This is a genomic window from Listeria cornellensis FSL F6-0969 (assembly GCF_000525855.1).
GTDB classification, from domain to species: domain Bacteria; phylum Bacillota; class Bacilli; order Lactobacillales; family Listeriaceae; genus Listeria_A; species Listeria_A cornellensis.
Genome location: NZ_AODE01000013.1, coordinates 1 through 115,343, shown reverse-complemented (window position 1 = coordinate 115,343; position 115,343 = coordinate 1). Strand labels below are relative to the sequence as shown.

Here is a 115,343-nt window from a genome sequence, read left to right as displayed (position 1 = left end):
TCAAGCGCATCAATCGGTTTCGTAAAACTCGGCCAACCGCACCCCGCATCATATTGATCCAGCGACGAAAACAACGGCTTTCCAGACACGATATCCACATAAATCCCCGCCTGATTATTATCCCAAAACTCATTTTTTAAACGGGCTTTCCGTACCTTTTTCCTGTGTCACTTTATACTGCAATTCGTCTAATTCTTTCAATCGTTTCGCTTTGTCCTCTTGATTCACAGCGAATCACCCTTTCCAATTGGCATCGATAAATGGGTCGCGTCCTGAATGACTGCGGTAGTTCTTATAATGATTTGGGTCCTTCTTATAAAAATCTTGATGGTACTCCTCCGCCGCATAAAACGGTCCAGCCTTCTCGATTTCCGTCACGACAGGCCGCTTAAAACGCCCGCTCGCATCCAAATCCGCCTTTGATTTCTCCGCTGTCACGCGCTGTTCATCCGATGTATAGAAAATAACAGGACGGTACGACGAGCCACGATCCACAAACTGACCACCAGCATCCGTCGGGTCCGTCTGTTGCCAATACACTTCCACTAACTTCTCATACGGAAAAACAGCCGGATCAAATGTAATCTCAACAGCCTCCGTATGCCCCGTCGTTTCACTACAAACCTCTTTATATGTCGGATTTACCGTATGCCCACCCGTATAACCAGCAACAACACTCTCAATTCCAGGCTGCGTATCAAACGGCTTAATCATACACCAAAAACAGCCACCCGCAAAAATTGCTTTTTCACTCATTACCTTACCTCCCCATCCTATTTCGTCGGTACTAACAGTGTAAACGAAATATCGTCTTTCTTCAAATCAAGCGCATCCACACGCACTCGCACGCCACCTTTTAGCTCCAGTTTATTCATATCAAGATAAATTTTCTTACGTTTTGGAGAAACCGTCACCCAATCCGGCAATTCCACCTGATTCTGCACATATTTCATCGCGACAGAAACCGGAAGCGGTAACGCCCCAATCCTCAGATCCACTTGCTGCAAAACAATCACGCCATCCTTCCGCAAAGTTGGCGTAAAATTAAGCCCAAGATCTACAGGCTGTCCCAAAAAATGAGCCTCTGCGCTAAAAACAACATCATCCGCTAGATACACATCATATTGGATACCCGCATCATTATCTTTCTGAAAGTCTTGCAAATAATGCGCAATTAAGGCATTTAAATCCGCCTTATTCGTTGATGTTGGAAATTCAACCATATCTTTCGTGCTTACCATACGCCCCGCATCTTCCGGTACGTGTGGCGAAAACCAGAAAATCGACATATAAATCCAACCAATGCTGATTACTAAAACTCCGACAAACGTCAGAAACGCCCATTTCCAGTAGTTTGTTTGCTTATCTTTTGTCCCCAACAGCCGTCACCTTCTCTACTCTATATTTCCTTTTTGAATCGATGTCACCATTTGTTTATATAAAGCATCCGCCATTTTTTGATACCCGCCATGATTTGGATGAAATAAATCATCGGAAAGGTTCGGATTGGCCTCCCCATTTTTCGTTGCAGCGCGCTCTTCCAACTGCTTATTCACCGAAATAAAATGCGTATCGTTCACTTTTGCCAACGTCTCTTTTGTTGAGGCATTCCATTCGGCAATAATATCATCAAGCACCTTCATCTCGCTAAAATAAGTCGTATACGGATTATAAATGCCAAACAAGTAAATCGGCGCATCCTGATTCAAATCGCGAATTTCATCCAAAAGTTTCGTCAAATTGGCATCAAATTTCTTATTTGCCTTCGTAAAATCGGATTCCGTCGCATCCAGTAATTTAGAACGAATGACTTTCACCACATCGTTTCCACCAATTGTAATCGAAATCGCATTGGCGTCTGTCACATCATTTTGAAAATCAGGTTGTGTATCTAAACGTTTCAATAACTGATCCACCCGATTACCACCAACACCATAATTCTCCGTCGTCACACTTCTCACATCTTCGCGCTTGGACAGTTTGGATTCAATGATGCCTACATAACCGCCATCTTTTTCCTCGTCGCCAGAACCTTCTGTTAACGAATCTCCCATCGCAACAAGATTGACTGCCACACGCGCTTCTTCACGCTTTCTCTCCTGCTCTTTTTGGATAAAATAAAAGGTAAGAATGGCCGCGAGAATGATGATAGCGATCCCCGCGAGCAATATTTTTTATTATTCAACGTCTTCACCTAACCTACTCTGTATAGTAAATCATCGCAAATGCACCGTTTCCAGCATGTGTAGAGATAACCGAATCGGCATCTAACAACAATACTTCCGGCAAGTGGAAAATTTTCTTTGGCATGTGCTCTGATTTCTTCGGCCATCTGTAATCCATTCGCATGTACCACGTTGAATTCCTTGACCTTCTTCGTTTCTGCTTTCAATACGTCTACTAAATAGTCCATCGTTTTTTTTCTTACTGCGAATCTTAGCTTCTTCGACAAGTCCGCCATCTTGTAATTTAGCAATCAACTTGATGTTTAAGAGGCTACCAATAATCCCTTGCATTCGGCCAACACGACCACCTTTAATGAGGTTTTCGAGAGTCACGACACAAATATAAAGCTTTGTTTTCGCGCGAATCGATGCTATTTTTGTCAAGATATCTTCTACGGTATTTGTTCCAGCTTGCGCCATTTTTGCGGCTTCAATCACTTGGAATGCCAAGGCACGCGCGATGTACTCGGAATCGATGACTGTTACTTTGCCATCCACCATGTCTGCAGCTTGTTGCGCCGTTAACACCGTACCACTTAGTTTCTCCGTTAAATGAATGGCTAGCACTTCACTACCATCCGCCGTTAACTCCTCAAATAAGTCCACAAAATTTCCAATTGCTGGTTGTGATGATTTTGGAAGTTGTTTCGAAGCTGCCATTTTTGCCATAAAATCAGCTGGCTCTATATCCGTCGCATTGTATGTTTTCCCATCAATTTCGACGGTTAACGGTAGAATATGAATGTTATATTTCGCCACCTCTTCAGGCGTTAATCCTGCGGTTGAATCCGTCACAATTTTTATTTTTGTCATTATTTCCACATCCAATTCTAGATTTCTTCTTTCTATTATAGCAAGAAAATCATAATAGTACTATTCTAATAGCTAAATATCAGGCGGAAGTTGTACCTGAAACGATGATTTCGGCATTCTTTACATTATCTTAAACTTTCAAGGTCTTTTTTCACTTTCTATTTCCTCCAAAAAGGCGTATGATAAGAACAAGAATAGAAAATTTAATTTTTCAGAAAAGTTTGGTGATAAAAATGCACGAAGCGTACAATTGGAAAGAAGAAGTCGCTAATGCGGTCACACATGGCATTGGTTTTTTACTTAGTATTCCAGCTCTTGTGATGCTCATTGTTTTCGCAGTACAGCGGGATAACCCGATTTATTTAGTCAGTTTTTTAATTTATGGTATTTCATTGATGTTACTTTATTTCTGCTCGACGATGCTACACAGTTTCAAGCCAGGAAAAGCGAAACGCTTATTTAATATATTGGATCATGCCGCCATCTATGTTTTGATTGCCGGATCTTACACACCACTTGTTTTAATTACATTACGAGGCTCGCTAGGCTGGACTTTATTCGGTGTCATTTGGGGTCTCGCGGCAGCAGGAATCGTGTATAAATGCTTTTTGCTCGGAAAATGGCAACTTATCTCGACATTATTCTATCTCTTGATGGGTTGGCTCGTCATGATTGCTATTAAGCCACTCTACTTAACACTGGAGCCAGTCGGATTTTGGTTGCTTGTAAGTGGCGGCATTATGTTTACCGTCGGCGCCGTTTTTTACAGCATTCCAAAAGTTCCGTACATGCACGCGATTTGGCATTTATTCGTGATTGCAGGCACTGGTTTTATGTATTTCTGTGTTTTGTTTTACGTATAATTTTGAAAAGGCATCCTGCGAAAATGGATGCCTTTTTATTTGGACGTCATCATCCCAAAAACTAAGAAAAAGAAGCATAATAGCAACAATACGAACGCAGGAGAAAGCACCACAAACCAAACGAGCAGAAATAGGCCTACGAGCAAGCCGATAAACAAAGCTAGGTGTATCCATGCAAGCCGCTCTTCTGGAACCCGATACAAATGAAAAGTTCCCGAAAAAGAAAGAACATACACCAAAACCGAGCTAAACAGGAAGAAAACAACGAAATGGTAAGATACATCTGGCAAAACGAGCATTTTGATACCCGCAGCAGTCGTTGAAAGCGATAAAAACAGGAATAAGTGCCCATAAATAATCAGCTGCCCCGCGGTTTGCTGTTCTTTGTCCAATTTTTTCTCTAAGTTATCAAAATACTGCCACCAAATGAGCAACACCAAGACAATCGCGCAGGCTGCATAAAAGATTAGCCCGACATCCATCACTTCCGACGACAAGACAGAAATGATAGCCACAATGGATTCTCCTAACAAAATGATCGTAAACAAACCAAAGCGTTCCAATAAGTGCTCCGTGTGAATCGGGACTTGGCGTAATCGTTTCCGCCCTATCAACGGCACAAGAATATCCAACACGATTCCTACGTAAAGCACGATATAACGCCATTCTCCATCTAAAAATAGTGATATGGAAGATACTAAAATCCCAATCCAGAAATACTTACCTAGAAAAAGTGCCACGTTCCTGCGAGCCGCTTTTTCTTTTTTTTGCGGCAAAAAGATATTGAATCGCCGTAATCATTCTCAATCCGATATAACCAATGAAAAAAGTGATATACGTTTCATCAAAATGAATATTGAAACTAGAGATCATCAGCAAGACGAACATAATCTCTAATCCGATAAGCAATCGTTGCGGTAACAGGTCATTACCATAGCGATTTATAAATAATGTCTGCCCTGTCCAAGCCCACCATAATGGCACAAACATCAGAACAAACTTCCAAAAAACACTTGCATCAATCGTGCCATCCTTCATATACAGTAGAACATGCGTGACGGATGCGATTGCCCCAACAAATAATAAATCAAAAAAATAGCTCTAACCATGTTACTTTCTTCGGCACAAAAACCACCTCCCTTTTCTTTCGCTAATTATAACGAAGCTCTACGTCAGAAGCAAAAAAACAGAACTATTATTTTTAATTAGTATGACACATTAATCATTTGCATTCTATTATGTCATACTATATAATAAACAGCATATCCTATATAGAAATGAGGTGAGCGAAATAAAGCTCTCAGCACGACAACTTGCCATCATTGAATTTGTGAAAATAAACGAACCAGCAACAGGTGACCAAATCGCACGTTCCCTAGAGTTGACCCGTGCCACGATTCGCGCTGATTTGTCTATTTTGACCATGACTGGTATTTTAGACGCCCGTCCGAAAGTCGGTTATTTTTATTCGGGGCTCGATTTAAACCCTACTATCTATGAAGATATTCGCCATCTGAAGGTAAACGAAATTATGACGACACCCGTGTTTGTAACGAAAGAAACCTCGATTCACGATGCGATTGTCACGCTTTTTTTAGAGGACACTGGTAGTTTATACGTGATTGAGACAACAGATTTGATTGGCATTGTATCTCGCAAAGACTTACTAAAAGGCGCGCTTGCCGATACCGACAAAAAGGCGACACCCATTGCGACGATTATGACGCGGATGCCCAATATTTTAACCGTCACAAAAACAGATTCTGCCCTCTATGCTGCACAACAACTCGTGATTCATCAGATTGACTCCCTACCTGTTATGGACGACAAAAAGGCCATTGGGAAAGTTTCTAAAACACGATTGACGCAACTTTTCGTGGATACGTTCAAAAATGAATAAATCGGAGGTAAAAATGAAGTCTACTGTCATCATTTATGTTATTTCAGACGCCATCGGAGAAACCGCACAACATCTTATTCGAGCTTCAACTGCTCAGTTTACGTTAGAAGGTGGTGCTGATATTCGCCGCCACGCCTTTGTTCGCGACGAGGAAGCCTTGCTTGAAATTTTAGAAGAAGCAGAAAAAGCGGATGCGATTATCGTCCAAACATTGGTACAAAAGAAATTAGCTGCTATTTCCAGCGGCTACTGCGCGCAGCACAACATGACATGCATTGATCTTGTATCGAACCTGACTGCCGCTATTGAGCAAAAAACAGGGCAACGATCCAAGGAAGACCCCGGAAATATGCGTAGGCTCGATCAACATTATTTCGATCGAATCGCAGCGATTGAATTCGCTGTCAAATATGACGATTGCAAAGATCCGCGTGGTATATTGGAAGCCGACATCGTACTTATCGGCATTTCCCGTACAAGTAAAACACCACTCAGCAGCTATCTCGCCAATCAAAATTACAAAGTGGCCAATGTCCCGCTCGTCCCAGAGGTGCCGATTCCGGAAGAGCTCACTCAAATCCCAAGAAATCGTATTATCGCACTAACAAATAGTCCAGAAAAACTCTCCGCCATTCGCAAAGTTCGCCTAAAATCGATTGGTTTGGACGAAACGAGCAGTTACTCTAGTGAAAATCGAATTTTAGAAGAACTTGACTACGGTTATCGGATTTTTAAACAACTCGGATGTCGTATCATTCAAGTAGAAGACAAAGCTATCGAAGAAACCGCAGCCCTAATCATTGAGAAAGTGAAATAAAAATCTAATGTTAGAGGTGACTAATTTGAGAAAATTTGTGTATCATTTTAATGAAGGTTCGAAGGAAATGAAGTACTTATTAGGTGGAAAAGGTGCCAATTTAGCCGAAATGACGAATATCGGACTGCCCGTGCCGCCTGGCTTTACGATTACGACGGAGGCTTGTAAAGACTACAATGAGCACCATCAATACTTATCGGACGATATTTATGCTGAAATGATGACACATCTACACATTTTGGAAGAAGAAACTGGGAAGAAATTTGGCGATGCCACCAACCCCCTCCTCATCTCCGTACGTTCTGGTGCTCCTTTTTCCATGCCTGGGATGATGGATACGATTCTCAACCTGGGACTGAACGATCAATCGGTTCTTGGGCTCGTGCAAGCGACCAATGACGCGCGTTCTAGCTATGATTGTTACCGCCGTTTTATCCAGATGTTCGGCGATGTCGTTTTTCAAATTCCTAGTTACCGTTTTGAGCAAGCGCTTACCGACTTGAAAGAACAGAAAAAATATACGCTAGATACGGAGCTTTCCGCCGAGGATTTACAGGACTTGATTACGACTTATAAAGCCCTTTACGTCAGTGCTTCTGGTCGTGATTTCCCGCAAGATCCTTTCGACCAACTGCGCTTGTCAATTACTGCTGTTTTCGATTCTTGGGAAAACCCGCGAGCTGCGATTTACCGTCGCCTCCATCATATTGATAACCAACTTGGAACCGCTGTCAATATTCAATCGATGGTGTTTGGAAATACTGGAGATACGAGCGGAACAGGAATCGCTTTTACACGGAATCCTTCGACTGGCGAAAACCTCTTTTTCGGAGAATATTTGTTGAACGCGCAAGGCGAGGATGTCGTTGCTGGGATTAGGACGCCGGAGCCGATTTCGCATTTGGAAGATACGATGCCGGAAGTTTACAAACAGTTGCTCGATGTTGCCGCCCTGCTCGAGTTGCATTATTTGGATATGCAAGATATTGAATTCACGATTGAAAAAGGCGAACTATTTGTGTTGCAGACGCGAAATGGGAAGCGAACGGCGCAAGCTGCTATCAACATTGCGGTGGACCTCGTGCATGAAGGGAAATTGACAAAAGAGGAAGCCATTATGCGGATTGATACGGCTCAAATTGACCAGCTACTCCATCCTTCTTTTGATGAAGGCAGTTTGCGCGCTGCGACATCACTCGCGACCGGACTCCCTGCTTCGCCTGGTGCTGCGACAGGCCAAATTTATTTTAATGCAGAAGATGCCGTTGAAGCCGCTGAACGCGGTGAAAAAGTTGTGCTTGTGCGCAACGAAACATCGCCTGAGGATATTGAAGGCATGGCGAAAAGTGTCGCCATTCTAACGGCGCATGGTGGTATGACATCGCACGCGGCTGTTGTTGCGCGGGGCATGGGAAAATGTTGCGTTGCAGGATGTGATGCGATTGCGATTGATGAAACGAAAAAAGTGATGCAAAGTGCGACAGCTACGTTAACAGAAGGCGATTTCCTCTCACTTAACGGTTCGACTGGGAGTATTTATCTCGGTGAAATTCCGCTTGTCGAGACGAAGATTGGTGGTCATTTTGAAGAGTTAATGAGCTGGGTGAATGAGGCGAAGAGACTCGTTGTTCGTGTTAATGCGGATTCTCCAGAGGATTTGGAAGTCGGGTTGCATTTTTGGCGCGGAGGGTGTTGGTCTTTGCCGAACGGAGCACATGTTTTTCCAAGAAGACCGGATTCCGCACGTCCGCCAAATGATTATCGCGGAGACAAAGGAAGAACGAATGATTGCCCTCGCCCATTTGAAAGAGATGCAAAAAACTGATTTTGTAGGTATTTTCCGAGCTGCTAATGGAAAGCCTGTGAATATTCGCCTGCTTGATCCGCCGTTGCATGAATTTTTACCAAAAACTGACCGTGATATTGAAAAATTGGCGCGAGAAATTGGGAAACCAGCTGAGGAAATTAAACAGCGCGTCCATGATTTAGCGGAAACGAATCCAATGCTCGGGCATCGCGGTTGTCGTCTGGCTATCACGTTCCCAGAGATCTATATCATGCAAGCCGAAGCGATTATAGAAAGCGCCATTCAAATTCACGACGAAGGTATTGCCGTGTATCCTGAGATCATGGTGCCCCTTGTTTCTAGTAGAGAAGAAATCGCCATTATTAAGAACCAGCTGAAAGAAGCGATTCAAGCGATATTCCGAAAAGAACAGTTGGTACTACCATTTGATATTGGGACCATGATTGAAATTCCGCGCGCATGTGTTACAGCAGATGAGATTGCGGAAGAGGCACAATTTTTCAGTTTCGGAACAAATGACCTGACACAATTGACGTTTGGCTTTTCTAGAGATGATGCGAATAAATTCTTGTACGCGTATCAAGAGCAGAAAATTTTGCCGACAGATCCATTCCAATCGATTGATCAAAAAGGCGTCGGGGCACTGGTAACAACCGCTGTGCAAAGAGGCCGAATGACGAATCCAGCGCTTAAAATGGGCGTTTGTGGAGAGCATGGCGGCGATCCTGCATCAATTCAGTTTTTCCATCGGTTAGGATTGCAGTATGTTTCCTGCTCGCCATACCGGATTCCGATTGCACGAATTGCGGCGGCTCAGGCATCGATTTTGGAAGAACGGGAGAAAGTGAACGTATAGAAGATAAGCCCTTGAGTAGTGATGTGGAAATCGCTGCTCGGGGGTTTTTGTTTAGTGGATTTTGTACGCAACGTTAAGATTGACTACTACTCGAAAATTAAAACATTTTGGTTTTAGCTTGTCATCATGTTTAGCGTTGTTTACTTTTTTAGAACCCCAATATGCAGTGGAGTACAGTGAAACTGCCCTTCTTTTAGTCGATCCTCTCGAAATTTGTTGATACTCTTAGGAAGCGTATTTTGTTTCCTTAGAGTATCAATATGAGTGTAAGCAAAGCGAGCATTCGTCCCTTGTGCTCCAACAAATCTGGACGGCGAACTAATAATAATTTGGCAGTCATTCATAACCCAGCAATCTTATTCGCGGGAACGCTCCGTGCTTTGACTTATCATCGCTTTCAGATCCAGCTTTGTTGTGGTTCTTGGAAAGCGTCCTTTGTTTTTTTAGAACCTCAATATGCAGTTGAATACAATGAAACTGCCTTCCTATTCCCAACTCCTCGGAAATTTCGTGGCCTCCGAAAAATCCAAAAGAGGGATTTATCTGCGCCCCCTAACAATTTCTGTCGAGTCTAACGGGCCGTTTCAGCTTTTCATCCTTGACAAACTTCTTTTTTCCATGTAATCTAATACCAACAAATCTTATCGGAATTATACACTTTCATAATTTCTGGGGTTAACAAAGGGAGGACTTTTTACATGGATACAGCATTTTTAATTATTAATTTGGTCGTAGCCGCCATCATCATTTTCGTTTTCGGCTGGCTTGCGAAGCGTCATGTTTCCTTTTCAAAACGAGTACTATTAGCGCTTGGTATTGGTATTGTCGCAGGCTTTGTCTTGCAATTTATTTACGGCGCGGCATCTAGTGTCACCACGCAAACGACAGATTGGCTAGGAATCATCGGTGGTGGATATATCAAACTGCTACAAATGATCGCTATCCCGCTTATCTTTATTTCTATCGTCACTGCTTTTACACGACTTCAACTAAAAACCAATATCGCAAAAGTCGGTATTTGGATTATCGGCACACTAGTTATCACCGCAGCATCGCGGCTTTCGTCGGTATCGGAGCTGCCCTTTTATTCCATCTTGACGCGAGCAATATCTCACAAGGTGCAACGGAAGCAGCTCGTGCGACTGAACTTCAAGATAAATTTGCAGGAATTAGCGATCTATCGTTCCCACAAAAAATCGTGGAACTCTTACCTGCTAATCCATTCCTCGATTTCACTGGTGCACGTGCGACTTCCACTGTTGCTGTCGTTATTTTTGCAGCGTTTATCGGCGCCGCTTTCCTAGGTGTACAGCGCAAGCAACCTGAGGAAGCCGCTACTTTTGCAAAAGGTGTCGATGCGATTTATGCGATTATTCTTCGTATCGTGAAGCTGATTCTTCGCCTGACTCCTTATGGTGTTTTTGCGATTATGACAAGTACCGTTGCCTTAAGTGATACGTCGGCGATTTTAAAACTCGGGAATTTCGTTCTTGCCTCCTACGCAGCGCTCATCGCGATGTTCATTATTCATCTCGTAATCGTTGCTTTTACAGGAACAAGCCCAATGACTTATATTAAAAAATCACTACCAGTTCTGACATTCGCCTTCACTTCTAGAACAAGTGCTGGTGCGATTCCACTGAATATTGATACCCAGAAAAAATTAGGCGTTCCAGAAGGTATTGCCAATTTTGCGGCATCATTCGGCTTATCCATTGGTCAAAATGGCTGTGCTGGCATTTACCCGGCGATGCTTGCGATTATGATTGCTCCAGCGGCTGGTATTGATCCATTTTCGTGGAAATTCATTTTAACCGTCGTGCTTGTTGTTGCTATTAGTTCGTTTGGCGTTGCTGGTGTTGGGGGCGGTGCAACATTTGCCGCAATCATCGTACTCTCCACGCTGAACCTGCCAATCGCTCTTGCGGGTGTTTTGATTTCAATCGAGCCACTCATCGATATGGGCCGTACAGCGCTGAACGTGAGTGATAGTATGGTTGCCGGGCTTGTTACAAGTAAAGCTACCGGTGAACTAAAAGAAGAAGAACAAACATTGGCAGAAGCATAAAACAAAAATGGCGTTAAATCAAGGACCCAAACCTTGACTTAACGCCATTTTTATATTGTTTTCTTGGTTTTCAATGTCGGCACAATCAATCCTGCTAGCACGAGGCAAATCGCTAAATACGTAAAGGTTGTCGCATAAGAGCCTCCTGAGATATCCAATAATTTCCCGATGAAAATGGGTGATACAACGCCCGCAATCGAGCCTAGGCAGTTCACCACAGAAGATCCCGTCGCCATCTGATCCGTAGGTAAAATATCGATAACAATTCCCCAAAAGATACCTTGCGACAAAAATAGGAACCATGCAGTGACGCATTGCAGTAAGAGCGCTAACTCAATGGATGGCGCTTTAATAATGAAAAATAACGAAACCGCTGCTATCAATATGGCAATCGCAAAAATAAACCGGCGCTGGTCTTTAAATCGGTCTGACATTGCTCCACCAAGAAGCATAGCAACCGTTCCAACAAGATACGGTAGCGCATTATAAAACCCCGTCGCCTGTAAACTCAAGTTCCGTTCATTCATCAAATAAGACGGCAACCAAGAAGTGAATCCCCAAAAAGTAAGATCAAAGAAAAACCAAACGAGCCCCGCCTTCCAAACCAAACTATTTTTGAAAATCGTCGACATCTTCGCTTTTTGCTTTGTCACGTTCACAGTTGGCTCATCTTCCTCAAGCTCCTGCAACGCCTCTGCGCTCATTCGAGGGTTATCTTTCGGATTATCCCGCACCAATCGATAAAACAAGAACGCCACAACAAAACCCGGAATCGCTAGAAAAATAAATAAATGCCGCCAACCAAAAACACTAATAAAATAAGCCGCTAATACACTCGCAAAAGCCGGCCCTAGCGTGTTGACCGTCGATTGAATACTCGTCATGCGTCCACGAAGCCGTTTTGGATAATAAGTCGCAATCGCTTTATAAGAGGACCCTGGAAGTGGGGCCTCACCAAGTCCGAAGAAAAACCGAACCCCCTAAAAAATAAAGGATAGTAAAAAATAACCCCTGTCAACATCGTAAATAGTGACCAAAAACCAACCGCTATACTCGTCATTTTACGAAAGCCAAATCGATCCGCTAGCATCCCACCTGGAATCTGAAATAGCGCATATCCCATAAAAAAGGTACTAATAATTAACCCTTGATGCGTGGATGTTAACTCAAAATCTTCCGCTATGTAAGGTAAAGCTACCGTTATGACCATCCGATCTAAAAATGATAACAACCAACAAAACCATAATAATACCAATACCGTGCTACTAGCTCGCCATTTTGCATTCTTAAAAAACATTACACAAATCACCCACTTTTCAATTATAGAAACAATCTTATGTTTTCGATATATTCTTATAATTTAGCATAGGGCTAGATACTTGTAATTATTCGTTTTGGACAAGTTTTACAAATTCATTAGCCGAAATAAACAAGAGCTACGGATGAGCCCTTGTTATCACGACCATTATCAAAAATAAAACATACGCGACCGGAATCACGACTAGCCAGATGAAAAACAAACGTGAAGATAGCTCTTTGGCACGCCATATTCCAATCACGCCGACGACAAAACTCAATATCATATATTTAGTAAATGAGAATAGCGTCACAACAATACTCTCCGAAACGCCGCTTGCTCCTAACATTAGACCAGCACCGACAAATAATACGGCCACCAAAAAATAGCCTAATACGTGAAATCTAAATCGCATCTCTTTCATCGCATCCATTTGCTTAACCTCGATTACTCCCCTATTTTTTCATACCAACCGTACCAGAAGTCAAGATCATTTTTAACATCACGAACACCATCCACACGCCTCGTCAGCTTCCAATCAGACCACTGAATCGCCGGAAAACGTGTATCTCCACCACAATTGGCTTCCACATGCGTCACGATAAGAGCATCAGCATCTCCTAAAAACAGCCGATAAATTTCCGCACCGCCAGTAATAAACACGTTTTCTCCAGTTGCCAATTCCAATACCGCCTCTTTCGAATGCACCACTTTTGCATCAGGTAATGTATAGTTTGTATCACGCGTCAAAACGATGGTTTCCCGATTCGGCAATGCTTTTCCAATCGATTCATACGTTTTACGCCCCATCACAATCGTGTGCCCGTTCGTTTCCTTCTTAAAATGCTGCAAATCTGCAGGTAAACGCCACGGCATTGTATTATCCTTGCCAATGTAGCCATCCTTATCCTGCGCCCAAATAAACGTTAACATCGTCGTCCTCCTCACACTGAAATGGGTGCTTTAATCGCCGGATGTGGATCATAGCCCTCAAGCGTCACATCCGCCACATCAAAGGCAAAAATCGATGCCGGTTTATCCGATAAAACAAGTGTTGGCAACGCACGCGGTTCACGTGTCAACTGCTCCTTCACCTGCTCGATATGATTATTATAAAGATGAGCGTCTCCCATCGTATGCACAAACTCACCGACATCAAGACCCGTTTCTCGTGCAATCAAATGCGTCAAAAGCGCGTAAGAAGCAATATTGAACGGCACACCTAGGAAAATATCCGCGCTTCGTTGATACAACTGACAACTGAGTTTCCCATCCGCCACATAAAATTGAAACAGCGTATGACACGGTGGTAACGCCATGCTCGGTACGTCCTCCGGGTTCCAAGCCGACACAATTAGGCGTCGCGAATTCGGATTCGTCTTAATCATCGTAATCAAATCCGCCAACTGATCGATTGTTTCCCCAGTTGAAGTCCGCCATTCCCGCCACTGTTTCCCGTAAATATTGCCAAGCTCGCCGTACTGCGCCGCAAAAGCATCATCCGCCAAGATCCGCGCCTTAAAGCTCGCCATCTCTTCCAAATAAACCGCCTGAAACACCGCATCAGATTCCGCACGCAAACCAAAATCCGTCATGTCCGGCCCAGCATAATCCGCACTCTTCACCCAACGCTCAAATGCCCATTCATTCCAAATATTATTATTATGCTCCAAAAGATAGCGAATATTCGTATCCCCATGCAAAAACCACAGCAGTTCACTGACCACCAATTTAAAAGGAACACGCTTCGTCGTCATGATTGGGAAACCTTCCGCCAAATCATAGCGCATTTGGTAACCGAACGTACTAATCGTCCCAGTCCCCGTCCGGTCCCCCTTTTTGCGTGCCGTTCTCCAACACAAATTTCTCCAACTCCAAATATTGCTTCATTCATCATGCCCCCACTTCTCACTTAATCAGCAAACTGCGATAAATATTCCCAGCGCTCCATCAAACGTTCCAACTCTGTTTCCGCCTCTAAAAGTGCGCTATTGAGCTCGTTCGCCTTCGTGAAGTCCGCACCCACCGTTTCCAAATCAGCGTTAATCGTCGTGATTTTAGCCTCTTGCGCCTCAATCAAACCTTCAATTTCCGTCCACTCACGCTTCTCTTCAAACGTATGCTTGACCTTCTCTTTCGGCTTCTCCTCCACGACAACTTCCTTCTCGGGCTCCATCGCAAACATTTTCGATTTTCCTTTACGCGACTCATAATCCGTCAAGAAATCACTATATTCACCCAAATATGTCTCAATTTGCCCAATTCCCGTGAATACCAACAACTTACGAGCAATCTTATCCAAGAAGTATCGATCATGGCTGACCGTAATAACCGTTCCATTAAACGTCTCCAAATAATCCTCTAAAACCGTGAGCGTCTGCGTATCCAAGTCATTCGTCGGCTCATCCAGCAAGAGTACATTTGGACGCTCCATCAAAATTTTTAACAAGAACAGGCGACGCTTCTCGCCTCCCGACAAACTACCAATTTTCTTACCATGCGTAATTGGCGGAAATAGGAATCGCTCCAACATATTAGAAACCGATACAACTTCCCCATCCGATGTTTTCACGACTTCACTCGCTTCTTGCAAATAAGCAATCATCCGCTGATCCGGGTCCATTTCTTCATTTTGCTGCGTATAATAACCGATTCGAACCGTCTGCCCCGTCGAAATTTCACCAGCATCAGGCGTCACACGACCAGCCAACATATTGAGCAAGGTTGATTTTCCAGTCCCGTTATTTCCTGTAATCCCGATGCGCTCACCGGGCTGAATAATTAAACTAAAGTCCTGCAAAACGTGTTTCTCCGCAAAACGCTTATCCACATTTTCGAGCGTAAATACTTGCTTACCAAGCCGCGACGTCGCAAAATCAAGCTGTAATTCCGTATCGTCCGTCTTCGATTTCACTTTCCCCTCTAAATCAGAGAAGCGATCTTGACGCGCCTTTTGTTTCGTAGAACGCGCCTTCGCACCACGACGCATCCAAGCAAGCTCCTTGCGATACAAGTTGCGATTTTTCTCCCCTTCACGCATCTCATTTTCCATCCGAATCGCTTTGGACTCCATGAATTTCTCGTAGTTCCCAACATAGCGATACGCCGTGCCACGATCAATTTCCAACATGTGATTCGTCACGCGATCCAAGAAATACCGATCATGCGTCACAAGTAAAACCGCACCACGAAACCGATTCAAATAATCCTCCAAAAACCGAATTGATGTAAAATCAAGATGGTTGGTAGGCTCATCCAAAATCAGCAAATCAGGCGTTTCAATCATCACTTTCGCAAGGCCCACACGCTTTCTCTGCCCACCAGATAATGAGCCAACTTTTGCCGTTAAATCCGTAATCCCTAAGCGATCTAAAATTGTTTTCGCATCCGTGTTCACATCCCATGCATTCGTCGCATCCATCGCATGCTGCGCCTCAGTGAAACGATCATGAAGTTTCGTATCATCCGGATCAATCGCCATCTCAAGCAATACCTGCTCATACTTCCTAACCGCTTGAAGCGCCCGCGTCTCCCCTTGAAAAACTTCCTCCAGCACCGTATGCTCGTCCATCAAAACCGGATCTTGCGCCAAGAAACCAATCGTGTAGTCCTTCGCCTTCGTAATCGCGCCCTTATCTCCTTCTTCCATTCCAGCGATAATCGAAAGCAGCGTCGATTTCCCAGTCCCATTCACACCGATAACCCCGATACGCTCCCCTTCCGTAATTGCAAATGTCACATCTTCAAAAAGGCTTTTCTCGCCGTATGTCTTCGTCAAATTTTCTACTTTTAATTGTTTCATTACTTCCCATCCATTCTGTATCCGTCTCTTCTATTTTAACGAAGTTTCGGCAACTAAGCAAACTTAGATTTCTCTAAACTCAATGTACACACAAATAAAACCATAGACTCAGTAAATCAATACTTTATCCATGGTTTTTTCGCATAATTTACCTGTCTATTCCCTTAAAATTCACAATCATCATAACTTTTTATTTCGATAAGCGCACTGTCATATAAGCTAAATCCCAAATATTAGAATCCTTGCCCACCGCATTTGGGTTATCTCCTATCGATAAAGCAAAATTCATTATTTTTTTCACTATATCCTTTTTATATTTTTTCCACACACCAAAAGGATCTTTTTTCCATTTATAAATTTTATTATCTTCGTCCAATTCTATTAGCGATCTAAAAGCTGAAACTATTGGATACATCAGCCCCTCAGGAACCTTGTATATTAAATCATGTTGCCCGAATTTAGACTTACCAATGACTTTTCCGTCTTTAAATCCAGAGTATTTTTTTTCTTCCATATCTACCCCCAGTATCTATATACGCATTCGCAAATTCTCTCTCTACGCGATCATATAAATTAAACAAGTCGGGCATGATATTAATAAATTTACGATATTCTTCTGGGTTCTCTAGGTACATGTTCAACATTTTCCCCCTTAGATGAGTAGGCCTGTACTGGCTGCTTTTGATCTGAAAATTTTTCAATATTAAACATATTAATAATTGCTACGATTTCTCTTGCATCAATCATTTTTAGTTTTTTTCCATTATTAATGTCTTCTGTTACTTGGTTTTGCTTAAATGCAATCCTATTATAAAAAGGCATCTCCTGAATACCCTCTTTTATTGGATCAAATTTATTGGCTAATTCCGCCATTGATTTTTCATCAACTTGAACTGAAGTATTTCTAGCTTCAGCCAACTTTTCAATAATATCTTCTACCCCAGTCATTACCTCAAACTGAACATATTGTTGCAATTTTTCGCCTATATGTTCACAGACAATCCGATATGTATGTCCTCCATCAATATTCCCATGTAAATCGTCATCATCAAAATAGATAGTGACAAGCTTACTCTGCGTATCATAGTCCACTTTACCTGCCGATAAAACTATACCTCTATTTTTCAAATGAAAATAGCCATCATTACTATCCAATGAATCTTCAATTGCTTTTGCTACATTTGATGTAAGCTTCTGATCTCTGGGATTCGTTGTCATAGGTATTCCCTCGGATACATCGTCAACTTGAACGTAGAACAAATACTTAGCTGCTTTTTTGTTTAGCAATGGATCATTTAATTCCCTAAAAGAATTTTCTGATACTTTCATTTTGATTTCCAACATATAGATCATCCTCCAAATTGATTGTCTGTTAATTAACTTTAACTAATTCAATAAAAAATAACCATATTACGCATTCCAATATTATCATTCCATTCACCACTTGTCAATCTAAGGAATATTTTAAGAATTACCAACAAAAAAGCTGGGAAATCCGCGTTCAGATTCCCAGCCATTCTCCACTATAAAATTAGAACAATCCCATCGCATTTCCTTTTTCATCGACGTCCATATTCAGCGCCGCCGGTTTCTTCGGAAGTCCTGGCATCGTCATCACGTCACCCGTCAAAGCAACGACAAATCCAGCACCGAGTTTTGGAATGAACTCACGAATATGAATCACGAAATCCGTTGGCCGACCAAGCATTGTCGGATCATCCGTCAAAGAATACTGCGTTTTCGCCATACAAATCGGATAGCGATCCCAACCATATTTTTTGAATTCCACGATTTGCTTTTGTGCCTTGCTCGAAAGTTCCACGCCTCGACCACCGTACACTTTTGTAACAATCGCATTCAATTTCTCTTCCATTGAATCCGCGTCGTCATACATACGCGTATAGTTCGCTTTGCCACTTTCCACCGCTTCGATAACTTTATCCGCAAGTTCAGCGCCACCAGCACCGCCCTTTTCCCAAACTTCTGTCAAGGAGAACGGGATATCGTATTCTTTACAAAGCGCTTCTAGTTGAGCCACTTCCGCATCCGTATCCGTGATAAATTTATTAATCGCGATAACGTAAGGAAGTCCAAATTGCGTCACCGTATCCACATGTTTTTGCAAGTTCGCAAAGCCTTTAATCAGCGCCTTCACATTTTCCGCACCAAGTTCGGTTTTCGCAACACCGCCATGCATTTTAAGCGCACGAATTGTCGCTACAATCACGACACAATCCGGAGCTTTATCAAGTGCAGGTACCTTGATATCCAAGAATTTCTCCGCACCAAGATCCGCACCAAAACCAGCTTCCGTCACGACATAATCCGCCAACTTAAGCGCTGTTTTTGTCGCCGAAATACTATTACAACCATGCGCAATATTCGCAAAAGGCCCGCCATGCACAATCGCCGGCGTATGCTCGAGCGTCTGCACTAAGTTCGGTTTTAGCGCCTCTTTTAATAATAACGTCAGCGCACCTTCATAACCCATTTCGCCAACCGTCACAGGCTCACGATCATAATTATAACCAATCACGATTTCACTCAAGCGACGTTTCAAGTCCTTCAAATCACTCGCCAAGCAAATAATCGCCATAATTTCAGATGCTACCGTAATATCAAAACCATCTTCGCGCGGCACACCTTGAATCGGTCCGCCAAGCCCCACAATGACTTTACGCAACGCCCGATCATTCAAGTCAACCACACGTTTCCAAACGATGCGACGTTGATCAATACGAAGCTCATTACCTTGTTGCATATGATTATCGATAAACGCCGACAACGCATTGTTCGCCGCCGTTATCGCATGAAAATCACCAGTAAAATGAAGATTTATATCCTCCATCGGAATAACTTGCGCATAACCGCCACCCGTTGCGCCACCTTTAATACCCATTGTTGGGCCAAGCGATGGTTCACGAAGCGCAATCATCGTTTTTTTCTTTTTCGCGAGAGCGTCTCCTAGTCCAACCGTTACCGTCGATTTACCTTCGCCAGCAGGTGTTGGATTGATTGCCGTCACCAGTACCAATTTGCCATCCTCTTTGTTCACAAGCGAGTGAATCGTGTCATAGCTCAATTTCGCCTTATACTTACCGAACAACTCCAATTCCTCTACACTTAATCCAATTGCCTCTGCAATCTCTGTGATTGGTTTGATTTCTGCTACGGATGCGATTTCAATGTCAGACTTTACTTTGTTTGCCATTTAAATTCCCCTCTCAATATGTAACTATTAAAAAATCCCTGAAAATGCCTGTGCGCACCGACAAACGCTCATCTCCGTCGTTAAAATCTGCGCGCTGGTGCTCATATACACAAGTATACTCCGCTCCAGTGCTCGACTTTGCCTAGGGTCTAAGCATTTGTCAGCACGCAATGTAACGGCTTTCTTTTTGTTGCACCGGAAATAAACCGGCTTAGTACTAGTCCCTGAGCCCTCCACAAAAATTGCGCGTAAAAGCCATTAGCACTGACAGGAAATCTTTTCAAAAATTAATCTTCTGGATATCGCGACACATGTTGCATTCCTTGAAGTTTAGCAAGGGCATCTGGGTTCTCTTCAAAAAACTGGACGACATCACCAATTCGGTTAATCGAGTTCCAGCTCAAATGATGCTCAATTCCTTCCACATCTTCATAAATGCGTGCCTCTTCCACACCAATAATACCAAGAAAATTCTCAAGCAACGCGTGCCGTTCCAGCAACCGTTTCCCAATCGTTTTCCCCTTTGGCGTTAAAATTAAGCCACGATATTTCTCATACACCAGATATTCATCCTTATCTAGTTTCTGAACCATTTTTGTAACAGAAGACGGGTGCACTAAAAGCTCCTCCGCAATATCTGATACTCGAGCATAACCTTTGGATTCAATCAATGAATAGATTTTCTCGATATAGTCTTCCATGCTTGGTGTTGGCATTTTCCTTTTCCTCCAACCTTGATTTCTTTCACCTCTCCATTCTAACATACCCTGCCAGAATTCGCCTCTCCAAAGGGTTCATTTTTACGAAAAAAAGCGAATTGATGTAAACGCTTCAGAAACAACTTGACGTAGCCACAGCCACCGGTTTATTATTAACATATCATACTCGCTTGTCTCCACGCCCTGCCGTATGAAAAAAGGTCTACTCTAGTTTCTCTTACTAGCCATTTGACCAAACATAGGAGGAATTCATTCGATGCAAAATGGAAAAGTAAAATGGTTCAGCAATGAAAAAGGTTATGGTTTTCTAGAGATCGAAAACGGCGAGGACATCTTTATTCACTTCACTGCTATTCAAGGAGACGGCTACAAATCACTCGATGAAGGGCAAAGCGTCACCTTCAAAATCGTGGAAGGCAATCGCGGCCCACAAGCAACCAATGTCCAAAAAAAATTAAGTTAGCATGAAAAATACTGGGCGCTAGCTTTTGCTAGCGCCCAGTATTTCTAACATAAGGAGGTTTTATTTTGGAAATTTACGTAGATGGTGCCAGCGCTGGTAATCCTGGTCCAAGTGGTATTGGTATCGTGATTACCGCGGATGGCATCCATGAACAAATAAGCATTCCGCTCGGTATTTTGAGCAATCATGAGGCAGAATTTATCGCTATCAAAACTGCACTCACAAAAGCTATTCCTTACAACCCAACTTTCATTCGCCTCTACTCCGATTCAAAAGTTGCAATCGAAGCTATTGAAAAACGCTATACAAAAAATCCACTATTTCAACCGCATTTAGATACGATTCTTCCTTTGATAGAATCCATCGACCTCTTCTTTATCCAATGGATTCCTAGCGCCTCTAATAAGAAAGCCGATGATTTGGCCCGTCAAGCTATCCAGAAGAGTAAGAAGCAGTCGCTCTAATCTATTTCCCTATGAATCAAATTATTTACTGCTCTTGCGGAATGCAAACAAACAAAGTACTAATCCAGAAAGAACGATAGCGATATCACCTTTTGTCGTATCGCCAGTACCCGGTAGTTTTTCTGGTGAAGTCGCGGGTGGAGCTGGTTTATCCGTCACACCGATTACTTTTGATGGTTGCTCATTATTTTGGGGTGGTTCTGGTGTATTCTCTGGCTGCTTCGGTGGATTTCCTCCGTTATTTGGCGGTGTCACCGGTGTAATTACTGGCGGATCAACTGGCGGCACAATGATTTGTTTCGCTTTCTTTTGATTCAGTTTCTCGACTTCCACACTATCTGTATTCGCAAACACGATTTGGAACGCAACAGGCTCTACATTTAGCTCATAGCCTTCCGGAGCTGACGTTTCGATGAATTGATAGTCCCCTGGTAGCAAATTGGACACCACGATTTGTCCAAATGCATCCGTTTTGAGGGCCGTTTGAATAACAAGTCCATCTGCTCGCTTCAGAGTAAAAGTCGCCCCCTCTAATACATCCTTTGTTTCCTTATCTCGTTTTGTCAGAACAACCGATCCAGTCATCGCCTTGTTTGGCACAGACACAGTAACTTCCTGACTCTCAGTGTTTGAAAAAGTTATTTCTTTTGTCTCGTTAGAAAGTAGGTATCCAGCTGGTGCCGCCGTTTCAGTCAACGTGTACGTGCCTGAAATTAAATCCGCAAAAACCAGATTCCCGTCCTGATCAGTTGTCCCAGTTAACATCACACTCGGATCCTCTTTTGAGACCAATTGGAATGCAGCCCCTGAAAGTTTTGCCCCAGTTTCCTCGTCTACTTTTTGAACGATCAGTTTTCCTCGTATCAACTTCTCATTTTTAGCCCATAAGGCAATCGTTTGGTAAGAACTCTCTGTCACCGTGAATAGAATAGGCGTTGCATCCAGCTTATAACCGTCTGGCGCTTGCGTCTCTACTAATTGATAATCCCCTGGCGCCAATCCGTGCAAGGCTAACTTTCCAGACGCATTCGTTGCCCCTGTATAGACACTTTTCCCTGCACTATCTAAAAGTTTAAACTCCGCACCTGATAAAAACGTCGTCGTATCATCCTTATCAACCTTATTCAGCACAACTTCCCCGCTAATTTTTTTCGTTTGAACAACATTAGAATCATAATACTCGCCGCGTAGCACAATCGAAGCGTTATTTGGTACCGTGTCTCCCACAGCTAAGTTACTTGGATCTACGTTAAAAACAAGCGTCCTACCCTCACCAATTGGAATATCTTTGTTCACCGTAATCGTCAATTCATTATTTTTTTCCTGGATATCAAACGTACCGTCTGCACCATCCACCAACTTTTTGTACGTAAGTCGGTTATCTAACTTATCGACAAACGTCTGGCCAGCCTTGATTGTTCCAGTAATCGCATTTAAAGTCAGTGAATACTCTAGATTCTTGTCGTTCACCGTCACGATTTTCTTGTCGACCGCTTTTTTCAATACTTTGTTAAAATTTGCATCGCCGTCAATGCGCAATGTGCTACTACTTGATTTCGTAAATTCATCACTCGTCATTGTCGCTGTATTCAAGTACGTATCATAAATATGTGTCACACTCACTTTATACTCGATAAGAAACATATCGTCTTTCGCGATGTGATCAAAATGTACGTTTAAAGTTTGCGATGTCGCATCAAAATGAATATCATTTGCATATTTTGATGTCACATATGTCCGATTTCCGTTCGAATCATATTTAATGATACGAATCCCATCCACCGTAGATTTATCTGTCGCATCAACACCTGACGTCAGCGCAGGATTAGGATCGACTTGAAGCCCCTCTGGCATAGTGTCTGTAATAGTGACATTATTTAGTTCTACATTTTTATAAATATTGAGCGCCAATTGGAATACATTATATTGCGATTCCACAGGGTCAAGAAGGCTTATCCCATCTTTATCAACGCTTGAATGCCACCATTTTTCAAAAAGCGTTGGCGTCCCAATCTGTTGCGGCTGTATTTGTAACGTTTGAACGACCTCTTGCCCAGCATATGATGCTTTAAAAATTTGATCAGGAGAAACCGTCGTATCGGCGCGCATTAACACTGCCTGAAAAGATATCGAAAACGAAGCGGACCAAGCCTTGCCGACATTGAAACTAGCATCGGGTTTCACATAAATCAGAATATGCGCCGGATCTGTTGTTTTATCCGTATGGTCATAGGTAAAGGCATCACTATTTAATTCCGTCAAATTTCCAGCTGAGTAAATCTCTTTTGGAATACTGACTTCAATCAGACCATTTTCATCTACAATAGCGTCTGCCGAGGCATCCAGCGTAAAATTCATCGTTACTTTTCCTGAACTCACAATTGGATTATCATGTACTTGCATACTCAATTTAAATTTCCCATTATTAGCGCCAACCTTCGTTACAGAAGTATCTGCCTTTGGTGTCGCACCCAATAAAACGCTACTTGCAATTAATATAATCACCATAACATATATAAATTTTTTCATCTCGCATCTCCTTTTAAGGTATTATATATTATTTAGAAAGAAAATTGTAACAATGTTTTGTCCTGCTGTAAGAGAATCACCCCTTCTAGAAATTATCTTCTCATTTCATTGATGTCCTTAATTCCTCCTTCTGCATCTAGCCAGTTTCGCTATTTAGTTTATCATACAGAAATCCATTTTCCTAGTCCGTTTTTTTTACGTTTTGCTACAAAAAAATGTTACTATTTATTTCATTACGAGACACTTTGATTTTATGCTAGATTTACTACAAAAAAAAACCTCGCATTTCTGCAAGGCTACCTCATTTTTTATAACATAATATCTCGTCTTAAGGATTTCAAACCGTACTGCTCCACAACATCGATTGCTTCTGGCAATAACCCCCGATACACGCACTGTGCAATATCAAATTCCAATGGCACACTCGTATGAATCTCGGCCAACTGTCTAGATAAGCGTAGCATCTCCAAGTCTTCTTTCAATTTCGTCTGCTGCCCAGGTTTTAATTCATCCACATGCGAAAGAATGCCGTCAATCGTCTCATACTGCTGAATTAATTTTAGAGCTGTTTTTTCACCTATGCCACGAACACCTGGATAACCATCACTCGTATCACCCATCAGTGCCTTCACGTCAATAAACTGTGTCGGGGTAATGCCCCACTCTTCGACAAAAGCCGCCTCATTATACTGCTTATAATTCCCGTATCCTTTTTGCAAAATCCACACATCATTCGTCGGCGCGATAAGTTGTAACAAATCCTTGTCTCCGCTCAAAACGGTCGTATCGATACCCGTTCCTGCCATTTTCACCGTCACCGTACCAATACAATCATCCGCCTCAAAACCAGGCACTCCAACATTAATAAAGCCAAAAGAAGCCGCGACTTCCTTCACCAAATCAAATTGTGGTATCAACTCTTCTGGTGGCGCTTTACGCTCCGCCTTATACCCACTGTACAGCTCATTACGAAACGTCTGCGAACCCATATCCCAGCAAATAAGGGTGTGCGTTGGGTTATTTTGATCAATCGCTGCAAAAAGATGCTTCATAAACCCTTGCACACCATTCGTTGGTACCCCGTGTTGATTAACCATGAATTGCTTCGAAACCGCCGTCGCAAAAAAAAGCACGAAATAATAAAGCCATGCCATCCACGACTAATAAATTATCTTTTTGATTCGTCATTTTCGTTCCTCCTAGATTTCTATGTAAGTCCTTATTATACCATAGAAATCGCCGGCAAACGACTGCTAAAAATCGATGCGCGCAGGCTCCACCACTTCTTTTTCCTTACGATGCGGAATGATGTTAAAAATAATATTCAAAACAATCGCCGTGATACTTCCAGCCACAATCCCATTGCTCGTAAACAATTGAATGAAATCCGGTAATACTTTGAAAAGATCCGGAACAACTGTCACACCAAGCCCTACACCAACAGAACATGCGATAATCAACAAGTTCTCCTGTGACGCAAAGTTAACCTTACCGAGCATCTTAATGCCTTGAGCGACAACCATACCAAACATCGCAACCATCGCCCCACCAAGTACTGGCGTTGGAATAATCGTCGTGACCGCACCCACTTTTGGCAATAAGCCTAACACAATTAAAATCCCCGCCGTCACGTAGATTACTTTTCGCGTTTTAATACCAGATAACTGCACTAACCCAACATTTTGCGAATAAGCCGTGTAAGGAAATGTATTAAAAACACCGCCTAAAATAATCGCTAAACCCTCTGCCCGATACCCCTTTGTCAAATCCGACTTTTCGAGTTTTCGCTTCGTAATATCAGAAAGTGCAAAGTAAACCCCCGTCGATTCCACCATACTCACTAATGCAATCAAAATCATCGTCAAAATCGCCGCCCAGTTAAACGTTGGCATCCCAAAGTAAAACGGCGTAGGCATATGAAACATGGGTGCATCGACCACTGGTTGCACCGAAATACCACGATAAATTGCCGCAAATATCGAACCAGCAACGAGTCCAATCAACACCGCAATCGCCTTACTGAATCCACGACCGAAGCGGTACACTAAAATAATAACGAATAACGTCCCAAAACCGAGCCCCAGATTATAAAGCGATCCAAAATCCGCAGCACTTTGTCCACCGGCTAGATTATTAATCGCCACTGGAATCAACGTTAAACCAATAATCGTGACAACCGAGCCCGTCACAACAGGTGGAAAAAACCGCACAACCATCGAGAAAAACGGGGCAATCAGAACGACAAAAATCCCCGAAACAATAATCGAGCCGTAAATCGCGCCAATCCCGTACTGCTCACCAATCAAAATAATCGGTGCAATCGCCTGAACTGCACATCCCAACACAACCGGCAGTCCTATTCCAAAAAAGCGGTTCATCGTCAACTGCAGTAAAGTCGCAATCCCGCACATAAAAATATCAATCGAAACCAGATAAGTCATCTGAGCACTCGTAAATCCAAGCGCCCCACCAATCAAAAGCGGGACAATAACTGCCCCCGCGTACATCGCCAATACGTGTTGAAAACCAAGTGCCGCAATTCTCCCTTTTCCTAGCATCGCGTTACTCCCCCTCCACAAAACGAATTTGCTCATTTTCTAAAGAGGTAATCCGCGCTAACGAATAAATCGGATAACCCGTTTTTTCAAGTAGCACTCGACCTTGCTGGAACGATTTTTCAATCACAATACCAATCCCAACAACTTCCGCTTCCGCCTGTTCCGCCACTTCTAACAAGCCCAAAATCGCTTGTCCATTCGCCAAGAAATCGTCAATCAGTAGAATTTTATCCCCTTTACCTAAGAAATTCTTCGATACCGAAATATCGTTCGTCTCTTGTTTTGTGAAGGAATAAACACTACTTGTATATAAATTTTCCGTTAACGTCAATGATTTTTTCTTTCTTGCAAAAACAACGGGAACACCTAGCTCAAGTCCTGCGAAAACAGCCGGTGCGATACCCGAAGACTCAATCGTCACTATTTTTGTAATGCCAAGATTTCGAAACCGATCGGCGAATTCTTTTCCGACAGCCTGCATGAGAATCGGATCAATTTGATGATTCAAGAAAGAATCTACTTTCAATACGTTGCCAGGTAACACAGTACCTCGATTTTTGATGTGTTCTTCTAATAATTTCACAGCTTGATGACCCCTCTCTGATTTAAAGAGCGTGGAAAACGAAAAAAAAAACGCCCACCACTCATACTAATAATGAGAAGTAGACGTAAAAAGGCAGCACCATTCGCCACCTTCCTTATAAAACGTTACTCTCACTCATAGTCCAGTCATTTACGGTAACTAGGTAGAAACTTGCTGTCCATATTACAGCTTTTATATAAGTGAATTCAGTTTGGTGTATAACCCAGTAAATTGGCGATAAGCGCTCCATTTATTTAAAGCATAATCTTCGTCCTACAAAAAAAGAAGGAGTAGTGCTTCGTGTCATACTTAGAGTCATATCCCATTTTCATAAAGTTATTCCATTATTATAGCTTTCAAACTATGGCGGGTCAACCTTATTTTTAGATAAAAACGCTTTTCACGCCTCATTTAATTTGTAAATAAAGTCATAGCGGTCATTTAGAAGCTGAATCAAGTAATCCGGATTTAAACCCTCACCCGTCGTATCCTTCAAAATTTCCAGCGGTTTTTTCAGCATACCGTATTGATGCACATGCTCCGTCAGCCATTCACGAATTGGAGAGTAATCATCGCTTGCCAGAATTTCCGACACATTCGGAACTGCCTTAGAAAGTGCCTCAAACAACTGCGCCGCATACATATAACCGAGCGCATACGACGGGAAATACCCGAAATCGCCACCAGACCAATGAATATCCTGCAAAATGCCATCCGCATCCGTTTCTGGACGAACACCTAAATACGCTTCATACTTATCATTCCACACATCACGCAACTCATCCACACCAATTTCGCCGTTCATAATCGCTTTTTCAAGCTCATAACGAATCATAATATGCAGCGGATACGTCAATGTGTCCGCCTCAATCCGAATCAACGAACTCTCCGAAAGATTCACCGCACGATAAAATTCCTCCACCGATACATCATCAAACGCAGGCGCCGTAATCTCTTGAAAATCCTTATAATTACTCTGCCAAAATTCAAAACTCGACCCTAAGATAATTTCATAAAATAGTGATTGGGACTCGTGAATCCCCATTGAAGCACCATTCGCAAGCGGCGTTCCAACCAGTTTCGGACTAATATTCTGCTCATAAATCGCGTGTCCGCCTTCATGAATAATACCAAATACCGCCATTTTAAAATTCGCTTCATCATAACGCGTCGTAATCCGCACATCCCCAATATTGAGTCCCGTCGCAAACGGATGAACCGTATCATCCAATCGTCCAGCCTCAAAATCAAAGCCCATTTTCGTTAAAATACGTTCGCTAAACTCTTTTTGTTTCGCTTTCGACACATTCTTATGCAGTAACGTCCCATCTGGCTGGTAACTCGCGGCTTCGACTTTTTCGCGCAACATCAAAATCGCTTCTCGCAGTTTCGCGAAAACATCATCCAATACCGCCACCGTCATGCCTGGCTCATATTGATCAAGCAAGGTATCATAAGGATTGTCTTGATAGCCCCAATATTCCACAAATTTACGCTTACTCGCGATGATTTTCTCCAGATAAGGCTTAAATAAATCATAGTCATTGTTGGCACGTGCCGTTGTCCAAGTCGTTTCTGCCTGCGCCACCAATTTCGTATACGCCTCATATTCGTTCGCCGGAATTTTTTTTATTCAAATCATATTCCTTTTTACATTCTTCCAAAGAACGGCGCGTCACATCAGACAAATGCCCTTTTTCCACCCAAAGGCCCGCAATAAAAGCCGCCATTTCCTCAGAAACCTTCATTTTGAAAATTTCACCACTCAGCGTGCCAATAACTTCTGATCGCTGCGTCGCTCCTTTTTCCGGTGCACCAGTCCGCAGATCCCAATAAACTAAGCTAAGCGCCTCTTCAAACGCACTAATTTTTTTCACATAATCCAAAAATTCCTGTTCCAGCCCTTGTAAACTCTCCGACATCCTGATTCCCCCGCTTTCCTTAATCTCTACGTGGCGGTCTTGGTCCCCAATATTGGTACAAATCCGTCCGCAAATAACCATTATATAGTTTGCGTTTCTTCGTCGCTCGTTTTGCGTATACTTCCTCAAACATTTCATAACTCGTTAACACATACACCGACCACGTTGGCATATTGCGATATACTGCCCGCATTTCACGATACAGTTCACGAACCGATTCCTCATCTTCCAAACGTTCCCCATAAGGCGGATTCGCAACAATAACACCATATTCTTTTTCCGTCGTAAAATCAGCCACTTGCATTTGTTTGAACTCGATCACATCTTCCAGTCCTGCCTCAAACGCATTCTGCTCCGAAACCTCAATCATCCGGTGATCAATATCCGTCCCAGTAATATCTAGCAGTTGATCATGATTCGCCGCAGCCTCAGCTTCCGCGCGAGCTTCTTTCCAAACATCCGCAGACATCCAATCCCACGATTCACACACAAAATCCCGACGCAAGCCAGGCGCGATATTCCGTCCAATCCAAGCCGCCTCAATCGGTATCGTCCCCGAACCACAAACCGGATCATAAAATGGACGATCAGGATGCCAACTCGTAAGTAACACAAGCGCCGCAGCCATTGTTTCCTTCAGTGGAGCCCCACCTTGACCAACACGATAACCACGTTTATGTAATCCAGCACCACTCGTATCAAGCGTAATCGTCACTTCATCCTTTAAAATCGAAACCTCCAGCTTAAAAAGAGCACCCGACTCCATCAAACGTCCCTGCCTGCGGTACTTTTCGCTCAAACGGCTCACAATCGCTTTTTTCGTAATCGCTTGACAATTCGGCACACTAAATAAGGTCGATTTCACCGATTTCCCAGCAACCGGAAAATTCGCATCTAATGGCAACAAATCTTCCCAAGGTAGCGCCTTCGTTTGTTCAAACAAATCGTCAAATGTCGTCGCCGTAAAACGCCCCACAACAATCTTCACGCGATCCGCCACACGAAGCCATAAATTCGCCTTCGCAATCGCCATTTCGTCCCCTTTAAAATACACTTTTCCATTATCAACCTCACACTCATAACCTAGCCGACGTACTTCTTTTGCCACAATCGCCTCAAGCCCAGCCGCAGCTGTTGCCACTAATTCAAATTCCCTCATAATCGCCATCCTCGCCTCATAATAATATCTAAAAAAAAGAGCTATTCCAAAAGACACACGCTCCTAGTCACACACATGGTGCACTAAGTTATGGCATCTCTTAGCATAAGAAATCCGCCATACGTCCGACTTTGAAACAGCCCTCACTTTTTTTAATTCATCCTGATAATAGCGTTTTGTAAGCCATGTTCTGTACTTCTGTGATTACAGGATCACACAAAAGCGGTAATTATCTATCTGCACATAGCGGTGAAGCTATGTACCTCGTCCCTCGTTGTTATTCCTCGGGAAAAGTGCCCCTACCAATATTTGGGTTTCTCGCTCGTGGGGTTTACCTCGTTCCACTTCCACCATTTCTGATGGAACTTCGTCACTGTGGCACTTTCAAGGTTCGAACACCATATCCGAAGACTTAGGTGCGTCACCTGCCGTCAAACCGGTAAACCGGAGTGCCCTGGCTTATTGTTTCACCAGGCACGATCACTACGGGCAATTTCAGCGCCGTGCGAGCATGGACTTTCCTCTGTTTTCATAGGGAAAACAGCAATTACCCAAACGCTACCTCAATCATTCTATCATGTTTATTGGTTGTCGTCTAGCTTATTTCCGAAAACATGTTTTTCGAGATTGCTTAGTCGTTTTAGAATATCGAAATTCGTCGTTCCAGCAGGCTGTGTTGTTTGTTGAAAACTCGGTGCTACAACTGCTTTCGGAGCATCTTCTAATTCGGCACGAAGACGCAAATTCTCTTGTTGCAAAGCTTCAATTTCTTGTGAAAAAGTACTGTAATCATTAATGACTTTATCTAGAAATTCATCTACATCTTCCGGATTATAACCACGAAGACCTGTTTTAAATTCTTTTTCTAAAATCTCTTTACCAGTCAAATTATATTCGAATTGTTCAGAAGCCATTTAACTTCACCTCTATATCTAGTTTCTGTATGCTAACGTCACACCAGCGTGTCGCCAAATACTCATCTTCGTCATTAAAAGTTCCGTTCCAAATACTCACATATACTAGTATGCTCCGCGTTGGTACTCGCTTTTGCCTAGAATCTAAGCATTTGCCGACACGCTGAGGGTTTGGAGCTACGAATCAAATACCACGAAAAAAAAGCATTCATCACCTAGCGTTACTTTACGTTACATACTTCCATTTTTTCAAAGTTCGGCTCATTTGTCAATTTATAATCCTTCGTTTGCCAAAAAAGAACATTAAAAATCGGCATTTAATGAATCTACCACTTCTTGTAACTCATAAAAATCAATCATAAAAATCGGGTAATCCCCATTCTCCGCATACATCTTTGCTTTTTCATAGAAGAATTTAGGCGCACCCTCTCGCTCGGTATCATAGACAAGCAGTGTCCCATCCGTGTGATCCAGAACGAACTGATCCTTCAATTGAAACTGCCGCGGATTCTCATACTCCCTTTTCGTCACAGCCGCCACGTAGTCCGCTGCGCCAACAATTTCATTATACCACAACTGATTACCCTCATTCCAATTACTTTCCTGATTCAAAAATGGCGTCAAAACTGCTAATTTCAACGCATGTTCCTCTTTTTTGAGCTCGGCTACCACTTCACCAGCCCACAACTCCACACCCATTTGCCCCGAAATAATCACCCATTCCAAGCCATCATCCACCAACCCAATCAGCCGTCGCTTGATTGCTTCCTTGATAAATCCAGCTTCCGGCGCATCCCGTTTAAAAATACCCAATTCGAAATTCTTATAGCCCGAAACAAAAATCGATTTCATGGCGCCTTCTCCAGTACTCGTTTCAACGTATATTCCACCGATTGATAATGGTCATTGAAATGCTTGTAAAATGATTTCCCATTAAACGCACTAACAGCAATCATCTGAATATTATCCGCCACTTGCTGCAATTGCGCCTCTCCAAGGTATGTCGGGCGCGCCGTATTCACCCATGGAATCACAAGCGCCAACCACGCATCACACGTTTCCTTGACCCCATCTACAAACGGCTTCATATCCTTATAAAAATCAAAAGTCTGCTGTTCGGCTCGATTAGCTAAGTAAAGCTCCCAAATAGCCTCATTATGATGTAACATTTCTATCGTCTTATCCTTCATTTCGCTCATAAAAAACCAATTCCTTCTATATAAAAGTATGAGAATAGCATAACATATTTGATGGCAATCGCCTACTTTTCTAGTGAGGAACGTATTAAAAATCACAGTGAAATCCCTGAAACGAAAAAAAATATTGATTTTTTTTCTGCGGCACACAACCCGATGCGAAGGTACGTTCTGTCTTGCTTTTCGCCGATTTTCCAAATACTTATAATATGCACATAGGCAGATTTCCCCTATCATTTTCATTTATATTTGTTATAATAGGTGTTAGTCCAAAATTAAGAATGGCTAGTTCTGCCGTTCTATCGATTTAAAAGAGGTGAATGACAGATGGCCATACGATATCCTAATGGAAAAAAGTATCAGCCGAACACACCTGCCTCCTCCACTGCACAAAAAAAGACAGTCTCTTACGGAAAACGTGGTATGTCACTCGAGCAAGATTTAAATGACACAAACGCCTACTATTTAACCCATGGGATTGCCATCATCCACAAGAAACCTACCCCTGTGCAAATCGTCGGTGTTGATTACCCAAAAAGAAGTAGCGCAAAAATAAAGGAAGCCTACTTCAAAACACCATCAACCACGGACTATAACGGTGTTTATCAAGGAAAGTATATTGACTTCGAAGCAAAGGAGACCAAAAATACAAGCTCATTTCCTCTTAGTAACTTTCATCAACATCAGTTAACACACATGGAAGGCGTCCAGAAGCAAGACGGTATCGTTTTTGTTATCATCGCTTTTCAAACACTTGGCGAGGTCTACCTTATCCTCTTCGAAAATTTCCAGCCATTTTGGCAACGAATGATTGATGGTGGAAGAAAATCAGTGACCCTTCAAGAATTAAAGCACGTAGCAGACCAGATTCCTTATGGTCTAAATCCGAGGCTAGACTATCTAAATATCATTAGAAAGCATTATTTCTAAATCAGTCAAACCCTCAACATTAAAGGAGAGAAATTTTCTATGGCAGATAAACCGCAGACAAGATCTCAGTACCGCAATAGCCAAGCAAAGCAACCTGAGACAAAGAAACCAACTGGAAAGAGTAAACGTATCACTGGAAATGTTGTTAAAGTGGTATTCTTCACCGCACTCTTTCTCGCATTTGCAGGCGTTGCTAGTGGCGCAACCGCATTTTATTCGTATGCAAAAGAAGCGCCAAAACTGACAGATTCCAAATTGCGTGACCCTCTTTCATCTAAGATTTTAGATAAAAACGGAGATGTCTATGCAGAAATCGGTAAAGAACGCCGGGAATATATTGAGTATAAAGATATCCCAAAACAGCTTGAAAACGCAGTTCTATCAACGGAAGATTCCCGCTTTTACGAGCATAATGGAATGGACCCGATACGACTTGCGAGCGCGGCAGTCGGCAATATAACAGGTGGTTTTGGTTCCCAAGGCGCTAGTACGTTGTCGCAGCAAATTATTAAGATGTCCTACCTAGATTATACAAACAAAACACTAGATCGTAAGGCACAAGAAGCGTGGATGGCAGTGCAACTCGAACAAAAATACAGCAAACACGAACTGCTAGAAATCTACATCAATAAAGTATATCTATCCGACGGTATCCATGGTATGGAAACAGCCGCCGAGCATTATTATGGCAAAAAACTAAAAGATTTGAATTTGGCACAAACGGCTCTAATCGCTGGTATGCCTCAAAGTCCTAATCGTTTTAATCCATTCGAAAATCCTGATTTGGCGAAGAAACGTCGTGATATCGTTTTAACCTTAATGTATAATAACGACAAAATTTCAAAATCAGAAATGGAAGCTGCCCAATCGGTAGCAATCGCAGACGGTTTAGTAGATGAAACAACGCGTAAACAAAAGACATATGCCTACGATACGTATGTCGATCAAGTTATCGATGAGATTGGTGACAAATACAATCCATTTACAGACGGTTTAACGATCTATACTGCGCTAGATCCAGATGCGCAGAAGTATACAGAAAAAATGTTAAATACAAATGAAGTTATTAACTACCCAGATGCGAAATTCCAAGCTGGAGTTGTTGTTATGGATACGGAAACTGGTCGTGTACAAGCCCTTGGTGGCGGACGCGATACTGCTGGCACAAAGAAAATATCACGTGGGCTTAACCGAGCAACTGATATTAAGCGCCAGCCTGGTTCCACCATGAAACCTATTTTAGGTTATGCGCCAGCTATTGAGTACCTAGATTGGTCTACGGCTCATATTTTCAATGATGCCCCTTATCAGTATTCAAGTGGTCAAGAATTACGAAATTATGATTCTGGTTACCTCGGTGAAATTTCAATGCGTCATGCGCTCTACTCCTCTCGTAACATCCCTGCCGTGAAAGCTTCCAAAGAAGTAGGCTATGATCGTGCGCGGGATTTTGCAAACAATCTTGGTTTGAACTATAAAGAAGTATACGAATCAACGGTAATTGGTAGTGGTGAATCCTCGCCAATCGAGATGGCTGGAGCATACGCAGCGTTCGGTAATGGTGGTGTCTACAACAAGCCACACACGGTTACAAAGATTCTCCTTTCAGATGGCGAAACAGAAGTAAACATGGAACCTGAATCTGTTGTAGCGATGAAAGCTTCGACAGCCTATATGATTAGCGATATGCTAAAAGACGTTCTAACAAAAGGTACTGGTACTCGAGCAAACATCCCAGGTTGGAATATTGCCGCTAAAACGGGGACAACCAACTATGATGAGAGTGTTCGTATCAAAAATGGCATTCCAAGTGACGGCACGCCCGATTCATGGTTTGTCGGCTACTCCCCTCGTTACACTGTATCGATTTGGACTGGCTATGACGAACCAAACAAGTACTACCTATCACCTAGTGAAACACGCATTGCAGCCTATATGTTCAAAGCAACAATGGAACATCTCGTTTCCGGCGAAAAAAAACCCAGACTTCAAAAAACCTAGCAATGTAAATGAGATTCCAATTCTCGTTGGAAGTAACCCAATTACTCGTGCAGGATCTGGCGCAAGTGGCGGAAATGTCTCGTACGAATTATTCTTAGATGGCACGATTCCAACAAAATCAGCTGCTGAGAAGCAAACAGAGACGAAAACGGACGAAAAAACAGACGCTGAAAAAGAAGCTGAGAGAAAAGCAGCTGAAGAAAAAGCGAAAAAAGATAAAGAACAATCCGAGTCTGATAAGCTAAAACAACAGCAAGAAGAAGCAGATAAAAAAGCCACAGAAGAAGCTGAGAAAACGGCATTACAAGCACCAGCTGGTTTAAACGGTTCTTATAATACCGCCAGCAAAACGATCGCAGCAAGTTGGGCATCCAATGGGCCTGGCGTCACCTATGATGTTAGTGTCAATGGACAAACCCAAAACTACAGCACTACATCCATTAACGTAAGTGGCGGTTCCCCTGGTTCCAGTGTTGTCATTATGGTCGTCCCAGTAAAAGATGGTAAACGCGGTTCCCCTGCGACAACAACCATTACCATTCCGCCCAATCAAACACAGCAAGAAACACCAACAACGGACGGCACCGGTACGGATGGCACACAAAACAATACGACACCACCGGCCAACTAGAATAGCACACGAACCACTCTGCATACCGCAGAGTGGTTTTTTATATGCAACAAAAAACGCATCCCAATTTGAAATGCGTTTTCTTGCTAGGATAATCCTTTCAACACTAGCTTCCTTTGTTCTTGTACTAGTTCATTCAACTGCTTAAAAGCTGGATAACCATCTGACTTTCCCATAATAAAAGCTAGCCGTTCCTGCAAGTTCATCGGAACAAGTTCTAGCGTCTCGATATGCTTATACAACTCATTCAGCTGTACAGGCCTCTTATTACTCCAAAAAAGCATCGAAAGGTAAATACCTAAGCCATCGCGAATAATCGACATATCAGGCTCCTCACGCAATTTAAAGGATGCATCTAGCTCTTGCGCAACATTCTGCCACTGTTTTGCCATTCGTCGGCACGCTTGCTCTGGATCTGTGTGCCAAGGCATCTCTCCACGCCCACGTGTATAAAAAAGTTGCTCCTGCCAAAATGGTAATCCCGTCACAAAAATCGATGCTTCATCAATCTCTTCTACAGCAACATGTGGCGTCCTAAATAAAGGATGTTCCAATTCTTTCGCATATTGAAAATCAGCCATCAAAACCTCTCGCTTTCGCTTGTTTTTTACCTTCTCGGCAAAGGTATAGTAGCGGACATCTCGCACATTCTGGTGTTCTTGCCTTACAATGATAGCGTCCAAAGAAAATCATATCATGATGCGCATCTGACCACATCTCTTTTGGTAGTTTTCGCATTAATGTATTTTCAACTTCGGTCACAGAATCTTTCCACCGACAAATGCCCAACCGTTTAGAAACGCGCTCCACATGTGTATCGACAGCAATCGCTGGGACTCCGAAACCAACAGAAAGCACGACATTTGCGGTCTTTCTTCCGACTCCAGGCAGGCTCTCTAGCTCTGCATGTGTTGCTGGCACCTGTCCATCAAACTCGTCTAGAATTTTGCGGGACAAGGCTTGGATATTTTTCGCTTTGTTCCGGTATAACCCAATCGATCGGATATCATTTTCCAGTTCTTCCACTGGCACCCGGATATAATCTTCTGGTCCATGATATTTCTCAAAAAGTGATGCTGTGACGCGGTTCACTAAAATATCGGTACACTGCGCAGAAAGCACAACAGCGACCAGCAATTCAAATATATTCTTATGTTCGAGTTCACAGTGGGCGGCAGGAAACATCTTTGCCATTGTCTCGATGCACATCACGGTTTCTTTATTCGTTAACATGTGCTCACCCTTTTCTCTTATCTAGCCAATCGTAGAGCGGAATCGAATTCTCACTTTTCTTTACCCTCGTCACATTGCTTTTCTCAGATTCACTACCTGCAACTTGTCCATGAAAAGCTGCGGAAGCCATACGTGCCTGCTCCGGTGTTTTAATATTTTTACGGTTCCAGCTAAGCAAAATTCGATCCATATAGCGAAAGCTTAATTTTTGCGAGAGTACAGCTTCTTTCAAAGCCTCCCGAATCAGCTCCGGACTATTATGATCCTGATCCACCCAAGCAGACAACATTTCCGCCTCCATCGGGGACAATGGGCGCCCAAACTCCTGCTCAAACTGCGAATATAAACTCATCTGCTCTGTCTCACGCGACATGATTTTTTGCTCTTGGTGTAAGTTTTCGAAAAAAATCATCAGTTTTTCCCAAAGCGGATCGAGCGCATAACTCTCCGTGTATACTTGCTCGCCTTCATTCACTTGCTTTATCATGACTAGCTGTTTGTTAACAAGCGCTTGAATGATTCGAAAAGCCTGCTCCGTGCTAAATGTTGTACGCCCGGCGATTTCTTCCATCGATGGAAAATAGATTCCTTTTTCAAGAAATGACTGTAGTTGCAAAACAACGACAAATTCTTGCTCATTCATTCCAATCTTGGCGTAGTTCTCTACTAATACTTGCGGCAAAGTAACATTCCCCGCGTCTAACCATTTTTGCATTATTTTATTATCCATCATGAAACACCTCATTAGAAATTATACCATGAAAAACGAGGGAAACGTGATGAAAAAACTTTTTTTGGGAGAGATTTTATGTTTTTGACCTGTGGTGATGTGTTTTTCGCTGTAGAAAAACAGCCAGTGCCCGCAAAAATGAATTTTGTGGGCACTGGCTGTTTTTTGAAAACGTGGTGAGGCGTCATGTTTAGTGCCTCGATATTCCTCTTTCATTATGGATACAATCGATTCAACAGCCTAGGGAATGGAATCGTTTCGCGTACGTGTTCCGTTCCTGAAATCCATGCTACCGTGCGCTCTAAACCAAGTCCAAAACCAGAATGTGGCACAGAGCCATAGCGTGCTAAATCTAAATACCAGCTGTAGGCTTCTAAATCTAAATCGAATTCTTTCATACGCGCTTCTAATATCGCTAATTCATGAATACGTTCAGATCCACCGATAATTTCACCATATCCTTCCGGCGCAATCAAGTCCGCACACAGCACAACTTCACTGTTGTTCGGATCTTCTGGCATATAAAATGGTTTAATTGCTTTTGGATAATGCGTGATGAAAACAGGTTTCTCAAAATTATCCGCAATTGCTGTTTCATGTGGCGCACCGAAATCATCGCCCCATTCGATATCTTCAAAACCTAATTTCTTAAGCAGTGTAATAGCTTCTGTATACGTGATTCGTGGAAACGGTGCAACCATTTTCTCTAAATGAGATATATCACGGCCCAAGCGGTCTAACTCTAAACGACAGTTCTTAAGTACCGTAGTAACAAGGAATGCTACATAATTTTCCTGTACTTTTAAACTGTCTTCCAATTTGTAAAATGCCATTTCCGGCTCAATCATCCAAAACTCAATTAAGTGACGGCGCGTCTTCGATTTCTCCGCACGGAAAGTTGGTCCGAATGAGAAAACTTTTCCAAATGCCATCGCAGCAGCTTCCATATACAGCTGACCACTTTGTGATAAAAAGGCATCTTCTTCAAAATATTTCGTATGGAACAGCTCTGTTGTGCCTTCTGGTGCACTACCAGTCAAAATCGGCGGATCAATTTTTAAGAATCCTTCTTCGTTAAAGAATTCATATGTCGCACGAATAATTTCATTACGAATCTTCATAATCGCATGTTGACGATTAGAACGCAACCATAAATGACGGTGATCCATCAAAAATTCTGTACCATGTTCTTTTGGCGTAATCGGGTAATCTACAGACTCACTAACAACTTCGATTCCAGTCACAGCCATTTCATAGCCAAATGGAGAACGCGTATCTTCGTGAATCGTCCCAGTGACATAAAGGCTCGTTTCTTGAGACATGCCTTTTGCCGTTTGGAAAAGTTCTTCGCCTACTTCTTCTTTCACAACCACGCCTTGCATAAAGCCTGTTCCATCGCGCAATTGCAAGAAAGCAATCTTACCACTCGAGCGCTTATTGCTGAGCCAACCGCCAATTTTAACTTCTTTGTCTACATATTTTGCTGCTTGATTAATCGTAATTTGCATGTTTACACTCCCTAATTTTTCATAAAATCTTTCATTCGGTCAAGCGCTTGTTCAAATAATGCTGGATCTGTCGCATAAGATATCCGAATATAATCCGGCATACCAAAGCCTGATCCTGGAACAACCGCGACAAACGCATCATCTAACAAACTCTTTGCAAAAGCATCCACATCTGCAAAGCCCTTCATACGTGCGGCTTCTGCTACTTCAATAAAAAAGTAGAAGGCCCCGCTTGGTTTCTTCGGTCTAAATCCAGGAATAGATCCTAACACTGGATAAAAGCGCTCCATCCGTTCTTCAAAAGCTTTGTACATACTCTCAGGCACAGCTTGATCCCCATTATAAGCTTCCACAGCACCATACTGAGCATTTACTGTCGGATTACTTGTCATATGATCAGCAAGTCTTCCCATGCTCGAAATAATTGGTTCTGCCGCGGCTGCGTAACCAATACGCCAACCAGTCATCGCGTACGCCTTGGAAACGCCGTTAATTACGATCGTCCATTGATACAGCGCATCACTTAAAGACGCAATTGAAACAAGATCCTTTTTATCTCCATAATATAACTTCTCATAAATTTCATCAGAAACGATATAAATGCCATGTTTCTCTGCCACTGCCCCAATCGCAACCAGTTCCGCTTTAGAGTAGGTCATCCCCGTCGGATTGTTTGGCGAATTAAGTACGATAGCTCGCGTTTGCGGCGTTACAGCCTTTTCAAAATCAGCAGCTGTCATTTTAAAATCCGCATCAAAACCAGTCTCTACAAAAATTGGCACACCGCCAGCAAGTTTAATTTGCTCCGGATAAGTCACCCAGTAAGGTACAGGTACAATGACTTCATCGCCAGGATTCAGAATGGCTTGAAAAGCACAGTAAAGCACATGTTTCGCTCCAGTTCCTACAAAAATCTGATTCGGCTTATAAGCTAAATTCTGATCTTGTTGCAACTTGTCGATAATTGCTTGCTTTAATTCTGGTATCCCCGTTGTTGCTGTATACTTGGTATATCCTTTGTTCATCGAATCCACAGCAGCATCAATGATATTTTGCGGCGTATTGAAATCCGGTTCCCCAGCTCCAAGCCCAATAACATCAATTCCAGCCTGCTTCATTTCTCTTGCTTTTGCCGTAATCGCAAGTGTTGGCGATGCAGCAATTTCTTGGACACGTTTCGATAGCGGTAGGTCCATGCACATTCCCTCCTAAATTTTAAAAAGTTTTATAAATTCTCAATTGCTCGGTACCATTCGCCTGTTTCAAAATCCAAATCATAATAATTCAAGTTATTATCCTTGTCTAAATAGGAAACTTCCCAAATTGGTACACCTTTATCCATACCAAGCGTCACATTCAGAATCTTGACTGGATTTTTTTCCTGCTTCACTTTAGCAATGGCCTCATCCTTCGAAATACCATCTTTGGCGTACTTGACAACTACTGTCCCCTTCTTGCTTTTAGGAACCCAAACAATGATGTCTTTATTCTTACTGTTCTTTCCAGTCAGCACGTAGTACACACCATTCGCACCATTGTATAAATAAAAATCTTCTTGTTCTTTCAAATCTACCTTGCCAGCAATACGTTCTGTTGCCTTCTCTTCATCTGCGCGAACTGGTTTCTGGGCGCTATAGAAAAAGGTGAAGAACCCTGCTACCACAATAACAAGCGCGGCAATACTGATCCAAATCCACTTCCAGTAACTTTTTCGATTACTTTTTCGCAACATATCTACTCTCATTTCTATTAGCTTTACGCTGTTGTCGCCAATTTCGGGCATAGGTTTATTATAGCAATACCATCAGGATATTTGAAGTGAAAAAACAGTTATTCAAAAAATTTCTTTACTTCCTCCAATAACTTCTGTTCCGTTCCCTTAACAATAGGCACTTCGGGAATCGAATTCAAGAATGCTTTTCCAAAATTAGTCGTATCCGTGCGATTATCAAATACAAACACAATCCCGCGATCCGTTTCCCGCCTAATCAGCCTTCCAAAGCCTTGTTTAAAGCGAAGCACAGCCTCTGGTAATGAATAGGTTTGGAATGCATTTAGTCCCATTTTTTTACGCAAAGCAATCTGGGCTTTCGTATAAGGATCCTCAAGTGGAGCAAATGGCAGACGTACAATAACTAAACACGATAAATCATCGCCTGGAATATCCACCCCTTCCCAAAAACTCATCGTTCCTAGTAAAATAGCTTTATCAAACGCGAGGAATTGTTTCGTTAACCGTGCCGGACTACCCGATGATACACCTTGCGCTAAAATACGATATTCCGCAATCGAAGCATCCTGATTCATTTTTCGGTATGTTTTTTGCAACATGTCATGCGCAGTAAACAGCACGAGCATACGGCCCGATGTTTCTTTGGCAATGGCACTGAGGTAAGCTGCTAACTTGCCCGTATACTCCTCGATAGGCGTCCCTTTCACCGGTAGCATATCAGATGGAATCAGTATCCGTGCATTCTCTCCATAATCAAATGGCGACTTAATCTGTCTGGTCTCAATAGTTGCGTCCAAACCTAATTCAGCCCTAATATAAGCAAAAGAATCATCTACCGTAAGCGTTGCCGATGTCAGAACGACTGATTTTTTGGTATCAAAGAAATCCTTCTGCAACGTATGATTTACCTGCACAATATCTGCCCTAAGCCTCACACTACTAAGCGCCTTATTCTTGTCTGCCTCAATATAAAGCATCATTGCCTCTTCCTTCTCGTAAAGCATCCGAGACAGTTGATTCTCCGCGCGTTTCCAATCTATCAAAAACGAATAAACTTCCTCTAAAAATACTGATTCGCCCTCACTAAATTTATCTGCCTCTTTCTTGCCATATTCCAAAACATGATTGAGCGTAGTACTCACTTCACGCATCAGCAATAGCACCTTCTCACCTGCGAAAAATAAGGCTGCGTCTAACTTTTCATCGATGACATTTTCAACCAGTATTAACTCTGTGGCATTCTTATTCGCCTTTAGTAACTTCTGCGCCAACAGTAAAAATAGGTTCTCCAACGCCTCTTCCAGCTTTATGATAGCAATCTCAATATCAAAAAGCTGATGATGTTCAGGAAACATGAGTTCTAAACGCTGTAGCATCGCTTCTTTTCCAAGCGTCCCCAATCGATTTATGAAAAATTTCATTCGACGATAAGAAAAAATAAAACTCTGTTGCGCGCGTGCCGCATCCGTGAAATGATGTGCCTCATCGATAACAGCATACTCATAATCTGGCAACCATTTCCCACCACCAAAATGATCCTGTAATAGTAAAGCATGGTTCACAATAATTAAGTCTGCCGCCTTAGCTTGCCTCTGATTAAATAAATAAAAATCGTGGACTAACCATGGATCTTTTTGAGGAGACAAGAACCATCCGGTATGCTTCATTCGATTCCAGAAAAGCTGACCACCACCAGATAAATTAACCTCATCAATATCGCCAGTCGTCGTCTCCGTCAGCCATACAAGAATCTGCATTTTTGTCAAAACAACATCGTAGGTTTTATCTACTTCCGACAGCAACTGTTCAAATTTAAACAAATTGATATAATGCTCTCTCCCCTTTAGCACGACTGCCTGTATCTCAAAATCGGTAAGCGCAGAAAGCAATGGAATATCTTTATGAAATATTTGAGATTGCAAAAGGTTCGTATATGTACTAATCACAATAGGTATTTGGTGTTTCTTCGCAAAATAAATCGCTGGCAAAGAATAGCCCAATGTTTTTCCAATACCGGTGCCTGCCTCAATAAGTGCGTTTTCTTCCTTTTCCCATGATGTCATCACTGTATCCATCATGACAAATTGACCAGCTCGGGGTATTAAAGTTTCATCTGTTGCTTTAAAAAGCGTGGTTTTCTCCTCATCCGTCTTTGGATACTGCCTATTATCCGCACGACTATATTGCACTTCTTGTATGTTTTTTTTTGCGAATCACGAGCCCCCTATATTCCGTCCATTTCGTATCAAGCATTGCCAATTCTCGTTCTTTGCGCATCTCTATCTCAAAAAGTAACTCCGCAAGGTACCCAGTCAGATGTTGGGATAGCGTAGTCAGTTTACGAATAGTCGCAAGCGGTAATGTCTCCAATTTCTCCAGAAAAAGTAACATCAATTCAGCCGTCACGCGTGCATCGCTATCTGCCCGGTGAGGAGCATCATGGCCCAGTCCAAACTCATCTGCTAAGTCCTGCAATTTAAAACTATCCACGGTCGGATACATAATTCGCGCTAGCTCAACGGTATCAAGAAGTTTCATCTTGAGTGGTGCTTCTCCAGCTTCACGCATCTCTTTTTGTAAAAACGTCCAATCAAAACTCACATTATGCGCCACAAAAATCCCACCATCAATCAGCGAATGAATAATCGATGATACATCTTCAAATAATGGTGCATCCTTCACATCTTTATCTGATATTCCTGTCAGCTCTTTAATAAAAGGAGGAATCCGCTTCTCTGGATTTAGGAATGTAGAGAACTGATCTATAATCTTGCCTCCCTCCACAATACACGCCGAAAATTGAATAATTTTATCCGCTTTATTCGCTTGGTTTCCCGTAGTCTCCAAATCGACGACGATATATCTTTTATTTTTCACGATTATCCCCCCTTTACTCAAATCGGGAAGCTAGATTCAAAACCTAGCTTCCTCCCATATCACAGTGTCGTTTGCGCTTTTTCTTCTGGCAAAGTCTGTACAACGCGATTAACCTCATTCAGAACCACAATTTTAGGCTGATGGTTCGCTATCTCTTCTTCCGAAAAAATACCGTAAGCCATAATAATAATTGTATCACCAACCTGCGTCATTCTTGCTGCTGCACCATTCAAACAAATAATACCACTATTTCGCTCTCCAGGGATAATATAAGTCTCCAAACGCGCGCCGTTATTATTATTTACAATCTGCACCTTCTCATTTGGCAACATATCTACCGCTTCTAATATCGCCTCGTCAATCGTGATGCTGCCAACATAATTGAGGTTTGCTTCCGTTACTGTAGCTCGGTGAATCTTACCATGCATCATGGAACGCATCATTTCATGCACCTCCTATGATTTCATTATCAATTAATCTAGCTTTCGAATACTGCACACAAATCGCAATAATAATAGGCTTTTCCCAATCTTCAACTGGTTCAAACGAAGGATACTGATACATATCCAGATAAACAATCTTTTCATGCGTTTTTTTCTGATCCATAGCTACTCGAATATTCGCCAATACTCGCGCTGTATCTCGTTCCTTCACTTCTTCTCGAGCTTTACGCAATGCAGCATGAATAACCGGTGCTTCCTCGCGCTCTTGTTCTGTCAAGTACACATTACGCGAACTTTTAGCAAGCCCATCCTGCTCTCTAACAGTTGGAATCACCCGAATCGTTAATGGCAAAAAATAATCTGCAACAAATCCTTGTACTACAGCAACTTGCTGCGCGTCCTTTTGTCCAAAATAAGCGCTATCAGGTTGAACGAGATGAAATAATTTCGCTAACACAATCAAAACCCCATCAAAATGCCCTTCTCGAGTTGCTCCATCCAACACGGAAACCCGTTTCTGTGCGTGAATCGTTGCCGTCAAATTTTCCGGATACATCGTTTCAACAGAGGGCAAAAACAAAATATCTACACCATTCTGCTCTGCAAGTGCCGTATCACGAGCCTCATCGCGAGGATAACTTTCAAAATCTTCATTTGGCCCAAACTGTGTCGGGTTCACAAAAATGCTCATGACAACAATATCATTCTCCTCATTAGCTACGTTCACAAGCGCCATATGACCTTCATGCAAATATCCCATCGTCGGAACAAAACCGATTATTTGTCGTTCTTTCTTATAGGATTCTATAACTACTCGTAATGTCTCTATGTCACGTATAGTTTTCATATCATTCGCCCCCATAAAGACCTTTTAGCGTTTCTTCACTCATCGTAAATGTATGCTCTAAAGCTGGAAAGCTACCCAGTTTCACATCGCTAACATAGGATGACAAAGCTATATCAATCATTGCATCCACATCCGCGTATGTCTTGACAAACTTAGCCACCCGATCTGTCCCATATTGAATCACATCATGATATACAAGTACTTGACCATCTGTATCCACTCCAGCACCAATACCAATCGTTGGAATTGAAACAGATAATGTTACTTCTTTTGCAAGTTGTCTTGGAATTGCCTCTAAAACGAGCGCAATAGCACCTGCTGCCTCTGCCTCTTTCGCTTGCCTCAACAATTCGCGTGCTGCTTCTTTGGATTTCGCTTGTACCTTGTAGCTCCCTGTTAAACCTACTGTTTGCGGAGTCAGACCGAGATGCGCCACAACGGCAACACCACCTGAACTCAGATGCGCGATTTTAGTGAACACATCGCCCGCACCTTCAAGTTTCAGCGCATTTGCCCCGGTTTCTTGAATGATTTGCCGTGCATTCTGAATCGTTTCTGTAACGGAACCGTGATAGCTCAAAAACGGCATGTCTGTGATGATAAATGTATCTGGAGCACCACGCCGCACCGCTTTCGTATGATGAATCATATCAGCAATCGTTACTGGGATCGTGGAATCATATCCTAAAACAACCATTCCCAATGAATCTCCTACAAGAATCATGTCGACTCCCGCCTTCTCTGCATTCTTTGCTGACGGATAATCATAAGCGGTTAACATCGTCATTTTCTCCTGTGCTTCTTTCATTTGTAAAAAATCAACAGGTTTTTTTCATTTCAATCGGCTCCTCTTGTCTCTGTCCTGATCGGATCAAAGCAAAATATTTTTAAACAAAGAAAACATGTGCCGTTCTTCCTTTCAAGATACAGCCAATAGTTGCTTTCCTCCTTGCTATAGTAACATATTTCAAGCTGTTTCGAAAGTTCTTACACTGACTATAATTTACAGCATTAGAAAGAAGAACGTATGCCCACTGAAATACTTCACGACATACGCCTTCCCTTCTATTTACTATATTTTTCAAACCAGGCTTTCAGCGCAGCTTTATCATCATTTCCGTCATATCTCGCCACTTCTTTGCCATCCTGCAAATAGAAAATAACTGGGACTGTCTTTACTTTCATATCCTGTAAAAATGTTTTTGTTTTATCTTCCGCTTTCTCCTGTGCCGCGTCTGTATCAAAATAAGCCAAACGCATCTCTTTATCCTTCAAAGCAGCATCCAAAGTTGGTTGAAAAGCTTGGCAATCTGGACAGGTTGGTCTGCCAATATACACAAAACCACTTTCTTTATTGTCCAATTTTGTTTGGAATTCTGCTAATGTTATCTTATCCAGTTGCTTACTATCTTCCGTCGTCTCACTACCACATGCAGCGAACAATAAAAGTACACCCAACATCCCTAAAAATAATAGTTTCTTCATCAATTCAAATCTCCTCTTTTTTATATCGGTAAAATCAGATGAATATCCAGCGGCTCCAGCTCAAATAAATAGATATCAGGCGGATTGGCTAATTCTGCGCCTAACCTTAAGTAGAAGTCTACGGTATTACGAACGGGTGTCGCAGAAATGTATAGTTCCTTTGCACCAAGCTCCGTTGCCTCTTGCGCAATAATATCGATAAGTCGCCGACCGAGCCCTTTCCCACGATAATCATGGCTGACGTATAACATGTCCAGTTTCATCGTCTTACCGTCAATAAGGTAGCTCTCCAGTGAGACTAACCCCACTAGCACATCTTGCTCATACGCACCAATAATAATGCCATCTCGGTCAAACAGCGACTCTAACCGTTGCACATAGATCGTCAATTCACTCTCGAGCCAACCTTCAATATCATAGTATTCCTTCACTAATCGTAACGTTTGATTCCGAACATAATACACTTCCCCAACGAATTCCTTACGATCAATATCCTTCAACTGAGATAATTCATCCCGAACCAACCATTTAAACTCCATCTGTCAACTCTCCTTTTTCGCAATTTTTTCTTAGTATACCTGATTATCTTCTAGAAGAAAAAAAAGCTAAAAAGAGATTTCAAATCGAATCTTGCATGGCTACACTCGTAACTGATGCCTTATCTCTATTTTTTCACACCGTACTATCCTTTTATATCAGCTAATTTTAGCCTAAAAAACGAATTTACTAGCCCAGTGAAATATCTGCGGAATAAATCTTGTGTTCTTCTCCCACAGCGTCTTGAACAATCAGTACACCTTCGTCTGATATCCCATTTACCGTCCCACGAATCTCGCCTCTTAACGTCTTTGCTACGATTTTTTCACTAAAAGGAATGGCTCTAGCTTCCCATAATAGTTTAATCGGTGCAAAACCTTGGTCTAGGAATAGCAAATAGTATTTTTCCAGCTGAGAGACAATCTCACCGTATAAAGCGCCTCTCGAAATTGGGTGGCCTACTAAAATAGCTAAGGAAGTCGCTTTATCACGCAATTCTTCTGGGAAAACATCTTGATTTACATTGATTCCAGTTCCAATAATAATCGCGTTGACCTGTTCTGCCTCTGCCTGCATCTCGGTTAAAACACCGCATACTTTGCGTTTATCAATATAAATATCATTCGGCCATTTGATTTGTGGGTCTAAGCCAGTGATATTCTCAATCGCCTCTGCAACAGCTAACGAGGCAATAAAAGTGAACTGTGGGACTTGCTGCATCGGGATTTCGGGTTTTAAAATGGTGCTCATCCAGATGCCCGTCCCTTTTTGTGAATTCCATGGCCTGGCTAAGCGTCCTTTTCCCGCCGTTTGCTGATCTGCGATAACAACCGTTCCATCGACTGCACCTTCGCCAACTAATTGATGCGCAACGATTTGCGTAGACGTCACCTCTGGGTAAAAAGCTACTTGCTGTCCGATAAATGTCGTTTTAGCGCGAAAATAAAGCATATCTTCCGTGAATATTTCTTCGGCGGGCTGAATCGAATAACCACTTCCACGCTTAGCCTCAATCTCAAAGCCCGCTTTTTTTTAACTCCTCTATTTGCTTCCATACAGCTGTCCGACTACAATTCAGCGCATCCGCAATCTCTTGCCCTGAAACTAAACCGCCATCTGCTGCCCGAAATACGTCCAATAACTTACGCCGATTCGTTGATAACATGCTTCACCCATCCTTTAATTTCTGACTGTGTATTCCTGATTTCACCTTCAATTATTGCTTGATCAAGCCTAGCCAACAGGTCTTTTAACCACGGGCCACCCTTTTTATCCGCCCACGCCATGATGTCATCGCCACTTGCCTGAATCTCGCTTCGTGACTGGATAGGAAGTGCCTCAAAGCGTTCATGCAAATCTACCCATTGTGTTTCACTCGTTTGGACCAATCGCGCTTTCTCAACCAAAGCTACTGTGTGCGCTCCTGTTGCGAACAATTCGTAGTCGCTCCAGGAATGTTTATCCGCCAAATCATATGCTTTTGCTACCTCACGAATCAATTTATTGGGCAGTTTCCAAGCACGCAAAAAAGCCCCCACATTCTCCGGCATCACTGCGAGCACAACGACAAACCAGGTAGTCTCATCATCACCAGCGACCGCTAAATTCCAAGACTCCAATCGCTGAATCGCAGCACGCTGATCTGTAAATCCTGGTAAATACGACAACATATCGAGTTCTTGTATCAATCCTAACGCAACCTTGACAGCTTCACCCTTCATCAATTTCACAAATTCTACGGCAATCCGTTCCACCGCAATGTTTTTCAGAAGCACTATATTTTGTTGCATCGCCTCATATGTACGTTTTTCCAATGAAAAATCTAACTGACTTACAAAGCGAACGCCACGCATCATTCGCAAGGCATCTTCATGAAACCGCTCCCATGGCTTGCCGACCGCGCGAATTTGCTTATTTGCCATGTCTTGTTGCCCGCCAAACGGATCAATGAATCGCCCATCAAGCCCCATCGCTATCGCATTCATGGTAAAATCGCGACGTTCTAAATCCTTCTCCAAAGAACGGATAAAAACAACCTCATCTGGACGTCTGAAATCGGCATACGTGCCCTCCGTGCGAAAAGTCGTAATTTCATATATTTCTCCCGCTTCCAATACAGAAACCGTACCATGCTCGATACCTGTATCAAATGTCCGCGTGAATATCTGCTTTACTTCTTCTGGAAAGGCGCTTGTTGCGATATCAATGTCCGCCACCTCACGACCAAGCAGCGTATCTCGTACAGATCCACCTACAAAATAAGCCTCAAAACCAGCCTGTTCTAGTTTTTCTAAAACAGGCACGGCTTTCTTAAAAATTGCTTTCATCTTTTAAAACTCCTATTCTTCGTTGCGTCTTAGATCTCGCCAATCCATAAATCCTTCCTGCAAACCGCGCAATAATACTTCTGCCGTTCCAATATTGGTTGCAAGTGGAATTTCATAAACATCACATAATCTTATGAGCGCGGTCACATCTGGTTCATGCGGTTGCGCTGCAAGTGGATCGCGTAAGAAAATCACCAAGTCCATCTTGTTCTCCGAAATCCGGGAACCAATTTGTTGATCGCCACCGAGCGGGCCTGACTGAAAACGGTGTACCGAAAGTCCAGTCGCCTCCATAATTCGCAATCCAGTTGTCCCTGTTGCGAATAACGTGTGTGGCTCTAAGATGAGTTTATAAGCTAACGTAAGCTCTATCATCAATTCTTTTTTACGATCGTGTGCGATTAAGGCAATGTTCATGGATTAACCACTCCTCATCAAATTAAATTTTCTAAACCGTAGACTAACGTGTGCAATTCTGCCGTTTTGCGAATCGAAAAAGCGACGCCTGACATGAAAGAAATGCGATCGTAGGAATCATGGCGAATCGTGAGGCCTTGACCTTCTGCTCCGAATTGCACTTGTTGATGCGCAATCAATCCTGGTAAGCGAACACTATGAATCCGCATTCCCTCGTAATCCGCACCACGAGCCCCTTTCATCGTTTCCTCTTCGTTCGCCGCACCTTGTTGTTTCGGGTCACGAACTTCCGCCATCATTTCCGCTGTTTTCACAGCCGTACCGCTTGGTGCATCCAATTTATTGTCATGATGCAATTCGATAATCTCCACATCTGGGAAGTATTTCGCCGCTTTTTGCGCAAATTGCATCATAAGAACCGCCCCCACCGCAAAATTTGGAGCAATAATCGCGCCAATTTTTTTCGATGCTGCGAGTTCTGTCAACTCCGTAATTTGTTCCGGCGTAAAACCTGTCGTGCCAACAACTGGGCTCACGCCATGCGTCAACACTAATTTCGTATTGGAATAGCCAACTTTTGGTGTTGTAAAATCAACAACGGCGTCCAATGCTACACTAGTCAGTAATTTTTCTAAATCGTCAAATACAGGTACGTCTAAATCCGAAAATTCCGCAATTTCGTTGATGTTCTTCTCTTGCGGTGCATGATCGAGTACTGCAACTAGTTCCAAATCTGCTTCACGGAGGACCGTTTTTACGACCTCATGCCCCATTCTACCCTTAAAACCTAATACTGCTACCTTCATCTATTTGTCCTCCTTCTTGGTCCATCTATCGGCGTCACGTTCCTTGAATTTCTTCATGACCGTATCGTGGGCCTCTTCTAAGCTAATATTTAGCGAATTTGCCATACAAATGAGGACAAATAACACATCTCCAAGCTCTGCTGCTACCGTATTCTCTGGTTCGCTAGCTTTCTTCGGTTTCTCGCCGTAATAGTGATTAATCTCGCGCGCAAGCTCCCCTGTTTCCTCTGTCACGCGCGCCATCATCGCTAAAGGAGAAAAATATCCCTCTTCAAATTGGCCGATCAACGCGTCTACCTCATCTTGCAACTGCTGCATCGTTTTTGCCATGCTTTATTTCGCTCCTTTTGTGGTAAACTAACGTAAGGCTTTATTTACCCATTTTACGTCTGTTATAATCATTATAGCTAAGAAGTCCTTGCTACGTCTATAAAAAGGAATTTATACATGGGAGCAATAAAAAAGGGAGTGATGTCTGTGTGGCGAGATGTTCGTCTTAAAAATATCGTCTTTATTTTACTTGGGACAACGATTTATGGATTTGGACTTGTCAATTTCAATATCGCAAATGATCTCGGAGAAGGCGGTTTAACTGGGGTTACCTTACTATTATTACATTTCACAGGGATTGATCCAGCGTACTCCAATCTTATTTTAAATATTCCGCTGTTTTTCATAGGTTGGCGTATTCTCGGAAATCGCGCTTTGATCTATACGATAATCGGAACAGTCGGGCTCTCACTATCTCTATGGGTGTTCCAGCGCGTGCCCTATCGCCTTGATCTCCATGAGGACCTTTTACTTGTGGCGCTTTTTGCTGGTGGTTTTACGGGGATTGGGCTTGGCTTTGTCTTTCGATATGGTGGGACAACGGGTGGTAGCGATATTCTTGCCCAAGTGTTGCATCGTAAAAAAGGCGTGAGTATGGGACGGACCTTATTTGCAATTGACGCCGTTGTATTGACGCTTTCATTGTCTTATTTAGATGTTCGTCAAGTGATGTATACACTCGTTGCTGTTTTCATCGGTGCGCGCGTAATTGATTTCATGCAAGAAGGAGCCTACGCCGCCCGTGGTGCCCTCATTATTTCCGCCCACAACGATAAAATTGCCGAGCACGTTATGCTGGCGATGAATCGAGGCGTGACAGTGCTTGAAGGACGCGGCGGCTTTTCGAAAAAAGAGCAAGACGTGCTGTATATCGTGGTTGCGAAGAATGAGATTGTGCAGTTGAAAAACATTGTGAACGCGACTGACCCACACGCCTTCGTCTCCGTTTCCGTCGTGCATGACGTGATGGGAGAAGGGTTTACGCTGGATGAGGATAAGAAGCCTTTGATATGAAGAGCGAAAAGCTGAAACGGCCCGTTAGACTCGAAAAAAAATTGTTAGGGGGCGCAGGAAAAGTCCTCTTTTGACTTTTATGGAGGCCACGAAATTTTCGAGAGTCTGGCCGTTGAAGCTGGATCCGGAGGCGCCAAGCATGACGCAGTACAAGGAACGAATGCTCACTTTGCTCACACTCATATTGATACTCTAAGGAAACAAAATACGCTTCCTAAGAGTTTCAACAAATTTTCGAGGGTCTGGCAAATGGAAGGCAGTTTCATTGCATTCAACTGCATATTGAGGTTCTAAAAAAGCACACGACGCTTTTCAAGACCCACAACAAAGCTTAGACCAGCGTGCCCCACTAAAAAAGTTCTGCATTTTGTTTTTAAAATAAGTCTTATTTTGCATCCAACGGCCGTTTTAATGAACGAATGCTCACTGTGTTCGCACTCATATTGTGGCTCTAATTCAGCAAGGGATGCTTCATAAGAGCCACAACAAAGGAGCCCAAAACCATGGAAAAAATACTAATCGTTGAAGACGATCCAAAAATCGCAACGCTTCTACAAGATTACCTACGCCGATACAATCTAGACGCCCACATCACAACCGACTTCGATGACGTGATGGCGCTATTTGAAGAGCTAACGCCTCATCTTGTCCTACTCGATATCAATCTACCGAAATATGACGGTTACTTTTGGTGCCGCAAAATCCGTGAAATCTCGGTCTGCCCAATTATCTTCATCTCTGCGCGTGACGGGGAACTCGACCAAGTGATGGCGCTTGAAAACGGAGCTGACGACTATATAACGAAACCGTTCTCCTACCAAGTCGTTATCGCGAAAGTTCGTGCCCAGTTACGACGCGTCTATGGCGATTTTGCCAATCAGTATCAAGAACCCGAATTTCATGAAGGCAGTCTCTCTTTTTATCCACTAAAATTCACGATAGAACGTGCTGGAAAAACGCTCGAACTAAGCAAAAATGAAGCGAAACTCCTCGAAGTCATTTGGAGAACGGCTCCTAATGTTGCAAATCGCGATCTTTTATATGAAGAAATTTGGGATGAAGTCACGTTTATTGATGATAATACGCTGAGTGTCAACGTTGCTAGACTTCGCAAAAAATTACTGGATCTTGGTGTCAAAGATTCGATCAAATCTGTTCGTGGATACGGTTACCAGTGGGTTTACAAGGAGGAATCATAATGCGCTTATTTTTTCGTAGTCACCTTTCTTTCCTTCTATTTGCACTCATTTTATCGCTCTCCACTGTAGGAATTTTTTGGCTAGACGGCTACAACAGCGCTCGTCTCACCATCTACGTCCTTTTTCTCTGGGTAGTGCTCAGTGTTTTGTTCCTAACTGTCCGCTACTTCGGATATCGCCGCGTCTTTAAGCGACTAGAACAAGCCGATGTCGTGGCATCAGAATTTCATCCCAACGAAGGTTCACCATTCACCCAAGCCTTCGAAAGCTATTTAGCACAACAGTACCACGCCTATCAAATCGACTTGCAAAAATGGCGCGCGAAAGATACCAATCGTAGTATCTTCATCAACCAATGGGTCCATCAAATGAAAACTCCCGTATCGGTCATCGAACTCATGACGCAAAACCAGTCTGATCCGGCGCTTCGTAGCATTCAAGAAGAGACAGATAAAATCAAGCAAGGTCTAGACACCGTCCTATACACACTGCGTCTCGAAACGTTTGAAAATGATTTCGTTGTCGAGCACACAGACTTAAAAACGCTCGCCACGGAAGCCGTCAACGAACATAAACGACTTTTTATCCGACATCAGCTCTATCCAAAAGTTGCCATCGATTCAGGTCTATTTTTAGAAACCGACAAAAAATGGTTCGTTTTCATGTTGGGACAACTCCTATCCAATGCGATTAAATACTCGCCACAAAAAGGGAGTAGGGTCGAAATAACAGCTATAACAGAGTCCACTGGCTATTTGATGACTATCCAAGATTACGGTATCGGCATCGAAAAATCAGATCTTCCTCGTGTTTTCCGTCCTTTCTTCACTGGAGAAAACGGTCGAAAATACCAGCATTCTACAGGGATGGGACTTTTCCTTGTATCAGAAATATGTCACAAACTCGGCTATCAAATCTCCGTCGAATCTCAAATAGACTCTGGCACAACGATTCTTATTCGAATTCCTATTCAGAAATAAACTTACAACAACGTAAGCTTTTGTCATTAGAATCGATACCGCCCTTCCCCGTTTGTTTGCTAAACTAGTCCTATAAACGAAAGAGGAGGTCTTGTTATGACACTTTTAAAAGTAGAACAAGTCAATAAAATATACACAGGAAATGTGCAATACCAAGCGATTTCTAATCTGGATTTATCGGTTGAAAAAGGAGAATTTGTGGGAATTATGGGCCCTTCAGGTAGCGGAAAAACAACGCTGCTTAATATGATTGCTACCATTGATCCACCAACGAGCGGAACTGTACAAATACATGATGCGAATCCCTATACATTATCTTTTGATAAACTCGCCGAATTTAGGCGGAAGGAACTCGGTTTCATTTTCCAATCATTTAATCTATTGGACACCCTGACCGTCCGTGAAAATATCTTACTACCACTCACGCTGGATGGCACCCCACTAGCAACGATGAATGAAAAATTAGATGTAATCGCCGCAAAACTTGGTATCACGCCAATTTTAGATAAGCGCACGTATCAAATTTCAGGTGGTGAGTCACAACGAACAGCCGTTGCGCGTGCTGCGATTCATGAACCGAAATTATTTTTAGCAGATGAACCTACGGGAAACTTGGATTCTAAAAATAGTGAGGAAGTGATGCAGCTGCTCAGCCGATTGAATAAGGACGAAGAAGCTACTATATTGCTCGTCACGCATGATCCGCAAGCCGCATCGTACTGCGATCGTGTCGTATTTATTAAAGATGGTTCGCTGTACAATGAGATTTATCGTGGTGATAATACGGCTGTTTTTTATCAGCAAATCATGGACACTTTGACGCTACTAGGAGGAAAACAACATGTCATTCCGCCAGTTCGTCATTAATAATGTGCGTCGTAATCCAAAAGTCTATGGTCCTTATTTCTTTACTAGTTTTTTCGCTGTGACGATGTTTTTCGTCTATGCTTTACTCGTTTTTCACCCCGAATTTAAGGATAATATTGATTCTTCTAGTACGACAATGAGTTATTTCGCGATGATTGGCTTCCAAGTCTCACAGGTGATTATCGTTGTATTCTCGGCTTTTGCGATTTTTTATGCCGTTAGTACGTTTCTGAAGACTCGAAAAGCAGAATTTGGTCTGTTGCTCATTCAAGGAATCAATAAAAAACAGCTTGTTAAGTTGATTTTCTGGGAGAACATGTTGGCCGGACTTGCTGCAGTCGTTTGCGGGGTTATCTTTGGTTTTATTTTTTCGAAGGTCATTTTGCTGATTTGCTCTAAAATTTTAGCGTTAACGGAAACATTGCCATTTTACTTTCCTTGGAAACCGATTTTGCTTACATTTGGTGTTTTTGGTTTAATGTTTTTAATCATTTCTTTGGTGACTTCTTTTACGATTCGTGTCAATAATCTAAAAGCTTTACTCGCCTCACAGAAAGAACCGAAAAAAGAAATCAAGGTGTCTTGGTATATCGCGCTACTTGCTTTAGTCCTTATTGGAACAGGATATAGCGTCGTTCTTTTGTTTACAAATCGCGAATCATTCTCTCTCATTCCACTCTTCACCGGTGTCATTTTGGTCGTTATTGGAACCTACTTCTTCTTTAGTCAGTTGCTTGTTTTTGTGCTGACACGTTTGCGAAAGAGAGAATCATTCTTTTTTAAACGCACGAATCTTCTTACTTTTTCAGAGTTAATTTATCAAATGCGTGATAATGTGAGTACTTTCTTCATCGTGGCGATCGTTTCTGCAACGGCAATTACAGCAATGGGAACGAGTTCAGCAATTGGTAGTAGCCGGCTTGCAGAAATGTCGGAGAACCCATATGCGATTACTTATAAAGCTTACGGACAGGACGAGGTTAATAAGGACATCATTTCCTATACAGAAAAAACGCTGCACAACAATTCCTACCAAAGAGCAGATGGGCATTTCTATCAATTTTTTGATGATGCTGATGTTTCCTATTCTTTCATGCCTGTTGCTGACTATAACATGTTGATGGGCTTGCGAGATGAAGCGGAGATAAAGATACCGACTGGAACCGTTGTCTTGCTTCCGACAGATAGTATCAGCGAAACGAAATTGAAAAAGAATGCTCCAAAAAATATCGAACTACAGTTTCCGAGTAAAAAAAATAACGCTGCCTGTTAAAAAAGTAGCGCCGATTAATCGCTTTCCGTATGGGTCTAGTCCAAGCAGTATGGAGAATGTGATAATGCTTGCCAATCAATCGGATATCGACATACTGTGGCAGGAATCAGAAGCGCGTTATAAAAAAGCAGAGGATAACTATAATACGAAAACTTCGTACAGCATTTTTCATACGGATGATTGGGAAAATACCACAGCCACAGCGAAAAAGCTATCGGACTATACTAATAACTGGAATAACAAGAATCAAAATACTAACGAAGGTATCTATACTGGATTCGAATCACTCGCTATGCAGTGGCAAAGTATGCAGCAAATAAACGGTCTACTTCTATTGCTCACCGTCTTATGTGGCGCTGTATTCTACACTTTCTCGGCCGGATTCATCTACTTGCGCCTACACAGCGACTTGAAACGAGATGAACAACAATACAAAATGCTTTTCAAAGTTGGTTTAACGAAACCAGAACTGCACAAAATCGTAGCGAGGCAACTACGCGTCATGTTTTTCCTACCGCTTTTCGTGGCAGTGATTCATTCACTTGTAGCCTTCCTCGCTCTGCAAAACTTACTTGATTTCAATATTTGGCAAAATGTCGGTATCGTGATTAGCATCTTCATCGTTGTCCAAGCCGTCTATTATTTCTTCGTGAAACACCAATACTTGAAACAGCTTCGTCGCATCATGAAGTAATCGAATTGCTCGGATCAAAACCAGCAATATCGGTTTTTGGTGTCTTTCCTTGAATCAAATCAACAAGAATTTTGGCGACGTAAGGACCTGTTGTGAGTCCTGATGAGCCTAATCCATTAGCTACAAAAATATGCTTTGCAGTTGGCAAGGTTCCAATAACTGGCGTGAAGTCTGGTGTAAATGGTCGCGTACCTACACGGATTTCCGCCAGTTTTGCATTTTTTACAGCTGGTGCAAAGCGCGCAATCTCCTCTAAAATTTCTTCGACGGCTGCCTCGGTTGGTTCCAAGTCAAAACCTCCTTCATTCTCGTGTGTCGCGCCGATGATTACTCGCCCATCATCGAACGGTACGATACTTTTCGCACTCGGCGGCAAAACGACAGGCCATTCATTCGTATCGATGCCCTCAAATTGAAGATGTAGTAATTGTCCCTTTTGCGGGTGAATCGCAGCTTGAAGTCTTAGTGGTTGCAGTAATTCTGGCAGCCAGGCCCCTGCAGCGAGTACGATTTTGTCAGCGTTAATTATCTCGTTTCCAATCACAACTATCGCCGTATCGCCATGTTTCTCGAGCCGCGCCTTGTCACGAATAATCCGAGCGCCATGCGCCATCGCTGCATCCGCTAACGCTAAAACGAGCAATTTCCCATCACACGTGCGCCTCCACTCACAAAAACGCCTCCAAAGGCTGGATCTACAATCGGAAATTTTGCTTTCGTTTCTGCTTTTGACAGCTGTTTAATTTCACCGATTTCTGGTGCTTCCTCGTGGCGGCTACGGGCGATTTGTTCCAATTCCTCAAGCTTCGTCTCGTCTTCTCGTAAGCACAACGCGCCGACCATTTTATAGCCTGTATTCAGCGCCGTATCTTGCGCAAGTTCTTGAATGAACGTCGGGTAATAACGCGCACTATCTTTAGCCAGTTCGTACCATACTTTGTTGCGGCGCTTCGATAACCACGGACACACAATGCCAGCCGCAGCAACCGTTGCTTGACCTGGCTCCTTTTTATCGATAACGATGACCTCTTTTTGTTGTTTGGCAAGTAAATACGCAGCCGTCATACCCACGATTCCTCCACCTATAATGACGATTTTCTCCATTTTATGCACCCCATTTCACTCCTTCATTATACAAATTCCAAACATTTCTGACAAGTGCAGGGAAATTAGTCGATTTTTTAGCCACTTCTAGTGTAGAATATAAACAGGATAACTAAAGGAGTAGGATGCAAAATGATGAATGGATATGCACGATTAAATGACCCTTTTCAAAATAAAGGCACGGCTTTTACAGCTCGAGAACGCGCAGAATGGGGTTTGGACGGCTTAATTCCTGCGACAATCGAGACGTTGGAGCAACAGGTAGCACGTGTCTATACGGCTTTACATAAAAAAAACGACACCCATGGAGAAACATTTGTTTTTGATGACGCTTTATAGTGAGAATCGGACGCTATTTTATAAAGTAGTGATCGATCACGTGGCGGAATTGATGCCGATTATTTATACACCAACCATCGGAGACGCAGTGATGCACTACCACGAAAACTGGGAAAATCCACAAGATGCCCTTTTTTTGCAGGCAGATACTGCGCTTGATTTGGTGTCCATTTTCCGGAATAATGTTTCGAACCCTGAAAAAGTGAGGATGATTGTCGTGACGGACGGAGAAGGTATCCTAGGAATTGGCGATTGGGGCTTGAATGGGGTCAGTATTGCGATTGGGAAATTGGCGGTCTATACGGTGGCAGCAGGACTTGCACCAGATTGCGTGTTGCCGATTGTCATCGATGCTGGTACGAATAATGAAGCCTTGCGCGCGGATGCTCGCTATTTAGGTAGTCAGACGCCGCGACTGGAAACACCTGCCTATGATATTTTTATCGCGCGTTTTGTCGAAGCTGTCAAAACTTGTTTTCCAAAAGCTGTACTTCATTGGGAAGACTTCGGACGAGACAACGCCAGCCGAATTTTGGAAACGTATCGTCAGGAATTATGCACGTTTAACGACGATATTCAAGGAACTGGTGCGATGGTCGTTGCTGCGGCCCTTGCTACTACGCGCGTCTCTAACTTACCGCTAAGTGAACAACGGATTGTGATTTTCGGTGCTGGAACGGCGGGTATTGGTATTGCGGATCAGTTGGTTGCTGAAATGGTCGTGAATGAAGGTTTGACCGCTGAACAGGCAAAGAGTCGTTTTTACTTGGTGGATCGGCCTGGCTTGGTGACTGCTGACTTGCCAAACCTAACTTCTGGACAGCAAAAATATGCACGTGACGCTTCCGATTTTGCAGAAAAGTTAACGAATTTACTAGCGATTGTAAAACATGTGCAACCAACGATGTTGATTGGTTGCTCTGGCGTAACAGGTGCTTTTTCAGAGGAAATCGTGCTGGAAATGAGTCGCCATGTGGAACGCCCTGCCATTTTGCCGCTGTCGAATCCGACGAAGCTTGCTGAGGCTACTGCACACGATTTAATCACTTGGACAAAGGGTCTGGCACTTGTCGTGACTGGGAGTCCTTCTGAGCCTGTTTTGTTTGATGGGCATACCTATTTTATCGGACAAGCCAACAACGCGCTACTTTATCCTGGACTCGGTCTTGCAGCAGTGATTACAGAAGCACAAGAAATCACGGATGACATGTTAGCGGCGGCTAGTCATGCGGTTGCGACACAAGTTCAAGATGTCGGCACAGTCGGCGCGGCACTTCTCCCACCCGTTGCGACATTACGCGACACATCACACGCTGTTACGCTAGCCGTTGTGGAAAAAACAATCGAACTTGGATTAAATAAACGCACGCTTTCAAATCCACTGGAAGCTGTCAATGATGCGATTTGGCTTCCTCAATATAAGGAGTGAACGTCCATGTTGGATACGCGATTAAAAAAAACTAGTCACTGAAGGCATTGTGCCGGGAATTTCCTATGCCATCATCACACCCCAACGTACGAAACAGCACGTGATCGGTATGAAACAACTAACCCCTGAAAAAGTAATGCTAGAACCGGACGCCGTCTACGATATCGCTTCCTTAACGAAAGTCATCGCGACGACAACCTTGGTTTTGCAACATATCGAAGCTGGAAACTTGCGCCTATCTGATAAAGTTCGCGATTTCCTACCAGATTTCCGCTACCCTGAAGTCACGATTTTGCAACTTTTAACGCATAGTTCGGGTTTGGCAAAGACTATTCCTGCGTATACCATCGCATCAAAAGAGGACGTCTATCGTTACTGTATCGAGACGCCACAAGCGAATCCGGCGGGAACGGATGTCACCTATGCAGATGCTAATTTTTTGCTTCTCGGCTATATCGTCGAGCAACTTGGCGGTGATTTAGAAACACAAGTCAAACGAAACATCCTGACGCCACTCGCCTTGCGACAAACGAGCTACCGTCCTGATTCACCGGAATCCTGCGTCCCAACCGAAGTTCATCCAGAACGTGGCCTAATTACAGGTACTGTCCACGATTTCAAAGCTTGGCAAATGGACGGCGTTGCAGGTCACGCCGGATTATTCAGCAACCTCTCAGACCTGATTCATTTTACAAAAGCACTACTCCATAATGGCGAACCAATTCTTAGCAAAGAAAGCATCACCAATATCGCCAAAAACTACACACCAGATTTAAATCGATCACGCGGTCTCGGCTGGGATTTAGTCCCCTCTACGGACCATTTTGCCATCTATCATACCGGTTTCACAGGCACTTTCATCGTCATCGATTTGCAACACAAAACGGCGCTAATCGTCCTCACAAACCGCGTACATCCAAGCCGAGATAATGCCATTTTTCTAGAACGTCGTGACGAAATCGTAGAACAATTCATGCAAGATTTAGGAGGAAAAACATGACAATAGAAGAATATTTAGATGACCTAGCACCCGATAAAAAAGAGGCCTTCGCTAAACTCATGCATGTGGTGGATGCCAACATTCCAGCTGGTTTCGAAAAAGAAATCCAGTACGGCATGCCTTCCTACGTCGTTCCAAAATCCCGTTACCCCGATGGTTACCACTGTGATTCGAATCTTTCACTCCCCTTTTTCGCCATCGCAGCACAAAAACAACATATCGCGGTCTACCACATGGGAATTTTCGGCGATGAAGCCCTTTTTGAATGGTTCCAAGCCGAGTATCCCAAACATATGACAACCAAGCTCAACATGGGCAAAGGTTGCATCCGATTCACAAATCCGAAAAAAATCCCGTACGAACTCATTGGCGAGTTAGCAAGTAAAGTCAGCGTGGATGATTGGATTAAACAATACGAAACAACCATTAAAAAATAAAAATGGAGGCAATCCCGATTTTCTAGGGAAACTGCCTCCACTTTTTAGATTTGTCTCAGCGAAGTGCCGCATTTACTCCAGCCAAACGCCCTGTCACTAGTGCACACGTAATGTTATAACCACCCGTGTACCCGTTAATATCTAATATTTCACCACAGAAAAACAAACCAGGCATCAACTTCGACTGCATCTCTTTCGGCATAATTTCCTTCACAGAAACACCGCCACCCGTCACGAAAGCCTTCTCGAAATCAAGCGTCCCATTCACTTGGAATGTGAATTTCTTCAATGTTTCGATGAATGCTTGCCATTTTTTCTGCGGAACCGAAATACAATCTGCATCGATATCAATTTCCGCACGCTCCAATAAAAATAGTAACATCCGTTCTTGCATCACCGATTTCAACGCATTTTTAACAGCTTTTTTAGGATTATCTTTCACGAGCCCCATCACTTCTTGCTCCAATTCCCCTTTTGCTGTATCTGGGAAAAAGTCAATCATCATTGTCAGTTCGGGAACCGCGAATTTCTTCAGTCCTTGAATTACGAATTGGCTACACCGTAACGCCGCTGGGCCCGACACACCGAAATGCGTGAAAATCATGTCCATTTGATGCGTAATAATTGGCTTTCCTTTTGGATTTAGAACGGAAAGTGCCACGTCACGTAGAGAGATACCTTGCAAAACCTTGCTTTTAATGAAAGTCTCGCGCGATGTAATCGGAACCTCAGTTGGATATAATTCCGTAATCGTATGCCCAGCCTCTTTCGCCCACGCATAACCGTCTCCCGTCGAGCCAGTCCGTGGTACCGATTTTCCACCAACAGCCACAATCACAGCTGACGCACTAATTTCTTGACCATCCGTAAGCGTAATGCCCACAACTTGCCCGTCCTGATAGTTCACGCGCTTCACTGGCGTTTTCATATAAATTTTCACATTCAGCTTATCAAGTCGCGAAATCATCGCATCAGCCACCGAACGCGCGCTGTCCGTCACAGGAAACATCCGGCCATGATCTTCTTCCTTCAAAGCCACCCCTAATTTTTCAAAAAAAAGCGATGATATCCTCATTATTAAACTCCGAAAATGGACTATACATAAAGCGCCCATTCCCCGGTATATTCTTGATAATTTCTTCCGCTGGCTTGCGATTCGTTACATTGCAACGCCCACCGCCCGACAAAATCAGTTTTCTACCTAGTTTTGGCCCTTTTTCAACAAGCAAAACCCGCTTATTCTTCTCCGCCGCTGCAATTGCCGCCATCAACCCCGACGGACCACCACCAATAACAATCACATCAAAATCCATCCAATCATCCTTCTCCCCATCAAAAAACGCCCATTACAGAGCGTCTTTTTAATTCTAGTTTCGGTTCATACCTGTAAAAATTAAGATCAATCTCAAAAGTTCCAACACGGCTACTGCCATCGCTGCAACGTAAGTCATTGCGGCTGCACTTAGCACTTTACGAGCTTGTGGTAATTCGTCTGACGCAACAAGACCAAGTTGGTTAATTTGTACGAGTGCGCGTTTCGAAGCATCAAACTCGACTGGCAATGTAATCAACTGGAATAAGACACCGATTGCCATTAAAACAATACCTATTAACATCAAGCCCGGTATTGTCGCCAACATCCCAATGATTAAGAACACCCAAGAGGCATTCGAGCTAAACATCGTAATCGGGACAAGTGCCGAACGAAAACGCATAAACGAATAGTTCTCTGCATCTTGAATCGCGTGCCCCACCTCATGTGCCGCTACCGCCGTTCCCGCAATCGATCGGCCACTAAAGTTCGCCGAGGATAGAAAAACAGCTTTTTTCCGTGGATCATAATGATCGCTTAATACACCACCAGTTTCATGCACTGGCACGTTCGACAAGCCGTTCGCATCCAAGATTTGACGCGCTACTTGCGCTCCTGTCAATCCTGTGCGTATTGCCACTTTCGAATAATGTGAATACGTGCTTTTGACACGATATTGCGCCCATAAAGGTATTAATGCTACAATCAAAAAATAAACGATATACATTTGAATACTCATAATAAATCCCCATCCTAACTACTACGTATTACCTTAATTATATATGAGAAAGCGCCAAACCTCAATAACTTTTAAGCTTCATGAGGAAATTCTAATTTAAACGCATTCTTTTTCAGTGTTTTTTCATAAACCGTCCATAAAACGAAAATTGTTAGCCAGAATGTGCAGTAACCAATGGTCGTAATATACGGATCAAGCCCTCCATAAATCGGCATCTGGCCAAATAAGTAGTCAATGACATCATTATGTAACACCCAAATCGCCGCAATCGCAAAATGCTCAAATTTAATCCTGTAAAATGGCGCATAAACAAGCCCCTGCACCGCCATTAAACCATGCGATGTAAGCAACATCAAACTCATCGTATCCAAGTAGCCCAGATTTATCATGTAAGCAATATTCATCCCAACTGCCCATAATCCGTATTTCACCAAGCAAACAAAAGCCAACGCCTCCATTAGCGGCCAATGTTTCTTCGCCAGCCAAGCCAGCAATACAAATACAAAAAATAAAATCGCCGTCGGACTATCCGGTACAAAAATCCAAAATCGTGGTTCTGTAATTTTTAGTTGAGGAACATACCAAATATAGCCATAAACAGCACCTAACAAATTGACGATGAACAGCAACCGCAAAAACGACCTGTTCGCTAAGTAACGATACATCCTGCACCTCCATTAAAAACTCTCTTTTCCCATAATACCAGACTCACCCTCAAACGAAAAATAAAAGCACCTATCCACGAAGGACAGATGCTTCTCATACTAGCTATATTGCTTAAACTGCTCCATCAAACGTTGGAATCGTTCTTCATCATGCGCGTCCAACGCCTCATCGATTTCCAGCAGTAATTTCTCTTTCGAAAAATGTTCCACAACCGTATCCAAAAACTGGGACGCGATTTGCTTTTCCTTATCCGAAATCTGCACCTCTTCAAACGGGTTATCCTCACGAACAAAAGCGTAACGAGGAGATGTTAAGCTTTCCGGGAAATGCAACTGAATATAGATAGCTTCATCCCAATTCAAACGAATATCGTGAAACGCCTTCTCTGGATCTGTCGTCACAATATTTCCTTTAAAGAATCGAAATGGCTCGTCCTCCACCCCGAGAGAAGTGAGTACAAGACCACGAGGGCACCCTTCTGCATTATCAACGAAGTGAACATATTCCATGATTTGGTCATGACCTGCAATATAATTTAGAATCCACATTGATTCTCTAATCTTCATTTGATGCTTATTTAACAACCATCTAACAAATTCCTTCTTGTCTTCAATGCTAATTGATGCTTTCATTTCACTCACTCCTTCCCATCAAAATGGGGATTAATAACCTAATAAACTTAAAACCTCTTCATCACCTGGCTCGAGCGTCAAATACGTGGCCAATACTTCCTCAGACTTCGCAATATCGCCGTCTTCGCGTAAGAACAAGCCATATTCCTTCAAGAACGTCGCGTTTTCGCTAAAATGCGGATGCGCTAATTCATAGTTTTCTTTTGCTTTATTATAGATATCTAACTCCTGATATGCAACACTTACGTCCCAGAAAATTTGCGGTTCCGTGACAATTTCACGTTCTAACGACTCCACCAGCTCCACAATACCCTCGTGATCATCCTTTTTAAGCAAAATTTTGTTCACTTCTAAAATCGCATCGATAAATTCTGGATCCAGCGCAATCGCTTGACGGAAATAATGTTCTGCCTCCACAGCCTGATCGTTTTTCCAAGCCAATTTTCCAGCTTCTAAAAACATTTCTTTATTGAATTCATCCTGCTTCAAACCATCGACCAATGCTTCCAGTGCTTTCTCTTGCTCACCATTTTCCTCATAACTCTTGGCAAGATACGTGTAAAGCGTCGTGAATCCCGGATCATGTTCTTTCAAGCGTTCCAAGGCCGAAATCGCCTTCGTATAGTCCTTCGCCTGAAAACTCGTCAACCCAAGCCCGAACAGCGTATTGACATCCTCTTGTTCCGCAATCGCCTTCTCATAATAGCTAATCGCTTCTTCAAAGGAACCACTACTCGCCAAACTCTCCGCAATTCGTTCAAAAATCTGGCTACCTGCAACCTCCGTCATACCAGCATCAAGTACCGCCTGATAGCTCTGTACCGCCGACGCAAACCGTGCCGTTGACAAATAAAATTCACCCAATGCAAAATCAATCACAGCTTCGTTTGGTAACAAACTCTTGGCCTGCTGTAACTTCGCCTCCGTTACTTCAAAAAGCCCTTGCATCTGATACAAATCCGCAAGCACTAACAAGCTCTCTGGATAAGCCTCGTCTTGCGTATTGACTTGTTCTAAATATTCCATCGCAGTCTCGATATCATCCTTCTCAATCGCGACCTCTGCTGCCCGAACCAATAGCTCCCCTTCATCCTTGTACTTCGCAAGCAAAAGTTCGTACAAATCTTCCGCTTCCTCCAAGAAACCTAGTTGCATCAATTGCTCTGCTAACCAATACTGTTCTTCATCCGTTCCATCCTGTAAGGCTTGCTTAAAATATTTCTGCGCCTCAGGCAAGTTTTCCTGCTCTAAAGCCGCTAACATCTGCTCTGCAAATTTCATGATTAATCTCCTCACATCTATCCTAGTTTCGTAGGCTTATTATAACGGAAAGGTCAAAACAAGTCAAACAGTCTTTCTCTAATTCTCCAACTTACTTGTTCGCTTGCTCAATCAAGTCAAATAACACTTTATTCTTATATACCCGTTCTCGCCCAATCATCTCCGAAATAAGAAAACCGTGCTCCTCCAACTTTTGCAAATAAGTCACCGCAGTCCTCCGAGAAACATTCAAATGCTGCTCCACATACATAATTTTTGTATAAAATTCATAAAACAGCGTCTCAACTAGCTCCTTCGAATATAGTTTCGGCAACTTTTCCTTTAACGCTTGCCCATACTCGACCATCGCCTCTGTAATCGAACGAATAATTTTTAGCGTTTCCTTTGCCGTTTCCTCTACCCCTTTTTAAAATATACACCACCCACTCCTCAAAATAAGCGCTATCCTGCTGTATTTTCCGTAGTAATACGTAATATTCTTTCTTCGTACGCAAAATATACTTGCTCAAATAAAGCACTGGGCTCTCGAGTAATCCCATCAATACAAGGTATAATATATTCAAAATTCGTCCACTACGCCCGTTCCCATCGTAAAATGGGTGAATCGCCTCGAACTGGTAATGGATAAGCGCCAACTTGATTAGCGGATCCGTTCCATCATCCAGATTAATATACTGCTCCAAATCCGCAAGCAAATCTCTAATTTCCAATTCTGATTGTGGCGGCGTATAGATGATCTCATCTGTCGTCACGTTTTTGATAGCCGTACCAGGAACTTTACGAATCCCTGTTTTGCTATTTTCTATGATGCGTTGGATATGTTCGATGAGAGCAGTTGTGATGATGTCACGTTTTAAGATATATTGATAGCCCTCCCAAAGCGCGTGTCGATAGTTGAGTACTTCTTTTGTTGCAGCATCGCGCACTTTATCTTTAGACATGGCTTGATATAAATCGTCATGCGTCGTGATAATTTGTTCGATTGCCGAACTATCCTTGGCTTCATTGAGCGTCATGGCATTAATCAGGATGTACTGATTCGGTATCGTCGCGGAATATCCTTTTAATTCTGCCAAGGCACGATTCGACTTTGCCAATTGCTTATAAATCGTTACTGTATCTATATTTATGTCGTGATTAGGCAATTCTAATAGCATTTGACTCCGTCCCTTCTCTTTCTTTAAGTATAGCACACAAAATATAATATGTGCAAAAAAAACTTAATTATTGCACGCATTATAAAAACGTGTGCAACTTTTGCACACGTTTTTTTCAACTTAATATAAAGAAGCTACATCCTCAAAAAAAGTGGGGTAAGAAACTTTGACAGCTTCAGCATTTTCTAAAGTTACACCAGAATCTGCGAGCAATGCTGCGATTTGCAACATCATTCCCATACGATGATCACCATAGGATTTTACTGTTGCACCATGCAAATTTTGTTGACCCTCGATAATCATGCCGTCCTCCGTCCCAACGAGTGCCACACCCATTTTTGACAGTTCTGTAACGACAGCGTCAATTCGATTCGTTTCTTTCACTTTCAATTCTTCTGCGTCTTTAATGACCGTTTTTCCCGTCGCTTGGGATGCCAATAACGCAATGACTGGCAATTCATCAATGAGGCGCGGAATAATATCGCCACCTATTTCGATGCCTTTTAATTCGCTCGTTTCAACGGTAATCGTTCCAGCGGGCTCGTCCCCAACTGCGCTTGTTTTTTCAACGGTGATTCTCCCGCCCATCGCTTGGACAACATCGATAATCCCTGTTCTCGTTGGGTTAATACCAACATTTTCTAAACGAATTTTACTATTAGGAATGATTAATCCCGCCACAATAAAAAATGCTGCAGAGGAGATATCGCCTGGAACAACCACTTCTTGTCCGCGGAATTTCTGACCACCGGAAACACGAATTGTTAAGTCATCCACTTCGACTTCACCGCCAAATTGACGTATCATTTGCTCGGTGTGATCGCGCGTCTTTTCTTTTTCGATAATCGTTGTTTCGCCTTCTGCTTGTAGTGCAGCAAAGATGATAGCACTCTTCACTTGTGCACTAGCAACAGGGAGCGTATATTCCATCGGGCTTAGCTTTGTTCCAATCACTTTTACTGGTGCAAAATTAGCTTCCTTCGCTTCAAAAGTCGCACCCATTTCACGGAGTGGGTTCATTACGCGACCCATTGGACGTTTCGCAATGGAAGCATCGCCCTCAATTGTCGCATCAAACGAACGCCCAGCCAAAATTCCTAACATCAACCGAATCGTCGTTCCTGAATTGCCTACATCCAGAGTTTCCGCTGGTTTTTGCAGGCCGTCCCAACCTTTACCTTGTACTACTATTTTCCCCTCCGATACATCAATGCTCACACCTAGCGCGCGAAATACACCAATCGTGCTCAGACAATCTTCTCCCATTAAAAAGTTAGTCACCGTCGTTGTACCTTCCGCCAACGCACCAAACATAATGCTTCGGTGAGAAATCGACTTATCTCCTGGAACTCGAATCGTCCCATTTAATCCTTGTTTATTCCTAATTAACTGCATCGTTTTCCCCCTAAAAGTGACATTGATAATGACTATATTTCTCAATACAACGCTTCGCACGTTCGCGGTCTTTTTCGTTTTGGAATGTAATCTGCAAAATCCCCATGATGTCTTCGCGAGTTTCTAAAATTTTAATATTAATCAAGCTAATTTCTTCTTGCGCGAGAAAACCAGTGACCTCCGAAATAACACCCGGATAGTCAGGCACATCGACAAACAAGTCATAAAAAGATGGAATCGCGCCTTCTTGATGAACTGGCAACGAATCCCGAAACTCTTTCGCTGTATCGAAAAATTGATAAATCGCGTTACTATCTTCTTTTTCAAGCATATCAATCGCTTCATTCATACCATCGCGCCAATTTCCAAGCAATTCGCGTAACGTGTCTTTATTAGAAAGCGAAATATCCGTCCACATCGTTGGGTCAGAAGAAGCAATCCGAGTAATATCGCGAAAACCGCCTGCCGCTAAACGAAAAGCCGCGGGATGTTCTTGCGTAAAAGCACTCGTCTGATTCACAAGCGCCGCCGCCACGATATGCGGTAAATGACTTAGCATTCCCGTGATATTATCATGCTCTGTCGCTGACAATTCCAAAAATTTCGCGTTCGTACCCTCTAACCATTCTCGTAAAAGAACCACATGTTTTGGATCCTCATCTTCACTTGGTGTCAACAAATAATAAGCATTCTCAAACAACAACGATTTAGCAGCCGTCACACCACTTTTATGCGATCCCGCCATCGGATGTCCACCAATAAATGTATAACCAGCCTCTTGAATCGCTGCCGCATGTTGCATCACGCGCAATTTCGTACTTCCCGTATCTGTAATAAGCAAATTTTCCTTCAATGGAAGTCTTGGTAGCTCAACTAAGAACCGCTCCGTTTGTTGCACTGGACAACAAAAAATAAGCAAATCCGCACGCGCAATAACATCCGCCAAATTCGTCGTTCCCTCATCGATAATTCCGAGCGAATCCCCAGCTAAAATCGTTTGTTCTGAAATATCGACACCAATAATATGAGCCTGTGGATGTTTCGCGCGAATACACAGTGCGATAGATCCACCAATCAGACCAAGTCCTACGATAACGACCGTTCCTTTCATCCTCCAAAACCCCTTACTTTACTAATTGTTGCAGCAACGCAATCACCGCTGCATTTTCCGACGCTTTTCCAATCGTTATCCGTACAGCTGTCGAGAAACCAAGCGCAGAGCCAGAACGCACGATATAGCCATTCTTTTCTAAATAGTGAAACACATCGTCCGCCGGTTGCCCCATATCAACTAATACAAAATTCCCTTGTGATGGATACACAAAAACCGCCTCATTTTGGGCTGCGAAAGCTTCATATTGTTTGCGACCAGTTGCATTTTCCACACGACATTTCTCAATAAAATCCTGATCCGCCAATGCAATCTGCGCTAATTTTTGCCCCATTGTCGTCGTATTAAATGGCGGTCTCACAATATTAATGTGGCTAATAATTTCGGCGTTCGCAATACCGTAACCAACGCGAGAACTAGCGAGTCCATAAATTTTACTAAATGTGCGCGTAATGATCAGATTCGAAAACTCATAAATCAGCGCTGTATGTGTCTCTGGCTGAGGTTCCACGTATTCAATATATGCCTCATCTAGCACAACTAAGACGTCTTTCGGAACTTGACGCAAAAACGAAATAATCGCATCTAGCGCTATGTAATTGCCAGTCGGATTATTCGGGTTGCAGAGCCAAACAATACTCGTCGTCTCATCAATAGCAGCAAGCATTTCCGGCAAATCATGATCACCATTTTTCGTCAACGCGATTTCGCGAACTTCTGCACCTTCAATGCATGCGTTTTGGCGATATTGCGGGAAAGTTGGTCTGCCCATGACGGTGCTCGTCGAAGGAGACAACAATGTCCGTGATAGTAAAGCAATCAACTCATCGACGCCACTCGTGAAGACAAGTTCCTCTTCCTGTACACCGTGATACGTTGCAAGTTGCGTTCGTAAATCTGACGCCCAGCCATCTGGGTAGATTTCAACACGCACGTCGACTTGCTTCAAATAATCCGCCACTTTTTCAGAAACGCCATGTGGATTTTCATTCGAAGATAGTTTCGTAATTTCCGTCAAGCCAAGTTCGGTCATTACCTGCTCTTCTCGTTTTCCTGGTTTATATGAATGTAAACCGTTTAAAGTCGTTTTCCATTTCATTCCTGTTACCTCCTACTTCGCCAAATCTGGTCGTAAAACCCGTGCACCTTCTAAATAAACGTGTACCACATCTTGCTGCGCGACTTCGCCAACCTCCGCATTAACCATCAAACGGACACACATCGCCAGCGCGCCTGTTACTGGAATTTCCATCACACCCATAATCGGCACAAACTGAAAACCAGCTAATTCACGAATCGGCTTAGCAGGAAACGCCGCATCAATATCACCCGTCACCGATGTCAAAATTGACGAAATCGCATCTGGTGTCAAACCATTTTCCGTCACAATCGCTTCGAATAGCGCAATCGTTGCCTTATAAATCGCTTCCGGCGTATTCTCCGTCACCGTTGTTGCCCCTCTAATACCTCTGATCATTTCTCTACGCCTCCTGACTCACTCTTCTAAATGTTGCTTCTATCACATCATCCGACACTTTTTGAATTTTCGGTTTGCCAATTTCTTCAAGCAATATCATCGTTATTTCGTTAAATGTCGTCTTTTTATCATGCTTCATATTTTCTAACAAAACAGCAAAATCCAGATTCGCAGGCATTTGCACATCATACCCCAGTGCGGCAAGCCATTTAAGCAATGCTTCTTTATCAAAAGATAGACCTAATAACCGCTCACTCATGTCCAGCGCATAAATCATCCCGAACATAATTGACTCCCCATGAAGCCATTTGCCAAATTCACCGTAGGCCTCAATCGCATGTCCCATCGTATGTCCAAAATTCAAATATGCACGAACACCTTGCTCCGTCTCATCCTGCGACACAATCTCCGCCTTAATCTCAATACCGCGCGCAAGATAGTTTGTCAAATCCACGCTATACAAATCCATCGGTGTTTTATACGTTGCCATCAATTCCACAAGCAACGCCGGGTCCTGAATCAACGCATGCTTCACCAATTCCGCAAAACCAGAACGCATTTCCCGCTCCGAAAGCGTCCCAAGTAAAGACGTATCATAAATCACGGCCTCCGGTTGATAAAAATTCCCGACCATATTTTTGCCTAATGGGTGATTAATCGCTACCTTCCCGCCAACTGCACTATCATGCGCCAAAACTGTCGTCGGAATTTGGTAAAACGCAATACCTCGCATATACGTCGAAGCAACGAAACCGCCTAAATCACCAATCACGCCACCACCAAAAGCAAGCAAGACCGATTTGCGATCCAGACCAATCTCAATTGCTTTCGTCATCGCATCCTCATACACCGCAAACGTCTTCGCTTCTTCACCAGCAGGCGTCACATAATACGAAACCTTTTCAAGCGGAGCAAGCAGTTCGTTCATTTTCGCCATGTGAATTTCCGCGACGTTCGCATCGGTCATCACAAACACTTGCGAAAAACGGCTCAGTTCTGCAACCAAGCTCTCCGCTTGCTCACGCAACGCATTCTGGCTAATATAGACCGAGTACACCTTATCCTTCGTCGTCACCGTGATTTCTGCCATTTTTTAAAACTCCTTCGTCATGGCACGATGCTCTTCCACATGCGCCCGTAGTACATCAAAACGATCGCTATCAAATTTCTCCAAGATCGCTTGCGCTACTTCCCAAGCAACAACGGCTTCCGCAACAACACTCGCCGCAGGAACAGCACAGCTATCAGAACGCTCCACGCTCGCGTTAAATACTTCCTTCGAATCAATATCCACACTTTGAAGAGGCTTGTATAATGTTGGAATCGGCTTCATAACACCGCGAACCACAATCGGCATCCCGTTCGTCATCCCACCTTCAAAACCACCAAGATTGTTCGTGCGTCTCGTATAACCATCTTCCTCCGACCACAGAATCTCATCCATGACTTCACTACCAGGTTTACGTGCCGCTTCAAAACCAACGCCAAACTCCGCACCTTTAAACGCATTGATGCTGACGATAGCCTGCGCAATTTTCGCATCAAGCTTACGATCCCATTGCACATAGCTACCAAGGCCAGCAGGTACGCCACCAACGACAACTTCGACAATACCGCCAATCGTATCGCCATTTTTCTTCGCTTCATCGATCTTCTGCTTCATCTCTTCTTCTTTTGCCATATCCAAACAACGCACAGAAGACGCCTCAGAAATCTCTTGAATCTCCTTAATCGAATAATCACGCGTCAATTCCGCACGCACACCACCGATTTCGAGCACATGCCCAGCAACTTCAATGCCGAGCTCTAGCAATAATTTCCGAGCAATCGCACCAGCCGCAACCCGTACCGTTGTTTCACGAGCCGAAGAACGCTCCAATACATTGCGCATATCACGATGTCCGTATTTCATCCCACCAACCAAATCCGCATGACCTGGACGTGGACGAGAAACTTTCCGCGATGCCTCTTTTTCCGCAGGTACTGGCTCAATACTCATCACCGTTTCCCATTTTTTCCAATCTTTATTCTCCACAAAAATAGCAACAGGCGATCCCATCGTTTTACCGTGACGAACCCCTGCTGAAATTTGCGCCCGATCCGTTTCAATACGCATCCGTGCACCACGTCCGTGTCCACCTTGACGTCTCTTCAAATCCGTATTAATATCCTCCGCCAAAAGCGGCATCCCTGCTGGCAATCCCTCAATAATTGTCGTAAGTCCTGGACCATGTGATTCTCCCGCTGTTAAATATCTCATTTTTCAACTTCCTCTCCATCTATTTAATCTTTCTTTTATTTCAAAAATAAGTCTTATTATTTTAGCGCTTTAAAGTGTATGTGTAGTATCATATCATAATTTGCCACCTACGTAAACAAGAAAAGCGCCAAAACTCACTAAATACACAAAAAGCGCTTCTATTTGGAAGACTTGCGAACTTCCGGCTCTTCTGTAAATTCCGGTTCACTCCAATCTCCAAATACAAACGCCCTAGCATCATTATCTATAACCACACATCTATCGCTTTATCATACGACAGCAACTCTTCTGCTTTAAAAAATAAACCAATCTCACGCGCCGCACTTTCGACCGAATCCGAGCCATGAATCACATTCCGATTCATATGTACCGCGAAATCCCCGCGAATCGTTCCTTGTTCAGCCTCAAGCGGGTTCGTTTTGCCCATCATCAAGCGCGCAATCGCAACTGCCTCGTCGCCTTCCCAAACCATGGCAAAAACTGGACCAGATGTGATAAATTCTAAGAGATCTGGAAAGAAAGGCTTGCCGATATGCTCCGCGTAATGTTGTTTTGCCAATTCTTCATTAATACGCATCAACTTTGCACCAACTAATTTGAGTCCTTTTTTTCTCCAAACGCGCCACGACTTCACCAATCAAGCCACGCTCGACACCATCCGGTTTTACCATCAAATACGTTCTCTCCATCTTCCTACCTCCTAGTATTTTCTCTTATCCAAAAATTGCACAATCTGCTTCAATGGCTTCAGTTCCTTCGACGGTGGAAACTCCTCTAAAATCGCAATCGCCTTTTGCAAATAACTCTCCGCAACCGCTTCCGATTTCTTAATCGCCCCAGATGCTTTAATCGCTGCAATAAATGCTTGCATCTCATCTTTTGACGTCTGCTCCGTAATCTCACGCAACTTCATCCGAAAAGTCTCATCCTCCATCGCAAAAAAGACAGGCAAGGTAATATTTCCTTGTCGCAAATCATCCCCCGCCGGCTTACCAAGCGACTTCTCCGATCCAGTAAAATCAAGAATATCATCCGTAATCTGGAACGACATCCCTACATAATACCCAAACAAAAACAGTTTCCGATGCAGCTTCGAATCCAATTGTGCTACAATCCCGCCAAGCTGACAACTTGCTGCAATCAAAAGTGCCGTCTTACGCTTAATTCGGCGCAAATACGTCCGTACATTTTGATTGAAGTTGTATTTGGCACGCAATTGTTCAATCTCACCAACAGCAAGCTCCACCGTCACATTCGAAAGCACTTGGTGCGCCTCTTGGTTCATAATTTTTGTCATGTATTCCAGTGACTTCGCAAACAAGAAGTCCCCTGTATACATCGCAACGTGGTTCCCCCACTTCGACTTAATGGTTGGAAGTCCACGCCTCACATCCGCATCATCTACCACATCATCATGCACAATCGACGCCATATGTATTAATTCCACTGCCACTGCCGCCTGCTCTACCTGATTCCATTCAAACTGACCAAGCCGTGCTGTGAGGCAAACAAAAATCGGTCTAATCCGCTTTCCTCCAGCATCAAGGAGTTGTAAAGCCGCCTCTTCAATTAAAGGTGCCTGTTCGGATGCAACTGCTCTGCGCAATTCCTCTTCAATGGTAGCCACATCCGCTTGAATATTAGAATATAGAAAATTAAGTTTCATCTGCCCCACCTATTGTTCTTTCTTTTTATACCCAAAATGCGTCGCGCTCGCCCCACCACTATGTGGAACATAACGGACATGATTAAATCCAGCCTCTTGGAACATATCTGCTAATTTTTTCATACCTGGGAAACTTCGCGTCGATTCTTCCAACCAAGCGTATTCTTCATAACTTTTTGCAAATAATTTACCCATTAAAGGCATCATATGGCGGAAATAAAAGAAGAATAGCTGATTATAACCCGGAATCGTTGGTGTTGATGTATCCAAACAAGTCAACAATCCACCCGGTTTCAACACACGGTACATTTCCTGCAAAACCGTCATATAATCCGGCACGTTGCGCAAACCAAAACCAATCGTCACATAATCAAACGAATTATCCGCAAATGGCAATTCCATCGCATTCCCATGCATTAATGTAATATTAGAATACGGCGAGTCGATCACTTTTTCTTGACCTACCGCCAACATGTTCTCACTAAAATCCAGACCAATAACCGAACCTTCCGCACCAACCGCTTCCGCCATCGCAAGCGTCCAATCCGCCGTCCCACAACAAACATCAAGCGCCGAAGAACCAGCCTTCACACGCATAAAATCCATCGTTGTTTGACGCCATTTCGCGTGTAAATGGAAACTAATCAAGCTATTCATTCGGTCATAGCTAGGAGAAATTTTTTCGAACACATTGTGAACTTTCTCTTCTTTCGTTTCTATCATACCCATCATTTCTCCTCTATCGTCCGAGTAGCTCCTGCAAACGTTTCTCTGTCATATCAGAAATCGCTAACCCGCCCATATTTGCCTTGATTTCAGCCTTTAGTGTCACAATCAAATCCTCTAACCACATCGCAAAATCAGCCTGCGCATTTAATGCCATATACCCGTGCTCATATGCCGCCTGAAACAACGAACTACCAGTCACCAACCAATTTTTACGTTCCTCTAAAAGATACGTCAGCAAAATCGCGCGCGCCCCAACAAACGTAAAAGCCTCATCGCACCCGAAATAAGTCGCAAACCTAGAAAAAATAGCTGCTTTGGACATCACTAAATGTGCTAAATAATCCTCGTCGCCAGTAATATGCAATTGATAAAGATTGACCTTCGCCTCATTCGTCTCTTGGACACCACGTTGTAAAGCCGCCAGCAAATCAATCATACCAAATTCAGACAACGCCCGGTAATATAAACTACTATAAAAATCACCAGCAAGCACCGTTAATTGGCGTTCTTGCCACGTTTTTTGCTTCACATCACCCGGCTCATCAATCTCATCGTGCGTATCATGAGCTAAAATCACATACAGTGTCGCACCAATCACCTGATGAGCCACACCATCGTCTAAATCAGTCCCTCTAATCGCCTCATGTAGCCACAACATCTGATCCTTATCCATTTTCGGCCCATCAAAATTTTCGCCTAAAAAACGATAAGCTGTCTGATCTAAAACAAGTGCCTCTACCTGTTTCAACTGCGCTACGCCACCTTGATAACTCATTTACAAAATCCCCTTCAAATCTCGTTTATCCTGTATCGTAAATTATACCATAACCTTCACAAAAATCGCCATCAGCTTGGCTAGCCGCTTAATTCTTAATGAGCGCCATAACCTCACTACGCAACTTATCATCATTTCTAAAAGCCCCACGAACAGCACTTGTAACCGTTCTGGCACCTGGTTTATTGACACCACGAATCGTCATACACATATGCTCCGCCTCTAAAATAACCATGACGCCAAGCGGTTTTAATTTATCCATCATAATTTCCGCTACCGTTGTCGTAATACGCTCTTGCAATTGCGGACGTTTACTTACATCATCTACCACACGCGCCAACTTGCTAAGCCCAGCTACCCGACCATTTTGCGGCAAATAAGCTACATGCGCTACGCCAAAAAACGGCACTAAGTGATGCTCACACATCGACGAAAACCGAATATCTTTCACTAAAACCAGTTCTTCATGCTGCTCTTCAAAAACCGTATTAAAATGAATCGAAGGATCCTTTTGCAATCCAGAAAAAACTTCTTCATACATTCTTGCAACACGCATTGGCGTATCAAGTAATCCTTCGCGCTCAGGATTCTCTCCAACCGCCTCTAAAATAATTTTGACCGCATCTGCAATCTTTTGTTTATCTATTTGCTCCATAATATTCCCCTTTATAAACCCGTCGTTACCTACCTCGTTATTTTAACATAGCAAGTAAACCAGGTAAATGTTAATCACTCATGGTTTTGTTGCTACAACAGATAAATCGGTGGCAATCGTTCGCATTGTTGGGGCTGTTCGACATGAAAAGAGTTACAGCCCCAATATGTATGAGAGTGAAACGAGCATGTAATCCATTGTTGTTTCGCGGAATACAAACGCTTTCGCTCGGCTTGTGTGAAGTAGAATGTACGTCCTACAGCCTAGAGAAAATGATTTATAGCTATTCATAATTCAGTGGTTAACATTTTTTGTGAACTAGTAAACTTACATTTAGGCAACAAAAAAAAGGAATTCCGGGGAACTCCTTTTTTTTTTGTGCTTAAAAAGTGTATGTAGTTATTTAACAGCTTCTTTAAGCGCCTTACCTGGTTTGAATGCAGGAACTTTGCTTGCAGGAATGTCAATCTCTTCCTTCGTACGTGGGTTGCGTCCTTTACGGGCAGCACGTTCACGAACTTCAAAGTTACCAAATCCGATTAATTGAACTTTTTCACCTTTAGATAAAGAAGTTTGGATAGTTTCAAAAACAGCTTCTACAGCTTTAGCAGCGTCTTTTTTAGAAAGATCTGCAAGTTCTGCTACGCTATTTACTAAATCAGTTTTGTTTGCCATTGTTTTTTCACCTCCTTAAGAGAATAATACCAAATGAGCAGGTCTTCCTTAACACTTGTATTATCCATTTCCCAAAATAAGCTAAACTTCTATGGAAATTCTAAGAAGAATTTCAGCTGGAATGGCATTTTATCGCCATTTCAGTGATTCTGATAAAAGATTATCACATTATCCCTACAACTGCAAGGATTTAGAAGCGAGAAGCTTTATTTTTTTACAAAAAAAGATTTTCTTTAATCCTTCTAGTCCTAGTTCTGGAAACGTGATTGTATCAAGCTGTTAAGCATAATACTAACGCGAGAGACCTATAATAGCAAGTAAAAACACACCAAATAGGAAAAATAGTTCAAATTCCTTAAAAAATGAACAGAAATCGGCGCTTTTGCCTGACAACTCTAGGTTTCAACTACTATTATCCTTCTAACATCATAGATTGGAATTTTGCTTTTTTGGAAGCGCTAATTCCAATTCCTTTTTCCAAATAAGCATCTACCGAACCGTATTGTTTCTTCATCTCATCAAAAGCAATTTCTAAATAGGCGGCTTTCGCTTCTGCCATTGGCCGGAAATTTTCAAGTTCTATTTTTTCTGTATTTCCCGAGAATGCTTCGACTAGACCTTGCATCTCACCTAGAATGTCATCCGCATATTGATTTGTAAGCTCATAATCGGCTAGAATCGTTTTTTCCGGTATATCTAACAACTTTAATAAAAGGGCCCCTAAAACGCCTGTACGATCCTTTCCGGCCGTGCAATGGAATAGGAATGGCAAATCTTCTTGATCAATGACATATTCTAGAATTTCACGAAAACCATCTTTAGATTGCACAAAAACACGATAGCTTTCTCCCATCAAAGGTTCATAGACACGATGATCCTCTGGAATCTCCATTTTTTGCGTTTCACTCGACTCATTTTTAGCCGTTCCAATCGGAATATGACGGTTCGCAACACCTGGAAGGGATGGTGATGGTTTCGCTGCAATCTCGGACGTACTACGCAGATCGCAAACCCACTTTATCCCCATTTTTTCTAGTGTTAACTCATCTTTAGCCGTCAAATTGGTAAGGAGCGAAGAACGGTATAATTGCCCCCACTTCACCGTTTTTCCAGCTGTGTTCACGTAACCACCTAAATCTCGAAAATTGAAACAACCTTCCAATGGAATGATTCGTTCCCCGATGACTTCCTTCGATCCATCTGGCTTTTGAATCGTGAAAAAGACCGGCAAATCCTCTGTTAAAAGTAGAAAATGTGTCTCTTTATCTATTACTAATAACTGTTTTTTTGATGCGCTAGGTTCTGCTGTATGGCTCTGATAAATCGTTGAACCCGCTGGAATATCTCCTGACGACCACGTAAGCGACAATTGTGTTCCTGTTCTTTGCACTTGTATCATCGTTTATCCCTCCAAATTTGTCTAGATTTTAACTCTATAGTAACATAAAACCCCCTACAAAATAAGCTGCAGGAGGTTTTCAGCGTGTCAACAAACACTCATTTTCGTTGACACGCTAAAAGTTTGGGTGAAATATCATATAAAGCAGATTCTTTTAATACTCTTCTTTTTCTAGTTTGCGATCGCGCCCCATCAGGCGGTCAACGGCAATCTGAGGGTCTTCTTTTTCAAATAGGACTTGGTAGATTGCTTCTGTGATTGGCATGTCAATATCGAGCTTTTTCGCCCATTGATGAACTGCTTTAGCTGTGCGCACGCCTTCCACGACCATTCCCATGTTTTTAAGAACACGTTCCAAGCTCTCACCTTTACCAAGCATATTGCCAGCACGCCAGTTTCTCGAGTGCACACTTGTACATGTAACGATCAAATCACCGATACCAGTTAGTCCATAAAACGTCTGTGGATCAGCGCCAGCCGTTACGCCAAGTCGCGTAATTTCAGCCATACCGCGCGTCATTAAGGCTGCTTTGGCATTATCGCCGTAACCCAGGCCATCTGTAATTCCAGCGCCAAGTGCGATAATATTTTTCAAAGCGCCGCCAATTTCAGCACCAATCACGTCCTCATTCGTATAAACCCGCAAATTATTGTTTAAAAAAGCATCCTGAACAATTTCCGCAGCTGCTAAATCTTTGCAACTCGCGCAAAGCGTTGTTGGATGGTGACGGACAACCTCTTCGGCATGGCTAGGCCCAGATAAAACAACAAGCGCAGAACGTTTCTCAGGTTCAATTTCTTCCTCGATCACTTGTGTCATCCGCAAGTTGGTATCAGGCTCAATACCTTTACTCACGTGCACAAGCAATGTCGGCTCTTTTAAGGCATCATTTAGTTGACTACAAACAATCCTCATAGCGCTCGTCGGAATCGCAATAACGACCATCTCCGCGCCGGCTAGGGCTTCCTCCAATACGAGAGTTGCTCGCATCTTCGGTGAAAGCGTCATATCAGGAAGATAATGTTGATTGGTATGCTTGGTATTCAGTTCCTCAACCACTTCTGCGTGATTTCCCCAAATAACAACATCATGCCCATTTTCAATCAAAACTAGTGCCAATCCAGTGCCCCAACTTCCAGCACCAAGAACAGCAATCTTTTGTTTTTTCGTCATTAAAATCTCTCCTTTATTTTCTCTGGCGTGCGATTAAACGAATCGGTGTACCATCAAATGGGAAGGCATCGCGAATTCGATTTTCTAAGAATCGTTCGTAAGAGAAATGCATCATTTCTGGTTCGTTTACAAAGACTACAAACGTTGGTGGTCTAACCGCAACCTGCGTCGTGTAGTAGATTTTCAGACGTTTGCCTTTATCCATTGGTGATGGGTTCATTGCAACGGCATCCATGATAACATCGTTCAATAGACTTGACTGTACGCGTAAAGAATGGTTGTTGCTGATGTCGTTAATCATTGGGAATAGGTTAGTCAAGCGTTGTTTCGTTACCGCTGACACGAATACAATCGGTGCATACGACAAGAATAGGAATTGTTCACGGATATCTTGAATAAACGCGTTCATTGTTTTCTCGTCTTTTTCAATGGCATCCCATTTGTTTACCACAACTAAAATACCGCGTCCGGCTTCATGTGCATAGCCTGCAATTCGCTTATCTTGCTCACGAATTCCTTCTTCGGCATTCAACACAACTAAAACAACGTCGCTTCGTTCAATCGCTCGCATCGCACGTAATACGCTATATTTTTCTGTCGATTCATATACTTTCCCGCGTTTACGCATCCCGGCTGTATCAATCATCACGTACTCTTGCCCTTCAAATTCATAAGGCGTATCAATCGCATCACGCGTCGTTCCAGCAATATCTGAAACAATCACGCGCTGTTCGCCTAATAAAGCATTCAAAATGGAGGATTTACCAACATTCGGGCGGCCAATAAGAGAGAATTTGATTACATTTTCATCGTATTCTTCTTCGTCAAGTTCTGGGAATTTCTTGAAGACTTCATCTAGTAAATCTCCAAGACCCAAACCATGCGATCCCGAAATTGGGAAGGGCTCGCCGAATCCAAGCGAATAGAAATCATAAACCTGATCGCGCATCTCCGGATTATCGACTTTATTAATCGCTAAAACAATCGGTTTTTTAGATCGATATAAAATTTTGGCCACTTGTTCATCTGCATCTGTTACGCCTTCACGACCATTCGTAATAAAAATGATAACGTCTGCTTCATCAATCGCGATCTCTGCCTGCGCCTTAATTTGCGCTAAAAATGGCTCATCTCCTAAATCAATTCCACCTGTATCAATAATATTAAAATCACGTCCAAGCCAATCAGCCGAATTATAAATCCGGTCCCGCGTGACACCTGGAATATCTTCCACAATCGAGACACGTTCGCCGACGATGCGGTTGAAAATAGTGGATTTGCCGACGTTCGGACGACCGACAATTGCTACTACTGGTTTAACCATTATTTCACCTTCTTTTTCTTTAAATTACTTCAGACTTTCTTTAGTTTAACAGTAAACACGCCTAGTATCAACTTAAATTTCACAAATAAAAAGCGAGGAGCTGGTAACACGTAAACAATACGTGATACTAGCTTCCCGCCCCAGCGGATAAAAAAGTTAGAACTTTCAGCGCGTCGACAAATACCCATTTTCGTCGTTAAAAGCTCCGTTCCGATGCTCACGTACCACATACGTACCACTCCGGTACTCGCCTTTGCCTAGAAACTAGGCATTTCTCGACACGTTGAGGTTTAGCAGAAAATCATGTTTAGTAGTTTTTTCTAACCTCTGGAAGTTAAAACTTTATCGCTTATTTATCATCTGTTGTCTTTAAATTCTTTAGTTTGTCGCCGATTAAATCACCAAGTTGGAACCCGGTGCTTTCTTCTGGCAACTCATAATCAGCAACCTCAGCAGGCGCTTCTGTCAACTCTTTAATGCTAAGTGACAAGCGCTTGTCTACTTCATTCACATCCAGAACCTTCACTTCAATTTCTTGGCCCTCTTTTAGTACTTCTTGAGGTGTACCAATATGTTGATGCGAAATTTGAGAAATGTGGACTAATCCTTCGACACCTGGAAAAATTTCAACAAAGGCACCGAATGTTACAAGACGCGCTACTTTACCTTTTAGAACAGAACCAACTGGCGCTTTTTCAGAGATATCATCCCAAGGGCCCGGTTGTGTTTCTTTAATGGATAAAGAGATGCGTTCATTTGCTGGATCTACACCAATAACTTTTACTGTCACGGTTTGTCCTTCTTCTAAAACGTCAGATGGTGATGCGATATGTTGGTAAGAGATTTGAGAAATGTGAACTAAACCATCAATGCCATTCATATCAACGAAAGCGCCAAAGCTAGTTAAGCGTTGAACCGTTCCTTCGACAACATCGCCTTCTTTAATTTCATTCAAACGTTCTTGTTTCTTGCCTGATTTTTCTGCTTCGACAACAGCACGATGCGATAAAATCACACGGTTGTTCTCTGGCTCAAATTCTACCACTTTAAATGTCAACGTTTGGTCTTTATAAGACGCAAAATCTTCTACAAAATGGTCCTCTACAAGGGATGCAGGAACGAATGCGCGCACGCCAAGATCAACTACTAAGCCGCCTTTTACAACATCATTAACGACTGCTTCGAATACTTCACCAGATTCGAATTTCGCTTTAATATCATCGACAGATTGAAGCGCGTCTACTTTACGTTTAGATAATACCAATACATCGTCTTCTACTTTCAAAACGATTAGGTCTAACGTATCGCCAACACTCGCAACATCAGATGCTTGCTCAATATGAACATTAGATAATTCACTGATTGGGACAACACCATCTAGTTTGGAATCAGGAATACCAACGTAAACCTGTTTATCCTCTACACTAGTAACAGTACCAGTTACTTTGTCGCCTTCTTCAAAATTTCTAACTTCTACATCATTTAATTCTTCAGACATGTATAGCCCTCCTCTAAAAACGTTTATCGTAAGCTAGGACTTTCCCAAGATTGACTGTTTCAAGATAAGTAAGCGCAAAAAAAGCGATAAAATAAGCATGAATACGAATTCAATCTAAAATAGGTTTTCGAAAATCCTGTTAGCGAGATAAATTCTCTCTCTACTAACTTCCTACAAATACGTTCATTTGTCAAGTTTTTTAGGTCGAATTCACGTGATTTTTCTTACTAAAAATAAAAATAAACTGCAAATCTAGACTTCCATAGAAATTGTATAGACTTACTCAGCGATTTTTTCTTCCGCTAATTGGTGAATCGCTGTCGCTACTTCCGCAATGCTCATCGATGTCGTATCAAGCTCAATCGCGTCCTCCGCCTTCTGCAATGGCGAGTGTTCTCTTGTGTAATCGAGGTGATCGCGTTCTTCTATCTCTTTTTTTAATTGCTCCAAATTGCTCGGAAACCCTTTGGAGACATTCTCTTTATAACGACGTTCTGCACGTTCATCGACGCTTGCTAGCAAGAATATTTTCAGCTCCGCATGTGGTAAAACCGCTGTGCCAATATCACGACCATCCATCACAATACCGCCTTCTATCGCGAAAACTTGTTGTCGTTTCTGCAACTCTTCTCGCACGACGGGGTGTGCTGCAACTTCAGAGACATTCGCGGTTACTTCCAACGAACGAATCACTTCCGTCACGTTTTCTCCACCAATAAATACTTGCTGTACTTCCCCTGGCTCGAAGCGAATGGATGTTTCCTCCAGCATTTCGCCTAGTGCCGCCTCATCATTTAGCGGTACTTTTTGCGAAATTGCAGCATAGGTAACAGCGCGGTACATCGCTCCTGTATCAATATAAATATAATGCAATTCCTTCGCGACAATTTTTGCCACCGTACTTTTTCCCGCAGCAGCAGGTCCGTCAATCGCGATACAAATCTTTTTGCTCATTTTATGGTTCGACTCCTTTGTCTTATCTGAAATTAGTTTGGCAAATCTCTTCTTCCGCAGCAATTAAAACCGCCAATTTCATGCGTGCCTTTTTGCTGTCATAATCTTTCCCGAGAATGACCCCTTTTTTATAGAGATCATACGTGCTACCTTCGTAATCATAAGTTGTGTAAACATTGCCTTCTTCAGCGCTTGTCGAGATAACAATCGGAATGCCCGCTGCTAATGCACGTTCGATTGCCGGCATCATTCTCGGCGCTACTTGCCCCCGTCCCACGCCTTCCAAAACGATTCCATCCGCACCAGCATCACACGCTGCATCGATAAATAATCCATCCGCTTCCAAGTAACATTTCACGATGTAAACGGATGGCATCGCGCGCTTAATTGGGTACGATTCATGCTCCACAGGTTTCTGATATAGAAAAACTTGATCGTTATCGATGATGCCTAAGTAACCAAATCCAAATGCGCCAAATCCTTGAATATTGGATGCATGGACTTTCTTAACATAGCGCGCTGCAAAAATACGTTCATTGAAAACGACAACTGTCCCAGTATCACGCAGTTCCTTCACGCTCGCCGTATAAATCGCATGCCGAATATTAATATAAGCATCCGATCCAGCTTCACCAGGCGCCCGTTGCGATCCCGTTACGACAACCGGCCTAGCATCGCTAATCGCCAAATCAAGAAAATAAGCCGTTTCCTCCAGGGAATCCGTCCCGTGTGTCACGACAATCCCATCGTATGTATCATCCTTAAAAATTTGCGTCACCAAATCCTTTAACGACAACAAATCTTGAAACGTAATATGCATCGATGGCAACTGAAACGTCGAAAAAATGTCAATCTGAATTTCTGCGGGCAGTTCACAAAGCGCCGCCAATTCTTGCCCAGAGAGTTCCCCCGAAGCCAAACGCCCCGACTCCGTTTTCGTACTCGCAATCGTTCCACCCGTCGTAATCAAAGCTACTTTTGCCAAAAAACACACCTTGCTTCCCAGAAAAAAATCGAGAAAAACGGTTCGTTGTCATTCTCGATTTTTCTTATTTTTTTCATATGTTTATTGTGGAATCTTAAGCACCGTTCCAATTGGCACGTTGTCATTCGTTATGCTATTCGCTTGCTTAATTTTTGCGACATTCGCTGCCACGTTTGTATTACCGTAGGCTTGACGCGCAATTTTGTATAGCGTATCGCCAGCAGCAACAGTGTGAGAGGATCCTGCCTCATTCGCTGCTTTCTCTGTGGCATCCTTTTCTTTCTGCCTCGCTTCGGCTGCCAAACGCTCTTCTTCTGCTTTATTCGCAGCTGCAGTTTCTTCTTGTTTACGCGTTTCTTCAGCTTTTGCAGCTGCAATTCGATCTTGCTCTGCTTTTTCAGCCGCGGCTTTCTGAGCTTCTTCTTCCTTCTTCGCTGCTTCTTCCGCTTGTTGTTTCTCTAAAACAGCCTTCTTGTCCGCTTCTTCTTTGGCTTTTGCCTCCGCTGCGGCTTTCTCTTTCGCTTCTTTTATTTTCTCTTCATTGCTCGCGATATTCACTTCTTTTGGCTTCGTTGTCTCTGTTTGGGCGTTCTCCGTCGTCACTTTGTCATCGCTATTAGAGCCGAAATTAAGCACGAACAAATACACACCTAAACACACAATCGGAATAAGCAAAAAGAAAATAATTAATAAATTCAATATTGGATAGCGAAAAATAGCTTTCTTTGATTTATTAGCACGTCTGCTTTGGGAGCGTGATGGAATCGAATCAATATAATCATCATCGTACTCGTCACCTAATTGTTTAAACTCTTGATCGTCTGCCTTACTCATATTTTCGTCTTCTTTCTTAACCACGCGCGACCCCTCCTTCATTCTGATATCTATTTCTCATATCTAACGCACCAATAAAATGGAACAGGATATGAAATATTATTACGGCAATTAAATTCTGATTACTAAATTGAAATAGTCCTGCAATAATTATACTAGTTATTATAACATTGAACAACAGATATACTTTATTTAAATACCGAAAATGCACAAGCACGGACAAAGCTCAGCCGCTCCATCCAATTTAAATACCAAGACTAATAAAAATCATACCAATTCCGAGTGAAATTAACAACCCATTTTGCAATAAAAAAAACGCGTGTTATTTCTTTTTTGGACATATTTTTCATTAACTCAACCGTATTCGCCATATGCCGCCCTCATTTCAGTAAGTACTCCAAATATTTCTGCCAATCTTGTTGCTCCTCTATCGCCGCATTCTCGCCCTTGAAATCAGAAAGGTTCACGCCGCAAATATCGCAACAATTGGAAACAGCCCCTTCTTTTTCCACTTCTTCAAAATAATGACGAACAAAACGACGCCGACACGTGATCCCTTTTATGAAATTCAAAAAGGTATAGAGGTTTTCACGTTTCCAGCCCTTGCGAAACTGGATTTTCTCTTTAATTTGGTTGGGGGTCAAACCAAGCTCCCGATAAAATTCCAGAAAACGCCGCTCCGTTATCGGTAGCTGCTCTGTCAAAGCCGGGCTTAAATGCACCAGTTCTTCTTCTGGCAAATCACGATCCTGAAGCTGCAATTGAATCGCCTCATCCCCATCCACATAAAGCAAAATCGCAATACTCGGCGCGCCATCCCTTCCAGCACGACCAATCTCCTGTAAATACGCCTCCAAATCACCCGGCATATGAAAATGAATCACATAACGAATATCCCCTTTATCAATCCCCATTCCAAACGCACTCGTCGCACAAATAAGATGGAGTTGATTCTGAATAAACTGCTGCTGAATCGTCACACGGTCCTCACCACTCATATCCCCGTGATAAAAAGCCGTACGCAACCCATGCTGTTCTGCAATCTCATAAGCATAACGCTCCGCCAATTTCTTACTAGAAAAATAAACGATACCAGGTCCTTTTAGCGAACCCGTCAATTTCAAAAGTTGCGCCTGCTTCTCAAGCCTCGAATCCAATTTTTGCACATCCATCGCGATATTCGGTCGATCTACAGAATGGATCACATCCGTACACATCATCAAACGCAATTGCGTTTTAATATCCGCGCGCACTTTTTTCGTCGCTGTCGCTGTCAAAACGAGCGTCACCGGGGAGCCAAGTTCCTCCCTAACCGCACCAAGTTCCAAATAATCCGGTCTAAAATCGTGCCCCCACTGAGAAATGCAATGCGCCTCATCCACTACAAAAAGCCCAATCGTCAAGCGCTTAATTGCCATCCGAATTTGCCTATTAGCAAGCATTTCCGGAGAAACAAAAATAAATTTATACGCCGATAAATCCTCAAGCGCGCGCTGTTTCTCCTGCAAACTAAGGAAACTGTTCAGCGCAACTACTCGTTTTTCTCCATTGGCTCGCATCCGCTCCACCTGATCTTGCATCAACGACAAAAGTGGCGATACAATAAGTACCGTACCATCTAGCAAATATCCGGACAACTGGTAGCATACCGTTTTTCCAGTCCCCGTTGGTAACATCGCAAAGCAATCTTTCCCCTCCAATACGTGTGTCACGACTTCACGCTGACCCACTCTAAAATCACGGAACCCTAAAAAAACGTTCTAATTCCTGCTCTAACTGCATATGACGCCACTCCTTCTAGTAATCAGCGCTAATCTAATTTGGAAATAATCCAATGCTGGAAATGCCTGCTTGATATCCTTTAAAGATCGCCATTGTTGTTGGGAAATCGCCGTAACCATCTCATCATCCACCCAAGATGCCACATAAAACCCTGGAATCGTCGCCGCAATTTCGACTATATGATCTTGAATTGTGCTTTCTTTCAAATGCCTTACCGCAGCCATCTTCTCAAATGAAACACCTTGTTCCGCAAGTTGCCACGTTTTCCGAGCCGAACTCGTCAATCCTTGCGCTGCATCTGGCATCAATCCAAATAAAAGCGGAAAATCATGCGCCATCCGAGCAAACAACTGGTGCAAACCATTCACCCACGCAAAATAATATTCCCAGGGCGATAACCCTAGTTCCGTAGCCACTTGAAGGGCTGTTTTACCAATATAATCCCCACCAGAAAAACGCGCGACATAAAGCGCACCATCCACCTGCTGCAACCATTGCTCCAACTCCAAATAAAAATGCCCACGTATCACATCTTTTGTCTCACCCGCCAAATGCTCCGTCAACCACCGTTTCACCGCCATTTGGGACTGCTCATCCCGAATAATCGGTAAATAATGCTTTTGTTCATGTTTGAAATTACTAAAAACCTGAATCGCTAAAAGCAACCTTTCAAAAAAAGGCCCCGTCCGATTTTGATACAAAAATCCGTCTATGTACGGAAAGCGCGTCCTAAATGGCGTCTCGATTTCCGTCAATAATCCAACACCATCTTCCGTTATGCGGAGCAAACCATCCTGCTGCATCCGCTGTAGCCTCGCATCAAAATTCATCTGTCTGAGCGTCGGCACACAGCCAAATAGAGAGGTCACTCCAAACAAATGCGAATCCTGCACCGCCTGCCCCGTCCGTTTTCCCGTCGCAACCGCAAACAAAAAAGCCGGTTTTCGTTTCAATGGAAAAGACGCAATAATCGCCAACAAATAATGATCTAATTCATCCACCCCAACCAGCTCCTTTCCGTTCTTTTCATCTATTCTAACACGAAAACATTTGTTCGGCATCCCTATTTCTCAAAAAAAGTTTTTTAACCCCTTATTAGACACTTTCTCCAAATGGTTCTATAATAACAGAAAGAAGCGTTTCCCAACTAAAACTAGGAGGTATCAAAAAGCATGAAATATACCATTGTCGACCAATCTACATGCATCGCGTGCGGTGCGTGTTCCGTCCAGGCTCCCGCTATTTTCGACTACAACGACGAGGGCCTAGCCTACAACACACTTGATCATAACAGCGGCACTAAACCCATCCCATCGCAATTAGAAAACGACGCGATTGACGCTGAACAAGCCTGCCCATCCCTATCCATAAAAATAGCGGACCACCCATTTCAAGGCGATCCGCTAAAATTTGAATCCTGACTATCTCAAAAAGCATTACACAACGCCGTGATGCTTCTTATCTTTTTTCACCTTTAATTTTACAATCGTATTTTTCAAAATCCACGATCTCATTCTGCCGTAAACTAAGATGAATACCGCTCCTACAACGACACCCTTTAGCAAATTAAACGGTATAATCGCCGTCGTAACAAGCGCTGCAATATTCGTTCCAGCAGGCAAACCTCCAACCGTGATATAAAAAGGCAACAAAATAAAGTAATTAAACAACGACATCATCACTGTCATCGTCACCGCACCAATCCCAGCACCTAAAATCATCGCTTTCGTCGAGCGTGTATAGCGGAAAACATAGTAAATCGGTAGCACGAAACAAATACCAGATAAGAAATTCGCTAATTCCCCGATTGGGACCCCAACAAAGCTCCCCGTTACTAAATACTCCAAGACATTCTTCACAAACTCAATCAACACAATCGCAAGCGGTCCGAATAATAAACCGCCAATAATAGCAGGAATATCACTGAAATCTAGTTTTAAAAATGGTGCACTTGGCAATAATGGAAACTGAATTAACATGATGACAAACGCCACCGCTCCCAATACTGCAATACTTACAAACGCCTTTAAAGAATACTTCTTCATCAAAATCACTTCTCCTTAGATGTTCATCCTAAGAATCTGCGGTTTCCCTTTATTTATGAGCACACAAAACATGAAAAAAATCCCCCGAAAATGCATTCGAGGGACGGTATGTGAAAATCCAAACAAGCACAGTATATTCAAATAAGACTCCAGAAAACCACGCTAAAAAAAAACGTAGCTCAAAAACGTCCAATCCAAATAGACCATAACTAGCCAATTTTTCAAGTAAGTGCGCCAAAAGTAAGCGAACCAACATCTCCTCCCATCCAGACTATACTGTCGGTTTTGGAATTACACCAAATCAACCATCTCAAAAAGAAACAGTTCGTGGACTTTAACCACCGGTCGGGAATTACACCCTGCCCCGAAGATGAACTATATTTTATTGTATTACGTACGTTATTGTACCATAAGCAAAGCCCTCATGCAAAACCGCTTGCTTATCCCCAAGGAATCTCCGTTGAAAGCGCCGCTGCAAGTTCTCGACTTTGCGCCAAACGTTTCTTCCTTGCCAAACTACGTTCTTGCGCATCACGACTAATCATTTTCTCCTCATCTGATTGCGCGACAACGGTTGGGACTTCTACTGTTTTGCCATTATCATCAATCGCGACAAACGTCAGAAAAGAAGTAGCTGCCAAATAACGATCCCCATTTTTCAAATTTTCCGCAATGACTTTCACGAAAATCTCCATCGATGAACGTCCCGTCGAAGCCACGTAGGACTCCAAACATACCGAATGATCATTTTTAATGGGTTGTAAGAAATCGACCGAATCTGTCGAGGCCGTCACAATTCCAGTCCGACAATGCCGGGAAGCACTGATGGATGCTGTATCATCAATATATGTCATCAAGCGCCCACCAAATAGCGTATTATGATTATTTGTATCGGATGGAAAGACCCGACTTGTCTTAATTACCAATGAATCTTTACAAAATTTTTGCATGCGTTCTGTCAATTTCATCAAACTCCTTTATATATCCGTAGAAAGCGGCAACGTGACAATAAATGTCGAACCGATGCCAAGATGACTCTCCACTGTTATTTTACCATTATGCGCCTCGACGATATTTTTTACAATCGATAAACCTATTCCAGTACCTGTTTTCCCGCGAGTTCGTGCCTTGTCTGCTTTATAAAACCGCTCAAACAAGAAAGGAATATCAGCCTCAGGAATCCCGCTTCCGTTATCAATAATCTTAATGACGAGTTCATCCGAGTGAAAATCTGCCGTTTCATGCACTTCTACAATTCCCTCGTAGTCTTCTCTACCCGTGTGACGAATTGCATTCATGATTAAATTCACCAATACCTGCTCCATGCGGTCAGGATCAAACGTATACTCCAAATCAGGATCATCGACCACCAATTGCAATTTCACATTATTATCCTTCGCCAGCACTTCAAAATTGGAAACTACTTTATCTAGGAATGGCGCCACTGGCAAGCGCTGTTTATCCAACTGCTCAAAACCAGCTTCCATCCGCGCTAAATCAAGCATATCATTCACGAGACGTCCAATTCGCAACGATTCATCATAAATAATCTGCGCAAATTCACGCACCTCTTCATCGGTCTGCGCTACACCATCAATAATCGCCTCACTGTAGCCTTGTAGCATCGAAATCGGCGTCCGCAACTCATGTGACACATTATTCACAAAATCGCTCTTCATCTTCTCTAGACGCTTCTCCTCCGTCATATCTCTGATTACCGTAACGATACTCCGAATATCATCCCCATTATAAAGCAATGTCAAAATGGCGACATAGGTTTGGTCGCCAAACACAATTTCACCAACTTGCTCCTCACGCGTTTCCAAAATATTCGTCAGCATCAGATCCAAGTTTGGCGGTATAAGCACTTTATCCTCATTTTCCGTCGAAAAGAACCAATCATGTAAAAACTGTTCCGCAGGCGGATTACTCAAAATAATCGTCTTATCGATGTTGAATTTAATAACCCCGTCCGCCATCCCAACTAGAATATTGGACAACTGCTCCTTCTCTTGCCTTAACGCGCTAATATTGTATTTCAGTTGTTGTGCCATCTTGTTAAAGGCAATCCCTAAATCACCAATCTCATCATGCGTATACGTTGGCACCCGATTATCAAAGTTCCCTTTCGATACAGCAATCGCAATCTTTTTCATTTCTCGCAGCGGGTACGCCATCCGTGACGATAAAATAAACGACAACACGGAAGTAACTAGAATTGCCATAATACCAGATATCAGCAACGTTTTGGTCACCTGTCCTGTCAATTTCAAAATATCTTCATACGACCTATAAACATAGACCGTATTGATATTACCATCTAACGTCTTAAATCGCTGCGCTCCCATATGTACGGCTTCATCATTACTTTCACCATAGAAATTATATTGTTCCAAGATAAATTTCCCCTCAGATAAATGGTCATTCATTTTCTTATCCTCGAACAAATGCGTATATGCTTCCGTACCTAAATGCATAGACGTCTGTTTAGAAGCAACTACTTTCCCCTTCTGCTCCACGATTACACCTGTCGACTTATCCAATAGCTGAAAGGCAGATGAAAGCGTCTCGGTATCCGTCCCCTCTTCAATTAAATTCCCTATATGCTCTGTCGTCGCCTCAATTCCACCAGTGATTTGCTCCGTATTTTTGTCTTCATAAACAATCGCAATGAAAAATCCGGTTGCTACTAGAACTCCCGTTAGTAAAAGAATAATCGTTCCCCAAATTTTTCCGACGATACTATGCCAAAATCTCATTGTCACCAGCCCTTTGATCCGAATTTCAAGCACCTCGTTGCTTGCCGTTTATACAATAATATCAAGAAATAGATAGGCTTTGTTAAACCTATCTATTTCTATATGGACTATTTCACTCTGTTTCTGTCACTTCAAACTTGTAGCCTAAACCCCAGACGGTCACAATCATTTTAGCTGCTTCCTCTGAAACGTCAAATAATTTCTCGCGGAGACGTTTCACATGCGTATCAATCGTACGTAAGTCTCCAAAAAACTCATAACGCCAAACTTCTTTTAATAGCGATTCACGATCAAACACTTTATCCGGTGATTTCGCTAAATAATATAGTAAATCATATTCTTTAGGTGTCAAATTAATTTCTTGGCCTTCCACTATAACCCGATGCGCCTCATTATCAATTTTTAAGTGTGGGAAAGTAATGATATCACCTGGTACGCTTGTTGCAACAGGTTGGCTATGTTGTTGCGCACGTCTTAGAACAGCTTTGACACGTAGGACAACTTCACGCGGGCTAAACGGTTTCACGATATAATCGTCTGCGCCAACCTCAAATCCTTGCACGCGATTCGCTTCCTCACCTTTTGCTGTCAACATAACAACCGGAGTCGCTTTATATTCACGCAATTCGCGACAAACCTCAATGCCGTCTTTTCCTGGCATCATCAAATCAAGCAAAATGACATCATAACTATTATCAATTGCGAGCTGTAACGCTTGATCTCCATCACTAGCCTCTTCAATTTTATAATTCTCACGTTCAAGATACATCTTAAGTAAACGCCTGATCCGGTCTTCGTCATCCACAACGAGAATTTTAACTTGCTCACTCATAGGTAATCATCCCCTTACTCGTTTCTCTAAAAAAGGAAACTTATTTCGGTATGTATTCATATTCCCTAGTCTTTCGTACCTTTTTATTGTCATTTTGTTCACAACTCAACTATAGCACAGACAAGCCCAAATTAAAAAAGGAAAGTCACTATCTTGGACAAATTATACATGCTTTTTTTTATTTTAGCCATTTTTAAGCCTTAGTTTGTGAAAAATAATGAATACTTTACATAAATCGGCAACAAAAAAACTAGGGAAAAAGACATACGCTTCCCTAGATTTTCATTGAAAAAGTAATATTATCTGTTATTCTCTACTGTCGTTATATTTCCCCTGAACTCTAAGTTATTCACTTAAAAAACTATTTCTTATCACCAAATTGCGTCAGCGCCTTTAATCTCTTCACTTCATGATGTGTCAATTCTCTGCGTTCGCCAGCATTCAACCCTTTTAAATCAAGAAAAGCATAGGCTTCGCGTGATAATTTCTGAACTGGATGGCCAATCGTGTCAAACATTTTGCGGACTTGGCGATTACGTCCTTCATGAATGATAACCTCAATGATTGCCTTCTCTTTCTTCTTATCAAATGTTTGTAAACGGACTTTCGCTTTTGCCGTCTTACGCCCTTCAATCATGACGCCATTTTCTAATTTGCGCAAAGCTTCTTTGGACGGAATCCCTTTTACACGCGCGATGTATCTCTTTTCAACTTCATATTTCGGATGCATTAATTGATTTGCAAAATCGCCATCATTCGTCATCAATAGCAAGCCCGAAGTATCATAATCTAGACGCCCAACTGGTATAACCGTTCTGGGATGTCCACGAAAAAGTCAGACACAACGCGGCGTTTCTTATCGTCCGATACAGCGGACATGACGCTACGTGGCTTGTACAACAGAAAATAGCGTTTCACTTCTTGCGTTAGCTCGATGCCGTTTACCTCGATTTTATCCGAGTTACCAACCTTAAGACCCAACTCTCGAACCACTTTTCCGTTAACCTTTACTTTTCCTTCTTCAATCATCACTTCGGCTTTTCTACGCGACGTGATTCCTGCATTCGCAATTACTTTTTGTAACCGTTCCATCTTGCACCTCTTTTTAGCTATTCACTAATTATTATTCCATCTATACCTATTTCCCACCAAAACGATCAAAAAACAAGTCCATCTCATCTTGAATCATTTCCTCAGAATCTATGTTGTCCATCGATGGTAAATCATCTAATTTATTCAAACCGAAGCAATCCAAAAATTCGGATGTCGTTACATACAGTTTAGCACGACCAGCACCTTCTACGCGACCTTTATCCATTATCAAACCCTTCGCAATCAACGTATGAATCGGACCATCCGTTTTCACACCACGAATATCATCAATCTCCATCCGTGTAATTGGTTGACGATAGGCAACAATAGCCAATGTTTCAAGCGATGCCTGAGAAAGTGTCGTGTTACCAGGTACTTCGACTAATTTTCGCAAATAGGTTGCATGCTCTTTTTTCGTCGCTAGTTGAAACGTCCCTGCGAGCTCTAACAGAACAATACCACGTTCTGCCGATTTTGCATAGTTATCACTGAGCGTCTCCAACAAATTCAGCGCTTCAATATGACTGATTTCCATGACCTCTGTCAGTTGTTTCGTGCTCAGCCCTTCATCCCCAGCCGCAAATAGCAAGCTCTCAAGGATTCCTAATTTTTTACTCACAGCTCTTCTTCACCTCTACTAAAAACATATAACGTCGCAAAACTACCCGACTGCTCCACACTGATTTGGCGACGTTTCATCAGTTCCAATACAGCCAAAAACGTCACAATTAAGTCATCCTTTGTCGCCGCATCAAACAAATCCTCAAATACGACACGACCGCTCGCAACCTCCATCCGATCCATCACATCATTCATCCGCTGATCAATCGAAATCTCCTGCTTCGTAATACGTGTATGAAGCGGCTGACTTAGTTTTTTACGACGGAGCATCTTGTGAAAAGCCCCCAACATATCATTGAGCGACACGTCTAAATTCGCTTGCTTGCCAGACGTATCGTATTCCCCCAAATCCATCGGCGCCTTCCCAAAATAAAAATTGCGCTCCGACTCTTTTTCTTTCAATTGTTTCGCAGCTTCTTTAAACCGCTTGTATTCCATCAATCTCTCCACTAATTCATCACGCGGATCGACAGAATCATCGAATTCAAAATCAACCTCAAGCTCCTGTTTTGGCAACAACATTTTACTTTTAATCGCCAAAAGCGTCGCCGCCATCACAAGATATTCGCTAGCAACATCGAGTTCCATCTCTTTCATCAAGTGGATGTATTCCAAATATTGATCCGTAATATCCGCCATCGGGATGTCATAAATATCAATTTCTAATTGCTGAATCAGTTGAAGAAGCAAATCAAGCGGGCCCTCAAAAGCCTCTACTTTAAAATTAATTCCTGTCATAGAAAGCCCACCTTAATGAAGCGGTAAATCCAGTTGTACTAGATTTTCATAAGTTTCGCGTGCTACAACCAGTTTATCTTCCCCGTTCTCCACGAAAACAACCGCAGCACGAGGAATTCGATTGTAATTATTCGCCATCGAATAACCGTAAGCGCCTGTACAGAATACTGCGAGAACCTCACCAGCGTCCGATTTTGGAAGTGGCAAATCCCAAATCAACATATCGCCAGACTCACAACATTTTCCAGCAATAGATACCGTCTCATCCGGCTCTTCTAACGGGCGTTCCGCGATGACAGCATCATATTTCGCCTCATATAAAGATGGTCTAATATTATCCGACATTCCGCCATCCACAGCCACATAGCTACGAATCTCGGGCACCTCTTTACGCGAACCAATCGTATAAAGCGTCGTACCCGCCTCACCAACAAGCGAACGACCAGGTTCAATCCAAATCTCCGGCATGTCTAAATTGTTACCCATCGCAACCTCACGCACATCCGCAATAATTTCACGCACATACTGCGATGGTGGCAATGGTGTATCATCCGCCGTATAACGCACCCCAAAACCACCACCGAGATTAAGTACCTCCGCATGAAAACCAAGCGAGTCACGCCAAACAACTAACTGCTCCATAATCCGATGCGCCGCCAATTTAAAACCAGTCGTCTCAAAAATTTGCGACCCAATATGGCAATGCAACCCAATCAAATGGAAAACATCGATTGCGAGTACACGCTTAATCGCATCCTCCGCTTGCCCATTCGTCAAACCAAATCCAAATTTAGAATCATCTTGCCCGGTCAAAATATAATCATGCGTATGCGCCTCAATACCAGGCGTTACACGAATCAAAACAGACACAGAAGCCTCTTTTTCACGCAAAATTTCCGCAAGCAGTTCAATCTCATAAAAATTATCGATCACGATACAGCCGATGCCATACTCAATCGCCATTTCCATCTCATGTCTCGTCTTATTATTACCATGAAAATGAATCCGCTCCGCTGGGAATCCAGCTTGCATTGCCGTATATAATTCACCGCCAGAAACAACATCCAGCGACAGCCCCTCTTCATGCATCAATTGATAAATCGCAACCGCCGAAAAAGCTTTACTCGCATAAGCAACCTGCGCCTTCACGCCAAGCTCCTCAAACGTTCTCTTAAAACCGCGAGCACGCTCTTTGATCAACGCAACGTCATATACATAAAGCGGTGTGCCATATTTTTGCGCCAGCTTCAAAGTGTCCACCCCTCCAATTTCTAGATGTCCAACTTCATTCACTCGCATAGTCCCAAATGATTCAAACGCCACGTCAATCCCACCTTTGCTAAATTAATCACACCAAACCCTCGTTCACCAACAAATGATTCATCCCTATGAAAAAATGAGTACCGACACGAAACGTACGACCTGTATCAGCGTATCGGAACAGAATTTTTAACGACGGGAGTGTGTGTTTGTCGGTGCGTGAAGATATAAAAGTTCTTTTATATAGTAGCATACAAGCATGTTGCAGAACAATAGCCAATATCAGGTTTTCCATTTTTTTTAGTTTTTATGTACTATCAAAAAGGAGCCTGATGCCCCATTCGTAAGTGTTGCACCAGACTCCATTCTTATTTTTATTTCACATTTCCAACGAGCGCCTTCACGTATGTTAGGAAAGTTTCTTTCACTTGTTCCGTCGTTTCAATAACTTCTTCGTGACTCAGCGGTTGATCCAGAATTCCTGCCGCCATATTCGTAATGCAAGAAATACCAAGGCAGCGCAAGCCACAATGATTAGCAACAATGACCTCAGAAACAGTCGACATACCAACCGCGTCCGCGCCAAGTGTGCGCATCATTCGAATTTCCGCAGGCGTTTCGTATGTTGGCCCAGTAAATCCTGCGTAAACACCTTCGCGAACCCCTATTTCCAAATTTTGCGCCAACAGACGCGCTTGTTCCCGTAAATCTAAACGATACGCATCAGACATATCTGGGAAACGCGGTCCGAAATGATCGTCATTCTGCCCAATAAGCGGGCTCGTTCCCGTGAAGTTAATATGATCCGAAATCAGCATCAAATCCCCCGCATGGAACAATTCATTCACACCACCAGCTGCATTCGTTACGATTAAAATCTCAACGCCCAGTTCCTTCATAACACGAACAGGAAACGTCACATCTTGCATCGAATAACCTTCATAAAAATGGAATCTCCCTTGCATCGCCACAACTTCTTGGTGCTCTAGCTTTCCAAAGACAAACTGGCCAGCATGACCTTCCACTGTCGAAACAGGAAAATACGGCACATCATGATATTTAATCACGGTCGGCGCTGTAATCTCGTCCGCCAAAACACCAAGCCCCGATCCTAAAATAAGCCCAATTCTAGGCTTTCCGCTATACGTTTCCTTAATTTTTTTGACTGCTTCCATAACCTTTGTATAATTCATTTTCAAAATCGCTCCTTTTTCATTATCCAACCTTAAGCACGCGGATGATATTGCTTGTAAACATCTTTTAAGCGCGCCTTCGTAACATGTGTATAAATTTGCGTCGTTGAAATATCCGCATGACCTAATAACTCTTGAACAGAGCGTAAATCCGCCCCATTTTCCAGTAGATGCGTCGCAAACGAATGTCGCAAAGTATGCGGTGTAATCGGCTTATCAATCCCAGCTTTCGCCGCAATCTGCTTCAAATTCTTCCAAAAACCTTGCCGCGTCATACCGCGTCCGTGATGGTTCAAAAACACAAAATCATTGCGTTCGGACACCCGTCGCAATTTCGGACGTCCAAATTCCAAGTAGCGCTCCAAAACTGTTGTTGCTGTTTTGCCAAGCGGGATAATGCGCTCCTTATCCCCTTTTCCAATCGTCTGAATAAAGCCCATCTGTAAATGCAAATCGTCCATCTGAAGGCGTACCAACTCCGTCACCCGAAGTCCAGTCGCATACAAGACCTCTAACATCGCTTGATCTCGCATACCGAGCGGGTTCGCCCCATTCGGCGCCTCCAGCAATTTCTCCACATCATTCAGATTCAAAATTTTTGGCAAAGTCTGCGCCTGCTTCGGTGTCTCAATTTGAATCATCGGATCCCGATCCGCCAGTTTTTCATGCAGTAAAAAATGAAAAAAAAGAACGCAATGAGGCAATATAGCGCGCAATCGTTCTCGGTGATTTTCCCTCTAATTTTGCATAAGCCATAAAGCTCACAATATGTATCCGTTCTACGTCGCGAATCGCCACTGCTCCCTGTTCTTCCTCCAAATAACGCGCAAAAAAAACGCAAATCTCGTTCATAAGCAACCAACGTATTTGCCGACAAACCCTTCTCCACCTGCAAAAAAATGTAAAAAATCGAGTATCAAATCATCCATGCGCAATCTCCTCAAATCGGCGTTCCCAAACTATTGAATCCGTGTACACTGTCCTGACGTCACTTGCCAACCATTTTCGGCATCTTTCCGCCAAATTCGCGTATATACCAATCGATCCGTAAATGATTCTCCATCAGCAACACCCGCAAGCACCACCTCAGAAACCGTAACCACATTCCCGCCAACGACACGCTTGTCCTGCGCCACAATATCCAGTTGATGTAACTGAAAAACCTTCTGTCTATGCGCCTCTAAATCATCCTGTTTCGTCACCTTTCTACCAAAATGGTCCACAAAAACAAAATCATCCGCCAACAACCTATCCAAACTAGAAACATCACTTGCCAACATCGCTCTGCGCAATGCTTCCTCTCGTAAAACAACGCCCTTCCAATCCAACATCAGACGCCTCCTGCCCTTGTCCCATCAGTATACCAAAAACCCCACCATTACGAAAGCAAAACCGAAATAATTTAACAAATGTCCAGCAAAACTCTTTCCATCCCTAATCTCTTTGCCTCCACCACCAAACCCCAGCGGGCCGATAAATGCTCAAATCCTAGGCAAAAGCGAGCACCGGAGCGGAGCGTACTAAAAGTACGTGAGCATCGGAGCACAGCTTTTAACGACGGAGTTGAGCGTTTGTCGGCTCGCTGGGCGATTTATTCGGCTTTTTTGATGTTGCTTTTACACACCGTACAGATACCTTGAAACGTTAGACGGTGATCCTTCACAAGAAAATCCCATTTCTGTTCGACAATTTTCTCAACATCATCTAACAAATCCTCTTGAATTTCCTCAACAGACCCACATTCCAAACATACTAAATGATGATGGAAATGCTTCGCGCCTTCTTTACGTAGATCATAACGTGCCACGCCATCTCCAAAATTAATTTTGTCAACCACGCGCAATTCCGTCAGAAGTTCCAGCGTACGATAAACCGTCGCTAATCCAATGTCCGGTGAAATATCCTTAACACGTAAATAAACGTCCTCCGCGCTCAGATGGTCTTTCTCATTTTCTAATAAAACGCGTACGGTTGCTTCGCGTTGTGGCGTTAATTTATAACTTGCTTCATGCAACTGTGATTTAATCCGCTGAATACGGCCTTCCATTTTTATGCCCTCCCTCGGGAACAAACAATCATTCTCAATTAGTAGTTTATAATAATTCTAAATAAAAATCAAGTCTACTTACTTATCCTTTATCCCACTAAAACAATTGAAGTAAGCCGTTTTTATATCTATTCTAAGATAGCATAAAAGTTTCCAAAAGTCTATCTGGATTATCAATTACAATGAAATCAGGATACTTCTTTATAATCATTATCATTTAGTTTTAGCTAGTAAGTACAAGAAATAGGGTGCCCCAATTACCGCAACAACGATACCTGCGAAAATTTCGGATGGTTGGACAATGATTCGACCAATCGTATCTGCGACAAGGAGTAATAACGCACCAACAAGCGCCGAAATTGGCAATACCCATTTATGTCCACTACCAACGAGGCGTCTCGCAATATGAGGTCCGATTAAGCCAATAAAAGCAATACCACCACTGACAGAGACGCAAGCTGCTGCTAAAGCCACCGCAACAACAAGCAGAATAACTTTTTCTTTTTTCTGTTTTGACGCCTAGCCCAGTTGCCACTTGATCGCCAAACCCCAGAATATCGAGCGTTTTTATTTTGAACATCGCCACGGTCACCAGAATGATCAGCCACGGGAGTAGTGCAAAGACATATTGCCAGTTGCTAGCCCAAATATTTCCTGCTAGCCATTCCGCCACAATTTGATAATTTTCAGGGTCTAAACGAATGGTTAAAAGCGTCATCAAGGCAGCAACTGCAGCTGAAACCGCCACACCTGTTAACACGAGGCGATTTGGCAATAAACCTTCTTGTCGACTGTAGGATAAGCCATACACAATAAAAGCTGTGAGAATGGCGCCTGTGAAGCCAACTAAAGGCATAAACATAACAGGTACATCTAGTGTCGATGGGAAGTACGAAATGTAGAGCATAACTGCCAAACCGGCTCCATTGTTTATTCCTAATATCCCTGGGTCTGCCAAACTATTTTGCGAAACTGCTTGTAACAGCGCACCTGAAATCGCAAGGCCTGCACCAACGAGTACCGCCACAACAATACGCGGTAAGCGAAACTGCGAAATAATCAATGTATCTTGCGGCGAACCTTGTCCAAATAAAGTTTTGATAACATCTACAAATGGAATTTTTGAGAAACCTGCGTTGACACTGTAAATGAACGTTCCTACAAGTAAAATTGCGAGTAAAATCAAGATTAGCCAACGTTTTCGCGTGACTTTTCGTTCCGTTGCCGTCCCCATCATCACAGACTCCTCCTTTCTTTACGCGCCACATAAAGGAAGAAAGGTACACCAATAAGGGCAAAAATAACACTAATCGGCGTCTCATATGGCGGATTCACCATCCGGGCACCAATATCCGCATATAGCGTCAAAAGTGCACCAACAATAGCCGAACACGGAATAATCCAGCGATAATCTACACCGACCATATAACGGACCAGATGTGGCACAATCAAGCCGATAAAACCAACTGGGCCAACGACCGAAACGGCAAGTCCCGCCAAAATCAGCACAACAAGCATTGATAGCAATTTTGTCCGCGTCGTATTTTGTCCGAGTCCAATCGCAATATCATCACCAAGGCTCAGAATCGTTACCGACTTACTGAGTAATATCGCCGCAATTAACGCACCAATGAGCCACGGCCATACCACTACGATTTGCGACCATTTCACGCCTGCGACACCACCAGCAAACCAAAAAGCTAAATCTTGACTCAGCTTAAAATAAATGGCGATTCCTTCACTTAATGCCGTCAACAAAGAAGCTACCGCAGCACCTGCCAAAACAAGCCGCGTCGGCGACAAACCACCTTTAACAAGCGCGCTCACGCCAAAAACAAGGACGCAACCAAGCGCCGCACCAAGGAATGAAAAGAAAATCAAATAATTGTAGCTAAGGCCAGGCAAAAACGCAAAACAAACAGCCATCATAAACGCCGATCCCGCATTGAGCCCCAACAAGCCACTATCTGCGAGCGGATTTCGCGTCATGCCTTGCATCACTGCACCCGCAACCGCAAATGCTGCGCCGACCATCATATCCGCCAGCACACGAGGAACGCGTAACTCCCAAATAATTTGATGAGTCGTTAAACTTTTATTGTAATGAAATAACGCGTCCCAAACCGTCGCTAAATCGATATCCGCCGCACCAACAGCGATGCCGATAAAAGCAGAAATAATAAGTAGTACAACACCGCCCGTCAAAATCACAGTCGCCATTGCAGGTCGCGTTTTTAATTGGGCAAGTTCCTTCGTTTTCATCGTACCCTGATCCCCTCATAATATGTATCGGTTCTATGGCGAGGAGTTGCAGAATCTAGTTTTTCGACTAGCCCTTGCAATCCCGCGTGAACCGTTGTTATTTCTATCAATTATTTATTACTATCCACTATTTTACTCACAATCAAATCCATTTGCCCTTCTACCGCAATCGGATCGTAGTTATACATCTCATCAAAGTCCATCGTGAAAATATGATTCGCCTTGTATGCCGGCAAGTCTTTCCAAATACTTGATGCTTCTATCCCGTCGAGTGCTCCATTTCTAGTATCCCCATGTTTAAACCGCGTCACAAACATATAATCTGCCGCAAAATCAGGCAGCACTTCTAGCGAAATCTGTTTGTAGCCATCTCCGTCAATAACCTCATCTTGAATTTTCTTAGGCGCCTTTAATTGTAATGCGTTATAAAGAACTTGTCCACCCCGACCCCAATTATCTCCGAAAACATAGAAATTTTTATCATCGCCTTCATACAATCCTACCGTTGCATTTGGCGCTACCACACCTTTTATTTTTCCCCTTGCTTTCGCAGCTTTCTTGTCAAAATCAGCTAACCAATCCTTTGCCTCCTCTTCTTTTCCAACAATATCAGCAATCGCCGTTAATTCATCCTGCACACTTTTGTATGTATTGTACGGTATTAAAATCGTCGGCGCAATTTTCTTCATCTGATTGAACTGATCCTCACCCGATACAATAATTAAATCCGGTTGTAGTTCCGCCACTTTTTCAACAGAAGCCGGATCACCGATGTCTTCCACACCCTTTTTATAGGCATCCAAATAAGGATTTTCCAATACAAACGACGTAGCACCAATTGGTTTCACACCTAAAGCCGAAAGTGATCCCATATACTCTGTTACGACGATTTTTTTCGGATTATTTGGGATCTCTATCGTTTTCCCGTTTGGCATCTTATATGCGTGCGTTTCGGATTTCCCCACTGCGGTTTCGTCACTACCACACCCAACCAGAGCAACCGCCATCACAGCAGCCGACACTAAAAACACTATTTTCTTCATGTTACTCCTCCCTTTTAATTGATAATGATTATCAATCTCATTCGAAATTATAGCAAGCAAATTCCTAAAAAGCAAGACTAAAAATATCTCTACCACGAAAAAATACGAATAATAGCGCTTAGCTATTGCAACTTTCGTCAAAAGATTCTATACTAGTCATGAGAATGATTATCAATCGCGAAACTAAGGAGCGGTGTATAGATGAATAATTTAAAGACAGATGGCTTACAAATCGCCTACGACAAACGCGTCATCGTAGACGCTTTAAATATCGAAATACCAAAAGGCAAAATCACGGCACTAGTTGGCGCTAACGGCTCAGGTAAATCAACCATTTTAAAAACGATGTCCCGCCTGATGAAGCCTTCCAAAGGTCATGTTTTCTTAGATGGAAAAGCGATTCACCGCCAATCCACAAAAGAAATCGCGAAACAACTAGCGATCCTGCCGCAAAACCCAACCGCACCTGATGGCTTAACCGTAAGCGAACTCGTTTCCTACGGCAGATCTCCTCATCAAAGCGGTTTTAAATCTATGTCTGTAAAAGATCGCGATATGATTCAATGGGCTCTTCGCGTGACGAGTCTAAATGATTTCGCCGACCGTCCAATTGACAGTTTATCTGGCGGACAACGACAACGCGCTTGGATTGCGATGGCATTAGCACAAGAAACCGATATTTTATTCCTAGATGAACCAACGACATTTCTTGATATGACCCATCAACTGGAAGTCTTAATGTTGTTAAAACAGCTAAATCTCCAAGAAAACCGCACGATCGTCATGGTTGTCCATGATTTAAATCACGCCTCTCGCTTTGCCGATCATATGATTGCTATTCGTTCTGGGCAAGTCATTTCCGAGGGCTCACCGGTAAACGTAATGACGGAGCAAACACTAGAAGACGTTTTTGGTATTAAAGCCGATATTATGCTCGACCCACGTACTGGCGTTCCACTATGTTTACCCTACGAAACGTGTCAAGCATGTGAAATTAGACAAGTCGCAACCAAGTTAGCAGGTGAAGTCGTTGTCAAACTTGTATGACGTCACAATTATTGGAGCAGGCCCAGTTGGCTTATTCACTACTTTTTACAGCGGTTTGCGCTCCCTAAAAACAAAAATCATCGACGCCGAGCCAGCAGTTGGCGGTAAAATCCGTTACTTCTACCCAGAAAAAATCATCCGAGATATCGGCGGAATCCCTGCAATCGAAGGACAAGAACTTGTGAAAAACTTACATGACCAAGCAAAAACGTTCCAGCCTACCATTGTATGCGGCGAACGCATCACAGAGATTCATCGACAAACAGACGGCACCTTCCAACTAACCGCAGAAAACGGCAACAAACATTACAGCAAAACCATCATCATCGCAGCAGGAAGCGGCACATACGAAGTTCACCAATTAGAAGTATCCGGTAGCGAAACGTTTGCCAACAACCTCTTCTACGACATCAAAAACCTTGCAAGTTTCCAAAATAAAGCCGTCGTTGTTTCTGGTGGAGGCAATGCCGCTATTGACTGGGCGCAAGCACTAGAACCCATCGCCAAAGAAGTCCATCTCATCTATCGTGGCGAAAATTTCAAAGGGCACGAAGAACGCGTCAAAGAAATGCACGATTCCTCTATTTATGTCCATGTCAACCACGAAATAACAGCTCTTCAAGGTGATTCGACCAATCTAAGAAACTGCGTGATTCACTGCAATAAAAACGGCAATACAATAAAAATCGACACAGATGCCATCGTTGTGAACCACGGTGTAAAAGTGAATCTCGGCTCCATGCTCGACTGGGGATTCGATACGTCCGAATACGGCATCCTAGTCAACCAAGAAATGGAAACCAGTGTCCCTGGCATTTACGCATGTGGTGATATCTGCACCTATCCTCGCAAAATGCGCATCATTGCGGCCGGTCTACACGAAGGTCCCATCGCCATCAACAGCGCTAAAAACTTCCTAGATCCAGACGCCGAAGAAGTCGCCATGGTCAGCACACATCACGAAAGCTTCACGGAAGTCTAAGCATACAAAAATAAGCGAGCATCCTATCCCCAATAAGGTGCTCGCTTTGCTTTATCTATTTTCAAGAAACTTCTTGCTTCTTCTCCTCACAAGCCGCTTTAAAATTCTTCCAACTACCAAAATAATAACGCACCAACCGATAGTCATCGAACTCGCTCATCGTAGGAAATCTCCGCATAATCCGTTCCATTTCCAAAATATCAAGAATCAATTTCTCCTTCACTTCCTTACCTTCCTCTTCCCCTGCAAACTTCGTCAAACCAGCCTGCTCAAGAAAAGCTTCCCAAGAATCATAATACTCCATAACAGACATATAAAGTGGAAACTCATGCGGCCCACTAATCGGCGGACGCCCCAACTGCTCCGAAATTCGCTTTACCTCTGCAATCAAAAAATCCTGCTTGTAAAAACGTTTCTGCTCATTCTCCAAACCCGCTGCTTTTAACGCATCCGGCCATGAACCAAATAATTGTCGTGCTTTTTCAAAATGATTGTACAAGCTACGCCTTGGCACACGCCCCTGTTCCTGCGCCAATTGTTGTAATTCCGTAATAATCTGTTCTTTTGTCACAACAGCTGTATCGTCCATCATCTTTCCCCTTCTCCTGTGTAGTAACTGCATTTGCATTACAATTATGTTGTATCATAAAAAAGCAAGCGAGACAACTGAAAAAATTTTCCAATTCATAAAAAAACAAACCTAACTCACAAAATTCAGGTTTGTTTTCCCAGTTATTCATGTTTTTCGAATCATCCCACGCTCCACAATCGCCATCATGTTCATAAACTTATCAACAAGCGGCTGCATTTCCTCCATCGTTGCATCTGGATTTTCCCGAATATAATCCGTCGCCATTTTAATTATATAATCAAACAAGGCGCGAACCAGGTCATGCGCATCCTGAGAAACAACATCCGCCCGCAACGTCACTTTCTCGAAAATCTGGTTCATATAAACATCTTGTACTTGCAACGCCTCCATATAGTACGCATGCAACCGCTCCGCAAGCGCTGCTGGAGGATTGGCATAAGACTGCATAATCAACTTAAAAACCGCGGGGTGGTTCTTGCTGAAATTCAGCTTCTGCTTCGTCGACCAAATTGCGCCTTGCATAAAGTCCTCCGTTGGCATGTCCCCAATCGGTACTTCCTGCATCGCTAAATCCACCGAATAACCAACCGCCGCTGTATATAGTTTTTTCTTTTGAGCCAAAATAATGAAAAATCAACCCCTTCGAAACACCAGCAATCTCTGAAATCCGATTCGTACTAGCCGCCTTATACCCATGATCCGCGAATTCCTCCACCGCTACTTTCAAAATTTTATCCCGTTTATCTTCCATCACACCCTCAAATCCTTTTTCCGATACAGTACGAAAGTCAGCACGGTAAACACAACCATCGAAACCACTGTAATCCAAATATTAACGCTCTCCATCGAGGCTTTTATCATATCAGACGGAATCGCAAAATTAATCGGAGAAAAGTATTTAAAGAAGTCTACCTTATCATTCAAACCAGCAAGAATCCCTAAAATATACGTCAGAAAAACGAGTCCCAAAGCAACTGGTGTCGCCTGCTTCGCCGAATGAACAATCGCTGAAAAACAGAAGCCAGCACTCATAAACAACAAGGCAACCAGTAACTCATTCGAGAACACCCGCACGAGCGACTGCACCAAATCCCCTGAATTCGCCCCATCTTGCTTCAAGAAAACGACCAATACCGTCGAAACAACAAACGTGATAGCCCAAAAAGCAATAAATGAAATCGCATTTCCAACCATTTTCCAAGCCACTAATTCCGAACGCGTAATCGGTTGCGCATATAAAAACTCAATCGTCCCGTCCGTCTCTTCCTTCACTAACGCTTGCGCCCCAATCATCGCTGCATACACACACGCTGCAATAAAAATATACTGAAATACATACGCAAAATAGGCATCAATTTTTGTTAAATCCGCCATCGAACTAATGTGCAAAACATTCATCATTTCTTTAGGTAAAGCATTCATTTTCGTGTTTACTAAATCTTGCATGCCGCTCGATTGCATACTAGGAAAGAACGCCATGAACATACCCAGACTAGCGCCACAACCCCCGACCAAACGAGCAAACTCTTAAAATGCGTTTTCCATTCAATCTTTAAAATATTCATTTTGCCTTCCCTCCTTCATAAAGCGTCATAAATTTATCTTCCAATTCTTGATTCGTAATCGATAAATCCTTAATTCCCTCCGCCGCAAGAATTGGTAACACCGACTGCACATTTCCATCAAACGTGAATCTCGCACTCGTTTCCGTCGTTTCAACAACTTTCGCACCCGCATTGACAAGCTCTGTTACTGGCAACCTATTTCCCTTCAAAATAATCACTTTCCCCGACATTTCTTGATCCGCAATATTTTCAAGTGCTACAATCTCACCCTCACGAATAAAAGCAGCCCGCGTACTATACTCCTGAATCTCACGTAAATTATGGCTCGACAAAAAAATCGTCATACCGTCCTCTTGATTTTGGCGCGTCATCTCCTTAAATAAATGATGTTGCATCAAAGGATCCAGTCCATTCGTAGGTTCATCTAAAATCAATAACTTCGGCTTCGTGATAAGCCCAGCCACAATCGCGACCTTCTTTTTATTTCCAAGTGACATATCACCAAAACGCTTATGCGGATCAATATCAAACATTTCGTAATAGCGCTTCATCTGAACTGCGGCCTGATCAATATGATGAAACTTCGCAGCAAACCCAATAATATCATTTGCCGTCATTTGTGGATAATAACGTACCTCACTCGGCACATATCCGACCATTTTCTTAATCTCAGCCGAATTTTTCACAATGTCCTTACCAAGTATCGTCGCATGGCCCTTCGAAGCATAAATAAAATTCAGCAACAGCTTGATTGTCGTCGATTTACCAGCACCATTTGGACCAATAAACCCAAACAATTCACCTTCCTCTACTGACAAATTCACCCCTTCAATCGCCCGCTTCTTATGATAGAACTTCGTCAACTCATTCGTCTCTATCGCTTTCATTTTTGACCCCTCCAATTCACAATTGACCATCTAGTCAATGCGATTATACTCCCGTTTGACCACCCAGTCAATCAATAACCATCCATATAAAAAAAGCGCACCAGAAAGCCATCTGACACGCTACTCTATTTTCTTATTCCGTCAAAAAGTCACCGTAACTAAAGTGCCACTGCGTTCCAAATTTGTCAGCAATCATCGCATATCCCTCACTCCAAAACGTTTCTTCAAGCGGCATATAAATCTTACTCTCTTTTTCAAACTTAGTAAAAATCACTTGCAAATCTTCCAAATCATCACTTTCCACAACAATACTAATATTATCACCCGGAGTCGCCGGAACACCGTCAGGCATATCCGACATCATCACGCGCAAACCTCTGACATAGATTTCACTATACATAATCTTATCAGCGTTCACATCTTTATTTTCGCTGGCGTTCCGATTCGACGGCGCATCACCATATGTTGCCACACCCTTTGGCTCCACCTCGAAAATTCCCGCATAATAATCCAAAGCCTCACGACAATTTCCTGTAAAATGTAGAAAAACAGCTGTCATCTCATACCACTTCCTCTCCAAAATTAGTTGGTCGCTTCAAGCAACTGCCAATATTGCACGGCATACACCGTTTTTGCATCACAAATGACCTTTTCTTCTATTAACTGTAACGCTTCATCCAAACTTACTTCCACAATGTTCACAAACTCATCCTCATCTGCTTGAAGTGGGTTTGCTTGCTTCTTCAAATCTCCCGCAAGATAAATATGTAGTAACTCATCTGCAAAACCTGGCGACGTATAAAAAGATACAAGATGCTTCAAATCATCCGTTTTATATCCCGTTTCCTCTTCCAACTCACGTCCAGCCGTCAACTCTGGCGCTTCATCTGGTTCAATTTTACCAGCTGGAATCTCTACAATCGCCTTCTCAAGCGGTTTCCGATACTGTTCCACCATCACCATTTTATTTTCAGGCGTCATCGCAATAACCGCCACCGCACCAGGATGCTTCACGATTTCGCGCTTACTCCTAGCTCCATTTGGCAACACAACATCATCCACCACTAATTTAATAATCTTCCCATCAAAAATCGTCTCACGCTTCACCGTTTTTTCCTCTAACGAATCCATGCTATCACTCCATTTCTAAGGCTTTTTTATCATTATACCATAACCAAGTCTGAGGGGAATTTACATCGCACGACTGATAACATCTTTTCTGCCAATATGGTATGATATACTCAAATCAGGTTAGCCTTTTCAAATGATTTTCTAAAAACAATTTTCACAAATACTTAATCCTTAAAAAAATAAGGAAGCCTAAGGAGAAGATAGACATGGTAGTTTTCAAAAAATTTATGGCCTTCACTGGCTCAATCGTTTTAACACTCATTTTGTTCGGCATCTTAGCACACATCTTTGTGAACAACTGGTTACTTATTAGTGTCGCAACACTTGTCGTAGCCGCCGTCCTGTTCTTCTTTTCTGCAAAAGCGGGAGACAAAGCACATGCAATACAGACCGGGCTTACAAAAAAAGAATACAAATACATTCGCACGAACTTAGAAGAATCACGAGCTAAAATACTTCGCCTTCAAAAAATCACAGCAGCTCACCGTACTTTATTTACATTCCAAGAACGCGATAAAACATTAATACTTACAAAGCGCATCTACGGTATTGTGAAGGAAGAGCCAAAACGCTTTTATGATGCAGAAGATTTTTTTCTTCTCCCACTTAGACTCTTTAGTAGAACTAACAGAAAAATATGCTTTCCTAAACAGCCAACCGGTGAAAGACAAGAAGATTTACCAAACACTTTCTGACACGCGTGCCCTTTTGAACGATTTAGGTCGTGTTATCGAGAAAGATCTCTTTGCACTGCTTAATAAGGACGTATCGAGCCTTGATTTCGAACTAGAAGTGGCGAAGAATTCCATCTCCAAACAGGAAAAGAAATTTGAAAGGAGAACACCCAAATGACCGAGAACCAAAAGCCAAACGAACCTGAATTAAAAACAAAAGAAACACCAACATATGAACAACCGAAAGCCGAGGTCATCGATGCTAACTTCAACAAAACATTAGATGACTTACTCGCCGATCCATTCGGCACAAACGGCTCACAAACGGTTCAAGAAATCGTAAACAACGAAACAGACAAAGCGCCACGCTTAGTCGACATGCTTCCAGAAGCGAATCGTCGTCAAGCGGTAGAACTGGCCAAGCAAATCGAGCCTGGAAATCAAGCGGCTATCCTCGGATACGGCGCACCAGCACAAGCAAAGCTGCATGACTTCTCTCACTCTATGCTCAACCAAGTTCAAAAACAAGACGTCGGTCCAATCGGTGAAATCATCAGTGATCTTATGTTCCGTTTGCAAGAAGCCGATCCAGATGAACTTGCTGCGCGCAACAAGAACGTTTTCACAAAAATGTTCTCGCGCGTGAAGCAATCCATCAACGAAATCACATCCAAATATCAAAAAATGGGCACGCAGATTGATCGCATCGCCCTAAAACTAGAACATGCAAAAAAACGTTTAATGGAAGACAATTCTTTCTTAGAGCAACTCTACGACAAGAATAAAGACTACTTCCAAGCGTTAAATATCTATATCGCAGCCGGTGAACTAAAGCAAGAAGAAATCAATACCAAACTACTTCCAGAACTACGCAAAAAAGCGGAACAATCCGGTGATCAAATGGATTTCCAAGAAGTAAATGACCTCACACAATTCGCAGATCGCCTTGAGAAACGTGTGCATGACTTGAAACTTAGCCGTCAAATCACCATTCAGCAAGCCCCACAAATTCGTCTTATTCAGAACACGAATCAAGTACTTGCTGAAAAGATCCAGTCATCCATTATGACCGCTATTCCATTATGGAAAAACCAAGTTGCTATCGCGCTTACCCTTCTGCGTCAGCAACAAGCAGCTGAAGCACAACGTCAAGTAGCTGAAACAACGAACGAGCTTCTAAAACGCAATGCAGATATGTTAAAAACAAACGCCATCGAAACAGCGCGTGAAAATGAAAGAGGTATTGTGGATATCGAAACATTAAAAGAAACGCAATCAAGCCTCATCGAAACATTACAAGAAACCTTAAAGATTCAACAAGAAGGCCGTGCAAAACGTGCCGTTGCAGAAAAAGAACTTGTATCTATGGAGCAAGAATTAAAGGATCGCCTATTAGAAATGAAGTGAAGAAAGAGGTGCAGTATCTGTTAGTTACATCAGCAGATACTGCACCTTTTTCCTATTCAAAACCAGCTCTAAATTCGGTGTCCAACATGCTAAAAACAGCTAGATCATGATAGGCTTCGTGAAAAAATTCATGGTCTCGTAATATACCATCTTGGCTAAATCCAAGCGAATGCATCATGTTTAGTGATCGCTTATTGAACGTATATACTTCACAGTAAACCTTATGTAAATATAACTCATTGAATGCCACATCCAACAACTCTAAAATAGCTTCTTTTCCATAGCCTTTTCCCCAACTCATTCGCTCTCCAATGACAATGCCAAAAGCGGCATGACCATTTTCCCGATCGATTAAACCCAATTCTGCACGTCCGATGACTCGTCCATCTAAAACAATACTATACAGTTGCAACGAATCACTTACCTTTAAAAAATATTTCTCATACATCGTTTGAAAAACCTCTAAAGATCGTGGTTTCGTGATACCGCTTGCCATAGCGATTTCTTCATCAAGCTCCCACACATGCATTCCCTGCACATCTTCTCGCCTGATTGGCCTAATTCTCCTCAATTCCCTTTTCATTATCTAACAACTCCCAATAATCATTACTGAGTTAAGTATAGCAATGACGCGGCACAATAAACAAGTTTTTCCCTTAAAACCCTTCCAGCTTCAGGTTTTCAAAATGCAGTGGTTTTAAGTTCGTTACTGTCAAACCAACCAATCGAACGCTCTCTTCCCCGCTGTAAATATCACGTAACAAACTAACTCCTGCATCGTAAATAACACGTGCATCTCGTGTATATTCCATCAAGGATAATCTTCTTGTAATCGTGCTAAAATCGCTGTAACGCAACTTCAAAACAACCGTCTTCCCATGCTTTCCAATTCGTTCCAGCGAATTCTCTATCTTCTGTGAAAATAAAAGAAGCTTTTCTTGCATCTCTCGCTCATCAAAAATATTGTTAGCAAACGTAGTCTCCCTGCCAACTGATTTCCTCTCACGATGCGGATTTACCTTAGAATCAGATAAACCTCTTACCGCTCGATATAAACGATACCCTTGTTTATTCAACTCCCGAATTAAATCCCACTCATCCCATGCTTTTAAATCCGCACCAGAATGGATACCTAAGCGATGTAGCTTCTCAGCCGTCACTTTTCCGACACCGTGGAATTTCGTAACTGGCAGACTCTCTAAAAAGGCTTCGGCTTCTTCTGGTAATACGACGGTCATCCCTGCTGGCTTCTTAAAATCTGAAGCAATTTTGGCGATAAATTTATTGTACGAAACGCCTGCGGATGCGGTCAAGCCAAGTTCGTGATAGATGGCATGTTGGATCTCCAAGGCTATCTTCATCGCGGATTTAATACCCTTTTTATTTTCAGTAACGTCTAAATAAGCCTCATCTAAAGACATTGGCTCTACTAAATCTGTATAGCGATGGAATATTTCACGTATTTGCACGGATACTTCTCGGTAATGTTCCATATTCCCATGAATGAAAATACCATGTGGGCATAATTTATACGCTTGCTTCGCCGGCATCGCAGAATGGACACCGAATTTTCTAGCCTCATAAGAGCATGTAGAAACGACGCCTCGTTTGTTTGGATCTCCACCAATGATAAGTGCTTTCCCACGATATTCTGGATGGTCTCGCTCCTCTACCGAAGCAAAAAAAGCATCCATATCAATATGAATAATTTTACGCGTCTTATCCAATTCATTCATCACCTTCCACCCAAAATAACGAACATTTGTTCTATTTTTAATTATACTCTCTACACTTGAATAATGCAAGCTAGATTTAGCTACCTTTGGAACAAAAAAATAAGCGAGACTATTGTTTAGGTAGCCTCACTCTGTTTTTATTTTTTCTCAAATGCGCCTTTACCGAAAAATTCGATGACGCGTGGTATGACTTGGTACATTCGTGAAATAATATTCATCAGAAACGGCAGATTTATTTCACGCTTTGGTTTTCCCATTATAGCCACAATTTTCGCTGCTACTTTTTCAGGTTTTAGGACCAAAAAACCTACATTGTCTAAATAGTCGCCTGATTTGTCGGCAATATCGAAAAAACTAGTTGCAATTGGTCCAGGATTTACCGTAGTTACATGGATGCCTGATGGCTTGGTTTCCATTCGCAATGCATTGGAGTAGCCTAGCACCGCGAATTTAGTTGCAGAATAAGCCGATGATTTTGGTGTCGCAATTTTACCAGCTTGGGAGGCGATATTGATAATATGTCCCGACTTGCGTGCCAACATGTCTGGTAAAGCGAGCTGGGTCAAACGCATCAAACCAAGCACATTCGTATCAAACATCCGTTCCACAGTCGCAAAATCAGTAGTTACTGCCTCTTCGAAAATCCCAAATCCAGCACAATTGACTAGGATATCGATTTTTGTATCCCCTATTTTCTGCATGACTTCTTCAATCTCTTCGAAGTTCGTCATATCCATCTTATGATAAGCGCTGACGACGCCATAATCCGCTTGAATCTGCGTTGCTAAATCTGCTAATTTGTCCGTGCGACGCGCTGTCAGGATCGTGTTTGCACCTTGTGCCGCGACTTGCCGTGCCATTTCTGCCCCCAGTCCATTGGATGCACCCGTAATCATCACCGTTTTCCCTTTTAAAAAAACATTCATCCTTCTCAAAACTCCTTTATAGTTCAAATATAGCCAAGTCGGTTGCTATTTCTGTATTCGGAAAAATAGTGTGGCATTCCGAGACCAATTCGCGATTGTCATCACGACTATACCGCGAGCTAATGTGCGTGATAATCAGGCGTTTGGCACCCGCTTTTTTAGCCAAGGTTGCAGCCTCTATTGTTGTAGAATGCATGTATTCCCTTGCCATATCACCCATTTCAGCACCAAATGTCGCTTCGTGCACGATAACATCCGCCTGATTCGCGATTACCAACTCATTCGCCGTCGCCCTTGTATCGCCAAAAATCGCAATGGTTCGCCCTTTTTTAGCAGGTCCAATAAACTGACTTCCATCAATAACTTCACCGTCTTCGAGCGTTACCGTTTTCCCTTCTTTTAACTCCTTGAAAATCGGGCCGGGCTTCACACCAAGCGCTGAGAGTCCTTCCGCATCAAGCGAACCCGCCTTATCAGCCTCTTCAATTCGGTAGCCATAACTCAAAATACCATGATCAAGTTCTCGGCAAACAACCTTAAAAGTAGCATCTTCAAACACGACTTCATCATCAATTTCCACAATTTCAAGCGGATACTTCAAATGCGTGCCGCTCACCGCTAAACTCGTCCGAATATAATTCGCAATCCCACAGCCATACACCGTAAGCTCCGTTTCGCCACCCTGAAA

96 protein-coding genes, 1 other RNA gene, 24 pseudogenes and 2 riboswitches (1 of these 123 running past the window's edge) are annotated in these 115,343 nt (G+C 42.8%); of the genes and pseudogenes, 23 read left to right on the top strand and 98 right to left on the bottom strand.

Going from position 1 to position 115,343, the window contains the following annotated elements; genetic code table 11:
- The 5 genes and pseudogenes from msrB to PCORN_RS05745 all read right to left on the bottom strand — a co-directional run.
- Window positions 1-228 (bottom strand): annotated as a pseudogene (gene msrB / locus PCORN_RS05765) (peptide-methionine (R)-S-oxide reductase MsrB); it reaches 211 nt to the left of the window's first position.
- 6 nt (window positions 229-234) lie between these two features.
- Window positions 235-756 carry a peptide-methionine (S)-S-oxide reductase MsrA gene (msrA, locus tag PCORN_RS05760; RefSeq protein WP_036078386.1) on the bottom strand — a complete coding sequence of 174 codons (522 nt, stop codon included), beginning with the start codon at window positions 754-756 and terminating at the stop codon, window positions 235-237.
- Between the two features lie 17 nt (window positions 757-773).
- Window positions 774-1,379, bottom strand: a complete 606-nt coding sequence (locus PCORN_RS05755; RefSeq protein WP_241433088.1) for a YpmS family protein — start codon at window positions 1,377-1,379, stop codon at window positions 774-776.
- 15 nt (window positions 1,380-1,394) lie between these two features.
- Complete coding sequence (locus PCORN_RS05750; protein ID WP_241433087.1) at window positions 1,395-2,168, bottom strand: SGNH/GDSL hydrolase family protein; 774 nt, start codon at window positions 2,166-2,168, stop codon at window positions 1,395-1,397.
- A 31-nt stretch (window positions 2,169-2,199) separates the two neighbouring features.
- A pseudogene (locus tag PCORN_RS05745) lies at window positions 2,200-3,038 on the bottom strand (DegV family protein).
- 233 nt (window positions 3,039-3,271) lie between these two features.
- Here PCORN_RS05745 and trhA point away from each other — a divergent pair.
- Window positions 3,272-3,901, top strand: a complete 630-nt coding sequence (trhA, locus tag PCORN_RS05740) for a PAQR family membrane homeostasis protein TrhA (RefSeq protein WP_036078380.1) — start codon at window positions 3,272-3,274, stop codon at window positions 3,899-3,901.
- A 35-nt stretch (window positions 3,902-3,936) separates the two neighbouring features.
- Here the strand turns inward: trhA and PCORN_RS05735 are convergent.
- Window positions 3,937-5,027 (bottom strand): annotated as a pseudogene (locus PCORN_RS05735) (low temperature requirement protein A).
- A 156-nt stretch (window positions 5,028-5,183) separates the two neighbouring features.
- On the opposite strand from PCORN_RS05735, the gene ccpN reads away from it, so the two are divergent.
- The 4 genes and pseudogenes from ccpN (at window position 5,184) to PCORN_RS05715 (ending at window position 11,349) form a co-directional block, all read left to right on the top strand.
- The gene (ccpN, locus tag PCORN_RS05730; protein ID WP_149024269.1) at window positions 5,184-5,801 is read left to right on the top strand and encodes a transcriptional regulator CcpN; all 618 of its coding nucleotides are present in this window, start codon (window positions 5,184-5,186) and stop codon (window positions 5,799-5,801) included.
- A 13-nt stretch (window positions 5,802-5,814) separates the two neighbouring features.
- On the top strand, window positions 5,815-6,618 hold the full coding sequence (locus PCORN_RS05725; RefSeq protein ID WP_036078536.1) for a pyruvate, water dikinase regulatory protein: 804 nt from the start codon (window positions 5,815-5,817) through the stop codon (window positions 6,616-6,618).
- Between the two features lie 25 nt (window positions 6,619-6,643).
- Window positions 6,644-9,281, top strand: a pseudogene (ppdK, locus tag PCORN_RS05720) (pyruvate, phosphate dikinase).
- A 698-nt stretch (window positions 9,282-9,979) separates the two neighbouring features.
- Window positions 9,980-11,349, top strand: a pseudogene (locus PCORN_RS05715) (L-cystine transporter).
- A 50-nt stretch (window positions 11,350-11,399) separates the two neighbouring features.
- Here the strand turns inward: PCORN_RS05715 and PCORN_RS05710 are convergent.
- The 10 genes and pseudogenes from PCORN_RS05710 to mntR all read right to left on the bottom strand — a co-directional run bounded on the left by PCORN_RS05710 (window position 11,400) and on the right by mntR (window position 20,375).
- Window positions 11,400-12,269, bottom strand: coding sequence for an MFS transporter (locus PCORN_RS05710; protein ID WP_277620166.1), 870 nt, complete (start codon window positions 12,267-12,269; stop codon window positions 11,400-11,402).
- Window positions 12,230-12,646: an MFS transporter gene (locus PCORN_RS20750; protein ID WP_051999279.1), complete on the bottom strand. Its 417-nt coding sequence runs from the start codon at window positions 12,644-12,646 to the stop codon at window positions 12,230-12,232. The genes PCORN_RS05710 and PCORN_RS20750 overlap by 40 nt, the downstream gene beginning before the upstream one ends.
- 139 nt (window positions 12,647-12,785) lie before the next feature.
- Entirely contained in the window at window positions 12,786-13,079 is a 294-nt protein-coding gene (locus PCORN_RS05705) for a hypothetical protein (RefSeq protein ID WP_036078378.1), read from the bottom strand.
- Window positions 13,080-13,093: 14 nt separating this feature from the next.
- On the bottom strand, window positions 13,094-13,579 hold the full coding sequence (locus PCORN_RS05700) for a dihydrofolate reductase (protein WP_036078375.1): 486 nt from the start codon (window positions 13,577-13,579) through the stop codon (window positions 13,094-13,096).
- 11 nt (window positions 13,580-13,590) lie between these two features.
- Window positions 13,591-14,536: pseudogene (locus PCORN_RS05695) on the bottom strand (thymidylate synthase).
- Between the two features lie 22 nt (window positions 14,537-14,558).
- A complete protein-coding gene (locus PCORN_RS05690; protein WP_036078373.1) occupies window positions 14,559-16,448 on the bottom strand; it encodes an ABC-F family ATP-binding cassette domain-containing protein in 1,890 nt (629 codons plus the stop codon).
- A 190-nt stretch (window positions 16,449-16,638) separates the two neighbouring features.
- Entirely contained in the window at window positions 16,639-16,962 is a 324-nt protein-coding gene (locus PCORN_RS20115) for a hypothetical protein (RefSeq protein ID WP_241433085.1), read from the bottom strand.
- Window positions 16,963-17,051: 89 nt separating this feature from the next.
- Window positions 17,052-17,792 (bottom strand): AIPR family protein, encoded by a 741-nt coding sequence (locus PCORN_RS20110; RefSeq protein ID WP_241433084.1) that lies wholly within the window; start codon window positions 17,790-17,792, stop codon window positions 17,052-17,054.
- A gap of 187 nt (window positions 17,793-17,979) precedes the next feature.
- Complete coding sequence (locus tag PCORN_RS05680) at window positions 17,980-19,659, bottom strand: formate--tetrahydrofolate ligase (RefSeq protein ID WP_036078372.1); 1,680 nt, start codon at window positions 19,657-19,659, stop codon at window positions 17,980-17,982.
- A gap of 287 nt (window positions 19,660-19,946) precedes the next feature.
- Entirely contained in the window at window positions 19,947-20,375 is a 429-nt protein-coding gene (gene mntR / locus PCORN_RS05675) for a transcriptional regulator MntR (protein WP_036078370.1), read from the bottom strand.
- A gap of 259 nt (window positions 20,376-20,634) precedes the next feature.
- On the opposite strand from mntR, the gene PCORN_RS05670 reads away from it, so the two are divergent.
- Together PCORN_RS05670 and PCORN_RS05665 are read left to right on the top strand one after the other, a co-directional pair.
- Complete coding sequence (locus tag PCORN_RS05670) at window positions 20,635-20,841, top strand: cold-shock protein (RefSeq protein ID WP_036078368.1); 207 nt, start codon at window positions 20,635-20,637, stop codon at window positions 20,839-20,841.
- Between the two features lie 65 nt (window positions 20,842-20,906).
- Window positions 20,907-21,305, top strand: coding sequence for a ribonuclease HI family protein (locus PCORN_RS05665; protein WP_077913801.1), 399 nt, complete (start codon window positions 20,907-20,909; stop codon window positions 21,303-21,305).
- 21 nt (window positions 21,306-21,326) lie between these two features.
- Here the strand turns inward: PCORN_RS05665 and PCORN_RS05660 are convergent, their stop codons facing one another.
- The 10 genes and pseudogenes from PCORN_RS05660 to PCORN_RS05620 form a co-directional block, all read right to left on the bottom strand.
- A complete protein-coding gene (locus tag PCORN_RS05660) occupies window positions 21,327-23,834 on the bottom strand; it encodes an MSCRAMM family protein (protein ID WP_036078363.1) in 2,508 nt (835 codons plus the stop codon).
- 308 nt (window positions 23,835-24,142) lie between these two features.
- Window positions 24,143-25,022: pseudogene (locus PCORN_RS05655) on the bottom strand (5'-3' exonuclease).
- 65 nt (window positions 25,023-25,087) lie between these two features.
- A complete protein-coding gene (locus PCORN_RS05650; RefSeq protein ID WP_036078361.1) occupies window positions 25,088-26,392 on the bottom strand; it encodes a nucleobase:cation symporter-2 family protein in 1,305 nt (434 codons plus the stop codon).
- A gap of 4 nt (window positions 26,393-26,396) precedes the next feature.
- A complete protein-coding gene (locus PCORN_RS05645; protein ID WP_036078360.1) occupies window positions 26,397-26,975 on the bottom strand; it encodes a xanthine phosphoribosyltransferase in 579 nt (192 codons plus the stop codon).
- 118 nt (window positions 26,976-27,093) lie between these two features.
- A riboswitch (purine riboswitch) is annotated at window positions 27,094-27,195 on the bottom strand.
- A gap of 180 nt (window positions 27,196-27,375) precedes the next feature.
- Window positions 27,376-28,897 (bottom strand): annotated as a pseudogene (locus PCORN_RS05640) (carboxypeptidase M32).
- A gap of 19 nt (window positions 28,898-28,916) precedes the next feature.
- Window positions 28,917-30,056 (bottom strand): THUMP domain-containing class I SAM-dependent RNA methyltransferase, encoded by a 1,140-nt coding sequence (locus PCORN_RS05635; protein ID WP_036078535.1) that lies wholly within the window; start codon window positions 30,054-30,056, stop codon window positions 28,917-28,919.
- A 174-nt stretch (window positions 30,057-30,230) separates the two neighbouring features.
- Window positions 30,231-30,615, bottom strand: an RNA gene (gene rnpB, locus PCORN_RS17810) — RNase P RNA component class B.
- 22 nt (window positions 30,616-30,637) lie between these two features.
- Window positions 30,638-30,970 (bottom strand): cell division regulator GpsB, encoded by a 333-nt coding sequence (gpsB, locus tag PCORN_RS05630; protein WP_036078358.1) that lies wholly within the window; start codon window positions 30,968-30,970, stop codon window positions 30,638-30,640.
- A gap of 303 nt (window positions 30,971-31,273) precedes the next feature.
- Entirely contained in the window at window positions 31,274-31,822 is a 549-nt protein-coding gene (locus PCORN_RS05625; RefSeq protein ID WP_036078355.1) for an SLOG family protein, read from the bottom strand.
- Entirely contained in the window at window positions 31,819-32,160 is a 342-nt protein-coding gene (locus PCORN_RS05620; protein WP_420912019.1) for a YppE family protein, read from the bottom strand. Before PCORN_RS05620 ends, PCORN_RS05625 begins: the two co-directional genes overlap by 4 nt.
- Window positions 32,161-32,493: 333 nt before the next feature.
- Here PCORN_RS05620 and recU point away from each other — a divergent pair, with 333 nt between their 5' ends.
- Both recU and PCORN_RS05610 read left to right on the top strand, forming a co-directional pair.
- Complete coding sequence (gene recU, locus PCORN_RS05615) at window positions 32,494-33,096, top strand: Holliday junction resolvase RecU (protein WP_036078351.1); 603 nt, start codon at window positions 32,494-32,496, stop codon at window positions 33,094-33,096.
- Window positions 33,097-33,135: 39 nt separating this feature from the next.
- Window positions 33,136-35,641 (top strand): annotated as a pseudogene (locus tag PCORN_RS05610) (PBP1A family penicillin-binding protein); the annotation flags it as partial.
- A gap of 173 nt (window positions 35,642-35,814) precedes the next feature.
- Here the strand turns inward: PCORN_RS05610 and PCORN_RS05605 are convergent.
- The 17 genes and pseudogenes from PCORN_RS05605 to PCORN_RS05525 form a co-directional block, all read right to left on the bottom strand.
- Window positions 35,815-36,309 carry a YpoC family protein gene (locus PCORN_RS05605; RefSeq protein WP_036078349.1) on the bottom strand — a complete coding sequence of 165 codons (495 nt, stop codon included), beginning with the start codon at window positions 36,307-36,309 and terminating at the stop codon, window positions 35,815-35,817.
- Complete coding sequence (nth, locus tag PCORN_RS05600) at window positions 36,302-36,961, bottom strand: endonuclease III (RefSeq protein ID WP_036078347.1); 660 nt, start codon at window positions 36,959-36,961, stop codon at window positions 36,302-36,304. Before nth ends, PCORN_RS05605 begins: the two co-directional genes overlap by 8 nt.
- Window positions 36,962-36,965: 4 nt before the next feature.
- Window positions 36,966-37,691, bottom strand: a complete 726-nt coding sequence (locus PCORN_RS05595; RefSeq protein ID WP_036078534.1) for a DnaD domain-containing protein — start codon at window positions 37,689-37,691, stop codon at window positions 36,966-36,968.
- 215 nt (window positions 37,692-37,906) lie between these two features.
- Window positions 37,907-39,199: an asparagine--tRNA ligase gene (asnS, locus tag PCORN_RS05590; protein WP_036078345.1), complete on the bottom strand. Its 1,293-nt coding sequence runs from the start codon at window positions 39,197-39,199 to the stop codon at window positions 37,907-37,909.
- 11 nt (window positions 39,200-39,210) lie between these two features.
- Window positions 39,211-40,395 (bottom strand): pyridoxal phosphate-dependent aminotransferase, encoded by a 1,185-nt coding sequence (locus PCORN_RS05585; protein WP_036078343.1) that lies wholly within the window; start codon window positions 40,393-40,395, stop codon window positions 39,211-39,213.
- Between the two features lie 29 nt (window positions 40,396-40,424).
- Entirely contained in the window at window positions 40,425-40,943 is a 519-nt protein-coding gene (locus PCORN_RS05580; protein ID WP_241433083.1) for a cell wall elongation regulator TseB-like domain-containing protein, read from the bottom strand.
- Window positions 40,944-41,029: 86 nt separating this feature from the next.
- Window positions 41,030-43,808 (bottom strand): annotated as a pseudogene (gene dinG / locus PCORN_RS05575) (ATP-dependent DNA helicase DinG).
- A gap of 59 nt (window positions 43,809-43,867) precedes the next feature.
- Entirely contained in the window at window positions 43,868-44,251 is a 384-nt protein-coding gene (panD, locus tag PCORN_RS05570) for an aspartate 1-decarboxylase (RefSeq protein WP_036078339.1), read from the bottom strand.
- A 1-nt stretch (window position 44,252) separates the two neighbouring features.
- Window positions 44,253-45,098 carry a pantoate--beta-alanine ligase gene (gene panC, locus PCORN_RS05565; protein ID WP_036078336.1) on the bottom strand — a complete coding sequence of 282 codons (846 nt, stop codon included), beginning with the start codon at window positions 45,096-45,098 and terminating at the stop codon, window positions 44,253-44,255.
- Window position 45,099: 1 nt separating this feature from the next.
- Window positions 45,100-45,930, bottom strand: a pseudogene (gene panB, locus PCORN_RS05560) (3-methyl-2-oxobutanoate hydroxymethyltransferase); the annotation flags it as partial.
- Between the two features lie 233 nt (window positions 45,931-46,163).
- On the bottom strand, window positions 46,164-46,583 hold the full coding sequence (locus PCORN_RS05555) for a thioredoxin family protein (RefSeq protein WP_036078331.1): 420 nt from the start codon (window positions 46,581-46,583) through the stop codon (window positions 46,164-46,166).
- A 20-nt stretch (window positions 46,584-46,603) separates the two neighbouring features.
- Window positions 46,604-47,122 (bottom strand): GNAT family N-acetyltransferase, encoded by a 519-nt coding sequence (locus PCORN_RS05550; protein WP_036078329.1) that lies wholly within the window; start codon window positions 47,120-47,122, stop codon window positions 46,604-46,606.
- 187 nt (window positions 47,123-47,309) lie between these two features.
- Window positions 47,310-48,285: pseudogene (locus tag PCORN_RS05545) on the bottom strand (biotin--[acetyl-CoA-carboxylase] ligase).
- Complete coding sequence (locus PCORN_RS05540) at window positions 48,263-49,447, bottom strand: CCA tRNA nucleotidyltransferase (protein WP_036078327.1); 1,185 nt, start codon at window positions 49,445-49,447, stop codon at window positions 48,263-48,265. Before PCORN_RS05540 ends, PCORN_RS05545 begins: the two are co-directional and overlap by 23 nt.
- 12 nt (window positions 49,448-49,459) lie before the next feature.
- A complete protein-coding gene (gene mgsA, locus PCORN_RS05535; protein WP_036078325.1) occupies window positions 49,460-49,864 on the bottom strand; it encodes a methylglyoxal synthase in 405 nt (134 codons plus the stop codon).
- Between the two features lie 17 nt (window positions 49,865-49,881).
- The gene (gene dapB / locus PCORN_RS05530) at window positions 49,882-50,670 is read right to left on the bottom strand and encodes a 4-hydroxy-tetrahydrodipicolinate reductase (RefSeq protein ID WP_036078323.1); all 789 of its coding nucleotides are present in this window, start codon (window positions 50,668-50,670) and stop codon (window positions 49,882-49,884) included.
- The gene (locus PCORN_RS05525; protein WP_036064417.1) at window positions 50,671-51,000 is read right to left on the bottom strand and encodes a nucleotide pyrophosphohydrolase; all 330 of its coding nucleotides are present in this window, start codon (window positions 50,998-51,000) and stop codon (window positions 50,671-50,673) included.
- A gap of 147 nt (window positions 51,001-51,147) precedes the next feature.
- Between PCORN_RS05525 and PCORN_RS05520 the strand changes: the two genes are divergently transcribed.
- From PCORN_RS05520 to PCORN_RS21245, 6 genes and pseudogenes are all read left to right on the top strand, one after another.
- Window positions 51,148-52,014, top strand: coding sequence for a YitT family protein (locus PCORN_RS05520; protein ID WP_036078533.1), 867 nt, complete (start codon window positions 51,148-51,150; stop codon window positions 52,012-52,014).
- A 503-nt stretch (window positions 52,015-52,517) separates the two neighbouring features.
- Window positions 52,518-53,213 (top strand): response regulator transcription factor, encoded by a 696-nt coding sequence (locus PCORN_RS05515; protein ID WP_036078321.1) that lies wholly within the window; start codon window positions 52,518-52,520, stop codon window positions 53,211-53,213.
- The gene (locus PCORN_RS05510) at window positions 53,213-54,193 is read left to right on the top strand and encodes a sensor histidine kinase (protein ID WP_036078319.1); all 981 of its coding nucleotides are present in this window, start codon (window positions 53,213-53,215) and stop codon (window positions 54,191-54,193) included. Before PCORN_RS05515 ends, PCORN_RS05510 begins: the two co-directional genes overlap by 1 nt.
- Before the next feature lie 96 nt (window positions 54,194-54,289).
- Complete coding sequence (locus PCORN_RS05505) at window positions 54,290-55,060, top strand: ABC transporter ATP-binding protein (RefSeq protein WP_036078317.1); 771 nt, start codon at window positions 54,290-54,292, stop codon at window positions 55,058-55,060.
- A complete protein-coding gene (locus PCORN_RS05500; RefSeq protein ID WP_051999278.1) occupies window positions 55,035-56,333 on the top strand; it encodes an ABC transporter permease in 1,299 nt (432 codons plus the stop codon). Before PCORN_RS05505 ends, PCORN_RS05500 begins: the two co-directional genes overlap by 26 nt.
- 313 nt (window positions 56,334-56,646) lie before the next feature.
- Window positions 56,647-56,914, top strand: a pseudogene (locus tag PCORN_RS21245) (ABC transporter permease); the annotation flags it as partial.
- Window positions 56,915-57,016: 102 nt separating this feature from the next.
- Here PCORN_RS21245 and PCORN_RS20105 read toward each other — a convergent pair.
- A pseudogene (locus PCORN_RS20105) lies at window positions 57,017-58,131 on the bottom strand (NAD(P)/FAD-dependent oxidoreductase).
- Window positions 58,132-58,263: 132 nt separating this feature from the next.
- On the opposite strand from PCORN_RS20105, the pseudogene PCORN_RS05485 reads away from it, so the two are divergent.
- The 3 genes and pseudogenes from PCORN_RS05485 (at window position 58,264) to PCORN_RS05475 (ending at window position 61,336) form a co-directional block, all read left to right on the top strand.
- Window positions 58,264-59,899, top strand: a pseudogene (locus tag PCORN_RS05485) (NAD-dependent malic enzyme).
- A 46-nt stretch (window positions 59,900-59,945) separates the two neighbouring features.
- Window positions 59,946-60,899 carry a serine hydrolase gene (locus tag PCORN_RS05480; RefSeq protein WP_051999276.1) on the top strand — a complete coding sequence of 318 codons (954 nt, stop codon included), beginning with the start codon at window positions 59,946-59,948 and terminating at the stop codon, window positions 60,897-60,899.
- Complete coding sequence (locus tag PCORN_RS05475) at window positions 60,896-61,336, top strand: DUF1801 domain-containing protein (protein ID WP_036078314.1); 441 nt, start codon at window positions 60,896-60,898, stop codon at window positions 61,334-61,336. Before PCORN_RS05480 ends, PCORN_RS05475 begins: the two co-directional genes overlap by 4 nt.
- A gap of 55 nt (window positions 61,337-61,391) precedes the next feature.
- Here PCORN_RS05475 and PCORN_RS05470 read toward each other — a convergent pair.
- The 29 genes and pseudogenes from PCORN_RS05470 to PCORN_RS05330 form a co-directional block, all read right to left on the bottom strand.
- Window positions 61,392-62,649 (bottom strand): annotated as a pseudogene (locus PCORN_RS05470) (BaiN/RdsA family NAD(P)/FAD-dependent oxidoreductase).
- A gap of 54 nt (window positions 62,650-62,703) precedes the next feature.
- Window positions 62,704-63,387: a zinc metallopeptidase gene (locus tag PCORN_RS05465; RefSeq protein ID WP_036078313.1), complete on the bottom strand. Its 684-nt coding sequence runs from the start codon at window positions 63,385-63,387 to the stop codon at window positions 62,704-62,706.
- A gap of 71 nt (window positions 63,388-63,458) precedes the next feature.
- Window positions 63,459-64,052 (bottom strand): lipoprotein heptaprenylglyceryl N-acetyltransferase LhaT, encoded by a 594-nt coding sequence (gene lhaT / locus PCORN_RS05460; protein ID WP_036078311.1) that lies wholly within the window; start codon window positions 64,050-64,052, stop codon window positions 63,459-63,461.
- A gap of 99 nt (window positions 64,053-64,151) precedes the next feature.
- On the bottom strand, window positions 64,152-64,685 hold the full coding sequence (locus PCORN_RS05455; RefSeq protein ID WP_036078310.1) for a ReoY family proteolytic degradation factor: 534 nt from the start codon (window positions 64,683-64,685) through the stop codon (window positions 64,152-64,154).
- A gap of 30 nt (window positions 64,686-64,715) precedes the next feature.
- On the bottom strand, window positions 64,716-65,966 hold the full coding sequence (locus PCORN_RS05450; RefSeq protein ID WP_036078309.1) for a tetratricopeptide repeat protein: 1,251 nt from the start codon (window positions 65,964-65,966) through the stop codon (window positions 64,716-64,718).
- A 91-nt stretch (window positions 65,967-66,057) separates the two neighbouring features.
- A complete protein-coding gene (locus tag PCORN_RS21060) occupies window positions 66,058-66,312 on the bottom strand; it encodes a Fic family protein (RefSeq protein ID WP_338151762.1) in 255 nt (84 codons plus the stop codon).
- Window positions 66,248-67,123: a Fic family protein gene (locus PCORN_RS05445; protein ID WP_206537427.1), complete on the bottom strand. Its 876-nt coding sequence runs from the start codon at window positions 67,121-67,123 to the stop codon at window positions 66,248-66,250. The genes PCORN_RS21060 and PCORN_RS05445 overlap by 65 nt, the downstream gene beginning before the upstream one ends.
- 120 nt (window positions 67,124-67,243) lie before the next feature.
- Complete coding sequence (gene aroA, locus PCORN_RS05440; protein WP_036078307.1) at window positions 67,244-68,518, bottom strand: 3-phosphoshikimate 1-carboxyvinyltransferase; 1,275 nt, start codon at window positions 68,516-68,518, stop codon at window positions 67,244-67,246.
- A gap of 10 nt (window positions 68,519-68,528) precedes the next feature.
- The gene (locus tag PCORN_RS05435; RefSeq protein WP_036078305.1) at window positions 68,529-69,629 is read right to left on the bottom strand and encodes a prephenate dehydrogenase; all 1,101 of its coding nucleotides are present in this window, start codon (window positions 69,627-69,629) and stop codon (window positions 68,529-68,531) included.
- Window positions 69,630-69,642: 13 nt separating this feature from the next.
- Complete coding sequence (hisC, locus tag PCORN_RS05430) at window positions 69,643-70,728, bottom strand: histidinol-phosphate transaminase (RefSeq protein WP_036078303.1); 1,086 nt, start codon at window positions 70,726-70,728, stop codon at window positions 69,643-69,645.
- Window positions 70,729-70,740: 12 nt separating this feature from the next.
- Complete coding sequence (gene aroH / locus PCORN_RS05425) at window positions 70,741-71,103, bottom strand: chorismate mutase (protein ID WP_051999288.1); 363 nt, start codon at window positions 71,101-71,103, stop codon at window positions 70,741-70,743.
- A 7-nt stretch (window positions 71,104-71,110) separates the two neighbouring features.
- A complete protein-coding gene (gene aroB, locus PCORN_RS05420) occupies window positions 71,111-72,196 on the bottom strand; it encodes a 3-dehydroquinate synthase (RefSeq protein ID WP_036078299.1) in 1,086 nt (361 codons plus the stop codon).
- Between the two features lie 3 nt (window positions 72,197-72,199).
- A complete protein-coding gene (aroC, locus tag PCORN_RS05415) occupies window positions 72,200-73,366 on the bottom strand; it encodes a chorismate synthase (RefSeq protein ID WP_036078297.1) in 1,167 nt (388 codons plus the stop codon).
- A gap of 244 nt (window positions 73,367-73,610) precedes the next feature.
- Window positions 73,611-74,055: pseudogene (gene ndk, locus PCORN_RS05410) on the bottom strand (nucleoside-diphosphate kinase).
- A gap of 11 nt (window positions 74,056-74,066) precedes the next feature.
- On the bottom strand, window positions 74,067-75,032 hold the full coding sequence (gene hepT, locus PCORN_RS05405) for a heptaprenyl diphosphate synthase component II (protein WP_036078294.1): 966 nt from the start codon (window positions 75,030-75,032) through the stop codon (window positions 74,067-74,069).
- Between the two features lie 9 nt (window positions 75,033-75,041).
- Window positions 75,042-75,755, bottom strand: coding sequence for a demethylmenaquinone methyltransferase (locus tag PCORN_RS05400; protein ID WP_036078529.1), 714 nt, complete (start codon window positions 75,753-75,755; stop codon window positions 75,042-75,044).
- 16 nt (window positions 75,756-75,771) lie between these two features.
- On the bottom strand, window positions 75,772-76,536 hold the full coding sequence (locus PCORN_RS05395) for a heptaprenyl diphosphate synthase component 1 (protein ID WP_036078292.1): 765 nt from the start codon (window positions 76,534-76,536) through the stop codon (window positions 75,772-75,774).
- 88 nt (window positions 76,537-76,624) lie between these two features.
- On the bottom strand, window positions 76,625-77,191 hold the full coding sequence (folE, locus tag PCORN_RS05390) for a GTP cyclohydrolase I FolE (RefSeq protein WP_036078290.1): 567 nt from the start codon (window positions 77,189-77,191) through the stop codon (window positions 76,625-76,627).
- Window positions 77,192-77,590: 399 nt separating this feature from the next.
- On the bottom strand, window positions 77,591-77,866 hold the full coding sequence (locus PCORN_RS05385; RefSeq protein WP_003720260.1) for an HU family DNA-binding protein: 276 nt from the start codon (window positions 77,864-77,866) through the stop codon (window positions 77,591-77,593).
- Between the two features lie 412 nt (window positions 77,867-78,278).
- Window positions 78,279-79,262, bottom strand: coding sequence for a tyrosine-protein phosphatase (locus tag PCORN_RS05380; RefSeq protein ID WP_036078528.1), 984 nt, complete (start codon window positions 79,260-79,262; stop codon window positions 78,279-78,281).
- Between the two features lie 157 nt (window positions 79,263-79,419).
- Window positions 79,420-80,439: an NAD(P)H-dependent glycerol-3-phosphate dehydrogenase gene (locus PCORN_RS05375; RefSeq protein WP_036078286.1), complete on the bottom strand. Its 1,020-nt coding sequence runs from the start codon at window positions 80,437-80,439 to the stop codon at window positions 79,420-79,422.
- A gap of 13 nt (window positions 80,440-80,452) precedes the next feature.
- Window positions 80,453-81,763: a ribosome biogenesis GTPase Der gene (gene der, locus PCORN_RS05370; RefSeq protein ID WP_036078284.1), complete on the bottom strand. Its 1,311-nt coding sequence runs from the start codon at window positions 81,761-81,763 to the stop codon at window positions 80,453-80,455.
- A gap of 29 nt (window positions 81,764-81,792) precedes the next feature.
- Window positions 81,793-81,993 (bottom strand): hypothetical protein, encoded by a 201-nt coding sequence (locus PCORN_RS05365; protein ID WP_036078282.1) that lies wholly within the window; start codon window positions 81,991-81,993, stop codon window positions 81,793-81,795.
- Between the two features lie 119 nt (window positions 81,994-82,112).
- Window positions 82,113-83,261, bottom strand: coding sequence for a 30S ribosomal protein S1 (gene rpsA, locus PCORN_RS05360; protein WP_036078279.1), 1,149 nt, complete (start codon window positions 83,259-83,261; stop codon window positions 82,113-82,115).
- A gap of 279 nt (window positions 83,262-83,540) precedes the next feature.
- Window positions 83,541-84,215 carry a (d)CMP kinase gene (gene cmk / locus PCORN_RS05355; protein WP_036078277.1) on the bottom strand — a complete coding sequence of 225 codons (675 nt, stop codon included), beginning with the start codon at window positions 84,213-84,215 and terminating at the stop codon, window positions 83,541-83,543.
- A gap of 22 nt (window positions 84,216-84,237) precedes the next feature.
- Entirely contained in the window at window positions 84,238-85,200 is a 963-nt protein-coding gene (locus PCORN_RS05350; protein ID WP_036078275.1) for an asparaginase, read from the bottom strand.
- Between the two features lie 81 nt (window positions 85,201-85,281).
- On the bottom strand, window positions 85,282-86,058 hold the full coding sequence (locus tag PCORN_RS05345; RefSeq protein ID WP_051999275.1) for a LysM peptidoglycan-binding domain-containing protein: 777 nt from the start codon (window positions 86,056-86,058) through the stop codon (window positions 85,282-85,284).
- A 356-nt stretch (window positions 86,059-86,414) separates the two neighbouring features.
- Window positions 86,415-87,816, bottom strand: a pseudogene (locus tag PCORN_RS05335) (RecQ family ATP-dependent DNA helicase).
- The gene (locus tag PCORN_RS05330) at window positions 87,807-88,817 is read right to left on the bottom strand and encodes a YpbB family protein (RefSeq protein WP_036078526.1); all 1,011 of its coding nucleotides are present in this window, start codon (window positions 88,815-88,817) and stop codon (window positions 87,807-87,809) included. Before PCORN_RS05330 ends, PCORN_RS05335 begins: the two are co-directional and overlap by 10 nt.
- 171 nt (window positions 88,818-88,988) lie before the next feature.
- On the opposite strand from PCORN_RS05330, the gene PCORN_RS05325 reads away from it, so the two are divergent.
- Complete coding sequence (locus PCORN_RS05325; RefSeq protein ID WP_036078270.1) at window positions 88,989-89,237, top strand: ferredoxin; 249 nt, start codon at window positions 88,989-88,991, stop codon at window positions 89,235-89,237.
- A gap of 15 nt (window positions 89,238-89,252) precedes the next feature.
- Here PCORN_RS05325 and PCORN_RS05320 read toward each other — a convergent pair whose 3' ends face one another.
- The 15 genes and pseudogenes from PCORN_RS05320 to PCORN_RS05245 all read right to left on the bottom strand — a co-directional run bounded on the left by PCORN_RS05320 (window position 89,253) and on the right by PCORN_RS05245 (window position 103,708).
- Window positions 89,253-89,861, bottom strand: a complete 609-nt coding sequence (locus tag PCORN_RS05320; RefSeq protein ID WP_036078268.1) for an ECF transporter S component — start codon at window positions 89,859-89,861, stop codon at window positions 89,253-89,255.
- A gap of 250 nt (window positions 89,862-90,111) precedes the next feature.
- Window positions 90,112-90,237: riboswitch (FMN riboswitch) on the bottom strand.
- 64 nt (window positions 90,238-90,301) lie between these two features.
- A complete protein-coding gene (locus PCORN_RS05310) occupies window positions 90,302-90,829 on the bottom strand; it encodes an acyl-CoA thioesterase (RefSeq protein WP_420912018.1) in 528 nt (175 codons plus the stop codon).
- 9 nt (window positions 90,830-90,838) lie between these two features.
- Window positions 90,839-92,620, bottom strand: a complete 1,782-nt coding sequence (locus PCORN_RS05305; RefSeq protein WP_036078264.1) for an ATP-binding protein — start codon at window positions 92,618-92,620, stop codon at window positions 90,839-90,841.
- Between the two features lie 112 nt (window positions 92,621-92,732).
- A complete protein-coding gene (locus tag PCORN_RS05300) occupies window positions 92,733-93,452 on the bottom strand; it encodes a response regulator transcription factor (RefSeq protein WP_036078261.1) in 720 nt (239 codons plus the stop codon).
- Window positions 93,453-93,813: 361 nt separating this feature from the next.
- A pseudogene (locus tag PCORN_RS05295) lies at window positions 93,814-94,544 on the bottom strand (pseudouridine synthase).
- A gap of 46 nt (window positions 94,545-94,590) precedes the next feature.
- The gene (gene scpB, locus PCORN_RS05290; protein ID WP_036078257.1) at window positions 94,591-95,163 is read right to left on the bottom strand and encodes an SMC-Scp complex subunit ScpB; all 573 of its coding nucleotides are present in this window, start codon (window positions 95,161-95,163) and stop codon (window positions 94,591-94,593) included.
- Complete coding sequence (locus PCORN_RS05285) at window positions 95,160-95,903, bottom strand: segregation/condensation protein A (protein ID WP_036078256.1); 744 nt, start codon at window positions 95,901-95,903, stop codon at window positions 95,160-95,162. The genes scpB and PCORN_RS05285 overlap by 4 nt, the downstream gene beginning before the upstream one ends.
- Before the next feature lie 12 nt (window positions 95,904-95,915).
- Complete coding sequence (gene lysA / locus PCORN_RS05280) at window positions 95,916-97,226, bottom strand: diaminopimelate decarboxylase (RefSeq protein WP_036078255.1); 1,311 nt, start codon at window positions 97,224-97,226, stop codon at window positions 95,916-95,918.
- A gap of 311 nt (window positions 97,227-97,537) precedes the next feature.
- Entirely contained in the window at window positions 97,538-98,356 is an 819-nt protein-coding gene (locus PCORN_RS05275) for a purine-nucleoside phosphorylase (RefSeq protein ID WP_036078524.1), read from the bottom strand.
- Window positions 98,357-98,388: 32 nt separating this feature from the next.
- Window positions 98,389-99,285 (bottom strand): annotated as a pseudogene (gene xerD, locus PCORN_RS05270) (site-specific tyrosine recombinase XerD).
- A gap of 30 nt (window positions 99,286-99,315) precedes the next feature.
- Window positions 99,316-99,687 (bottom strand): nuclear transport factor 2 family protein, encoded by a 372-nt coding sequence (locus PCORN_RS05265; RefSeq protein WP_051999273.1) that lies wholly within the window; start codon window positions 99,685-99,687, stop codon window positions 99,316-99,318.
- Between the two features lie 260 nt (window positions 99,688-99,947).
- Window positions 99,948-100,403 (bottom strand): ferric iron uptake transcriptional regulator, encoded by a 456-nt coding sequence (gene fur / locus PCORN_RS05260; RefSeq protein ID WP_036078254.1) that lies wholly within the window; start codon window positions 100,401-100,403, stop codon window positions 99,948-99,950.
- A gap of 213 nt (window positions 100,404-100,616) precedes the next feature.
- A pseudogene (locus tag PCORN_RS05255) lies at window positions 100,617-101,640 on the bottom strand (FecCD family ABC transporter permease).
- On the bottom strand, window positions 101,640-102,665 hold the full coding sequence (locus PCORN_RS05250; RefSeq protein ID WP_036078253.1) for a FecCD family ABC transporter permease: 1,026 nt from the start codon (window positions 102,663-102,665) through the stop codon (window positions 101,640-101,642). Before PCORN_RS05250 ends, PCORN_RS05255 begins: the two are co-directional and overlap by 1 nt.
- 110 nt (window positions 102,666-102,775) lie before the next feature.
- Window positions 102,776-103,708 (bottom strand): iron-hydroxamate ABC transporter substrate-binding protein, encoded by a 933-nt coding sequence (locus PCORN_RS05245; RefSeq protein ID WP_036078251.1) that lies wholly within the window; start codon window positions 103,706-103,708, stop codon window positions 102,776-102,778.
- A gap of 201 nt (window positions 103,709-103,909) precedes the next feature.
- On the opposite strand from PCORN_RS05245, the gene PCORN_RS05240 reads away from it, so the two are divergent.
- Both PCORN_RS05240 and PCORN_RS05235 read left to right on the top strand, forming a co-directional pair.
- The gene (locus PCORN_RS05240; RefSeq protein ID WP_036078250.1) at window positions 103,910-104,755 is read left to right on the top strand and encodes an ABC transporter ATP-binding protein; all 846 of its coding nucleotides are present in this window, start codon (window positions 103,910-103,912) and stop codon (window positions 104,753-104,755) included.
- On the top strand, window positions 104,739-105,737 hold the full coding sequence (locus tag PCORN_RS05235; protein ID WP_036078249.1) for an NAD(P)/FAD-dependent oxidoreductase: 999 nt from the start codon (window positions 104,739-104,741) through the stop codon (window positions 105,735-105,737). The genes PCORN_RS05240 and PCORN_RS05235 overlap by 17 nt, the downstream gene beginning before the upstream one ends.
- A 61-nt stretch (window positions 105,738-105,798) precedes the next feature.
- On the opposite strand, the gene PCORN_RS05230 is transcribed toward PCORN_RS05235, so the two are convergent.
- From PCORN_RS05230 to PCORN_RS05205, 6 genes and pseudogenes are all read right to left on the bottom strand, one after another.
- A complete protein-coding gene (locus tag PCORN_RS05230; RefSeq protein ID WP_036078247.1) occupies window positions 105,799-106,329 on the bottom strand; it encodes a homing endonuclease associated repeat-containing protein in 531 nt (176 codons plus the stop codon).
- Between the two features lie 144 nt (window positions 106,330-106,473).
- A pseudogene (locus PCORN_RS19675) lies at window positions 106,474-107,080 on the bottom strand (TetR/AcrR family transcriptional regulator).
- A pseudogene (locus PCORN_RS05220) lies at window positions 107,080-107,894 on the bottom strand (ABC transporter permease). Before PCORN_RS05220 ends, PCORN_RS19675 begins: the two co-directional pseudogenes overlap by 1 nt.
- Entirely contained in the window at window positions 107,891-108,781 is an 891-nt protein-coding gene (locus tag PCORN_RS05215; protein WP_036078246.1) for an ABC transporter ATP-binding protein, read from the bottom strand. Before PCORN_RS05215 ends, PCORN_RS05220 begins: the two are co-directional and overlap by 4 nt.
- A 133-nt stretch (window positions 108,782-108,914) precedes the next feature.
- On the bottom strand, window positions 108,915-109,340 hold the full coding sequence (locus PCORN_RS05210; protein WP_036078244.1) for a VOC family protein: 426 nt from the start codon (window positions 109,338-109,340) through the stop codon (window positions 108,915-108,917).
- A 23-nt stretch (window positions 109,341-109,363) separates the two neighbouring features.
- Window positions 109,364-109,912, bottom strand: a complete 549-nt coding sequence (locus PCORN_RS05205) for an NUDIX hydrolase (protein WP_036078241.1) — start codon at window positions 109,910-109,912, stop codon at window positions 109,364-109,366.
- 206 nt (window positions 109,913-110,118) lie between these two features.
- On the opposite strand from PCORN_RS05205, the pseudogene PCORN_RS05200 reads away from it, so the two are divergent.
- Together PCORN_RS05200 and PCORN_RS05195 are read left to right on the top strand one after the other, a co-directional pair.
- Window positions 110,119-110,764 (top strand): annotated as a pseudogene (locus PCORN_RS05200) (5-bromo-4-chloroindolyl phosphate hydrolysis family protein).
- Window positions 110,761-111,993, top strand: coding sequence for a toxic anion resistance protein (locus tag PCORN_RS05195; protein ID WP_036078239.1), 1,233 nt, complete (start codon window positions 110,761-110,763; stop codon window positions 111,991-111,993). Before PCORN_RS05200 ends, PCORN_RS05195 begins: the two are co-directional and overlap by 4 nt.
- 52 nt (window positions 111,994-112,045) lie before the next feature.
- On the opposite strand, the gene PCORN_RS05190 is transcribed toward PCORN_RS05195, so the two are convergent.
- The 4 genes from PCORN_RS05190 to PCORN_RS05175 form a co-directional block, all read right to left on the bottom strand.
- Window positions 112,046-112,576, bottom strand: coding sequence for a GNAT family N-acetyltransferase (locus tag PCORN_RS05190; protein ID WP_077913798.1), 531 nt, complete (start codon window positions 112,574-112,576; stop codon window positions 112,046-112,048).
- Window positions 112,577-112,649: 73 nt separating this feature from the next.
- Complete coding sequence (gene dinB, locus PCORN_RS05185; protein WP_036078516.1) at window positions 112,650-113,720, bottom strand: DNA polymerase IV; 1,071 nt, start codon at window positions 113,718-113,720, stop codon at window positions 112,650-112,652.
- A gap of 146 nt (window positions 113,721-113,866) precedes the next feature.
- Window positions 113,867-114,655, bottom strand: coding sequence for an SDR family NAD(P)-dependent oxidoreductase (locus PCORN_RS05180; RefSeq protein ID WP_036078237.1), 789 nt, complete (start codon window positions 114,653-114,655; stop codon window positions 113,867-113,869).
- A 16-nt stretch (window positions 114,656-114,671) separates the two neighbouring features.
- Window positions 114,672-115,343 (bottom strand): MBL fold metallo-hydrolase (locus PCORN_RS05175; RefSeq protein ID WP_036078235.1); only part of this gene is annotated, 672 nt, incomplete at its 5' end.

Coding starts and splice junctions, on each gene's coding strand:
- PCORN_RS05625 (WP_036078355.1), bottom strand. CDS start 31,822: ATGAAATCGATTTTTGTTTCGGGCTATAAGAATTTCGAATTGGGTATT.
- PCORN_RS05285 (WP_036078256.1), bottom strand. CDS start 95,903: ATGACAGGAATTAATTTTAAAGTAGAGGCTTTTGAGGGCCCGCTTGAT.
- PCORN_RS05210 (WP_036078244.1), bottom strand. CDS start 109,340: ATGACAGCTGTTTTTCTACATTTTACAGGAAATTGTCGTGAGGCTTTG.
- PCORN_RS05325 (WP_036078270.1), top strand. CDS start 88,989: ATGAAATATACCATTGTCGACCAATCTACATGCATCGCGTGCGGTGCG.
- PCORN_RS05365 (WP_036078282.1), bottom strand. CDS start 81,993: ATGTGGTACGTGAGCATCGGAACGGAGCTTTTAACGACGAAAATGGGT.
- PCORN_RS05595 (WP_036078534.1), bottom strand. CDS start 37,691: ATGGATAATAAAATAATGCAAAAATGGTTAGACGCGGGGAATGTTACT.
- PCORN_RS05690 (WP_036078373.1), bottom strand. CDS start 16,448: ATGAAACAATTAAAAGTAGAAAATTTGACGAAGACATACGGCGAGAAA.
- PCORN_RS05650 (WP_036078361.1), bottom strand. CDS start 26,392: ATGCTAGGAAAAGGGAGAATTGCGGCACTTGGTTTTCAACACGTATTG.
- PCORN_RS05660 (WP_036078363.1), bottom strand. CDS start 23,834: ATGAAAAAATTTATATATGTTATGGTGATTATATTAATTGCAAGTAGC.
- PCORN_RS05510 (WP_036078319.1), top strand. CDS start 53,213: ATGCGCTTATTTTTTCGTAGTCACCTTTCTTTCCTTCTATTTGCACTC.
- PCORN_RS20115 (WP_241433085.1), bottom strand. CDS start 16,962: ATGGAAGAAAAAAAATACTCTGGATTTAAAGACGGAAAAGTCATTGGT.
- fur (WP_036078254.1), bottom strand. CDS start 100,403: ATGGAAGGCCGTATTCAGCGGATTAAATCACAGTTGCATGAAGCAAGT.
- aroA (WP_036078307.1), bottom strand. CDS start 68,518: ATGCAGTTAATTAGGAATAAACAAGGATTAAATGGGACGATTCGAGTT.
- PCORN_RS05305 (WP_036078264.1), bottom strand. CDS start 92,620: ATGAGATTTTGGCATAGTATCGTCGGAAAAATTTGGGGAACGATTATT.
- folE (WP_036078290.1), bottom strand. CDS start 77,191: ATGGAGCAAATAGATAAACAAAAGATTGCAGATGCGGTCAAAATTATT.
- PCORN_RS05670 (WP_036078368.1), top strand. CDS start 20,635: ATGCAAAATGGAAAAGTAAAATGGTTCAGCAATGAAAAAGGTTATGGT.
- panD (WP_036078339.1), bottom strand. CDS start 44,251: ATGATGCGTTCCATGATGCATGGTAAGATTCACCGAGCTACAGTAACG.
- PCORN_RS05245 (WP_036078251.1), bottom strand. CDS start 103,708: ATGAAGAAAATAGTGTTTTTAGTGTCGGCTGCTGTGATGGCGGTTGCT.
- PCORN_RS20750 (WP_051999279.1), bottom strand. CDS start 12,646: ATGTTTTTTAAGAATGCAAAATGGCGAGCTAGTAGCACGGTATTGGTA.
- PCORN_RS05240 (WP_036078250.1), top strand. CDS start 103,910: ATGAATAATTTAAAGACAGATGGCTTACAAATCGCCTACGACAAACGC.
- hisC (WP_036078303.1), bottom strand. CDS start 70,728: ATGAAATGGAAAACGACTTTAAACGGTTTACATTCATATAAACCAGGA.
- dapB (WP_036078323.1), bottom strand. CDS start 50,670: ATGAAGGTAGCAGTATTAGGTTTTAAGGGTAGAATGGGGCATGAGGTC.
- PCORN_RS05635 (WP_036078535.1), bottom strand. CDS start 30,056: ATGAGGGAATTTGAATTAGTGGCAACAGCTGCGGCTGGGCTTGAGGCG.
- PCORN_RS05525 (WP_036064417.1), bottom strand. CDS start 51,000: ATGGCAAAAACGATGCAGCAGTTGCAAGATGAGGTAGACGCGTTGATC.
- PCORN_RS05190 (WP_077913798.1), bottom strand. CDS start 112,576: ATGAAAAGGGAATTGAGGAGAATTAGGCCAATCAGGCGAGAAGATGTG.
- PCORN_RS05725 (WP_036078536.1), top strand. CDS start 5,815: ATGAAGTCTACTGTCATCATTTATGTTATTTCAGACGCCATCGGAGAA.
- nth (WP_036078347.1), bottom strand. CDS start 36,961: ATGTTAACGAATAAAGAAACCGTGATGTGCATCGAGACAATGGCAAAG.
- mgsA (WP_036078325.1), bottom strand. CDS start 49,864: ATGAACATTGCCTTAATCGCACACGATCGTAAAAAAGAATTGATGATA.
- msrA (WP_036078386.1), bottom strand. CDS start 756: ATGAGTGAAAAAGCAATTTTTGCGGGTGGCTGTTTTTGGTGTATGATT.
- PCORN_RS05215 (WP_036078246.1), bottom strand. CDS start 108,781: ATGAAAGCGATAGAGACGAATGAGTTGACGAAGTTCTATCATAAGAAG.
- PCORN_RS05300 (WP_036078261.1), bottom strand. CDS start 93,452: ATGAGTGAGCAAGTTAAAATTCTCGTTGTGGATGACGAAGACCGGATC.
- aroC (WP_036078297.1), bottom strand. CDS start 73,366: ATGAGATATTTAACAGCGGGAGAATCACATGGTCCAGGACTTACGACA.
- PCORN_RS05450 (WP_036078309.1), bottom strand. CDS start 65,966: ATGAAATTTGCAGAGCAGATGTTAGCGGCTTTAGAGCAGGAAAACTTG.
- PCORN_RS21060 (WP_338151762.1), bottom strand. CDS start 66,312: ATGGTCGAGTATGGGCAAGCGTTAAAGGAAAAGTTGCCGAAACTATAT.
- rpsA (WP_036078279.1), bottom strand. CDS start 83,261: ATGTCTGAAGAATTAAATGATGTAGAAGTTAGAAATTTTGAAGAAGGC.
- PCORN_RS05180 (WP_036078237.1), bottom strand. CDS start 114,655: ATGAATGTTTTTTTAAAAGGGAAAACGGTGATGATTACGGGTGCATCC.
- aroB (WP_036078299.1), bottom strand. CDS start 72,196: ATGGCAGAAATCACGGTGACGACGAAGGATAAGGTGTACTCGGTCTAT.
- PCORN_RS05455 (WP_036078310.1), bottom strand. CDS start 64,685: ATGAAAGCATCAATTAGCATTGAAGACAAGAAGGAATTTGTTAGATGG.
- PCORN_RS05275 (WP_036078524.1), bottom strand. CDS start 98,356: ATGAATTATACAAAGGTTATGGAAGCAGTCAAAAAAATTAAGGAAACG.
- PCORN_RS05700 (WP_036078375.1), bottom strand. CDS start 13,579: ATGTTAACGTTTATTTGGGCGCAGGATAAGGATGGCTACATTGGCAAG.
- PCORN_RS05500 (WP_051999278.1), top strand. CDS start 55,035: ATGTCATTCCGCCAGTTCGTCATTAATAATGTGCGTCGTAATCCAAAA.
- PCORN_RS05435 (WP_036078305.1), bottom strand. CDS start 69,629: ATGAAAGGAACGGTCGTTATCGTAGGACTTGGTCTGATTGGTGGATCT.
- PCORN_RS05620 (WP_420912019.1), bottom strand. CDS start 32,160: ATGAAGGATAAGACGATAGAAATGTTACATCATAATGAGGCTATTTGG.
- PCORN_RS05465 (WP_036078313.1), bottom strand. CDS start 63,387: ATGAGTATTCAAATGTATATCGTTTATTTTTTGATTGTAGCATTAATA.
- lhaT (WP_036078311.1), bottom strand. CDS start 64,052: ATGTATCGTTACTTAGCGAACAGGTCGTTTTTGCGGTTGCTGTTCATC.
- PCORN_RS05475 (WP_036078314.1), top strand. CDS start 60,896: ATGACAATAGAAGAATATTTAGATGACCTAGCACCCGATAAAAAAGAG.
- PCORN_RS05205 (WP_036078241.1), bottom strand. CDS start 109,912: ATGGATTCGTTAGAGGAAAAAACGGTGAAGCGTGAGACGATTTTTGAT.
- PCORN_RS05320 (WP_036078268.1), bottom strand. CDS start 89,861: ATGAAGAAGTATTCTTTAAAGGCGTTTGTAAGTATTGCAGTATTGGGA.
- PCORN_RS05585 (WP_036078343.1), bottom strand. CDS start 40,395: ATGGACCTACCGCTATCGAAACGTGTCCAAGAAATTGCTGCATCGCCA.
- mntR (WP_036078370.1), bottom strand. CDS start 20,375: ATGCCAACACCAAGCATGGAAGACTATATCGAGAAAATCTATTCATTG.
- recU (WP_036078351.1), top strand. CDS start 32,494: ATGGCCATACGATATCCTAATGGAAAAAAGTATCAGCCGAACACACCT.
- panC (WP_036078336.1), bottom strand. CDS start 45,098: ATGAAAACTATACGTGACATAGAGACATTACGAGTAGTTATAGAATCC.
- PCORN_RS05605 (WP_036078349.1), bottom strand. CDS start 36,309: ATGGCTGATTTTCAATATGCGAAAGAATTGGAACATCCTTTATTTAGG.
- PCORN_RS05310 (WP_420912018.1), bottom strand. CDS start 90,829: ATGAAATTGACAGAACGCATGCAAAAATTTTGTAAAGATTCATTGGTA.
- trhA (WP_036078380.1), top strand. CDS start 3,272: ATGCACGAAGCGTACAATTGGAAAGAAGAAGTCGCTAATGCGGTCACA.
- PCORN_RS05555 (WP_036078331.1), bottom strand. CDS start 46,583: ATGAAGAAACTATTATTTTTAGGGATGTTGGGTGTACTTTTATTGTTC.
- PCORN_RS05550 (WP_036078329.1), bottom strand. CDS start 47,122: ATGGAGTTTAAATGGTTGGTTCGGGATGAATTATCTCAGTTGAAGGAT.
- PCORN_RS05195 (WP_036078239.1), top strand. CDS start 110,761: ATGACCGAGAACCAAAAGCCAAACGAACCTGAATTAAAAACAAAAGAA.
- PCORN_RS05250 (WP_036078253.1), bottom strand. CDS start 102,665: ATGAAAACGAAGGAACTTGCCCAATTAAAAACGCGACCTGCAATGGCG.
- asnS (WP_036078345.1), bottom strand. CDS start 39,199: ATGCAAATTACGATTAATCAAGCAGCAAAATATGTAGACAAAGAAGTT.
- PCORN_RS05385 (WP_003720260.1), bottom strand. CDS start 77,866: ATGGCAAACAAAACTGATTTAGTAAATAGCGTAGCAGAACTTGCAGAT.
- PCORN_RS05580 (WP_241433083.1), bottom strand. CDS start 40,943: ATGAGAGTAGATATGTTGCGAAAAAGTAATCGAAAAAGTTACTGGAAG.
- PCORN_RS05505 (WP_036078317.1), top strand. CDS start 54,290: ATGACACTTTTAAAAGTAGAACAAGTCAATAAAATATACACAGGAAAT.
- PCORN_RS05705 (WP_036078378.1), bottom strand. CDS start 13,079: ATGGATGCGATGAAAGAGATGCGATTTAGATTTCACGTATTAGGCTAT.
- PCORN_RS05230 (WP_036078247.1), bottom strand. CDS start 106,329: ATGATGGACGATACAGCTGTTGTGACAAAAGAACAGATTATTACGGAA.
- PCORN_RS05395 (WP_036078292.1), bottom strand. CDS start 76,536: ATGAGTTATCAAGGTGGCGTAGCGCAGTTGAAACAGGTAGAGGCACTT.
- der (WP_036078284.1), bottom strand. CDS start 81,763: ATGGTTAAACCAGTAGTAGCAATTGTCGGTCGTCCGAACGTCGGCAAA.
- cmk (WP_036078277.1), bottom strand. CDS start 84,215: ATGAGCAAAAAGATTTGTATCGCGATTGACGGACCTGCTGCTGCGGGA.
- PCORN_RS20110 (WP_241433084.1), bottom strand. CDS start 17,792: ATGTTGGAAATCAAAATGAAAGTATCAGAAAATTCTTTTAGGGAATTA.
- PCORN_RS05680 (WP_036078372.1), bottom strand. CDS start 19,659: ATGGCAAACAAAGTAAAGTCTGACATTGAAATCGCATCCGTAGCAGAA.
- PCORN_RS05445 (WP_206537427.1), bottom strand. CDS start 67,123: ATGCTATTAGAATTGCCTAATCACGACATAAATATAGATACAGTAACG.
- PCORN_RS05540 (WP_036078327.1), bottom strand. CDS start 49,447: ATGAAAGCAATTTTTAAGAAAGCCGTGCCTGTTTTAGAAAAACTAGAA.
- PCORN_RS05375 (WP_036078286.1), bottom strand. CDS start 80,439: ATGACGAAAAAACAAAAGATTGCTGTTCTTGGTGCTGGAAGTTGGGGC.
- PCORN_RS05515 (WP_036078321.1), top strand. CDS start 52,518: ATGGAAAAAATACTAATCGTTGAAGACGATCCAAAAATCGCAACGCTT.
- PCORN_RS05400 (WP_036078529.1), bottom strand. CDS start 75,755: ATGATAGAAACGAAAGAAGAGAAAGTTCACAATGTGTTCGAAAAAATT.
- gpsB (WP_036078358.1), bottom strand. CDS start 30,970: ATGGCTTCTGAACAATTCGAATATAATTTGACTGGTAAAGAGATTTTA.
- PCORN_RS05265 (WP_051999273.1), bottom strand. CDS start 99,687: ATGTTGGATTGGAAGGGCGTTGTTTTACGAGAGGAAGCATTGCGCAGA.
- hepT (WP_036078294.1), bottom strand. CDS start 75,032: ATGAAACTTAATTTTCTATATTCTAATATTCAAGCGGATGTGGCTACC.